We start from the raw sequence: 113416 nt of genomic DNA, 5'->3' as shown, positions 1-113416 counted from the left end.
GCTCTATCCCCTGAGCTACTGAGGCGGGGAAGACCGCTGACAGCCTAGCGGATCGGCGGGGACGGTTGGACGGGGACGGGTCCCGGGGCGGGCGGGCCGACGGTGGGTCAGCGGGGCCGGGGGCGGCCCGGCCTGCGGAAGGAGCGCCGGTTAGCCTGGGAGGACGGGACTCGGCGGCCCTCGGCCCCGGGGCCGTCCGGCCGGAGACGGAGGCGGGGGCGGCAGATGGTGGCGGGCGAGCGGTGGTACGAGAGATCCGTCCGCCGGACGGCACGGGCGGCCGGGCCGGCGACCTGGCTGACCCCGGCGCTGGTGATGCTGGTGGTCGGGGGCTACCGGCTGGCGACCCCCACCCTGTGGCGGGACGAGGTGGCGAGCTGGACGTCCGCCGTCCGCCCGCTCGGTGAACTGCTGCGGATGCTGCAGCACGTCGACGCCAGCAACGGCACCTACTACGTCCTGCTGCACGGCTGGATCACGCTGTTCGGCGACTCGGCGATCGCGCTGCGGCTGCCCTCGGTACTGGCCATGGCGGGCGCGGCGGCGTTCACCGCGCTGACCACCGCCCGGCTGTTCGGCGGCCGGGTCGCCGGCGCCTCCGCCGGGCTGCTCTTCGCGACCGTCCCGCTGGTCTCCCGGTACGCCCAGGAGGCCCGCTCCTACGCGCTGGTCACCTGCGCCGTCGCCGCCGCCACCTGGTTCCTGCTGCGCGCGCTGGACCGGTCGACGCCGTGGCGGTGGGCCGCGTACAGCCTGGCGATGGCCCTGGCCGGCGCCGCGCACCTGGTCTCGCTGAGCGCCCTCGCCGGGCACGCGGCGCTGGTCGCGCCCCACCTGTGGGGGAGCCGCGGGCCGGACCTGCGGCGGCTGCTCGGCCGGCTTGCGCTGGTGCTCACCGCCCTGGTCGCGGCGGTGCTGCCGGTCGCGCTGCTCGGCCGCCAGCAGTCGGAGCGGCAGCTGGGCTGGCTCGCCCGACCGAGCGTCGACCAGCTGTGGCACTTCGGCGAGCCGCTGTTCGGATCGGCCCGGGTGTTCCACGTCTTCCTGGTGCTGGCGGTGCTGGCCCTGGTGCTGCCCGGACGGCGCGGTCCGGCGCTGCGACTGCTGCTGCTGGCGGTGCTGCCGGTACTGGCGGTCTGGCTGCTCTCGCGCGGCTCCACCTCCTACTTCCTCGACCGGTACCTGCTGTTCACGGTCCCCGCCTGGGCCGCGCTGGCCGGCTGCGGGGTCGGCGCGGTGTACGCGGTGGTGACGGCGGCGGCCAAGCCCGGCCGGACCCGACCGGGGCTGCGGGTGGCGGGGCTGGTGCTCGCGGTCGGCGTGGTGGGGGTGGCCGGTGCGGCGGCGCTGCCACGGCAGTCGCTGGTGCGCTACCCGGGGTCGCACGCGCAGTCCAAGGAGCCCTACCAGGCGGTGGCCCGGCTGATCGCGGCCGGCTACCGGCCCGGGGACGGACTGGCCGCGCCGATCGGTGACCAGGCGTGGTCGATGGTCGGCCCCGGTGTCTCCTACTACCTGCCGAACGAGGTCCGGCCGTACCCCCTGTTCGTGGCGAGCGGCGCCGTCACGGCCGGGGACCTCTTCCCGATACCGTGCCCGCGGCCCGCGGACTGCACCGGGGCCGGGACCCGCACCTGGCTGGTCGTGCTGGGTGACACCACCGATCCGCTGGCCGAGCTGCCCGGCGACGAGGCGGCCGCCCTGCGGGGCCGGTTCGGCCCGCCGCAGCAGGTGACCCCGCTGGGCGGGATGACGCTCGCGCTGCTGGAAGGAGCCGACGCCGGACGCTGACCCGCGCCCCGGCCGTCCCCTCCCCCGGTGCGCGGGCAACCACCCGCGCGCCGCGGCGCGGCCCGGATGCGGCCCGCCGGGACCCGGGCGACGATGGATCACGGCGACCAGGTCGGGAGGACCGTCCGTGAGCGAGCAGCCGAGCGAGCCACCTCCCGGGCGGCCGGTTCCTCGGCCGGAGGATCGGGCGCCCCGGCGGAGGGACCGGTGGAAGCAGCGGTCGACGGCCCTGGCCGGTTCCGCCCGCGAGCTGCCGCACCAGGTCCCGCTGGTGGGCCGGGCCCTGCGCCAGTTGTTCCGGGTGAACCTGCTGGACTGCGCCACCCGGCTGGCCGCGCAGGCTTTCCTGAGCGCCCTGCCCGCGCTGTTCGTGGTCTCGGTGTTCACGCCCGCGGCCGTCCGGGACGGTCTGGTGCACTCGCTGCGCAAGGAGCTGGGACTCCAGGGCGCGGCCGCCGATTCCGTCCAGCAGTTGCTCGGGACCGGCCACCAGGAGGACACCGGCTTCGGGGTGATCGGCGCGGTGGTGACCCTGCTCTCGGCGACGGCGCTGAGCCGGGCCATGCAACGGGTGTGCGAGCGCTGCTGGGAGCTGCCCAAATCGGGCACCAGGGTCGCGGCCTGGCGCTGGCTGGTCTGGCTGCTGGTGTGGCTGGTCTGCCTGGTGTGCCAGACCCCGGTCCGGGACGGCTTCGGTCTGGGCGCCTGGCTCGGCCTCCCGCTCACCTTCCTGGGGGCGACGGCCCTCTGGTGGTGGACCCAGCACCTGCTGCTGGGCGGCCGGGTGCGCTGGCTGCCGCTGCTGCCCGGGGCGCTGCTCTCCGGGGTGGCCGTGGTCGGGGTCGGGGTGGCCTCGCGGGTCTACCTGCCGGGCGCGATGGGCCGCAGCATCGGCCAGTTCGGTCCCTACGGCGTGGTGTTCACCGCGCTGTCCTGGCTGATCGTGGTGTTCACGGGGGTGACGCTGGCGATCGCGCTGGGCCGGGTACTGGCCGAGGAGGAGACGATCGCCGAGTTCCTGGGCTCGCGCACCGAGCCGGGCCGCTGGGGCGGTCCGCGCTTCTGAGCGCGGACCGCCCCGGCGACGGGCCCGGGCAGTGCCCCCGGGACGGAGGGCCCGGGCGACGGGCCTCAGAGGGCCCGGGTCAGCCGGTCCAGGATGGACGGCGGGGCGAGGTCGGACTTCAGCACGACCGGCACCTCGACCTTGTCGGCACCCTCACCGGCCCGCAGCACGCCGACCTGGGTCCCGGCCGCCACCCGGTGCCCGACCTTCAGCGGGTCCAGCACCAGGGTGCCGGTGATGCCGGGGAAGCCGCCCACCGAGAGGTCCTGCGCGGCGACCACGGGGACGGAACCGCCGAGGCCGTCGTCGACCCGGCCGACCACGTCGCCCTGCTTGGCCAGGGTCTGACCGGTGAGCCCGTTCTGGGCCGCCTGGATCTGCTTGGCGCTGACGGTCTGCACCACCTTGAGGATGCTGGGCTCGGCGGCGGTCGGCGGCTGGCCCAGGGTGACACCGAGGATCAGTCGCCGCACACCGGCGACGTCCTTGAACGCGGCCCACATCAGGCAGCCGCCGGCCGGGGTGCTGGAGCCGGTCTTGACGCCGATGATGCCGTTCTTGGGCGAGATCAGCGTGTTGGTGTTGGGGATCTTCTGGTTGTTGAAGGTGGTGTCCGCGGTCGACACGATCTGCCGGAAGATCTCGTCCTGCATCACCTGCTCGGCCAGCTTCAGCTGGTCCTTGGCCGTGCTCCTGGTCTCGGCGTTGAAGCCGGCCGGGTCGGTGTAGGTGGTGTTGGTCATGCCGAACCTGGCGGCGGTGTCGTTCATCTTCTTGACGAACGCCTCCTCCGATCCGGAGTCCCAGCGCGCGAGCAGCCGGGCCACGTTGTTGGCGGAGGGCAGCATCAGCAGCTCCAGCGCCTGGTACTGGCTGAGCTGCTGCCCCTCGGTGAGCGTGACCCGGGACTCGTCGACGTTGCCGGACTCCTGGGCCGCCTGCTTGTCGACGGTGATCTTCGGGCCGCCCTCGCCCTTCTTCAGCGGGTGGGCCTGGAGGATGAGGTAGGCGTTCATGACCTTGGTGACACTGGCGATCGAGGCCGGTGTCTCCGGGCCCGAGCTGCCCAGACTGCCGACCCCGACCACCTCGGCGGCCGACTGGCCCTTGGCCGGCCAGGCCAGGTCCAGCGGGTCGCCGGCGAAGCCGAAGCCGCCGGCGGCGGTCATCCGCACCTTGCTGTCCGGCAGCGGCCGGAGCAGCTGGGCGGTGACCACCGCGCCGAGGACGACGGCGAGGAAGATCGTCCAGATGGTGATCCGCTTGAGCACGCGGCGCAGCGGCGAGACCGGCCGTCCGTTGAGCGTGGCCAGCACGTCCATGGCCTCGGAGGTGGACTCCGGGAAGGGCAGCGGCGCGGGCTCCGGCTCGGGCAGCGGTTCGGGCGCGGGCGGCGGCGCGGGGACCGGCGCGGGGCGCGGCTCCGGGGTCGGCGCGGGCCCGGGCTCCGGCTCGGGCAGCGGTTCGGGCGCGGGCGGCTTCGGGACGGTGTCCGCGGCGGCGGGGAGGCGCAGCATCCGCGTTCGTTCGGTGTCCTGCCGCTTCTCGAACTTCTCCGCCCGGGCGGCCTTGGCCGCCCCGGCGGCCGGTTCCGCCGGTTCCGCCGCTGCCCCTTGGCCGGCCGGTTCGGCCGTCGCCGGGGACGCGGGCGCGGGTGCCGGGGCGGTCGCGGACGCCGGCTGCCCGTCGGCCCCCGTGTCGCTCCCGGCGGGTTCGGTCGCGCTCCCCTCCTCGGTCCCGCCCTCGGCCTCGGCCTCCGCTCCGGCCTTCGCCCCGGCCCCGGTCCGACCGGCGGCGCCGACCGGCCCGGCCGTCGTCGGTGCCGTCCGAATGGCGAGACGCGGGTCGGTGCCGGTCGGGCGGTCCGACGCGTCGGACCCGGCCCCGTCGGCCGCCTCCGCCCGCTCGGCCGGACCGATCGCGGTGGCCCCCGACGGCCCGCGCGGCCGGTCCGGCAGGCGAAGTGCGGTGGTGGCGTCGTCGGAGGGCAGGCGCAGCGCGGTGGTGGCGTCGTCCGACGGCATCCGCAGCGCGGTGGTCGCCTGGTCCACGGGCATCCGCAGCGCGGTCGTCCGGGTGTCCGAATCCCGGACGCGCAGCTGCACCGTGGCGGGCCTGGGCGGCCGGACCGATCCGCCGTCGGCGGCTTCTTCGGCGGCACCCGGGGCGCCGGACGCGGTGTCGTCCGCGGTGTCGGCGGTGTCGTCCGCGGTGTCGGCTGCGGCGTCCTTCGGGGCCTCGCCCGAGTCGCCGGACGGGGTGTCGCCGGACGGGGCGCCGACGGTTTCCGCGGCCTCGGCGGCCGGACCGGTGGTGCCGCCCGGCTCCGGGCGCACCTCCTCGCCCGCCGCCCGGTCCGCCGTCGGCGCGGCCGCCTTCCGGACCGCGGCGGACCCGGCCGGTTCGCCGTCCCGCTCCCGCACCCGCTCGCCGTCCCGCAGCACCCTGTCGGGGGACTCGCCCACGTAACCCAGCCTCCTCAACGCCCGGCGGGGCACCGGCCGACCCGATTTCGGGAAGCCGGTACCCCGCCCCGTGTACCTGTACAGTCTCCGCCACCGGCGACCGATCCGGTCGCCCACACCCCGCCCGACCGGCGGTTATTGGCGCGGCACGGCCGCACCGCGGCCTGTTCAACGGTCAGACGCCGGGCCCGCCACGGGCGGTTCCCCCGGTCGATCGCAAGGTCACGATTCGGAGGCGTACTCGACAAGCCCGTGTGAGAGGCGTCACGCTGTTTCCCATCCACGCGGGGAGGCTTGGATGGGCAAGAGCCGCAGAACTGTTCCCGAGGAGCTCTTGCTGCTCGCTTTGGACCCGGCCACGGGCACCACGGCGCAGCCGCAGACCCTCGACCTCGGACTCGCCGGGGCACAGCTCGTCGAGCTGTCCCTGGCCGGACGGATCGTTCCTGAGGGTGACCGAATCGCCGTGGTGCTCCCACGGCCGACCGGCGACCCCACACTCGACCACGCGCTCGAACTGCTGCGGCGACGCGGCAGCCCGGTCCGCGCCGCGCACTGGATCGGCGGACCCCGACTGGGGCTGCGGCAGACCTACCTGGCGCACCTGGAGCGCTGCGGCATGGTGACCGCCGTGCCCGGTCAGGTGTGCGGGGTGCTGCCGACGATCCGCTATCAGGCGTCGGACGACTGCACCAACGCCGCGATCAAGCAGCGGCTGGACACCGCGATCCGCACCGGCGTGCCGCCGGACCCACGGACGGCCGCGCTCGCCGCCCTGGCGCACTCGGTCGGTCTGGGCAAGCACCTGTACCCGGGCAACGAGGGCCGGTCCTCACGGTCCCGGTTGCGCGATCTGATCCGCTACGACCCGCTGGGCGGGATGGTCGCGCACGCCGTGATGGACGTACAGAACGGCCTGCCGAGCCAGCAGAACCGTTCCTCCCAGACCGCTCCGGCGCCGTCGGGCTCGGGAGGCCGGGCCGGTCCGCGCTCGACGGCTGGGCGCGGCAGCGGCGGCGGCCGGGTCGCGGCATCCCGGGTCGGTGTCCGCTGAGGCTCCCGCCGAGGCCGGACACCCGCCGGGTACCGCACCGGCGCCCGCACCGGGGCCCACACAGGGGCCGGGGCCCGGACCCCCATCCGGACCCACCGCTCGGCCCGCGGTCCCACGGGCACCAGAACCACCCCGCGCGCCGAGCGCGCACCAGCGCGAACGGCAGCGCGCAGCTGACCGCTCACGCCCCGCCGGGGCGCCGAGCAACCGGCACCACCCAGCAGTGAGGAGGGGCGGTCGCCCGCGACGGAAGTCGCCGGGCGACCGCCCCTCCGCCGTCCCCCGCGTCGGTCCGGCCCCACCCGGACCCCCGGCCGCATACCGCCCCCGCACGTGCCACCAGCACCTGCGCGGCCCCGAGCCGCATCCGCACCGCATCCGTCGCACCGCCCGCACCACCGCCGGACCCGGGCCGTGGCGCCTCTACCACTCGGAGGTGCCCGCTGTCTCGCCGAAGCGCTTTTCCGATGATCTGTTCTACTGCGCTCCTGCGATTTCCCGGCGCCGACCTGATCCGGGGTGACATGCTGCTCAACGTCAGGGGGTTGATCCAGATTTCCACCGTGTTCCGAGGACTTCCGTTCCAACGATCACCAGAGGTCCTACCGGAGGTCGACGTGTCCGCGAACATCAATCCCACGGTGCGTCGTCGACGCCTGGGCTCGGAGCTGCGCAAGCTCCGGGACTCGGCCGGGATGACCGCGGAGGAGGTCGCCGGCCGGTTGATGGTCTCCCAGTCGAAGATCAGCCGACTGGAGAACGGCCGCCGCAGCATCAGCCAGCGCGACGTCCGCGACCTGTGCGACGTCTACGGCGTCGCCGACGAGGCGATGCGGGCCAGCCTGATGGAGATGGCCCGGGAGTCCCGGCAGCGCGGCTGGTGGCACGACTTCAACGACATGCCCACCCCCTACAGCGTCTACATCGGGCTGGAGGCCGAGGCGTCGTCGATCCGCGCGTACGAGTCCTCCTTCGTGCCCGGGCTGCTGCAGACCGAGCAGTACGCCCAGGCCGTGGTCGAGGGCACCCAGCCGGACACCGACGCCCTCTCCGTGCAACGCCGGGTGCAGGTCCGGATGAAGCGCCAGGACCGGGTCAACGGCGAGAACCCGCTGGGCAGCCTGTGGACGGTGATAGACGAGGCGGTGCTGCGCCGCGAGGTCGGCAGCAAGGAAGTGATGGCCCACCAGCTCAAGCACATGCTCGAACTGAGCCAGCGCCCCAACATCACCATCCAGGTCATCCCGTTCTCGCACGGCGCCCACCCCGGAATGACCGGGACATTCTCCCTGCTGGAGTTCCCGGAGTCAGCCGATTCGACGGTTGTCTACTTCGAAGGGGTGACGAGCGATCTCTACCTGGAGAAGGAGGCCGACGTGCGCCGCTATACCAGTCTCTACGACCACCTGCGGGCGGCCGCGCTCGGGGTGGCGGAGACCCGCTCACTGATAGCCGACATTGAAGAGGGATACCACCGATGAGCACCACCTTCGAGAACAGGACGAGCTGGCGCAAGAGCAGTCACAGCGGCGGCAACGGCGCGTGTGTGGAGATCAGGGTGCCGGCCGCCGACCAGGTGGCCGTCCGTGACTCCAAGGACCCGGAGGGGCCGCAGCTGCGCTTCTCCCCCGAAGCCTGGAACGCGTTCGCCGCCGCCGCGGGTGCCGGAGCGTTCGGCAGTCCCTGACCGGCCCCGTGCCGGCTCCCGGCCCAGGTGCCCGTAGCGGTGTCCGTCGCCCTCCCCCTGGGCGGCGGCCACCGCTACGGGCATCCGCGCGTCCGGAGGCCCGCCACCGGCACCCACCCCGTGGGCCACCGGCCGAGGACCGGGCCCCGCAGGACCGGGCCCCGCAGGACCGGGTCCAGCAGTACCGGACGGAGCGGAACCGGGCCGAGGATCAGCCGAACACCGGATACCGGGCCGCCCAGGCCGCGCCCTCCGCGGTGTCCCGGCTGTGCAGCTCGGGCCCGTGCATCAGCTCCAGGACGAAGTCGTCGGCCAGCTCCAGCAGCGCCCCGCGCCCTTCGAGACCCGCCACCAGACCGGGCGGCAACGCGGTGTCACCGTGCAGGACGCCGAGCAGGTTGCCGCAGACCGCGCCGGTGGAGTCGCTGTCCCCCGAGTGGTTCACCGCCAGCAGCAGCCCGGACCGGACGTCGTGCGCGACCAGCGCGCAGTACACCCCGATCGCCAGCGCCTCCTCGGCGACCCAGCCCTCCCCCAGCGCCTCGACCCGCTCGGCGGACGGCTCCCCCGCTCGCACCGCGTCCAGCGCGGCCCGCAGCGCCGCCGTGGTCTCCTCGTGCGCCGGCCGCTCCGACAGCAGCGCGAGCGCCAGGTGCACGCCCTCCTCCAGGGTGCCGCCCCGGGCCACGGTCTGGACGATCACCGCCAGCGCGCCGGCCGAGAGGTAACCGGTGGGATGGCCGTGGGTCAGTACCGAGCACTCCACCGCCAGTTGGAACACCAGGCCCGGCTCCCAGGTGGTCAGCAGCCCGAACGGCGCCGCCCGCATCACCGTGCCGCAGCCCTTGGAGTGCGGGTTCTTCGGCGCCTCCAGGGTGCCCAGCCGCTCGGCGTCCGGTCCGGAGAGACCGGAGAGGCACGCTTGGCCCGGCGCCCGCTGCGCGTAGAGCCACTCCTCCCGGCCGAGCCAGCCGAGGTCGGCCCGGCGCTCGTCGGGGCCCCAGTCCCGCTGGGTGACGGCCCAGCGCAGATACGCGCGGTGGACGTCGGTGGGCGGGTGCCAGCTGCCGGTGTCCCGGCGGATGTGGGCGCGTATCAGCCCGTCGAGGGTGAACAGCACCATCTGGGTGTCGTCGGTGACCGCGCCCAGTCGCCCGTACGCGGGGATGTACCCGGTGACACCGAGCGGGCCGTGCGCGGCGCGGATCTTCTCCAGGGACTCGAACTCCACGCCCGCGCCGAGTGCGTCCCCGATCGCCCCGCCGAGCAGGCATCCCCGCACCCGGCTGCGGAAGTCCTGCTGCTGGGCGCGGGACCACAGTGGCATCACGGCAAGCGCCTTTCGTCCGGGAGCGGGAGGGACGCGCGACGCACGGCCGGTCGCGCGCCCTCGCACTGTATTCGAATGCCCGAACAGCCCGGCAGGGTTCCCGCTCCACCGGATCACCACCGGATGTTCCGCCACCCGCCGGACTCCGCGGGTTTCGTCCCGGCGCAGGTGGCGGCCCTCCGCCCTAGTCGACCAGCGGCAGCAGGTCCGGCAGGTGCCCGTCCGAGGCCAGCGCGGCGGCGAGCCGCTCGGCCGGCACCTCCCCGTAGGTCGTGGTGCGCTGCCGGTGCGGCCGCCCGGCCGCCTCGGCGATCGCCCGGAGGTCCCGGACCGACTTGTAGCTGCCGTACGCCGAACCTGCCATCCGCGAGATGGTCTCCTCCATCAGCGTGCCGCCGAGGTCGTTGGCGCCCGAGCGGAGCATCTCCGCCGCGCCCTCGGCGCCCAGCTTCACCCAGCTGGTCTGGATGTTGGGGATGTGCGGGTGCAGCAGCAACCGGGCCATCGCGATCACCGCCCGGTTGTCCCGCGCGGTCGGTCCCGGCCGGGCGATCCCGGCCAGGTAGACCGGGGCGTTGGTGTGGATGAAGGGCAGCGTCACGAACTCGGTGAAGCCGCCGGTGCGCTGCTGGATCTCCGCGAGCAGCCGCAGGTGGCCCACCCAGTGCGCGGGGGTGTCCACGTGCCCGTACATCATCGTGGAGGAGGAGCGGATCCCCAGTTCGTGCGCGGTGCTGACGACCTCCACCCAGGTCGCGGCCGGCAGCTTGCCCTTGGTGAGCACCCAGCGGACCTCGTCGTCCAGGATCTCGGCGGCCGTGCCCGGGATGGTGTCCAGGCCGGACTCCTTGGCCCGCTGCAGCCAGTCCCGGATCGACAGGCCGGTCCGGGTCGCGCCGTTGACCACCTCCATCGGCGAGAAGGCGTGCACGTGGATCCCGGGAACCCGCTCCTTCACCGCGCGGGCGATGTCGAAGTAGGCGGTGCCGGGCAGGTCCGGGTGGATGCCGCCCTGCATGCAGACCTCGGTGGCGCCGACCTCCCACGCCTGCGCGGCCCGGTCGGCGACCTGGTCCAGCGAGAGGCTGTAGGCGTCGGCGTCGGTGCGGCGCTGGGCGAAGGCGCAGAACCGGCAGCCGGTGTAGCAGACGTTGGTGAAGTTGATGTTCCGGGTGACGCAGTAGGTGACCACGTCGCCGACCGTGTCCCGGCGGACGGCGTCGGCGATCCGGCACAGCGCGTCCAGGGCCGGGCCGTCCGCCTGGAACAGCGCCAGCGCCTGCTCGTCGGTGAGCCGGGTCGGGTCGTCGGCCGCCACCGCGAGGGCGGCCCGCACCTCGCCGTCGAGCCGCTCCGGGGCGCCGGTCGGACCGGGGACGGCCGAGGCCGCCTGCTCCCGCAGCACCTCCCAGTCGCCGTAGACGTCCTCGAAGTCCGCCCGGCGGTCGCCGGTGCGGCCCTCGGTGTCGATGGCGCTGTGCAGATCGGTGCGGCCGTAGGACTCCGGCAGGTCCTCCGGCTCCTGCCAGGGGCGTCCTGTGACCACCGCGTCCGGGCGGGCCAGACCGGTCTCCGGGTCGGCCAGTGCCCGGACGTGCGGCAGCACTCGCGGGTCCAGCCAGGGCTCGCCGTGCCGGACGTACTCGGGGTAGACGGCGAGCCGCTCGCGCAGCTCGAACCCGGCCGCCGCCGAACGCTCGGCCAGCTGCTCGACCAGGGGCCAGGGGCGCTCCGGGTTGACGTGGTCGGGCGTCAGCGGGGAGACGCCGCCCCAGTCGTCGACACCGGCCCCGATCAGCCGCTCGTACTCGCCGTCCACCAGGTTCGGCGGGGCCTGCAGGCAGGCGGAGGGGCCCATGATGTGCCGGGCCACCGCGACGGTGGCGACCAGCTCGTCCAGCTCCGCGTCCGGCATGCCGCGCATCGCGGTGTCCGGCTTGGCCCGGAAGTTCTGCAGGATCAGTTCCTGGATGCCGTGGTAGGCGCGGGAGACCCGGCGCAGCGCGAACAGCGACTCGGCGCGCTCCTCGTAGGTCTCGCCGATTCCGATCAGCAGGCCGCTGGTGAACGGCACCGAGCTGCGGCCGGCGTCCTCCAGCACCCGGAGCCGGACGGCCGGCTCCTTGTCGGGCGAGCCGTGGTGCGGGCCGCCGGGCTCGCTCCACAGGCGGGTGGCGGTGGTCTCCAGCATCATCCCCATCGAGGCGGAGACCGGCTTGAGCCGCTGGAAGTCGGTCCAGCTCAGCACCCCGGGGTTGAGGTGCGGGAGCAGCCCGGTCTCCTCCAGGATCCGGATCGACATGGCGCGGACGTAGGCGACGGTGTCGTCGTAGCCGTGCGCGTCCAGCCACTCGCGGGCCTCGGGCCAACGGTCCTCGGGCTTGTCGCCGAGGGTGATGAGCGCTTCCTTGCAACCGAGCGCGGCGCCCCTGCGGGCGACCTCCAGCACCTCGTCCGGGGACATGTACATCCCGTGGCCGGTCCGGCGGAGTTTGCCGGGGACGGTCACGAAGGTGCAGTAGTGGCACTTGTCCCGGCAGAGCCGGGTGAGCGGGATGAACACGCTCTTGGAGTAGGTGATGACGCCGGGGCGGCCGGCCGCTTCGAGGCCGGCGTCACGGACCCGGGCGGCGCTGGCGCAGAGGTCGCGCAGGTCCTCGCCCCTGGCCCGGAGCAGTACCGCCGCCTCGGTCGCGTCCAGCGCGACACCGTCCCGGGCGCGGCGCAGGGCGCGGCGCATCGCGTTGGCGGTCGGAGAGTTGGATGCGTCCATGCCGCGACCCTACGCCAGTTCACGTACGTTCCTCGTACGTTCGGAGGAGACGACCCTGAGGGGTCCTCAGGGTCGGCTGCGACGCGAGATCGAGCCGGATCCAACCCTGCAGGGCGATGACGCGGGCGACGCGGGACCGTCTAATGGATACCCAGGGACAGTCGGTCACTGACGGAGGGGTTGGACGGATGACGGACGACAGGGCGACCGCGGGCGGCGGCCCGGCGGACGAGTGGCAGGACGGGGCTCCCTACCGGTCCCGCCGACGCACGCTGGTGCGCGTCGCGGTGCCGCTGGCGGTCACGGCCGCGATCGCCGCCGGTGTGGGGCTGGTACCGGCGCTGGCGGACACCTCGCCGCCGGAGCTGCCCGCGCTGACGGCGGAGCAGCTGGTGGCGAAGGTGCTGGGCTCCCAGGCCGAGACGCTGACCGGCACGGTGTCGGTCACGGCCGACCTCGGGGTGCCGAGCCAGCTGCTGGGCGCCGCGGCCGGCGGCCTCGGCGGCGCCCCGGGCGGTGGTTCCGGGGGCAGGTCCTCGGGCGCCGCCCCGGAGGCGAAGCTGACCGGCCTGCTCGGTGGCGAGCACCGGCTGCGGGTCGCGGTGGACGGGCCGGACCGGCAGCGGATCGGCCTCCAGGAGCAGCTGGCCGGCTACGAGATGATCCGCAACGGCGACCAGGTCTGGACGTGGGACAGCAGCACCAATGAGGCCGTGCACCTGACCGGGGCCCGGCCGGACGCGAAGGCGGACGGCCACCCGGGCAAGAGCCCGCTGACCGGGGTGCCGACCACTCCGCAGGAGGCGGCCCGGCAGTTCCTGACCGCGAGCGCGGGCACCACCACCGTCACCGTGGACGGCACCGTGAACGTGGCCGACCAGAAGGCGTACCGGCTGAGCGTGAAGCCCGCCGGGTCCGGCTCGACGATCGGCGAGGTCCGGATCGCGGTGGCCGCCGACAACAGCGTGCCGCTGTCGGTCGTGGTCAAGGGCACGGACGGCGGCACGGTGCTGGACGTGCACTTCACCGAGGTCTCGTTCGCCGCGCCGGCCGCCAAGACCTTCGAGTTCACCCTGCCCAAGGGCGCCAAGGTGACGGAGCGCAAGGCCGACCCGGCCCCGCGCGCCGAGGTGACCCCGGAGGAGGCCAAGGCCGCCGCCGAGGGGCTGAACGTGATCGGCGAGGGCTGGACGGCGGTGCTCTCCGCCAAGCTGCCCACCGACGACGTGTTCGTCGCGGCCGAGGCCAAGGGTCCGCGTGGCAAGGGCGGGCACGGCCCGGGCGGCGGCGGCAAGCTGCAGAACCCGCTCGCGCTGGTGAAGTCGCTCGGCAAGCCGGTCGCCGGCGGCTCGCTGATCAGCACCAAGGTGCTGAACGTGCTCGTCACCGACGACGGCCGGGTGTTCGCGGGCGCCGTGACGCTGCCGGTGCTGCAGAGTGCGGCCGGGGTGAAGTAGTGACCCAGGCTTCCGTAACGGGGGACGTTACGGAGCCGGCCGGGGGGCCGGGTGCGGTGACGCGCCCGGCCCCCCGTGCCGCTTCGACCTCCCCCCGGTCCGACTCCCAGCGGTCCGGCTCCCACCGGTCCGACGACGTGATCAGTACCCGGGGCCTGACCAAGCGGTTCCGCGGCGGCCAGCTCGCCGTGGACGGGCTGGACCTGAGCGTCCCCCGGGGCTCCGTCTTCGGCTTCCTCGGTCCCAACGGCTCCGGCAAGACCACCACGATCCGGATGCTGATGGGGCTCATCGCCCCGACCTCCGGGGTCGCCTCGGTGCTCGGCGAGCCGATGCCGCAGTCGGTGTCCTCGGTGCTGCCCCGGGTCGGCGCGCTGATCGAGGGGCCCGCGCTCTACGGCTTCCTCTCCGGCCGGGACAACCTGGCCCGGTTCGACGCCGCCGACCCGACCGCCGACCCCCGGACCAGGCAGCGGCGGGTGGCCGAGGCGCTGGACCGGGTGGGGCTGACCGCAGCGGCCGGCAAGAAGGCCCGCGCCTACTCGCTGGGCATGAAGCAGCGACTGGGCCTGGCCTCGGCGCTGCTCCAGCCGCGCGAGCTGCTCGTCCTGGACGAACCCACCAACGGCCTGGACCCGCAGGGCATGCGGGAGATCCGGGCGCTGATCCGGGAGGTCGCGGCCGAGGGCACCACGGTCTTCCTCTCCTCGCACCTGCTGGACGAGATCGAGCAGGTCTGCACCCATGCCGCCGTGATGTCGCGCGGCCGGCTGCTGGTGCAGGGCACCGTGGCCGAGCTGGCCGCCCGGGCCCGGGGCCGGCTGATCGTACGGACGCCGGACACCCACCGGGCCGGCGAGGTGCTGCTCGCGCACAAGGTCACCGAGCTCCGGATCGCCGAGAACCGGGTGGACGGCGAGCTGGGCGCGCTCGCCGAGGACGCGCTGCCCGGGCTCTGCGCGGCGCTGGTCGCGGCGGAGGTCCGGGTCCACGGCTTCGGCGTGGAGCGGGGCACATTGGAGGACGCCTTCGTGGCGCTGACCGGGGAGGGCTTCGATGTCGCGGGCTGAGGCGGTGCCGTCCGGGGCGGCGCCGGGCGAAGCGGTGCCGGGCGGGACGGTACCGGCGGTCGCGGTGGCGGCGGCGCCCGGACGGCGCCCGCAGACGGCGGCCGGGTTCCTGGCGCTGTTCCGCAACGAGCTGCTGCTGACCTTCCGCCGGCTGCGGACCATCGTGCTGCTGGGGATCCTGGCCCTGCTGCCGGTCCTGATCGGTGTGGTGGTCCGGATCGAGACGGACGGGCCGCGCGGCGGCGAGGGCCCGGCGTTCATCGCCCAGGTCACCCAGAACGGCCTGTTCCTGGTGTTCACCGCCCTCGCGGTGGCGCTGCCGGTGTTCCTTCCGATGACCGTCGGTGTGGTCGCCGGTGACTCGGTGGCCGGCGAGGCGGCCACCGGTACCCTGCGCTACCTGCTGGTGGCTCCGGCCGGGCGGACCAGGCTGCTGGCCGCGAAGTTCACCGCCGGGCTGGTGTTCTGCCTGGCGGCGACCGTCACCGTCGCCGTCGCGGCCGTTGTCACCGGGGCGGCGCTGTTCCCGGTCGGCGATGTCACGCTGATCTCCGGCGAGACCATCGGCCTGGGGCCGGCGCTGCTGCGCACGGTCCTGGTGGCCGGGGTGGTGGCCGTGTCACTGGCCGGTCTGGTCGCGATCGGCCTGTTCATCTCGACTCTCACCGGCAGCGGCATCGCGGCGATGGCGGCGACGGTCGGTCTGGTGATCACGGTGCAGATCCTGGACAGCTTCCCGCAGCTGCACGCCATCCAGCCGTTCCTCTTCACCCACCACTGGCTCACCTTCGGCGATCTGCTGCGGGAGCCGATGGAGTGGGACGGGGTGCTGAAGAACTTCGGGTTGCAGGCCGCCTACGTGGCGGTGTTCGGCTCGGCGGCCTGGTCCCGGTTCACCTCGCGGGACATCACGGCCTGACCGGCACGGTGTCGGCCGGTCCGGCCGCCGCCGCGGCGGCGGTCGCGGGGGTGGCCCCGGCGGCGGAGGTCGCGACAGCGGCGGCGGAGCTCCGGGCCCGGTCGGCCCGGACCCGCCGCAGCGCGTCCCAGGTGAGCACCGCGAGCGCGGCCCACACCAGGGTGAAGCCGGCCCAGCGCGCGGTCGGCATCGACTCGTGGAAGACCGTGACGCCGATCAGGAACTGGAACACCGGCGCCAGGTACTGGAGCAGCCCGAGCACGCTCAGCGGCACCCGGACGGCCGCCGTGCCGAAGAGGAGCAGCGGGACGGCGGTGATCACCCCGCTGAGCACCAGCAGTCCGGTGTGGCCCCAGCCGTACTCGCCGGGCGCGGTGTGGCCGAAGGTGCCGCGGCCGGCGACTTCCAGGTACACCAGGTAACCGAGGGCGAACGGGAACATGAAGGCGCTCTCGGCGGCCAGGCTCTCCAGCCCGCTCAGCCCGACCTTCTTCTTCAGCAGCCCGTAGGTGGCGAAGGAGAACGCCAGGGTGAGCGCGATCCACGGCAGCCGCCCGTAGCCGATGGTGAGCACCACCACCGCGAGCGCGCCGATGCCGACCGCCACCCACTGGGCCCGGCGCAGCCGCTCCTTGAGCACCAGCACGCCGAAGGCGATGGTGACCAGCGGGTTGATGAAGTAGCCGAGGCTGGTCTCCACCACGTGCCCCGTGTTGACGCCCCAGATGTAGACGCCCCAGTTGATCGAGATCACCGTGGCGGCGGCGCCCAGCATGGCGAGCCGACGGGGCTGGCGGAGCAGGGGGCGGATCCAGCCCCAGTGCCGCTGGACGACCAGCATCAGCACCACGGCGACCAGGGACCAGACCATCCGGTTGGCCAGGATGTCGTCGGCCGCGCCGGGCTCCAGCAACGGCCAGAACAGGGGGAAGAGCCCCCATATGCCGTAGGCGGCGAATCCGCACCAGAGGCCGCGGCCGGCCTCCTGCTGGGTTGTGTCTGGCATGGACCGCCTGCCCTCCGCGCGCGAGTGTCGAGCCGACGGTAGCGGGCGCGAAGGCGCCTGTCATCTCCGTATTCGGTTTTTGGTCATGACATGCCCCGGCCCCGTCCGCGGCGGACCGTCGCGGACGGGGCCGGGTCGGGCCGGAAGCCGCAGGTGACGGGGCCGGTGCGGCGGGGCCGGGGGTGCCGGGCAGCGGGGATCAGGCGCCCAGGACGGTCCGGACGGTCCGGGCCAGCGGCACGGTCGGGCGGCCGATCAGCCGGGCCAGGTCGCCGGGGGCGGTGGCCAGCTCGCCGCGGGCGATACCGGCGTCCACGTCCACGAACACATCGGCGTAGCCCTCCGGCATGCCCGCGCCGATCAGCACCTCCCGGTGCTCGGCCGGGGTGACGTCCCGGTGCTCGACCGGACGACCCGAGACCTGGGCCAGCTCGGCGGCCAGCTCGGACAGACCCCAGGCGGCGTCGCCGCTCAGCTCGTAGACCTGGTTCTCGTGGCCCTCGCCGACCAGGACGGCGACCGCGGCGTCGGCGTAGTCACGGCGGGGGGCGGTGGCCACCCGGCCGGTACCGGTGCTGCCGACCACCGCGCCGCGCTCGACCGTGCCGGCGGCGTCACCGAGGTAGTTCTCGGTGTACCAGCCGTTGCGCAGCAGGGCGTAGGGCAGGCCGGAGCCGGTGAGCACCTCCTCGGTCGCCCGGTGCTCGTCGGCCAGGCCGAAGGTGGCCGTGCCCAGGATGCTGGTGTAGGCGAGCAGCGCGACCCCGGCGGTCTTCGCGGCGTCGATCACCGCGCCGTGCTGGGCCGTCCGGCGGCCGAACTCGTTCCCGGAGATGAGCAGCACCCGGTCGCCGGCGGCGAGGACCCCGGCGAGCGTCTCGGGGCGGTTGTAGTCCGCCTCGTGGACGCGCACGCCCTGCTTCGCCCACTCCTCGGCCTTGGTGGCGGAACGCACGACCACCGCGATCTCGTTCGCCGGAACGGCTGCCAGCAGCCCCTCCACGACCAGGCGGCCGAGCTGTCCGGTGGCTCCGGTGACGACGTACATGTCCTGCTCCTCGTGATGTCGCGATTGCCTTCGACACTCACCCTAGGAACTGCACTAACTTTTGGAAAGTACGCACTTCAAAGTAGGGTACTGACATGGAGGTAATGACCCAGGGCTCGCCCCTGCTCGACCGGAAGCCCGACGTCTACGACCGGATGTGCCCCTCCCGGGGCGTACTGGAGCACGTCACCAGCCGCTGGGGGGTGCTGGTGCTGGCCGCCCTCCAGGAGCGCGGCTACCGCTTCAGCGAACTTCGCCGCCGGGTCGCGGGCGTCAGCGAGAAGATGCTCGCGCAGACCCTGCAGACCCTGGAACGGGACGGCTTCGTGCTCCGCGAGGCCCACCCGGTGATCCCGCCCCGGGTCGACTACAGCCTCACTCCGCTCGGCGAGGAGGCGGCCACCTTCGTGTCGGCCCTCGCGCACTGGGTGGAGAACCGGATGCCAGCCGTCCAGGACGCCCGCGAGGAGTACGACGGGCGCGCTACGCGCTCGTGATCAGCGCCGCCAGGCCGTCCAGTACCCGGGCCAGACCGAAGACATAGGCGTGGTCGGGGTCGTACGCGCCGCCGTGCGCCTCGCCGGCGGCGGTGCCGACCCGGGCCGCGACGGGAAAGCGGTCGGGGTCGAAGACCCGGGCGAGCAGCTCGGCGTTGACCTCCCACCACTGGGCGTCGGTCATCGCGCTGTCCTGCCGCGCCGCGCGCTCGTCGGCGGCCATCCGCGCACAGGTCTGCACGAAGCCGAGCACGTGGGTGAGCGCGGCGTCGAGATCGACGTCGGACAGGCCGGTGCCCTCGAAGGCGCGCAGCTCGTACTCGTACTTGGCCATCACGCCCGGGCCGAGCGGTGGACGACTGGTGGCGACGGAGGCGATCCACGGGTGCGCCCGGTGGAGCGCGCGGTTGTCCTCGGCGACGGCGGCGACCCGGGCCCGCCAGCCCGCGTCGGCGGCGACGGCACGGGGCATCGCGGCGTAGACGGTGTCCAGCATCAGGTCGAGCAGTTCGGCCTTGCCGGGCACATAGGTGTAGAGCGCCATCGGGGAGACGGCCAACTCCTGGGCGACCCGCCGCATGGTCACGGCGTCCACCCCTTCGGCGTCCGCGATCGCGATCGCGGCGGCGGCGATCTCCGCCGGGGACTTCGCCTGCCGGGGCCCGCGCCGGCCGGGCTTCTCCTCCGCCGACACGCCCCAGAGCAGCGCGAGCGTGCGGGCCGGATCCCCGGCACTGCTGCGGTCACTGGCCATGGGCCGATCCTTTCACGTTCCCTCACGCCGGGGCCGGCGCGGGCCGCCGGTACGGTCGGAGCCATGACCACCGCCGGCCCCGCCTCCGACCCCGCCGCAGGCCCCGACCCGCTGCCGGGCACCGACACCCGCGAGGTGCTCCGCCCCCGGGTCACCTGCCGCCGCTGCCACCGCCCGCTGCACGATCCGGAGTCGCGCATCCTGCGCCTCGGCCCCGAGTGCCGCGACCCGGCCGAGCGGGTCGCCCGCCACGAGGTGGACCAGGACACCCTGCCCGGACTGGACGGCTAGACCGGCTGGACCGGCTGGACCGGCTGGACCGGCCCCGCTTCCGACGCGCTCCGCCTGTGACCGGGATCACTGTGGCCCTATTCTCCGTACTATGTATAGTGTACCGCGTACGGGATACCAGTCGACGAGAGGGCCACCAGGCATGCAGATCACTTCCTCCGCCGTTTCACTCACCGTCGAGGACGTCGAGGCGTCCGCTTCGTTCCTGCGGGAGCACTTCGGGTTCGCCGAGCAGATGGCGGCGGACGGGTTCGCGTCGCTCGGACACGGGAGCGCCGGGGTGAACGTGGTCTTCCTGCGGCGCGGGACCGAGGTCCTGCCCGAGGGGTTCCGCGACCAGGTCGCCGCCGGACTGATCCTCGCCTTCGTGGTCGGCGACGTGGCCGCCGAGGAGGCCCGGCTGCGGGCCGCCGGGGTGGAGATCACCATGGCGCTGCGCGAGGAGCCCTGGGGCGAGAAGCTCTTCCAGGTCACCGACCCGAACGGGGTCGTGGTCCAGCTCGTGGAATGGGCGGAGCAGCAGCACTGACCGCGGCGCCGGCTTCGGCCCCGCCGGCGGTACCGGCGACACCGACAGCACCGACAGCACTGTGAAACGGCGGCGCCCCCGACCTGGACGGTCGGGGGCGCCGCTGTGCCTGCCGGTCGGACGGGCGGCCGGGGTCAGTCGACCGTCCAGGTGTCACCGCCCGCGAGCAGTGTCGCCAGATCGCCCTCGCCCCGGTCGGCGACGGCGGTGTCCAGCTGGTCGGCCATCAGTTCGTCGTACACCGGTCGCCGGACCTCGCGCAGCACCCCGATCGGGGTGTGGTGCAGGGTGTCCGCGTCGGCGATCCGGGACAGCGCGAACGCCGTCGCCGGGCCGGCCGCGCGGGCGTCGTGGACCAGGACCGCCGACTCGTTGTCGGCCGTGACCTCACCGACGGTCAGTTCGCCGTCGGCGCCGCGGAAGACGCCCCGGGCCAGGTCCGTGCCGAACCGGATCGGCCGGCCGTGCTCCAGCCGGATCAGCGCCTCGTCCCGGGTGCCGGGCTCCTTGAGCACCTCGAAGGCGCCGTCGTTGAAGATGTTGCAGTTCTGGTAGATCTCGACCAGCGCCGTGCCCTCGTGCTCGGCCGCCGCCCGCAGGACCGACTGGAGGTGCTGGCGGTCGGAGTCGATGGTCCGGGCGACGAAAGTGGCCTCCGCGCCGATGGCCAGCGAGAGCGGGTTGAACGGGGCGTCCAGCGAACCCATCGGGGTGGACTTGGTGATCTTGCCGATCTCGCTCGTCGGTGAGTACTGCCCCTTGGTCAGGCCGTAGATACGGTTGTTGAACAGCAGGATCTTCAGATTCACATTCCGGCGCAGCGCGTGGATCAGATGGTTGCCGCCGATCGACAGCGCGTCGCCGTCGCCGGTCACCACCCAGACGCTGAGGTCCCGCCGGGAGGAGGCCAGTCCGGTGGCGATCGCCGGTGCCCGGCCATGGATCGAGTGCACTCCATAGGTGTTCATGTAGTACGGGAAACGGGAGGAGCAGCCGATACCGGAGACGAAGACGGTGTTCTCCCGTCTGATCCCCAGCTCGGGCATGAACGCCTGTACCGCGGCCAGGATCGCGTAGTCACCGCAGCCGGGGCACCAGCGGACCTCCTGGTCGGTCTTGAACTCCTTGGCGCTCTGCGGCGCCTCGGCCTTCGGGACCAGCTTCAGCGAGGGGAACTGCTGGCTCATCGGTTGTCCTCCTCGTCCAGGGTGCCGATCGCCGCCCACAGCACGTCCGCCAACTGCGCCGCCTTGAAGGGCAGTCCGCGCACCTGGTTGTAGGACTGCGCGTCCACCAGGTACTTGGCCCGCAGCAGCAGCGCCAGCTGGCCGAGGTTCATCTCGGGGACGATGACCTTGTCGTAACCCCGCAGCACCGCGCCGAGATTGGCGGGAAAGGGATTGAGGTTGCGCAGGTGCGCCTGGGCGACCCGGCCGCCGTCCGCCCGGACCCGGCGGACCGCCGCGGTGATCGGGCCGTAGGTCGAACCCCAGCCGAGCACCAGCACCCGGGCCCCGCCGGTGGATCCCTCCTGACCGTCGCCGGGCGAGGAGGACGGGTCGTCGACCTCCAGGTCCGGCACCTCGATGCCGTCCACCTTGGCCTGCCGGGTGCGGACCATGAAGTCGTGGTTGGCCGGGTCGTAGGAGATGTTGCCGGTGCCGTCCTGCTTCTCGATGCCGCCGATCCGGTGCTCCAAGCCGGGTGTGCCGGGCACCGCCCAGGGGCGGGCGAGGGTCTGCGGGTCGCGCAGGTACGGCCAGAAGGCGCCGTCCTCGCGGTTCGGGCCGGTGGCGAAGTCCGGCTCGATGGTGGGAAGTTCGTCCACCTCGGGGATCCGCCACGGCTCCGAGCCGTTGGCCAGGTAGCCGTCCGAGAGCAGGAAGACCGGGGTGCGGTAGGCGACCGCGATCCGGGCCGCCTCCAGCGCCGCGTCGAAGCACTCGGCCGGGGTGGCCGGGGCCACGATCGGCACCGGGGCCTCGCCGTTGCGCCCGAACATCGCCTGCAGCAGGTCGGCCTGCTCGGTCTTGGTCGGCAGGCCGGTGGACGGGCCGCCGCGCTGGATGTCCACCACCAGCAGCGGGAGTTCGAGCGAGACGGCGAGCCCGATGGTCTCGCTCTTCAGGGCCACGCCCGGGCCGGAGGTGGTGGTCACGCCGAGCGCGCCGCCGAAGGCCGCGCCCAGGGCCGCGCCGATGCCGGCGATCTCGTCCTCGGCCTGGAAGGTGCGCACGCCGAAGTTCTTGTGCCGGCTCAGCTCGTGCAGGATGTCCGAGGCCGGGGTGATCGGGTAGGAGCCCAGGTAGAGCGGCAGCCCCGAGCGGCGGGAGGCGGCGATCAGACCGTAGGACAGCGCCAGATTGCCGGAGATGTTGCGGTAGCGGCCCGGCGGCAGCTTGGCCGGCGGCACCTCGTAGGAGACCGCGAAGGTCTCGGTGGTCTCGCCGAAGTTCCAGCCCGCCCGGAAGGCGCTGATATTGGCCTCGGCGATCTGCGGCTTCTTGGCGAACTTGGTGCGCAGGAACGCCTCGGTGCCGTGGGTCGGGCGGTGGTACATCCAGGAGAGCATGCCCAGCGCGAACATGTTCTTCGCCCGCTCGGCGTCCTTGCGGGCCAGGCCGCTCTCCTTGAGGGCCTCCAGGGTCAGCGTGGTGAGCGGCACCTTGTGCAGGTGGTAGCCCTCCAGCGAACCGTCCCCCAGCGGGTCCGCGCCGTAGCCGACCTTGGCCAGCGCGCGCTTGGTGAACTCGTCGGTGTTGACGATGATCGACGCGCCGCGCGGCAGGTCGGGGAGGTTGGCCTTGAGGGCCGCGGGGTTCATCGCCACCAGGACGTTGGGCGCGTCCCCGGGGGTCAGGATGTCGTGGTCGGCGAAGTGGAGTTGGAAGGACGAGACACCCGGCAGCGTTCCGGCGGGAGCGCGGATCTCGGCCGGGAAGTTGGGCAGGGTGGAGAGGTCGTTGCCGAAGGACGCCGTCTCCGAGGTGAAGCGGTCACCGGTGAGCTGCATGCCGTCGCCGGAGTCTCCGGCGAATCTGATGATCACCCGGTCCAGCCTGCGGATCGGCTTGGCGCCACGGTGCTGCGGACCGACCGGCACAGCGGGGTCGGAGCGATCCCCGCCGGGCCCGGACCGGCCCTCGTCGCCGTCCGAGCCGTCCACTGCTTCTGACTGATCGACCTGACTGGTCACTGCCGCGGACCTCCTCGTGGGCACCAGCCGCGGGCGTGAGCCGTGTGCCCCGTCCGCCTGGTGCACCTCTCGCATCCTATGCGGGTAAGGATTGCCTTGGACGGAACTCCCCGATGCGGCGGAAAATCACCGCCGCACCCATAAACAACACCGTGGACGACCGGAACCGTACCCGGCCGGGGAAGGTTGGTTCGAATACGAATACAGGCTGCGCGCAACCCGTCGGCGAGCCGGTCAGGAATTCAGATAAGTCAGCACGGCGAGGACCCGGCGGTGGTCCCCGGGGCTCTGCGCCAGGCCCAGCTTGAGGAAGATGTTGCTGACGTGCTTCTCCACCGCGCCCTCCGAGACCACCAGCTGCTTGGCCACCGCGGTGTTGGTCCGGCCCTCCGCCATCAGCCCCAGCACCTCGCGCTCGCGCGGGGTCAGTCCGGCCAGCACATCGCCCTTGCGGCTGCGGCTCAGCAGCTGCTGGACGACCTCCGGGTCCAGCGCGGTACCGCCCTCGGCCACCCGGACCACCGCGTCCACGAACTCGCGCACCTCGGCGACCCGGTCCTTCAGCAGGTAGCCGACGCCCCGGGTGGATCCGGCCAGTAGTTCGGAGGCGTAGCGCTCCTCGACGAACTGCGACAGCACCAGCACACCGAGCTGCGGATACCGGCCGCGGAGCGTGACACAGGCCCGCAGGCCCTCGTCGGTGTGGGTGGGGGGCATCCGCACGTCCGAGACCACCACGTCGGGCAGCGCGTCGGCGGCGGCCAGGTCGTGGATGGTGCTGATCAGCGCGTCACCGTCCGGGACGCCCGCCACGACCTCCAGGCCCCGGTCGGTGAGCAGCCGGGTCAGACCCTCCCGCAGCAGTACGGAGTCCTCGGCGATGACGACGCGAAGCATGGCGGCCTTCCGGATGGGCGGAGCTGCGGACACGGTGCTGACGGGTGTCAGTCTCCCCCATCCGGGTGTCCGCCGTTGCGCCGGACGGCACTTCGCGCCGCCCACCCGCGAGCGTCACATGGTGCGGATCGCCACCGAGTCGCAGAGCGCCTGGAGCGCGTCCTTGGCCGGCCCGTCCGGCAGCGGGTCCAGCATCGCGCGGGCCTCCTCGGCGTGGCGCAGGGTCTCCCGGCGGGCGTGCTCCAGCGCCGGGTGGCGGCGCAGCAGCCGCAGCGTCTCGCCGTGCAGCTCGTCGTCGGCGAGGTCCTGGTGGAGCAGCTCGCGCAGCCGGGTGTCGGCGGGGTCGGACGGGTCGGCCGCCATCTGCCGCAGCAGCAGGGTCGGCAGGGTCTCGACGCCCTCGCGCAGGTCGGTGCCGGGGGTCTTGCCGGACTCGTGCCCGTCGCTGGCGATGTCGAGCACGTCGTCGGCCAGCTGGAACGCGATGCCGATCCGCTCGCCGAAGGAGCTGAGGATGTCGATCACCCACGGTTCGGCGCCGGCGGCCAGTGCTCCTATCCGGCAGGAGACGGCGATCAGCGAACCGGTCTTGCCGGCCAGCACGCTCAGGTAGTGGTCCAGCGGGTCGTCGTCCGGACCGGGGCCGGCCGTCTCCAGGATCTGGCCGGTGACCAGCCGCTCGAACGCGTCGGCCTGCAGCCGGACCGCCTCCGGGCCGAGGTCGGCCAGTACCTGGGAGGCACGGGAGAAGAGGAAGTCGCCGGTCAGGATGGCGACCGAGTTGTCCCAGCGGGAGTTGGCGCTGGGGGCGCCGCGTCTGACCGGGGCCTCGTCCATCACGTCGTCGTGGTACAGCGTGGCGAGGTGGGTGAGCTCGACCACGACGGCGGCCGGGATCACGCCGGTCGCGCCGGCGTCGCCGAACTGGGCGGACAGCAGCACCAGCAGCGGACGGAAGCGCTTCCCGCCCGCGGCCATCAGATGGCTGGCGGTGACGGTGATGAAGGGGACGTCGCTCTTGACGGCCGCGGCGAGCGCGATCTCGACCGCGTCCATCCCGGCCTGGACGTCACGGGTCAGATCGCGGTCCTGCACGCTGAGCCCAAAGGGTCCCACGACGGTCACGAAGACCACTCCTCTGTCCCTGGTCGATCTAGCGGCCCGGTCCCTGAGTGCCGCCGCTGGCCATACAGGCAGGGTATCCGGTCGCGAGTGGATCACTGCACGGGCGTGCGGCTCTGTCATGCGCGGGGCGTCCCCGCTGGCCAGCGAGGATGCCCGAACGAAGCGTCCGGGCCGCGCGCGGGGCGCGACCCGGACGGTCGTCGGAGCGGTCGGACCGGACCGTCGCCGGGGCGTTCGGCCGGGCCGGCGGCGGACGGTCAGCCGACGAAGAACACGGCCTTCGAGGCGAGATCGAGGAAGTACTGCGGCAGCAGTCCGAGCCCGATCGTGACCAGCACACCGATACCGATCGCGGTCGCCGTGAAGGCGCTCGGGACGGCGACGGTCGGGCCGCCCGGCTGCGGCTCGGAGAAGAACATCAGCACGATGACCCTGACGTAGAAGAACGCCGCCACCGCCGAGCTGAGCACACCCACGATCACCAGCGGGGTGGCGCCGCCCGCCGCCGCGGCCTGGAAGACCGCGAACTTGCCGGTGAAGCCCGAGGTCAGCGGGATGCCCGCGAAGGCCAGCAGGAAGAGCGCGAACACCGCCGCGACCAGCGGGGAACGCCGGCCGAGACCGGCCCAGCTGGACAGGTGGGTCGCCTCGCCCTTGGAGTCGCGCACCAGGGTGACCACGGCGAAGGCGCCGAGGGTCACGAAGGAGTAGGCCAGCAGGTAGAACAGCACCGAGCCGACGCCCTGCCGGTTGCTGGCGATCACACCGGTCAGGATGAACCCGGCGTGCGCGATCGAGGAGTAGGCGAGCAGCCGCTTCACGTCCTGCTGGGTGACGGCCAGGACCGCGCCCACCACCATGGTGAGGATCGCCACCCCCCAGAGCACCGGCCGCCAGTCCAGCCGCAGCGCCGGGAAGGCCACGTAGAACAGCCGCAGCACCGCGCCGAACGCGGCCACCTTGGTCGCGGCCGCCATGAAGCCGGTGACCGGGGTCGGCGCGCCCTGGTACACGTCCGGGGTCCAGGAGTGGAACGGCACCGCGCCGACCTTGAACAGCAGACCGACCGTCAGCATCGCCAGGCCCGTCAGCAGCAGGGCGTCGTTCTGGGTCGAGGAGACCAGCGCCGGGGTGAGCAGCGCGTTGCCGGAGATGACGTCGGCGACCTCGCCGAGCCGCACCGTGCCCGCGTAGCCGTACAGCAGCGCGGTGCCGAACAGGAAGAACGCCGAGGCGAAGGCGCCGAGCAGGAAGTACTTGACCGCCGCCTCCTGGGAGAGCAGCCGGCGGCGCCGGGCCAGCGCGCAGAGCAGGTAGAGCGGGAGGGAGAAGACCTCCAGCGCCACGAACATGGTCAGCAGGTCGTTGGCGGCGGGGAACAGCAGCATGCCGCCGACCGCGAACATGGTGAGCGGGAAGACCTCACTGGTGGTGAAGCCGGCCCGGATCGCGCTGCGCTCCTGCTCGCCGCCGGGGGTGGCGGACGCCTGCGCGGCGAAGGCGTCGGCCGGCTCCCCGCCGGCCTTCGGCTCCAGCCGGCGCTCGGCGTAGGTCAGCACCGCGACCACCGCGACCAGCAGGATCACGCCCTGCAGGAACAGCGTCGGGCCGTCCAGGGCGACCGCGCCCATCGCGACCGCCTCGACCTTGGTGGTGCCGTAGCCCTGTGCGGCGAGCACCAGGACGGCGACGAAGGCGCCGGCCAGGCCGACCAGGGCGGTCACGACCTGGGCCCAGTGCCGCAGCCGCCGGGGCAGGAACGCCTCCAGCAGGATGCCGACCACCGCGGCGCCGAACACCACCAGCATCGGCGACAGCTGGCCGTACTCGATGTGCGGCGCGGGGATGCTCTGGGTGCTGCCGCCGGCGGCGGCGAGCCATCCGGTGCTGCTCACTTGTGCTCACCTCCTGAGCGGGCGGTCCCGTCCTGGGCGGTCCCGTGGTCGGCGGACACCGGGTGCGCCGGTGCCGGGTCGGTCTGGTGCACCTGCGAGAGGGTGGCGTTCACCGACGGGTTGACGAGGTCGGTGAGCGGCTTCGGGTAGACACCGAGCAGTACGGTCAGTGCCACCAGTGGGGCGACCACGGCGAGTTCGCGGACCTTGAGGTCCTCCATGCCGCGCACCTCCTCCTTGACCGGGCCGGTCATGGTGCGCTGGTAGAGCAGCAGGGCGTACAGCGCGGCGAGCACGATGCCGAAGGTGGCGACGATGCCCACCGCCGGGTACCGGCTGAAGGTGCCGACCAGGACCAGGAACTCGCTGACGAACGGGGCCAGGCCGGGCAGCGAGAGCGTGGCCAGCCCGCCGATCAGGAAGGTCCCGGCGAGCACCGGGGCGACCTTCTGCACGCCGCCGTAGTCGGCGATCAGCCGCGAACCGCGACGGGAGATCAGGAAGCCGGCCACCAGCATCCACGCGGCGGTGGAGATGCCGTGGTTGACCATGTAGAGGGTGGCGCCGCTCTGGCCCTGGCTGGTCATCGCGAAGATGCCCATGATGATGAACCCGAAGTGCGAGATCGAGGCGTAGGCGACCAGCCGCTTGATGTCCTTCTGGCCGATGGCCAGCAGCGCGCCGTAGACGATCCCGACCAGGGAGAGGACCAGGATCGCCGGGGCGAAGGTCTTCGAGGCGTCCGGGAACAGCCCGAGGCAGAAGCGGAGCATCGCGAAGGTGCCGACCTTGTCCACCACGGCGGTGATCAGCACGGCGGTGCCCGCGGTGGCCTCGCCCATCGCGTTCGGCAGCCAGGTGTGCAGCGGCCACAGCGGGGCCTTGACCGCGAAGGCGAAGAAGAAGCCGAGGAAGAGCGCCTTCTCCGCGGTGCCGCCGAGCTGCAGCCGGCCGTCGGCGACCGCCGAGGTGAGCGTCTGCAGGTCGAAGGTACCGAGGCCCTGGTCCTGCGCGATCACGTACAGACCGATCACGGCGGCCAGCATGACCAGGCCGCCGAGAAGGTTGTAGAGCAGGAACTTGACCGCAGCGTAGGAGCGCTGGCGGGCGGACTCGGGGCCGCCCGCCCGGTCTCCGAAGCCGCCGATGAGGAAGTACATCGGGATCAGCATGGCTTCGAAGAAGACGTAGAAGAGGAAGACGTCGGTGGCGTAGAAGGAGACGATCACCATCGCCTCCACCGCCAGCACCAGGGCGAAGAACGCCTGGGTGCGCCGCCTGTTCTCGAACGACCCCTCCGGGGCCGCGGCGGCCGGGTCCGCGTCGTGCCAGGAGGCGAGCAGCACGACCGGGACCAGGACGGCGGTGAGCAGGGCGAGCACGGCGCCGATGCCGTCCACCCCGAGTGCGAAGGTGATGCCGAAGGATCGGATCCAGCTGTAGGACTCGGTCAGCTGGTAGCGGGCGCCGTCCGGGTCGAACCGCGCGGCCACCGCGACGGCCAGGGCCAGGGTGGCGGCGGAGAAGACCAGCGCCACGATCTTGGTGTTCCGCCGCCGCGCCTCGGTGGAGCCGGCGGGCAGGGCGGCGGTGACCACCGCGCCGACCGCCGGAACGGCGCAGGTGGCGGTGAGGAGGACACTCATGCCTCGGCCTCCCCACGATGTGTGTAATCCGGGTGCATCAGACGGACCTCATCAGGAGAGTCGTGGCGACCAGCACCAGCGTGCCGCCGAACATGGAGAGCGCGTACGTGCGGACGTAGCCGTTCTGGATCCGCCGCAGCCGGCTGGAGACACCGCCGATGGTCGCCGCCAGGCCGTTGACGAAACCGTCCAGGCCGCGGCTGTCGAAGTAGACCAGCGCCGCGGCCAGCGCCGAACCCGGGCGGACCAGGACGGCGTGGTTGAAGTCGTCCTGGAGGAGGTCCCGGCGGGCGGCCCGGGTGAGCGGGGAGCCGTACGGCGGCACCACCGGGACGGCGGAGCGGCCGTACATCAGGTACGAGAGCGCGACGCCGACCAGCATGCAGGCGCTGGTGAGCAGGGTGACCACCAGCGGAGCGAGCGGGGAGTTCCCCTCGTCGTGCCCGGTGATCGGCTCCAGCCAGGTGAGGAACGAGTCGTTGAAGGCGAACAGCCCGCCGGCGAAGACCGAGCCGAAGGCCAGCACGATCATCGGGACGGTCATGGTCTTCGGCGACTCGTGCGGGTGCGGGTCGTGGCCCTCGGCGTCCGGCTGCCAGCGCTTCTCGCCGAAGAAGGTCAGGATCATCACCCGGGTCATGTAGAACGCGGTCACGGCGGCGCCGGTCAGGGTGCACAGGCCGAGGATCCAGCCCTCGGTGCCGCCCTTGGCGAAGGCCGCCTCGATGATCTTGTCCTTGGAGAAGAAGCCGGACAGGCCGGGGAAACCGATGATGGCCAGGTAGCCGAGACCGAAGGTGACGAAGGTGACCGGCATGTACTTCCGCAGGCCGCCGTAGTGACGCATGTTCACCTCGTCGTTCATGCCGTGCATGACCGACCCGGCGCCGAGGAACAGCCCCGCCTTGAAGAAGCCGTGGGTCACCAGGTGCATGATCGCGAAGGCGTAACCGATCGGGCCGAGACCGGCCGCGAGGATCATGTAGCCGATCTGCGACATGGTCGAGCCGGCCAGCGCCTTCTTGATGTCGTCCTTGGCGCAACCGACGATCGCGCCGAAGAGCAGGGTGACCGCGCCGACCACCACCACGGCGGTCTGGGCGTCCGGCGCCAGGTTGAAGATCGCCCCGGAGCGGGTGATCAGGTAGACGCCGGCGGTGACCATGGTGGCCGCGTGGATCAGCGCGGACACCGGGGTCGGGCCCTCCATCGCGTCCCCGAGCCAGGACTGCAACGGCACCTGCGCGGACTTGCCGCAGGCGGCGAGCAGCAGCATCAGGCCGATCGCGGTCAGCTTGCCCTCGCTCGCGCTGCCGGCGGCGCCGAACACCGGCTCGAAGGCGAAGGAGCCGAACTCGACGAACATCAGCATGATCGCGATGGACAGGCCCATGTCGCCGACGCGGTTGACGATGAACGCCTTCTTGGCGGCGGTGGCGGCGCTCGGCTTGTGCTGCCAGAAACCGATCAGCAGGTAGGAGGCGAGGCCCACGCCCTCCCAGCCGAAGTACAGCAGCAGGTAGTTGTCGGCCACCACCAGCAGCAGCATCGCCGCCAGGAAGAGGTTCAGATAGGCGAAGAAGCGGCGCCGGCGCTCGTCGTGCGCCATGTAGCCCACCGAGTAGAGGTGGATCAGGGTGCCGACGCCGGTGATCAGCAGGACGAACGTCATCGAGAGCTGGTCGAGCCGGAAGGAGATGTCGGCCTGGAAGCCGTTCACCGGGATCCAGCTGAACAGGTGCTTGGTCAGGGCGCGGTCCTCCGCGTCCCGGCCCAGCATGTCCGAGAACAGCGCGAGGCCGAAGCCGAAGGAGAGCGCGGCGAGCGCGGTGGCCAGCCAGTGGCCGATGCGGTCGAAGGCCCGGCCGCCGAGCAGCAGCAGGGCGGCACCGGCCAGCGGGGCCGCGACCAGCAGTGGAATGAGAGAGTTCACCGAGGTCCTCCGCCTACAGCTTCATCAGGTTGCTGTCGTCGACCGAAGCGGAATGCCTGGTCCGGAAGATCGAGACGATGATCGCGAGGCCCACCACGACCTCGGCCGCCGCCACCACCATGGTGAAGAAGGCGATGATCTGGCCGTCCAGGTTCCCGTGCATCCGGGAGAAGGTGACCAGCGCCAGGTTGGAGGCGTTCAGCATCAGCTCGACACACATGAACAGGACGATCGCGTTCCGCCGGATCAGTACGCCGGAGGCGCCGATGGTGAACAACAGGGCGGAGAGATAGAGGTAGTTGACCGGATTCACTCCGCCCCCTCCTCGTCGTGGTCGGACGCCGGGCGGTTCGCCGGCGCCGGGCGGTTGGCGGCCACCGGCTCCAGGGCCTTGCGCGGGCCGGTCCCCGGCGGGCGCTCGGACGGCGGGCGGCCCAGCCAGTCGGCGGTGGTGGACTCCAGCTCGGCCATCCGGGCCAGCATCTCCTGGCTGACGTCCCGGATCTGGCCGCGCTCGCGCAGGGTCTCCATCACCGAGTCCTCGGCGATCGAGCCGTCCGGCAGCAGCGCCGGGATGTCCACCGCGTTGTGCCGGGCGTAGATGCCGGGTGCGGGCAGCGGCGGGACCTGGATGTTGTCGGCGACCCGCTGGGCGGCCAGCTCGCGCTGGGTCTTCGGGGCCTTCACGTGCTCGCGGTGGGTCAGCACCATGGCCCCGATCGCGGCCGTGATCAGCAGCGCCCCGGTGACCTCGAAGGCCCACACGTACTTGGTGAAGATCAGCCGGGCCAGGCCCTGGACGTTGCCCTCGGCATTGGCCTCGCCGAGACCGGCGAAGGTGTCCAGCTTGGCGTTGGCGATCCCGGCGACCATCAGCACGCCGAAGCCCAGGCCGCAGAGCGCGGCGGCGAACCGCTGACCCTTCAGCTGCTCCTTCAGCGAGTCCGCGCTGGTCACGCCGACCAGCATCACCACGAACAGGAAGAGCATCATGATCGCGCCGGTGTAGACCACGATCTGCACCACGCCCAGGAACACCGCGCCCTGGGCCATGTAACAGACCGCCAGGGCGAGCATGGTGGCCGCCAGGCAGAGCGCGCTGTGCACCGCCTTGCGCATCAGCAGCGTCCCGAGCGCTCCACCGACGGCGATCACCGCGAGCACCCAGAACTGGACGGCCTCACCGGTGGAGGTCGCGCCCGTCACGGCCGCGAGGTTCAGCGAGGTGGCGGCGCTCACGACTGGGCCTCCTTCTCCCGCTCGGTGGGCTCCTGACGGACCGTGCCCGGCGCCGCCGCGGTGATCTCGCCCCGGTAGTAGGCGCCCTCGTCGGCACCGGGGAAGATCGAATGCGGACTGTCGACCATGCCCTCGGAGAGGCCGACCAGCAGCTGCTCCTTGGTGAAGATGAGGTCCTGGCGGGAGGAGTCCGCGAGCTCGTACTCATTGGTCATGGTGAGCGCGCGGGTCGGGCACGCCTCGATGCAGAGCCCGCACAGGATGCAGCGGGCGTAGTTGATCTGGTAGACCGCCCCGTACCGCTCACCGGGCGAGTAGCGCTCGTCCTCGCGGTTGTCCGCGCCCTCGACGTAGATCGCGTCGGCCGGGCAGGCCCAGGCGCACAGCTCGCAGCCGACGCACTTCTCCAGACCGTCCGGGTGCCGGTTCAGCTGGTGGCGGCCGTGGAAGCGCGGGGCGGTGGGCTTCTTCTGCTCCGGGTACTGCTCGGTGAGCCGCTTCTTGAACATGGCCTTGAAGGTCACGCCGAAGCCGGCGGCCGGTCCGAGGATGGACGGCTTGTCGGCCCGCTCGGGCCGGTCGTTCCGGGCGTTCTGGTCGGACGACATCTCGGTTCAGCTCCCTTCGGAATGGTCGGCCCCGTTGAGGGCGTCCTGCAGTTGCTTCGGGGCGCGGCTGGGCCGGCGCGGGACCGGCGGGAGCTGCTGGCCGGGCAGCGGGGGCACCGGGTAGCCGCCGGCCATCGGGTCGAACTCCCCCTGCGGCAGCTCGGAACCGGGCTCCGGCTTGCGCTTCACGACGTCCCGCAGCAGGCCGAGCAGCAGCAGCACACCGACCGGGGCACCGACGTACAGCACCACCTGGCCGAAGCCGTAGCCCTCGTTGCGCAGGGCCCGGACGCTGGCCACCATCACCAGCCAGGCCAGCGAGACCGGGATCAGCACCTTCCAGCCGAGCTTCATGAACTGGTCGTAGCGGAACCGGGGCAGGGTGCCGCGCAGCCAGATGAAGAAGAACAGCAGCAGCTGGATCTTGAGGGTGATCCAGAGCAGCGGCCACCAGCCGTGGTTGGCGCCCTCCCAGAACGTGGAGACCGGCCACGGGGCCCGCCACCCGCCCAGGAACAGGGTCGAGGCGACCGCCGAGACGGTGACCATGTTGACGTACTCGGCCAGCATGAACATCGCGAACTTCAGCGAGGAGTACTCGGTGTTGAAGCCGCCGACCAGCTCGCCCTCGGCCTCCGGGAGGTCGAACGGCGCGCGGTTGGTCTCACCGACCATCGCGACGATGTAGACGATGAACGAGACCGGCAGCAGCACCGCGAACCAGGTCGGCTGCTGCGAGGAGACGATCTCCGAGGTGGACATCGAGCCGGAGTAGATGAAGACCGCCGCGAAGGACAGGCCCATCGCGATCTCGTAGCTGATCATCTGGGCCGAGGAGCGGATCCCGCCGAGGAGCGGGTAGGTCGAGCCGGAGGACCAGCCCGCCAGCACGATCCCGTAGATGCCGACCGAGGCGGTGGCCAGGATGTAGAGCAGCGCCACCGGGAAGTCGGTCAGCTGCATCGGCGTCCTGGTGCCGAAGATCGAGATCTCGTCGCCGGCCGGGCCGAAGGGGATCACCGCGAAGGCCATGAACGCCGGGATGGCGCAGACGATCGGGGCCAGGATGTAGACCACCTTGTCGGCGCCCTTGACCACCAGGTCTTCCTTGAGCGCCAGCTTCACGCCGTCGGCGAGCGACTGCAGCAGGCCCCAGGGACCGTGCCGGTTGGGCCCGATGCGCAGCTGCATCCAGGCCACCACCTTGCGCTCCCAGACGATCGCCACGAGGACCGTGCCGACCAGGAAGCCGAAGCAGAACACCGCCTTCAGCAGGACCAGCCACCACGGATCGCGGCCGAAGAAGCCGAGCGTCTCGTTCGCGGCGAGCTCGGCCAGGGCGGCCGGGCCGTGTCCGGCGAGCGGGTGCGGGGTCGGGGTCACTTCTCCTCCTCCTCGGGCCCGGCCGTCCCGGCCGGCGCGACGGCCTCGGCGGCGGCGATGGTGACCAGGTGGCCGATGGTGGTGCCGAGGGTCCGGTAGGCGCCGCCCGGAGTGGAGTTGAGCGGGATCCAGACCGTACGGTCCGGCATCTCCTCGGCGATCTCCAACGGCAGGGTGAGCGAGCCGGCCGGGCCGGTCAGCCGCAACGCGGGCGCGGTCGCGGCGCCGATCTCGGCCGCGGTGGTCGGCGAGATCCGGGCGACCGCGGGGTGCCGGGTGCCGGCCAGGTGCGGATCGCCCTGCTGGAGCGAGCCCCGGTCGAGCAGCAGCCGCCAGCCGGCCAGGACCGCCTGGCCGGTGGCCGGGCGGGGCAGCAGACCGGGATGGGCGGCCGGCCCGGCCGGACGGTCGCCGGTCCAGGGCAGGAAGCGGTCCAGCTCCTGCCGGGCGGCGCGGACGTCGGGCAGACCGAGCCGGTGGCCCATGGCGTCCGCGAGCATGTTCAGCACCCGCAGGTCCGGGTACAGGTGACGGCCCATCTGCTGGTCCGGCTTGAGCGCGGCCTCGAACATCCGCACCCTGCCCTCCCAGTCCAGGAAGGTGCCGGCCTTCTCGGCGACCGCGGCCACCGGCAGCACCACGTCGGCGTGGGCCGTGACGGCGGACGGGCGCAGTTCCAGCGAGAGCACGAACGGCACGGCGGCCAGGGCCTTCTCGGCCAGCGCCGGGTCGGCGAGGTCCTCCGGGTCGACGCCGCCCACCACCAGGGCGCCTAGTTCGCCGCCGAAGGCCGCGGCGAGGACCTCCTCGGTGTCCCGGCCGGGACGGCCCGGGAGTTCGGCCATGCCCCAGGCGGCGGCGACCTCGGCCCGGGCGGCCGGTGCGGCGACCGGGCGGCCGCCGGGCAGCAGGCCGGGCAGCACGCCGGCCTCGACCGCGCCGCGCTCGCCGGCCCGGCGGGGGATCCAGGCCAGCCGGGCGCCGGTGGCGTGCGCCAGCCGCAGGGCGGCGGTGAGCGCGCCGGGGGCGGCGGCCGCCCGCTCGCCGACCAGGATCACCGCACCGGGGGTGCGGAGCAGTTCGGCGGCGCGGCCGGCGTCGTCGTTGAGCGGCTCGTCGGCGGCGAGCGCCGCCAGCCACTCGGCCTCGGTGCCGGGGGCGGCCGGCAGCAGCGATCCGCGCAGTTTGGCCAGGCCCCGGGAGGCGTGCGGGGCGATCGAGAAGACCGTGAGACCGTCGCTCCGGTTGGCCTTGCGCAACCGCAGGAAGACGATCGGCGACTCCTCCTCGGGCTCCAGAGCCACCAGCAGGACCGCCGGCGCGGCCTCCAGCGCCGCGTAGTCGACGGCGCTGCCACCGATGTCGACGCCCTGGCCGGCCACCGCGGCGGCCAGGAACTCCGCCTCCTCCCCGCTGTGCGGGCGGGCCCGGAAGTCCACGTCGTTGGTGCCGAGCACCACCCGGGCGAACTTGGAGTAGGCGTAGGCGTCCTCGACCGTGACCCGGCCGCCGGTGAGCACTCCGGTACGGGCCTCGCGCAGCCCCTCGACGGCCCGGGCCAGCGCCTCCGGCCAGGAGGCGGGGACGAGCTCGCCGTCCCGCCGGACCAGCGGGGTGGTGATCCGGTCCCGCTGCTGGGCGTAGCGGAAGGCGAACCGGCCCTTGTCGCAGTTCCACTCCTCGTTGACCGCCGGGTCCTCACCGGCCAGTCGGCGCAGCACCTTGCCGCGGCGGTGGTCGGTGCGCTGGGCGCAGCCGGCGGAGCAGTGCTCGCAGACGCTCGGCGAGGAGGTCAGGTCGAACGGACGGGAGCGGAAACGGTACGCCGCCGAGGTGAGGGCACCGACCGGGCAGATCTGGATGGTGTTGCCGGAGAAGTACGACTCGAAGTCGTCGCCCTCGCCGGTGCCGACCTGCTGGAGGGCCCCGCGCTCGACCAGGTCGATGAACGGGTCCCCGGCGATCTGCTGGGAGAACCGGGTGCAACGGGCGCAGAGCACGCAGCGCTCGCGGTCCAGCAGCACCTGGCTGCTGATCGGCACCGGCTTCTCGTAGGTGCGCTTCATCCCCTCGAAGCGGGAGTCCGTGTCACCGGTGGACATCGCCTGGTTCTGCAGCGGGCACTCGCCGCCCTTGTCGCAGACCGGGCAGTCCAGCGGGTGGTTGATCAGCAGCAGCTCCATCACGCCGCGCTGGGCCTTCTCGGCGACCGGCGAGCTGAGGTGGGTGCGCACCACCATGCCCTCGGCGACCGGGATGGTGCAGGAGGCGACCGGCTTGCGCTGGCCCTCGACCTCGACGATGCACTGCCGGCAGGCGCCGGCCGGGTCGAGCAACGGGTGGTCGCAGAAGCGCGGGATCTGGGTGCCGATCTGCTCGGCGGCCCTGATCACCAGGGTCCCCTTGGGGACCTGCACTTCGACGCCGTCGATGGTGAGCGTGACCAGCTCGACCGCGGCCTTGTCGCCCGTGGAGGTGGATGGCTCTGTGATCGTCACGCGTGCACCTCCCTTTCGGTGGCGGACTGGTGGCCGGGGCGGGGGCCGTCGGCCCAGACGGTGGAGGCGGCCGGGTCGAAGGGGCAGCGACGCTCGGCGAGGTGCTGCTCGTACTCGGCCCGGAAGTGCTGGAGCGAGGAGACGATCGGGCTGGCCGCGCCGTCGCCCAGGGCGCAGAAGGACTTGCCGTTGATGTTGTCGGCGATGTCGAGGAGCTTCTCCAGGTCGCCCGCGACGCCCTGGCCGGCCTCGATCCGCTTGAGCAGTTGGACCAGCCAGTAGGTGCCCTCACGGCAGGGGGTGCACTTGCCGCAGGACTCGTGGGCGTAGAACTCGGTCCAGCGGGTGACGGCGCGGACCACGCAGGTCGTCTCGTCGAAGATCTGCAGTGCCTTGGTGCCGAGCATCGAGCCGGCCGCGCCGACGCCCTCGTAGTCCAGTGGGACGTCGAGGTGCTCCGCGGTGAACATCGGGGTGGAGGAGCCGCCCGGGGTCCAGAACTTGAGCTCGTGGCCGGCCCGGACGCCGCCGCTGATGTCGAGCAGCTGGCGCAGCGTGATGCCGAGCGGGGCCTCGTACTGGCCGGGGTTGGTGACGTGGCCGGAGAGCGAGTAGAGCGTGAAGCCGGGGGACTTCTCGGTGCCCAGACTCTTGAACCACTCCTTGCCGCGGGCCAGGATCGGCGGCACCGAGGCGATCGACTCGACGTTGTTCACCACGGTCGGGCAGGCGTAGAGGCCGGCGATGGCCGGGAACGGCGGACGGAGCCTGGGCTGGCCCCGGCGTCCCTCCAGCGAGTCCAGCAGCGCCGTCTCCTCGCCGCAGATGTAGGCGCCGGCACCGGCGTGGACGGTGATGTCCAGGTCCAGTCCGGAGCCGAGGATGTTCCGGCCGAGCAGCCCGGCCTCGTACGCTTCGGCGACGGCGGCCTGGAGCCGGCGCAGCACCGGCACGACCTCGCCGCGCAGATAGATGAAGGCGTGGTCGCAGCGGATCGCGTAGGACGCGATGATCATGCCCTCGATCAGCGAGTGCGGGTTGGCGAACATCAGCGGGATGTCCTTGCAGGTACCCGGCTCGGACTCGTCCGCGTTGACCACCAGGTAGTGCGGCTTGCCGTCGTTCTGCGGGATGAACTGCCACTTCATTCCGGTGGGGAAACCGGCGCCGCCGCGACCGCGCAGGCCGGAGTCCTTGACCAGGGCGATCACGTCGTCCGGGGGCATCGCGAGGGCGGCCGCGAGGCCCTCGTAGCCGGCGTGCCGGCGGTAGGTGGCGAGCGTCCAGGGACGGTTGTCGTCCCAGAACGCCGACAGCACGGGGGTGAGCAGCTTCTCGGCCGGCTCGGCGGAGGTCATCACGCTTCCGTCCCTTCCTGGCCGGTGCCCTCGGCGGACCCGCCGTCGTGGCGGGGGTCCTCGCGACGGGTGTCCTCGTGGCGGGGGGAGACGACGCGGGTACCGGCGGTGCCGGGCAGGGCCTCGCCGCGGGCCAGCCGCAGACCGGCCAGCGAGGCGGCGCCGCCCGCCCCCGACTCGTCGACGGCGCCGGGGCGCTCGTCGGGGAAGCCGGCCAGGATCCGGGCGGACTCCTTGAAGGAACAGAGCCGGGCGCCACGGGTCGGGACGGCCTCACGGCCCGCGCGCAGGTCGTCGACCAGCAGCTTGGCGCTGTCCGGCGTCTGGTTGTCGAAGAACTCCCAGTTGACCATCACCACGGGCGCGTAGTCGCAGGCGGCGTTGCACTCGATGTGCTCGATCGAGATCCGGCCGTCCTCGGTGGTCTCGTTGTTCGCGATCCCCAGGTGTTCCTGGAGTTCGGCGAAGATCTGGTCGCCGCCGAGCACGGCGCACAGGGTGTTGGTGCAGACCCCGACGTGGTACTCGCCGGCCGGCCGGCGCCGGTACATGGTGTAGAAGGTTGCGACCGCGGTGACCTCGGCGGTGGTGAGGTCGAGCTGCTCGGCGCAGAACCGGATGCCGGTCGGGCTGACGAAGCCCTCCTCGGCCTGCACCAGGTGCAGCAGCGGCAGCAGCGCGGACCGGGCCACCGGGTAGCGGCTGATCAGCTCCGCGGCGTCGGCGGCCAGCCGGGTGTGCACCTCCTCGGGGTACGGCCTGGCCGGCAGTGCCGGCATCCCCAGTTGGACGTCTGTCACCGGTCCACGCCTCCCATCACCGGGTCGATCCCGGCCACCGAGACGATGACGTCGGCCACCTGGCCGCCCTCGCACATCGCCGCCATCGTCTGCAGATTGGTGAACGACGGGTCCCGGAAGTGGACCCGGTACGGACGGGTCCCTCCGTCGCTGACCACGTGCACGCCCAGCTCGCCCTTGGGCGACTCGACCGCCACGTACGCTTGGCCGGCCGGGACCCGGAACCCCTCGGTGACCAGCTTGAAGTGGTGGATCAGGGCCTCCATCGAGGTGCCCATGATCTTCCGGATGTGGTCGAGGGAGTTGCCCATGCCGTCCGGGCCGACCGCGAGTTGGGCAGGCCAGGCGATCTTCTTGTCCGCCACCATGACCGGTCCGGGGCGCAGCCGGTCCAGGCACTGCTCGACGATCCGCAGGGACTGCTTCATCTCCTCCAGCCGGATCAGGAACCGCCCGTAGGAGTCGGCACCGTCCGCGACCGCGACCTCGAAGTCGTAGTTCTCGTAGCCGCAGTACGGGTCGGTCTTGCGCAGGTCGTGCGGCAGGCCGGTGGCGCGCAGGATCGGACCGGTGGCGCCGAGGGCCAGGCAGCCCGGCAGGTCGAGGAAGCCGACGTCGACCAGGCGGGCCTTGAACACCGGGTTGCCGGTGGCGAGTTTGTCGTACTCGTGCATCCGGGAGCGGATGGTCTTCACGGCCTCGCGGATCTGGTCGACCGCGCCGGGCGGGAGGTCTTGGGCGAGGCCGCCCGGGCGGACGTAGGCGTGGTTCATCCGCAGACCGGTGACCAGCTCGAAGACGTCCAGGATCAGCTCGCGGTCGCGGAAGCCGTAGATCATCAGGGTGGTGGAGCCGATCTCCATACCACCGGTGGCCAGGCAGACCAGGTGGGAGGAGATCCGGTTGAGCTCCATCATCAGGACCCGGATGACGTCGGCCCGTTCCGGGATGTCGTCCGTGATGCCGAGCAGCTTCTCGACCGCCAGGCAGTAGGCGGTCTCGTTGAACAGCGGGGTCAGGTAGTCCATCCGGGTCACGAAGGTGGTGCCCTGGACCCAGTTGCGGAACTCCATGTTCTTCTCGATGCCGGTGTGGAGGTAGCCGATGCCGCAGCGGGCCTCCGTCACCGTCTCGCCGTCGATCTCCAGGATCAGCCGCAACACCCCGTGGGTGGAGGGGTGCTGGGGGCCCATGTTGACGATGATGCGCTCGTCGTCGGCCCGGGCCACGGCGTCGACCACCTCGCCCCAGTCGCCGCCGGTGACCGTGAAGACCCGGCCCTCGGTGGTTTCCCTGGCGCCCGCCTCGGCCGCGCCGCCCTGGTTCGTCTCCTCGTAGTGCTGGGTGCTCATCAGCTGTACGACCTCCGCTGGTCGGGCGCCGGGATCTGGGCGCCCTTGTACTCGACGGGGATGCCGCCGAGCGGGTAGTCCTTGCGCTGCGGGTGTCCCAGCCAGTCGTCCGGCATCATGATCCGGGTGAGGGCCGGGTGCCCCTCGAAGACCAGGCCGAAGAAGTCGTACGCCTCGCGCTCGTGCCAGTCGTTGGTGGGGTAGACGCTCACCACGGACGGGATGCGCGGATCGGCGTCCGGCGCGGTGACCTCCAGCCGGATCAGCCGGCCGTGGGTGATCGAGCGCAGGTGGTAGACCGCGTGCAGTTCACGGCCCTTGTCGCCCGGGTAGTGCACACCGCTGACGCCGAGACAGAGCTCGAACCGCAGCGCCGGGTCGTCGCGCAGGGTGCGCGCGGTGCGGAGCAGATGCTCGCGGGCGATCCGGAAGGTGAGCTCGGCGCGATCGACGACGGTCTTCTCGATCACCTCGGCCGGGTCGAGGCCCTGTTCCTCCAGGGCTCCCTCCAGCTCGTCGGCGACCTCGTCGAACCAGCCGCCGTACGGGCGCTCGCTGGCTCCGGGCAGGACGACCGGGGCGACCAGGCCGCCGAACCCGGAGGTGTCGCCGCTGCCCTGGGCACCGAACATGCCCTGGCGGCGACCGACCACCTCCACCGGGATCTCGCGGCGCGGCCCCTCGCGGCGGGTCTCGGGTACCTGCTCGTTCATCGCAGCAGCCCCCGCATCTCGCTCACCGGGGTGGCCTGCAGCGCGAGCGCCTCGCCCAGCTCCTCGGCCCGGCGCCTGTTCGCGCCGAGCGGCTCGTGCTGGATCTTGTCGTGGAGCTTCAGGATCGCGTCCATCAGCATCTCCGGACGCGGCGGGCAGCCGGGCAGGTAGATGTCCACCGGGACGATGTGGTCGACGCCCTGCACGATCGCGTAGTTGTTGAACATCCCGCCCGAGGAGGCGCAGACGCCCATCGAGATGACCCACTTGGGGTTGGCCATCTGGTCGTAGACCTGGCGCAGCACCGGGGCCATCTTCTGGCTCACCCGGCCCGCCACGATCATCAGATCGGCCTGCCGGGGCGAACCCCGGAACACCTCCATGCCGAAGCGCGCCAGGTCGTAGCGGCCCGCGCCGGTGGTCATCATCTCGATCGCGCAGCAGGCCAGCCCGAAGGTGGCCGGGAAGAGCGATGCCTTGCGTACCCAGCCGGCCGCTGTCTCCACGGTCGTGAGCAGAAAGCCGCTCGGCAGCTTCTCCTCGATTCCCATCAGATCCCTCTCAATGCCCTCAAGTCCTGTGGTTCGCCCACCCGTTCGGGCTTGTCCGCTCGTTCACAAGGTCCGGCGGACGCCCGGTGCCCGGCCCCTCCCCCGACTCAGTCCCACTCCAGACCGCCGCGACGCCAGACATAGGCGTAGGCGACGAAGACAGTGGCGATGAACAGGAGCATTTCGACCAGTCCGAAGATCCCCAGGGCGTCGAAACTCACCGCCCACGGATAGAGAAAGACGATCTCGATGTCGAAGACGATGAAGAGCATCGCCGTCAGGTAGTACTTGATCGGGAACCGACCGCCGCCCACGGGCTGCGGGGTCGGTTCGATGCCGCACTCGTACGCCTCCAACTTGGCCCGGTTGTACCGCTTGGGCCCGGTCAGTGAGGCCATCACGACGGAGCCGACCGCGAACGCCGCCGCGATGGCACCGAGTACGAGGATCGGCGCGTAGGCATTCATAGCCCCCGCTCCCTCCGTCCAGTCGTCCTTGACTGCAGATCGGAACCGTCGGGTCACACTGCGGTGAACCCGGCGTTCCAGTTCCCGGGATCCACCTCATGTGAGGCAGTTCACAAAGCCTGGAACGAGCGCATCCTATGCCCGTCGGCTTGTGATCTGCGACACGCAGTTCAAGACGATCTTTGTGATCTCCGCCACCCTGTGAATCATGATGAAGGTGGGCATGACGAGAGTTGTCAACGCAAAGAAGTCAAATGGTCACAAGCAGTCGCATTTATCTGCGAAGCGGCTGGTCAGGGCCGTGCTCCTATATCAACTTCGTCTAGCGGAAGGCAAATTTCCGGGCGTCATGTTGACGTGTTATAGCGGCTCACCCTCAGGGGTGGCGGCCCTGCGAACGCCCGCTTGACCCTTCGTTCACAAGCTCGCCGAGCGCAGGCCGGAGCACCTCCGAGCCGTGGGCCGGAGCGCCGTGAGGCCATGGGCCGGGGCGCCTTCCGGCCGTGGGTCGGAGCACCCTCACGGCCGTGCCCCGATGGGTCGGAGCGGCTCAGGCTCCGCTCTCCCAGGCCCAGGCTGCGATGCCGACCCGATTGCGCGCGCCGAGCTTCCGCTGGACCGAGGCCAGATGGTTCTTCACCGTGCCGGCACTGATGAACAACTGCTCCGCGATCTCGCCGTTGGTGGCACCGTCCGCGACGAGCCGCGCGATCTCCTTCTCCCGTGCGGTGAGTTCCTCGACCGGGCCGATCCGCTCGCTTTCCGCGATCCGTCCGCCCAGGGGCCGCCGCTTCCGCTGGCCTGCGGCACCGCCCGCGCCTCCGCTTCCGAGACCGGATCCGATACCGCTCCCGCCGCCGCCTCCGGAGAGTTGGCGGAGCAGGCGGACGGTGACCTGCGGGCTGATCAACGCGTCCCCGGCCACGGCGGACCGGACCGCCTCCGCGAGCAGCGCCGGCCCCGAGCGCTTGAGCAGGAAGCCGGCCGCTCCCGCGCGGAGCGCCTCGTGCACGTACTCGTCCAGATCGAAGGTGGTGACCACGACGACCCTGAACTCCCCACCCAGTCGCCGGGTCAGCTCCAGACCGTCCAACCTGGGCATCCGGATATCGGCGAGGATCACGTCGGGTCGCAGGCGCTCGGCCAGGGCGATCGCCACCTCACCGTCCGCGGCCTCGTCGACCACCTCGATGTCGGGCTGCGCGTCGAGGATGATCCGGTACGCGCTGCGGATCGCCTCGTCGTCGTCGGCAAGGAGCACCCGGATGCTCATCGGCCGATCCTCCTTCCGTCCCCCGGCGCGAACTCTGTCCCGCGCCCGTCGTTCCTGTCCCACCTGACCTTTCCGCCCCTGCGGCGGCGCCCTTCACGTCCCGGGTCGCATCCCCGGGCGCTGCGGGTCTCCTGCGGCCCCGGGCCCGTCACCTCGTCTTCAGGGGTATGGCGACCGCAACCTGCCAACCATCGCCCTCGCGGCCGGCGGTCAGCGTGCCGCCCAACGCCTCCACCCTGGCGGCCAGGCCCGCCAGGCCGCTCCCGCCCCGCCTCGCCCCGGACGGCGGCGAGGCGCCACCACCGTCGTCCCGGACCCGTACCGTCAACCGCCGCCCCTCGCTCCGCACCGTGACGTCGACCGCGCGGGCGGCGGGAGCGTGTCGCCGCACATTGGTCAGGGCCTCGACCACGATCCGGTAGGCGGTGGCCGCCACCTCCCGGGGAACCGCCGACTCCCCGACCGGGGCGTCCAGCCGCGCCACCACATCGCCCGAGTCCGTGAACCGCTGGGTGAGCTCGGTCAGTTCGGCCAGGCCGGGTTGCGGGGAACGCTCGTGGCCGTCCCCACCCCCGTCCCCGTCTTCGGACCCGTCCTCGCTGCGCAGCAGGAGGACCGTCCGGTCGAGCGAGGCCAGGGCCTGCAACCCGGCCTGCTCTATCCGCTCGAACAGCGCCGCCGCCCGCACCGGGTCGAAGGCCGCCAGCACGGTGCCCGCCTGGGCCTGGGCGACCATGCCGCTGACGTCATGGGCGACGAAGTCGTGCAGATCGTGGGCGAGTTCGAGTCGCTGGGCGCGCCTGGCGGCGGCCACCGAGCGCCGCCGGGTGTCGTCCAGTCCGCGCAGGTAGAGCCCGATCAGGACGGCCGGCAGCGCGAGCACCGACCCGAAGCCGAAGAGCGTCAGCGCGCCCAGCGAACCGGACGCGTCCTGGAACCGGGACGGCCACAGCGCGACCGCGCCGCCGATCGTCCACGCCACCACGGCTCCGCGTCGACCGCTCTCGGCCCGCAGCGTCAGCACCACAAGCACCAGCAGGGAGGCGAGTTCGAGCAGGCCGACCAGACCCGTCCAGCGCTCCGACTCGGCCCAGCGGCCGGCGGCCCAGGCGCCGAACGTGGCTCCGATCGAGACCACGGCCGCCGCGCCGGAGACCACCGCGATCCCAGACCGGGACCGCAGGAACCACCCGCAGAGAACCGCCGCCGGAACGGCAAGGGCGAGCATCTGACTCATCGTCGCCTCCTTCCTGCGAGCAGCCTACGGATCACCGAGGGGCTCCGCCTGTGCCGATCGGCACATTTCCGGAGCCGATTCGACCAGCGGAAACAGCCCGATCGGCACTGATGGCGACCCCGGTCCGGCGGCCAGTCTTGTTCCCGTCGGACCGGCCACCAGGGCCGGCCGGAAGGGAGTCCACCGCCATGTCCACCACCGCACCCCTCGCGGGTACCACCACCGCCACCCGGGCCGTCCGCCAGCGGGCAGCCCATCCGGACGGCACCCCCCGCTGGGCCGAGCTGGCCGCCAGGGCCACCGTCTGGACCACCGTGCCGTCCGGGCTCTGGCGGCTCGCCCTCGGCATCGGCATCCCGGTCGGCTTCAGCGGCGAGCTGGCCGCGGTGTTCGAGGGCAACACTCCCGGCTGGGGCACCGCGTATCTCGTCGTCCTGAGCGGACTGGCCGAGTTCGTGGCCTTCCTCACCGTGGGGCTGGTCCGGCCCTGGGGCGAGGTGGTCCCGTCCTGGATCCCGCTGATCGGCGGCCGTACCGTCCGGCCGCTCGCCGCGATCGTCCCCGCCGCGATCGGCTCGGCCGTGCTGACCTGGATCGGGATCAGCGCGCTCTTCGGCGGCTGGGCCGACCAGTTGAGCGATCCCGAGGCCCCCCAGGGCCTCGCCGGAGTGGTCATGACCCTCTGCTACCTGCCCATGCTCGCCTGGGGCCCGCTGGTCGCGGCGGTCACCTTCGCCTACGCCCGCCGCACCCTGGGGCGGCGCCGGTGATCCGGGCGACAGTGGCAGGGAACGCGATCCCCCGCGCGGGCGGCCCGGCCCACCCTCACGCCGGGACGGGCACCCGCTCCTCCGGCCCGACCTCACGGCGCGATGCCGAGGCGGCCCGGCGGCCCCACTCGGTGCCGACCAGCACGAGGGCTCCGCCCAGCAGGGCGAGCGGTCCGAGGTGGTTGCCGGCCAGAGTGACGCCGAACAGCGCCGCCCACAGTGGCTCGGTGCCCAGCAGCAGACTGACCCGGGAGGGCGAGGTGGTGCGGACGGCCCACATCTGCACGAAGAACGCGAACAGCGTGCAGAGGACCGTCAGATGGAGCAGCCAGCCCCACTGGGCCGGCCCGTAGGCGGCCGCGACCGTCCAGGGCAGTGGGCCGACGAACGGCGCGACAACGGCGAACACCAGCGTCGCGGTCGCCAACTGGACCCAGGTGACGGCCAGTGTGTCGGTCTCCCGGATCGCCCGGAGGCGGGCGGTGGCCAGCACATTGACCGTTCGCACGACCGCGGCACCCAGCACCAGCAGGTCTCCGGACGAGGGGGCCCGCAGCCCACCGTCACCGGTCAACAACGCGATGCCCACCACGGCCAGACCGGCCGCCGCGAGAAACGGGCGTGGCAGCGGGGTCCGGGCGAGCGCACTCTCCGCGAGCGGGGTGAACACGATCGTGAGGCTGATGATCAGGCCGGCGTTGGTCGCCGAGGTGTGCACCGCGCCGAAGGTCTCCAGGAGGAAGATCGCACCGAGCACCAGCCCGAGCGCGGCCCCGCCCAGCCACTCGGCACGCCGCAGCCGCCGCAGCGCCCGCAGGGCGAACAGTCCGAGCACGGGCAGGACCAGACCGAACCGGAGGACCAGCATCGCCACCACCGTGTCCGGCTCGGCCACCCGCTGCACGGCCAGGAAGCTCGATCCCCACACCACCGCCACCAGCAGCACCGGCAGATCACGCAGAAGTACGGATGGCGATGCGCGCATGGGCGGGACCCTCTCGGAGCGAACGGAGGCGGCATACGAGAGTCGCGCACGTCGTCGGACGGATCCCGGGGTTGAGCAGGCGCCCGCCATCCTCGCGCACCGCACCGTTCCCGATCAACGGTTTTCGGCCTCCGCCTGCCAGGCCGCTCCTGCCGCACACCATCCGTCGGGCCCCGCTCGCCGAACCCTTCCCACCGACCCCTATCGGATCTCCACCCCGCCGTGGATGATGTCGCCATGACAATGCAGCTGCCCCCCACGCACCGGAAGGCCAGTCAAGTGACCAGGAAGCACTGGGCGTTGATCGCCGCAGCCACCGTCCTGCCGATCGTGGTGAGCACCGGCACCGCCGTCGCGGACACCCCGTCGGCCGGGGCCGGGACCGGTGCGGCCGGCACCACCTGCACCTACAGCCCGGCGGTTCCGGCCGACAACTTCAAGGGCATCCCGGTCTTCAACGCCAAGAAGGCCGCCAAGCCCTACAGCGCGACCTTGAAGACCTCCCAGGGGGCGATCACCTTCCAGGCGCTCACCGACAAGGCACCCTGCACGACCTTCTCGTTCCGCTTCCTCGCCGAGCACGACTACTTCGACCGCAGCCACTGCCACCGGCTGACCACCCAGCGGATCTTCGTCCTGCAGTGCGGTGACCCGACCGGCACCGGAAGCGGCGGCCCCGGCTACTCCTTCCCGGACGAGAACCTGGAGGGCGCGACCTATCCCGCCGGCACGGTCGCGATGGCCAACGCGGGCCCCAACACCAATGGCAGCCAGTTCTTCTTCGTCTGGAAGGACACCAAGCTCTCCCCCGCCTACACGCCCTTCGGCCGGATCACGGCGGGCCTGGACGTCCTCCAGAAGATCGCCGCCGGCGGCGAGGACGACCAGAACAACCCCGGCGACGGATTCCCCACCCTGCCGGTGAACATCCGCAATGTGAAGATCTCCACCCGCTGAGCCACCTTCGGGGCCTGCCGAGCTCCCGTACGGTGGTCAGCACGACCGCGAGCCGTACGGGAGCCGTGCCGATGGACAGCAGGATCTGGGAAAGCGTCGACCACGTGGTCGCCTGGCTCGACGAGGAGAGCCCGCTCCCCCCGCAGGAGGAGCGGCTGGCCCGCATCCTCAAGCTCTCCGAGGAGGTGGGCGAGGTCAGCGCGGCCGTGATCGGTGCGACGGGTCAGAATCCGCGAAAGGGCGTGACCCACACCTGGGAGGACGTCCAGCACGAGCTCTGCGATGTGGTCTTCTCCGCGCTGGTCGCCCTCCGCACGCTCACCCCCGACGCCGCCCAGGTCTTCGCCGACCGCCTCGCGTACGTCGAGAACCGCTCGGCGGCGAGCCGCCGCGAGCCTTAAGTCCTCGCGGACGGGCGCCAGAGCAGGAGGACAGTCCACGACCAACCCAAAGGCCCCCCGAAGACCCGCCGACGACCCTCCCAAGGCCGCCGAAAGACCGCCCGGGCCGGACCGGAGTCGCGCCCGGGCGGCCCAGAGTCGGCCCGGTCAGGCATTGGACCCGGTCAGGCGTTGGAACCGGTCGGGCATTGGGCCCGGTCAGGCGTTGGGTGCGGCCTTCGCCAAGCCGTTGATGACACGGTCCATCGCGTCGCCGCCCTGGGGGTCGGTGAGGTTGGCGAGGAGCTTGAGGACGAACTTCATCAGGATGGGGTGGGTCAGCCCCCGCTGGGTCGCGAGCTGCATGACCTTCGGGTTGCCGATCAGCTTCACGAAGGCGCGGCCCAGCGTGTAGTAGCCGCCGTAGACGTCCTTGAGGATGCGCGGGTATGCCTGGAGCGCGCGCTCCCGGCCGGACTCGGTCACCCGGGCGTGGGCCTGGACGATCACCCCGGCGGCGATCTGACCGGATTCCATCGCGTAGGCGATGCCCTCGCCGTTGAATGGGTTGACCATGCCTCCCGCGTCACCGACCAGCAGCAGGCCGCGGGTGTAGTGCGGCTGCCGGTTGAAGGCCATCGGCAGCGCGGCGCCCCGGATCGGGTCGGTCATGTTCTCGGGGGTGTAGCCCCACTCCTCCGGCATGCTCGCGCACCATGCCTTGAGGACCTCACGCCAGTCGAGCTCACCGAAGGCCGGCGAGGAGTTGAGGATGCCGAGACCCACATTGGAGGTGCCGTCGCCCATGCCGAAGACCCAGCCGTAGCCGGGCAGCAGCTTGCGCTCCCCGGCCCGGGTGTCCCAGAGCTCCAGCCAGGACTCCAGGTAGTCGTCGTCGTGGCGCGGCGAGGTGAAGTAGGTGCGGTAGGCGACCCCCATCGGGCGGTCCTCGCGGCGGTGCAGGCCCATGGCGAGCGAGAGCCGGGTGGAGTTGCCGTCGGCCGCCACGACCAGCGGGGCACGGAAGGTGACCGGCCGCTTCTCGTCGCCGAGCTTGGCGGTGACACCGACGATCCGGCCGGTCCGCTCGTCCAGCACCGGGCCGCTGACGTTGCAGCGTTCGTAGAGCCGGGCGCCCGCCTTCTCCGCCTGACGGGCGAGCAGCTCGTCGAAGTCGGCGCGCTTGCGGACCAGTCCGTAGTCCGGGAACGCCGACAGCTCGGGCCAGTCCAGCTCCAGCCGGATCCCGCCACCGATGATCCGCAGTCCCTTGTTGTGCAGCCAGCCGTTGTCGGTCGACACATCGATGCCCATGTCCACCAACTGCTTGGTGGCCCGCGGGGTCAGGCCGTCGCCGCAGACCTTCTCCCGGGGGAAGCTGGTCTTCTCCAGCAGCAGCACGTCCAGACCGGCCTGGGCGAGGTAGTACGCGGTGGTGGACCCGGCCGGCCCCGCGCCGACCACGATGACGTCCGCGGTGCTCTCCACAACGCCTGCGCTCAGGTCAACGACGGTCTCGGACACGGTGGGCACACTCCTGCTGGGGGTCGACGGGCCGGCGGGGGCCGGCACGGCTGGGCTTGGACGAGTCTATGAGCTGCGGGCGGCGCTTCCGCCGGTCCCGGCGGAGGCGGCGGGCAGCCAACGACCGGCGACCGGCGACCGGCGACCGGCGACCGGTCAGACCTTGTGGGCCCGGTGCAGGGCGACGATCCCACCGGTCAGGTTGCGCCAGGCCACCCTGGACCAGCCGGCCTCCTGGAGCCGGGCGGCCAGCGCGGGCTGGTCGGGCCACTCCCGGATGGACTCGGCGAGGTACACGTAGGCGTCCGGGTTGCTGCTCACCGCCGTGGCGACCGGGGGCAGCGCGCGCATCAGGTACTCGGTGTAGACGGTCCGGAACGGCGTCCAGGTCGGCGTGGAGAACTCGCAGATGACCAGCTTGCCGCCCGGCTTGGTGACCCGGTACATCTCGCTCAGCGCGGCGTCGGTGTCGTGGACGTTGCGCAGCGCGAAGGAGATCGTCACCGAGTCGAAGGTGTTGTCGGCGAACGGCAGCCGGGTGGCGTCCCCGGCGGTCAGCGCCAGCTCGGGGTGGCGGCGCTTGCCCTCGGCGAGCATCCCGACCGAGAAGTCGCACGGGACGACCTTGGCCCCGGCCTCCGCGAAGGGGAGCGAGGAGGTGCCGGTGCCGGCTCCGAGGTCGAGCACGACGTCCCCCGGCCCGGCGTCCACCGCCTCGGCCACCGCGCGGCGCCAGGCGCGGGCCTGGCCGAGCGAGAGCACGTCGTTGGTGCGGTCGTACTTGGCCGCGACGTCGTCGAACATCGCGGCGACTTCGTGCGGCTGCTTGTCCAGGGAGGCTCGGGTCACGCCCCCATTGTTCACCCTGGCTCCGGCGATCCGGGCAAGGGGGCGCCTTCCGGACAGTCCGGGAGCAGCGTCGACCCTCAGGCACCATGTTCTCGAAGCACTCGGAGGGCGCGCAGGGCGGCCTTCACGCCCCCAAAGCCGGAGCGCCTGCCTTCAGCGCCCCCGCCCTCAGCGCGGGGAACCCCACCTCAGTGCAGGGCGCGCCGTCCGCCCGAGCGGCGCCGACGGCGCGAACGCTTGCCCTGGGTTATCGCGGGCATCCCGTCGGCCAGGGCACCGGTCGCCAGGGCGACCGTGGTGGCGAACCGGTTCTGCCCGCTCCGCACGGCCTCCGCCCGCCGGTGCCGCCGGATCCGCAGCATGCAGACCGCGAACAGCAGCACGGCAACCGGCACGCTGAACCGGGCCAGGCCGACGCCGACGGGCTGCGGGTAGGTGTCGCCGCAGATCCGCACCGCGCCCGGGTCGTCGGCCGCGTGCTCCAGGCACACCTCGTCACCGACCTTCGCACCGTCGGCCAGCGGCAGCGCGGTGGCGGTGTGGTGCTGCCCCCGGGCCTGATAGCTGACGGTGCTGTAGGACCCGCCGCCGCCGGGCAGCTGGGTCACCTGGCCCTCGACCCGCACCGGGTTGGCTCCGATCCGGTCGGCCTGCGCGGCCTGACGCCAACCCAACAGGCACATCCCGACGGCCAGCACGGCGCTGAGCACGGCGGTGATGTACCAGCCACGGCCCAACCGCGGGGATCGCTGCGGGGGGACGGTCGCGGATCGCATGGTTCCTGTCCTGGCGTGCGTTCGGGACCTGGGACGGGGCCCCGCCACCCGTGGGAACGGGCGGAGTGTGGTGAGGGTACGGACTGAGCTGAGCCGGATGCTATCCGCTGGCGGGCCCTCAGGTCACGGCGAAGGGGGAATCAGGCCACCGGGGCGGGCCCGAAGTTCGGCGGCATACGAAGCAAGTCCCGTGCTTCGTACGGCAGTACGGCCCGACAGGGAAAAATCGCACGACTACCGACGAGTAGGGCGACACGCGGCACGAGGACGCCCGGCAGCGGACCACGGCGGGGGCGGGGACGTGAACGGACCCGAATCGGGGCGAACGGCCCCGGAAGGATGCGGACGGCGGGCTCAGCGCCGCCGGAACACCAGCCGGCCGCCGAGCACCGTCGCGCGGCACCCGCCGGCCCGCGCACCGTCCGCACCGGGGGCGAACACCGCGAAGTCCGCCCGGCCGCCCACCACCAGTCGGCCGTGCACCGCCGCGGCGAACGGCAGCCCCACCAACGGATCCAGCGACCACACCGGCTCCGGAAGGCCCGGCGCCCCTGGAAGACCCAGCGCTGCCGGAAGACCCGCTGCTCCCGGAAGACCCACCGTTCCAGGAAGCGCGGCCAGTCCCGAACGAGCCACGGCCGTCCGCACCGAGGCCCGCTCGAACGGCCCGGCCACCGCCGTCACCCCGAATCCGAGCATCCGCTGCAGCCCGCGCCGCGCGCTCGCCCCGCACCGCGTCTCGTCCGTCTCCCCCACCAGACCGTCCGGCACCGGCGCGTCCCCGAGCTCCTCACGCGGGTCCGGGTGGTAGGCCCGTTCCAGCAGTCGGTGGCCGTCGGGGTGCCGCAGTCCGGGGGTGAGCAGCGCGTCGGCCCAGTCCCGGGTCCGGGCCGTCGGCTGCGCCGCCGCCAGTTCCGCGTACGGGCCGAGCGCCTCGACCTGCCCGTCGCGCACCAGCACCGCCCCGTCGGCATGGGACGGGGCGGTGGGATCGGCCGGGTCGGGCAGCACGAGAGCGGCCCGGTGCAGGGTCAGCACGGCGGTGCGGGAGCCCCTCAGCAGCGGTCGGCGGGCAGGAAGTGGGCAGTCAGGAAGTCGGCGGCCGACGACCACCGGCCCCAAGCCGGAAAAGCCGGAAGCCGATGATCAGCGGTTGTCGAGGATCTTCAGCTCCGGGTGCGCCGTGCCGCCCTCGATCGCCGTGGAGGCGATGTGCGAGGCGACCCGCGGGTCGACCGGGTCGTTGGCCGGGTCGTCCAGCACGCGCAGGTGCTGGTAGGTGGTCGAGCGCTGCGCGGGGACGCGGTCGGCGGCCCGGATCAGGTGGATCAGCTCGGTGAGGTTGGAGCGGTGCTTGGCACCGGCCGCCGAGACCACGTTCTCCTCCAGCATGACCGAGCCGAGGTCGTCCGCGCCGTAGTGCAGCGACAGCTGGCCGGCCTCCTTGCCGGTGGTCAGCCAGGAGCCCTGGATGTGGGCGATGTTGTCGAGGAACAGGCGGGCGATGGCGATCATCCGCAGGTACTCGAAGACGGTCGCCTGGGTGGAACCCTGGAGCTTGTTGTTCTGCGGCTGGTAGGTGTACGGGATGAAGGCGCGGAAGCCGCCGGTGCGGTCCTGCACGTCGCGGATCATCCGCAGGTGCTCGATCCGCTCGGCGTTGGTCTCGCCGGTGCCCATCAGCATGGTGGAGGTGGACTCGACGCCCAGCCTGTGGGCGGCCTCCATGATCTCCAGCCAGCGCTCGCCCGACTCCTTGAGCGGCGCGATCGCCCTGCGCGGGCGCTCCGGCAGCAGTTCGGCGCCGGCGCCGGCGAAGGAGTCCAGACCCGCCTTGTGGATCCGGGTGATGGCTTCCTCGATCGAGACGCCCGAGATCCGCGCCATGTGGTCGACCTCGGAGGCGCCCAGCGAGTGGATCACCAGCTGCGGGAAGTCCGCCTTGATCGCCGAGAAGGCGCGCTCGTAGTACTCGACGCCGTAGTCCGGGTGGTGGCCGCCCTGGAACATGATCTGGGTGCCGCCCAGCTCGACGGTCTCCGCGCAGCGGCGCAGGATCTCGTCGAGGTCGCGGGACCAGCCCTTGTCGCTCTTCGGCGGCACGTAGAAGGCGCAGAACTTGCACGCCGTCACGCAGACGTTGGTGTAGTTGATGTTGCGCTCGATGATGTACGTCGCGATGTGCTCGGTACCGGCGTAGCGGCGGCGGCGCACGGCGTCGGCGGCCGAGCCGAGCGCGTGCAGGGGGGCCGAGCGGTAGAGCTCCAGCGCCTCCTCCGGGCTGATCCTGCCTCCGCCGGCGGCCCGGTCGAGGACGGCCTGCAGGTCGGTGCTGGGCGCATCGAGGGTGGTCGCTGCGAGCTCGGACACCTGGCGGCCTTCTCTCTCTCGGGTACTTCGGGTACTTCCGGTACATCGGGTGCTACCGGTACTTCGCGTGTTCCGGGCCGTTCGGCTGCGCCGACCGCTCCGGGTGCCGCGACGTGCGGCGACCCCGTGCCACGGCACCGGGTCTCATCCGGATCAGCCTACGCCAGGGCCCTCGGAGCCCCGCGTCAGCCCGTCCGCCGCAGCGTCCCGGACGGGCTCCCGGCACTGGGGTCGGCGGAGGCGAAGCGGACGGTGCCGTCCTGCTGGAGGGTGAGCGTCTCCGAGTAGGAACCGCCGGTGCAGGCCCCGGGCAGCGAGGAACGGACGAGGCGGGAGGTGAAGACGAGCTTCTCCGGCTCGACCGCGGTGAGCGTCCAGGCGCCCTCACAGGTGATCGAGAGCAGTCCGGTCAGCTCGTTGCGACTGGTGGTGGCCTCCTGCCCGATCGCGGACCGGCCGATGACCAGGGTGGTGGTGCCGGCGGGAACCCCCTTCTGGGTGACCATGTCCCCGCGCCAGGTCCCGAGGAAGGCCGTCGGCACGACGTTCGGCCCCGACGGCGCGGCCGTCGCGGTGGAACCGGTGGAACCGGTCGGCGAGGGCGACAAGCCCGACGGAGCCGCCGAGGGCGGCGCCTGGGTGGTCCCGCCGGTGGCCCCACCGGTCACCTGCGTCGCACCCGGCGTCGTGGTCTGCGCCCCGGTCGCGCTCCCGCCGGACGCCACCGGCGTCGGCCCCGGTCCTGGTTCGTCGGGCCCCCACGCCCGGTACGCGCCGTACCCGCCCCCCGCGAGCGCCAGCAGCACCGCGGCGGCCACCAGTGCCGCCACACCCCGCCGCCGCGACGCACGGGCGGCGTCCTCCGGCAGGGGCCGCACCGCTGACACGGACCACACCGACCGCGACCCCGTCCCGGAAGCACCCTCGCTCCCGACCGGTCCACCGACCGGCCCACCGACCGGAACCCCGCCGCCCCCCGGCACAAAGGTCGGCGTCCGTTCCGCGTCAACGCCGACCCCTGCCCCCACCCCGCCCCCGCCGACGGAGCCGTCCTCCTCCCCTTCCAGGTCCAGCAGCTGCACCGCACTGCGCCCCACCGCGGCCGCCAGCGCCGGCGGGAGCCAGCCGCCGTGCCCCAGCCGGCCGACCGCCGAGCCGTCGGGGTCCAGCAGTTCCCGCAGCCGCCGCGGTGTCGGCCGGACCGCCGGGTCCTTGGCCAGACAGGCGAGCACGATCGACCGCAGCGGCCCGGGCGCCAGCCCGCTCAGGTCCGGCTCCTCGTGCACCACGCGGTAGAGCAGGACGGCCGCGCTCACCCCTTCGCCGAACGGGTGCACCCCGGTGGCCGCGTACGCGAGCACCGCGCCGAGCGAGAAGACGTCGCCGGGCGGCCCGACCGGGCGGCCGTTCGCCTGCTCCGGCGACATGAAGCCGGGCGATCCGACCACGAACCCGGACTGGGTGAGCCCGGTGGCCGCGTCGAGGGCGCGGGCGATGCCGAAATCGATCAGCCTCGGGCCGTCCAGGGTGAGCAGGACGTTGGACGGCTTGACGTCCCGGTGCACCAGGCCGAGCCCGTGCACGTGCTCCAGGGCCTGGGCCAGGACGACGCCCAGGGTGCGGACGGCGGGGTCGGTCAGCGGCCCGTACTCCCGGACGGCGCCGCCCAGCGCGGGGCCGGCGACGTAGCCGGTGGCCACCCAGGGGTGGGCGCCCTCGGTGTCGGCGTCCAGGACGGGAGCCGTCCAGTCCCCGCCGACCCGGCGGGCGGCGGCCACCTCCTGCCGGAACCGGGCCCGGAACTCGGCGTCCTCGGCGAGTTCGCCGCGAACCACCTTGACCGCCACCGTGCGGCCGCCCACCGTCCGGCCGAGGTAGACCCGGCCCATGCCGCCCGCGCCGAGGCGTCGCAGCAGCCGGTACGCGCCCACCTGGCGCGGATCGTCCGATCCCAGTGCCTGCATCCCCCGCACGCTCCCGTCACCCGCCCGGCCCGCTACCGGGGCCCGCTCGCGTGCAGACGCTATCGGGCGGCGGGAGGCCGCCGTGCGACAACCCGCTTCCTCCCGGAGCCGGAACGCCCGGGAGGAAGCGGCGGCACGGGAGCGGGGACGTGCTCAGACCACCAGCGGCGCCGGCTCCAGCAGGACCGGTTCCAACCGCTCCACCGGCGCGGGCTCCAGCAGCCGGACGGCCACATCGGGCGCGAAGCCGCTGTCGTGCGCGACCCGCCGGGCGAACTCCGTCATCCCGGCCAACTGCCGCTCGCCGAGCGAGAAGTCCAGCGCCTCACTGAAGTACCGTTCCAGCACCTCCGCGTCGAAGGCTTCCCAGCGGGCCGCGTGCGTCGCCACCTCGCGGGCCTCGACCAGCGAGAGGTCCCGGGACTCCAGGAAGGCGCGGTGGACGGCGGCGGTCAGTTCGGGCCGGCGCTCGGCGAAGTCGCGGCGGGCGGCCCAGACGGCGAAGACGAACGGGAGCCCGGTCCACTCCTTCCACATCTCGCCCAGATCGTGCACGGTCAGACCGCGTTCGGCGGCCTGACCCAGGTAGGCGCGCAGCGCCGGGTCGCCGATGAGCACGGCCGCGTCGGCCTCGGCGAGCATCGCCTCCAGGTCGGGCGGACAGCTGTAGTACTCCGGCCGCACCCCCTCGCGCTCCTCCAGCAGCAGGCGGGCGAGCCGGACCGAGGTGCGGCTGGTGGAGCCGAGGGCGACCTTCCGGCCGTCCAGCTCGGCGAGCGGCACCTTGCTGACGATCACGCAGGACATCACCGGGCCGTCGCTGCCGACCGCGATGTCGGGGAGCACGAGCAGTTCGTCCGCGTGGCGCAGGTACTCCACACAGGTGATCGGGCCGATGTCCAGCGAACCCTCGACCAGCTGGTCGCTGAGCTTCTCCGGGGTGTCCTTGGTGAGGTCCAGGTCGAGCAGGTTGCCGGTCCTGGCCAGCCCCCAGTAGAGGGGCACGCAGTTCAGGAACTGAATATGCCCCACTCGGGGCCGGACCGGGGTGTTCTCCCGGGTCTCCCGCGTTTCCTCGTCCGGTACTGCCACCGCGCCGCTCCCTTGCTGTTCGTGCGCCTCCCCGCAGGGTATGCCCGCTGGTCGGGAAGCTCCGCACCACCCTTCCGTGACTCACCGTGCCGATCACCACAACCGCCTTACGACACGCGGCGTCCAGCCCGCAAGTCACCCCTGGTCGTCACAGCAGCCGCATGCTAGCGTTGCCCTCAGTTGCAGTTTGATTCCCCTTGCGGTACTTGAAGCCTGCGGAGCATGTAACCGCAGGCTTTTTGTAGTTTTTCAGCAATATCGAAAACTTCGGACCCGTCCGAAGGCAGGGCGATCAGCGCAGCGGACCGGGCGCCACACGGTGTGGTCCCCGACACGTCCCTCGCAAGGAGAACGGCATGGCTCAGGGAACCGTCAAGTGGTTCAACGCTGAGAAGGGCTTCGGCTTCATCGCCCAGGATGGCGGCGGCCCCGACGTCTTCGTCCACTACTCCGCCATCAACGCGAGCGGTTTCCGCTCGCTGGAGGAGAACCAGGCGGTCAGCTTCGACGTCACTCAGGGTCCGAAGGGCCCGCAGGCGGAGAACGTCACCCTTGTCTGAACCATCCTCGATGAGGATCTGATCGCTCGGGACCCGTCGGGTCCACCGGCGGCCGTAGGCCGTCATGGTGAGCACAAGAGCAGCAGTACCCAAGGGGGCCCGCCGGTCGGCGGGCCCCCTGCCTTGTTGTCCGGACGTTCTCCGGGCGTCGTCCCGGCGTCGTCCCGGTGTTGTCCGCGCAACGCGGAGCGGCCCCCTCCCCCGTTCACCGGGAGAGGGGGCCGCGTCCGTGCGGGGCGACCGTCAGGCCGTCGCGGGGGCCTTGGCACCGGCCTGGGCCGGGACGGCGACCGGGGCCGGAGCCTCGTCGTAGAGATCACCGGTCGGGTTGTTGTACGCGACCAGGTCGAGCGTCTTCTCCCGGGCCGCGACCACGATCGGCACCAGGGCCTGGCCCGCGACGTTGGTCGCGGTGCGCATCATGTCCAGGATCGGGTCGATGGCCAGCAGCAGGCCGACGCCCTCCAGCGGCAGACCCAGGGTGGAGAGGGTCAGCGTCAGCATCACGATCGCACCGGTCAGACCGGCGGTGGCGGCCGAGCCGATCACCGAGACGAAGGCGATCAGCAGGTAGTCCTTGATGCCGAGGTCGATGCCGTACACCTGGGCGACGAAGATCGCGGCCAGCGAGGGGTAGATCGCGGCGCAGCCGTCCATCTTGGTGGTGGCGCCGAACGGGACGGCGAACGAGGCGTACTCGCTCGGGACGCCCAGGCGCTCGGTGACCCGGCGGGTGACCGGCAGGGTGCCGACCGAGGAGCGGGAGACGAAGGCCAGCTGGATGGCGGGCCAGGCGCCCTTGAAGAAGTTGACCGGGTTGAGGCCGGCGGCGAACTTCAGCAGCAGCGAGTAGACGCCGAACAGCACCAGCGCGCAACCGACGTAGACGTCGACGGTCAGCGTCGCGAACGGCTCCAGCAGGTCCCAGCCGTACTTGGCGACGGACTTGCCGATCAGGCCGAGGGTGCCGAGCGGCGAGAGCCGGATGACCCACCAGAGGGCGGTCTGGATCAGTTCGAGCACCGACTCGCTGAGCTTGAGCACCGGCTCGGCCTTGGCGCCGAGCTTGATGATCGCGGCGCCGGCCACGATCGCCAGGAAGACGATCTGCAGGACCTCGACCTCGGTGAACGCGGTCACGATGTTGGTCGGGAAGATCCCGGTGAGGAAGTCGATCCAGCTGCCGGTGGACTTCGGCGGCTTGAGGCCCTCGGTCTTGAGGTGGGTGCCCTCGCCCGGGTTGGTGAGCAGGCCGAGGCCGAGGCCGATGGCCACCGCGATCAGCGAGGTGATCGCGAACCAGAGCAGGGTGCGAACGGCCAGCCGGGCGGCGTTGGTGACGTTCCGCAGGTTGGCGACGCTGACCAGGATCGCGGTGAAGACCAGCGGCGGGACGGCGAGCTTCAGCAGCTGGACGAAGATCCGGCCGATGGTCTCCAGGGTGGTGGCCAGCCAGGAGATGTCGGCCGCGCGGGCCAGGTAGCCGAGGGCGACGCCGAGCACGAGGCCGGCGACGATCTGGGCCCAGAAGGGCGTCTTGCCCAGCTTGGAATTACGCAGACTGGCGAGCACGGACGGCGACGAGGTCGCCTCGGGCGCTGTGGACATGACGGTGCGGCTCCGGGGGAGGCGTGACTGGGGTGTGGCGGGGGGCGGGAAAGGCGGCACGGCGCGGGAGCCGGAGCGGGAAGGGAACCGGCCCCGATCAGGGGCGTGCCGCCTGAATACAGCTCATGGCGCGACAACGGCGCGGGCTGTCCACAGCACCGGACAGACGCCCGCGGGCGGCACCGGGCTGCGAGCCCAGGCCGTGCGCCGAACGTGCGTCTGAGGTGGTCATGGGCGATACGTTAGCAGTAAAGGTTTGAGATGTTCAAAGTAGTTGTTTGAGGTCCGGGCGCGAAGGATCCGGGCGCGACGCCGAACGGGCACCGGGCGCGACGCCGAGCGGGTGGCGGGCGAGCCCGGAGGCCGCCCGCGGACGCTCCGCGCGGGCCCGATTGACCGCTCAGCAGTTATACGTATAACTTGGAGAACATCCCCGCCCGTCCCCTGCCCAGACCGGAGAATCCCGCCCATGGGCTACCTCGCCCTGCTCCGCGCCCCGCACGTCGGCCGACTGCTCTTCGGCACCCTGCTCGGCCGCCTCCCGGCCGGCATGACCGCCCTGGTGATCGCCCTCGCGCTGCGCGACGCCGGCGCGCCCTACAGCCGGATCGGGCTGGCCACCGCCGCGTACGCGATCGCGGCGGCCATCGGCGGGCCGGTGCTCGGCCGGATCGTGGACCGCACCGGCCAGCCGCGCGTCCTGCTCGTCTCCGCGGTGATCGCCGGCGGTGGGTACGCCCTGCTGGCGCTGGCACCGGCCTCCGCGATCGCCGCCACCGCCGGCGCCGCGATCGCCGGACTGGCGATGCCCCCGCTCGAACCCTGCCTGCGCTCGCTCTGGCCGGACGTCGTCGAGGAGGAGCAGCTCGACACCGCCTACGCCTTCGACTCCGCCGCCCAGCAGATCCTCTACGTCGCCGGCCCGCTCGCGGTGGCCGGTATCGCGGGCACCGCCGGCCCGGTCACCGCGCTCTGGGTGGCGGCCGGACTCGGCCTGGCCGGGGCACTGGTGGTCGCCTCCACCGCGCCGGCCCGCGCCTGGCAGGCACCGGCGCGCGCGCACTCGGCCGGTCTGCTCGGACCGCTCCGTTCCCCCGGCCTGGTCCTGCTGCTGATCGGCCTGGCCGGAGCCGGCTGGGCGGTCGGCGCGCAGAACGTGCTGTTCATCGCCTACGCCGAGGCCCAGCACGGGGGCAGCCTGCCCGGCGGGGCCGGAAGTCTGCTGGCCCTGGCGGCGCTCGGCGGCCTGCTCGGCGCGCTCGCCTACGGCGCGGTGCGGTGGCGCAGCTCGACGGCCACCCGCACGTGGCTGATGGCGCTCGGCATGGCCGTCAGCTACCTGCCGCTGGTGCTGGTCCCGGGACCGGCCGCGATGGCGGTCCTCGCCTTCGTCTCCGGGATCGCGCTGGCGCCGCTGCTGGCGGCCGCCTTCGTGCTGGTCGCCGAGCTGGCCCCGAAGGGCACCGTGACCGAAGCCTTCGCCTGGCTGGTCACGCTCTTCGCGACCGGGAACTCGCTGGGCTACGCGGTCTCCGGCCACCTCGCGGAGGGCTCGCTGCGGTCGGTGGCGCTCTGCGCGGCGGGCGGGATCGGCCTGGGCGGGCTGCTGCTGTTCGGCGCCCGCCGCTGGTTCCGCCCGGTCGACGGAGCGCCCGCCGGGGCGCACCGGCTGCCCGCCGCCGAACCGGTGCCGGTGGGCTGACGCCCGCGGCACCCCCATGGACGTGGCTGCGCCCGTCGGACCGGTGGTCTGGTCGACGGGCGCAGCCACTTCGTCGTGCCCGCCCCGGTCCGCGCCGGCACCGCGCGCCCGTCCGCCCCGCACGCGCGCCCGTGCGCCCGTGCGGCGGGGCGATACGGCGACACGTCGACGGGGCGGACCGGGGCGACGGAGGCGAAGGAACCGGCGGACGGACGCCCGGGAACCCGACCGGGTCAGTGCTCCCGGGACACCGGTGCGGTGGAGGACCGCAGCACCAGCGAGGTGGCGAGCGGCGGCACGGGTGCGACCGCCTCGCCCCGGAGCAGTCCGGCGAGCGCCGCCACCCCGGCCCGGCCCAGCTCCTCGCCGGGCAGGTCGACGGTGGTGAGCGGCGGGGTGAGCAGCGCGGCCACCGGGACGTTGTCGATCCCGACCACCGAAAGGTCGGCGGGCACCCGCAGGCCGCGCTCGGCCGCGGCCTGGTAGACCCCGGCGGCGACCACGTCGTCGTCGCAGATCACGGCGAACGGCCGGTCCGGCAGCTCCAGCAGGCGGTGGGCGACCTCGCGTGCGGCCGCCTGCCCCTCGTTCAGGCTGACGCCGAGTTCCACCGCGTCCAGGCCGAGGGCCAGGACCGTCTCCTCGAAGGCCGCCTGGCGGACCCGGAAGGTGTACGCGGCGTGGGTGGAACGGAGCCGGGCGATCCGGCGGTGGCCGAGTGCGGCGAGGTGCTCGACGGCGGCGCGCATCCCGCCGCCGACGTCCAGTTCGACGGTCGGGCGGGCCCGGTCGGTGCCGGGGTCGGCGTCCAGGAAGACGACGGGGGTGTCGGCGGGCAGGTCACCGAGCTGGCTGTCGTCCGGGGAGCAGATCAGCAGGCCGTCGAAGCGGCTGGTGGTGGCGGCCTCGGCGAGGGTGGCGCTCCCCCAGCCCGAACTGACCACGACGGCCAGGCCGTGCTTGCCGGCCTCCTCGTGGACGCCTTCGAGCACCCGGCCGAAGAACGGGCCGAGGATGTTCGGCACCGCCAGCAGGATCATGCCGCTGCGGCCCAGACGGAGTTGACGGCCGGCCGCCTGCGGACGGTAGCCGAGACCCCGGGCGGCCTCGCGGACCCGCTCGCGGGTGGCGTCGGAGACCCGGCGGCCCGCCTCGGAGCCGGAGAACACCAGCGAGACGGTGGCCTGCGAGACCCCGGCCAGGCGGGCGACGTCCCGGCCGGTCGGGCGGCGGACCGGGGCCGGCCAGGTACCGGCGGCCGGTACGGCGGGCTCGGGCTCCGCGGCGTCCGGTCCCGCGTGCTCCGGTCCCGCGTGCTCCGGCTCCGCGGTGTCCGGCTCAGCGTTCCCCGCCGCGGCGTTCTCCGGCACGGTGGCGCGGGTCAGTTCTGCGGGGCCGGGGCGGCGGGGCCGGCGGGCGTCCTGGTGGCCTCGGCGCGCAGCGCGTCGTCCACCGCGTCCTCCTCGGCGTTCTGCGCGGCGATCCGGGAGGCCGTCCGGGTGCGGATGCCGTCCACCCGGCCGGAGATCTCGACCGACATCTCGTCCCGCTGCCGGCTGAGCAGCACATAGCTGAGCGGCGCCGAGACGACGGCGGCCAGCAGGAAGAGGAAGATCACCCCGGCCTCGCCGGAGACCGGGATCACCTGGAAGTGGCCGAGGATCAGCACGACCAGCAGACAGCCCAGGAAGACGGAGACCCGCATCGAGGTGTAGCGGAGTGTGGCGTGCGACTTCTTGCTCACCTTGCTGCTCACCGGGGACACATCCTTCGCTGCCTGGGACCGGGCCGGTCTCCCAGTGAAGCATGCCCGACGGGCCCGACGGGGAACGGGTCCCGCCCGGGACGGCCCCGGCGCGGCCATGATCAGCGCAGGTCGCGCCACATGACGACATCGTCCCGGTCGTCGCCGGGGGCGACCCGGATCGCGCCGGGCACCCGGCCGACCTCGACGTACCCGCTGCGGAGGTAGAAGGACTCCAGGCCCATCCCGCCCCGCACCTGGAGCTTCAGTCCGTCCAGCCCCCATTCCCGGCCGATCCGCTCGGCCTCGGCCAGCAGCGCCGCGCCGTGTCCCCGCCCCTGCAGCTCGGGGTGGACCATGACCCTGGAGACCAGCCGCCAGTGGTCCATCGGCCCGAACCGCATCGACTCCAGGAACAGCAGGGCGGCCAGCCGCCCGGTCCCGGTCTCCCGGGCGACCAGCAGCCGGTCCGGTCCGGCCGGGGCGAGCCGGGCGAACTGCGCCTCCCCGACCGCCCCGACCTCCTCCTCGGTCACCGGGCGGACGAAGCCCACGGCGCCGCCGGCGTTGCTGGCGGCCGTCCACAGACCGACGACCTCGGCGCGCAGTTCGGGGCCGTCCCCGGGGTCCAGGGTGAAACTCAGCGTCATGGTCACGAAGCCTAGCCACCTCTTACGACACCTCGGCGCCCGCTCGGCCCGGCCACTCGGTCCGGACGGTCCGGGCGCTCGGTCCGGCACTCGGTCCGGGTGCCAGGTCCGGGCACGCGCCCGGACCGGGACGCTCAGATCAGCGCCGGAACCGCGCGGTCCGTCCGCCCGGGCGTCCGCAGGGCCAGGCAGAGCAGCACCGCGACCGCGCAGAGCCCGCCGGCCAGGTACCAGGCGAGGTCGTAGTCGCCGAGCCTGTCCCGGGCGACCCCGGCCAGGCCGGCCACCACCGCGGCGCCGATCTGGTGACAGGCCAGCACCCAGCCGAAGACGATCGGCGCGTCCTCCCCGAAGTACTGGCGGCAGAGCGCGACGGTCGGCGGGACGGTGGCCACCCAGTCGAGCCCGTAGAAGATCACGAACGCCAGGATCGGCGGTTCCAGCGAGCCGGCGAACAGCTGCGGCAGCAGGAGCAGCGAGAGCCCGCGCAGCGCGTAGTAGAGGACCAGCAGCCGGCCGGCGTCGAAGCGGTCGGTGAACCAGCCGCTGGCGACGGTGCCGATCACGTCGAACACGCCGATCAGCGCGAGCAGGCTCGCCGCCGTGGTGACCGGCAGGCCGTGGTCGTGGGCGGCCGGGATGAAGTGGGTGCCGACCAGCCCGGCGGTGGTCGCGCCGCAGATCGCGAAGGAGGCGGCCAGCAGCCAGAAGGCCCGGGTGCGGGCGGCATCCCTGAGCACCCGCAGCGAACGGGCCAGCGCCCGGCCATCGGCCGCCGGGACGGGCGGCGGCTCGGTCGCGCCGTACGGGAGCAGGCCGAGGTCGGCGGGCCGCTCGCGCATCAGCAGCAGCACCGGGACGGCCACCGCGCTGGCCGCCAGTGAGACCACCACGACCGCCGAACGCCAGCCGTGTTCCTCGACCAGCCAGGCGCCGAGCGGGAGGAAGACCAGGTTGCCCGCCGCCCCGGCGGCCGTCAGCACCCCGGTCACCAGCCCCTGCCGGGCCCGGAACCAGCGGCCGGTGATGGTGGTGGCGAACGCCCCGGCCATCGAACCGCTGCCGAGGCCGACCAGCACGCCCCAGCACAGCACCAGTTGCCAGGGTTCACGCATCAGCATGGTGAGGCCGGAGCCGACCGAGATGGTCAGCAGCGCGCAGACCACCATCAGCCGGACGCCGAACCGGTCCATCAGCGCGGCGGCGAACGGCGCCGTGAGGCCGTAGAGCGTGAGGTTCACCGAGGTGGCGCTGGATATGGTGCCCATCGACCAGCCGAACTCGGTGTGCAGCGCGTCCATCATCAGACTGGGCGTGGAGCGGAACCCGGCCGAGCCGAGCAGCACCACCAGGGCGACGCCGGCCACCACCCAGGCGTAGTGCACCCGGGGCGCGCGGGCCGGGAGGGGACGGGTGTCCGCGGCCCCGACGAAACCCGCGGGTCCGGCGGGGGCGGCGAGTTCGGCAGGACCTGCGGAGCCGGCAGGACCTGCGGGCCCGGCCGCGGCCGCCGTGCCGGTGGGGGCGTTCGCTTCGTTCACGCGGCCGAGTCTCCCGAAGGGGCCGTGGCGCGGCGAGGGGCGGGGCTGCCAGCTTTCGTCGGAATCGGGCCAACGGTGGTCCGTGCTCGGGGGAGCGCGAACCGGCCGACCAGGGTCCGCGCTCCGGGGAAGCGGGCCGGTGGCCGAAACGCGCCGCCCGTGACGGGCGGATCGGACGACGGCGGGCCGCGCGCACCCCGAGCACGGCACAGCCGGCCGCCGTCCGACCTCGATGCACGGGTCCCTGAACCCGTGCGACATTCTCCGCACTCGCCGAGGAACGGGCACACGACCGGCCCTGCCTGCGGCCCCCCTGCTGACGTGATCCCCCTGGACAGCAGCACCGCGGCGGCGTTCGGGTGTCCCTCGGCGTCCCCTCGCGACGGAGAACTGACCCAAGCGTGATCAGTCGGATACGTCACGTCAATGGGTTGTCCGAAATTCGGAATGGTTGCGTCAGCTTTCGGCCCGGCGATCACGGGGTCCGACGGCCTCCGCCGCGGCCCCGCGGGAAGCGCCGGACCGCGTCCCGTCCCTACTGCGCGAGGGCCGCCCAGTCGACGGTGGCCAGCGGTTCGACCGGCCGGGCGTCCGGGCTGATCTCGCACCAGACCCGCTTGCCCGAGCCGTCCGGGTACCAGCCCCAGCGGTCGCACAGCAGCTCGACCAGCTCCAGCCCGCGCCCGTTGGTGGCGTCGACGTCCGGGCCCGCGTGCCGGGGAGCGGGGGCGACCTGGCTGGCGTCGGCGACCTCGACCCGCAGCGGACCGACCGTCGCCGCCTCGCGCACCTCACCGCCCCCGGCCGCTACCGCACTTGAGGACGAGGATCCGCTCGCCCGACCGTCGGACGAGCCGCCGACGGACGAACCGTCGGCCGACGGACCCCCGGCCGCGCCGCCCGGGGAACCGTCCGGAGGCGCTCCCGGGAAGTCGCCCAGCGGGAAGCAGAGCCGCAGCACGGCCGGACAACCGGTGTGCACCACGGCGTTGGTGACCAGTTCGGAGACCACCAGCACCACCGTCTCGGCGATCGGCGCGTCCGGGTCCACCCCGTGGTTGAGCAGCCGGGAGCGGACCCACCGACGGGCCCGGCCGACCTCGGCAGGGTCCGCCTGCACCGCCAGCTGTACCTGAAGAACCTGCACCGCTCCACCACCCGCACTCGCAGTTCGGCACCGTCTCGACCGGGCCCTGGTCGCCCGGCCGGCCCGGGTACGCACCGGGCCGCCGTCCTCCGGGCCGCCGCCGTCCGCCGGGTCTCCGCACGTCGAGCCCGGTGCGGTGGGCCCGCACCGGCTCGTCCGCCGCACATCGACCGCGACGCGAATACGCCTCAGGATGAGTCGGCCGGCGGACCGCAGCAAGCGCTTCGGGCATATTCCAGCGATCGGGGGACAGGGCAGGGCATACTGTCCCGCTCACTCTGGCGAGCCTCGGACCGGCGATCGCCCGGCCGCTCCGACCGGCCCCGGACGCAGAGGCGAACCTACCGCCGTCCGCCCCTCGCGCCGCGCCCGCCACTCGCGAACCACCCGTGCGACATATGTCCAACCACCTTCGAACGGCGCGACAGCGCGATCGGCGGCAGATCCCACCATCCGACCATCCGAAGCAGCGGCCTCCGTTCTTCCCCGAATCGCTCCACCGGCCGAACGGCCCGGGATACCGTGGACGCGTCAGCGGTCGGTCCGGCAGGAGGGGTGGTGACCGGTGGCCACCACCGACGACGCCCCGCGCCGGGACGAGCAGCTGCAACGGCGCCTGGCCCGGGGCGAGGAGACCGCCCTCGGCGAGCTGTACGACCAACTCGCTCCGATGGTGCACGGATTGGCGGGCCGGATACTGGCCGACCAGACCGCCGCGGCCCAACTCACCCGGGAGATCTTCGCCCACGTCTGGGAGCACCCCGAGTCCTTCGACCCGTCCCGCGGTTCGCTCCGGTCCTGGCTCGGCGCGCTGACCCACCGCCGTGCGGTGGACCGGCTGCGCGCCCACCGCGCCGGGGCGGCGGGCTTCGCCGGGCCCGTCGAGGAGGACGAGATCCGTACCGTGGCCACCGCCGCCCGGGTCCAGTACGTGGTCTCCGCCCTGCCGGAACCGCTGCGTGAGACCATCGCGGAGTCCTACTACGACGGCCGCACCTACCAGGAGACGGCCCGTCGGCTCGGGATCAGCGAGCAGGCCGCCAAGCAGCGGATGCGGCTGGGGCTGGCGCTGCTGGCCACCGAGCTGGAGCAGGAGCGCGAGCGGCACCGGCTCCCCGCCCCGAGCACCGGGAGCGCGGACCTGCCGCCGAGCACCGACCTGCCACGGAGCGCGGACCGACTGCGGAGTACGGACCGGCCGTGGCGCACGGACCGGCCGCGGGACGGGGAGGACGGGCAACGGACGGAGGGCGGAGGGACGTGACGACCACCGACGAACGGCACGAGGCGCTGCGCTCACTGCTCGGCGCCTGGGCCCTCGGCGCCGTCCCCGCCCCCGAGGCCGCCGAGCTCGAACTCCACCTGGCCGACTGCCCGCAGTGCGCGGAGGAGGCCGGCCGGCTCCGCGAGGCGGCCGGCTGGCTCTCCGTCGAGGAACCGCTGGACCAGCCCGGCGCCCTGCGCCAACAGGTGCTCGACTGGTGCCTGACCCGCCGCCCGGCGGACCTGCCGGTGCCCGTCTGGGGCCTGCCGTACACCGCCGAGACCGCCAAGCTCGACGCCCTGCTGCGCGACCTCGGCCCCGAGGAGTGGCAGGAGGTGGTCGAACTCCCCTGGCACGGCGGCACCGAGTACCTGCGCCCGGCCGAGGTCCTCTGCCATCTCGCCGCCGTGGACGGCTACCTGGCCGTCGCGCTCGGCCTGCCCGACCCGGTGCCGGGCGGCCCGGGCGCCGGCGGTCGGCCGGGCTCCGGACGCCGGGTCCCGCCGCAGGAAGCCGTCGTCGCCGCGCCCCGGGTGCCGCCGCAGGCGGGCCCGCCCTGGGCCCGGATCACCGAGCGCACCGCCCGGCTCACGGCCGAGCAGGCCGGCCTGCCGCCGCAGCGGGTCCGCGCCCGATGGCGCCGGCACTGCCACGAACTGGTCCGCTCGGCCGCCCTCGCCCCGCAGGGCAACACCCCGGTGGACTTCGGCTTCGCGACCGTCCCGCTGCGGGACGCCTTCGTCGACCGGGCCTTCGAGTGCTACGTGCACGGCGAGGACGTCGCCCGGGCGGTCGCCTACCCGTACGACCCGCCGGCCCCGCAGCACCTGCGGCAGATGATCGACCTGGCGGTGCGGATGCTGCCGCTGGCCCTGGCCGGGCGGCGGGCGGCGCGCCCCGAACCGGCCGGCGCGGCGCTCGGCGGCCCCGACGGGCGGCCGGACGGCTCCGGCACCGGGCGCCGGACCGGCCGTCGGATCCGGCTGGTGATCGACGGTCCGGCGGCCGGCGAGTGGCTGATACCGCTGGACGGCCCGGACGCCGGTCCGCCCGGCGGTGAGCCGGTGGCCGCGATGGTGCTGGACGGGCTGGAGTTCTGCCAGCTGGCGGCCGCGCACCGCGACCCGGACCGGGTCCCGGTCGGCGAGCACGGCGACCGGGCCGCGATCCGCGAGGTGCTGCGCGCGACGCCGCTGCTGTCCCGGCCGTAACGGCGGCACGGCAGGCGGCCCGGCAGGCGGCAAGCGGCCCGGCAGGCAGCGCGGGAACAGCGGACGGCGCGGGGACCGCCGGCTCAGGCGAAGACGACCGTCCGGCTGCCGTTCAGCAGCACCCGGTGCTCGCTGTGCCACTTCACCGCGCGCGCCAGCGCCTGGCACTCGACGTCCCGCCCGAGCGCGACCAGCTGGTCCGGGGTGACATCGTGGGTCACCCGGGCCACCTCCTGCTCGATGATCGGGCCCTCGTCGAGGTCGGCGGTGACGTAGTGCGCGGTGGCGCCGATCAGCTTCACGCCCCGGGTGTGCGCCTGGTGGTACGGCTTGGCGCCCTTGAAGCTCGGCAGGAAGGAGTGGTGGATGTTGATCACCTTGCCGGAGAGCGCGGTGCAGAGGTGGTCCGACAGCACCTGCATGTAGCGGGCCAGCACGACCAGCTCGACGTTCTCCTTCGCGACCAGGTCCAGCAGCTGCTGCTCGGCCTCGTCCTTGTTCTCCCTGGTCACCGGGATGTGGTGGAACGGGATGCCGTAGCCCTCGGTGAGGTCGCGGAAGTCGGTGTGGTTGGACACCACCGCGGCGATCTCCACCGGCAGCGCGCCGATCCGGGTGCGGAACAGCAGGTCGTTCAGGCAGTGGCCGAACTTGCTGACCATCAGGACGATCCGCAGCTTCTCCTCGCTGGGGTGGATCTGCCAGTCCATCCCGAACGAGGCCCCGATCGCGGCGAAGCTGGCCCGCAGCTTGTCGACGGTCACCGGCTCGGCCGCCGAGAAGTGCACCCGCATGAAGAACAGCCCGCTGTCCCCGTCACCGAACTGCTGGCTGTCGATGATGTTGCACCCGGTCATGAAGAGGTAGCTGGAGACCGCGTGGACGATGCCCTGCTTGTCGGGGCAGGACAGCGTGAGGACGTACTGGGCGCTGGCCGGCTGCTGTTCCACGGTGGGGGTATCCCGTCCTGAGCTCGTGCTGGTGTGAATGCTCCAGCGTGTCACACTCCGGGACGCCCCCCGCCGGGCTGCCCGCACTCCGGGACGCGACGGCGCGGACCGGCCCCCACCAGGACGCCGGGCCGGTCGGCCCCGGGTCGGACCCCGGTCAGACCTGGGTCAGGATCCGCAGGATGTCCAGCGAGCGCGGCGGCGCGTCCGGGTCCTCGCCGTCGTTGGCCGCCAGCAGGACGTGCGCCTCCCGGGCCGCCCGGACCGCCTCCGGCCAGTCGTGGTGCTCCAGATAGACGGCGGCCGGCGCGTCCGCACCGACCTCGTGCAGGATCTGCACGACCCGCAGCACCGCGAGGTCGACCGCGGTGGCCTCGGCGGGGTCGCGGAAGATCGTGCCGATGTACTTCTCGGCGGACCAGCGGTCCAGCCAGGTGTCCTCGACCAGCCGGTAGACGGCGTCGGTCACATCGCCGTAGCCCTCACGGCCGGCCAGCCAGGCTTCCCGCTGGAACCCGGGGTCGGAGAGCATGTGCAGGGCCGAGCGGAGTCGGGCCCGCCAGCGCCACCAGGGCAGGTCGTTGAGCGGCATGCCGCCCATCGTGCTGGAGCGGTGGCCCGGACGAGAAGGGTTTCGGGCAGACCGATACGAAGATTCTGTGCTGGCGGACATGGAGAACGATCGTACGTTCCCCCACCGTTCGTACTCCACTCGCGATCTACACGCGTTCCCGCCCGGAGTTCCTCCGCCGTTGGTCGTTTGTTGGCTTTACGGCCCTCTCTGCTTGCGGCACCGGGGATTGGCTGGTCCAGGTGCGCAGCAGAGAGCGCCCCGGGAGGGATAGACCCATGACCAGCCGAAGGGGCTCGTCCCAGGCCATGAACCCGATCGCAGAACGGCGCAGCCGGCGCCCGATCGCTGCCGCCGCGACCGCCGCGGCGCTGCTTCCCACCCTCTTCTCGGCCTCCGCGTGCGGCGGACCGGCCGACGCCGCCACCGGCAGTGGCGACCTCACCGTCATGACCTGGGCGCCGTCCGGCACCGGGTCGGCCGACCGTCCCGGCATGACGTCCCTGGCCGAGGCGATCGGCCGGGACCTCAACGTCAAGGGCGGCCTCGGCGGCCGCCGGCTCAATGTGATCACCTGCAACGAGCACAACACCTCCGACGGCGCCCGGGCCTGCGCGCAGCAGGCGGTGGACGCCAAGGCGGTCGCGGTACTGGGCTCCTACAGCCAGTTCGGCGACGACTTCATGCCGGTCCTGGAGCGCGCCGGCATCCCGCTGATCGGCGGCTACGGACTGTCCCAGCCGGAGTTCAGCAGCCCGCTGTCCTACCCGGTGGGCGGCGGCATGCCGGCCCTGATCGGTGGCAGCGGCCGCCAGCTGGTGGAGGCCGGCTGCAAGGCCGTCTCGCTGATCCGCCCGGACACCCCGGCCGGTGACAACCTGCTCGGCTACCTCGGCAACGCGCTCAAGCCGGCCGGGATCAAGCTGCTGGACGTCAAGGCGCCGGAGAAGTCCAACGACTACAGCCCGGTGGTCCGCAAGGCGATCGGGACCGACCAGGCCGGCAACTGCGTCACCAGCGCGCTGGGCGCCGAGCCGACCGGCAACCTGCTCGACGCCTTCCGCCGGACCGGGGCGAAGAACACCAGGATCGCCTCGGTGATCGGCAGCGTGCAGCAGTCGGTGGTCGACTCCACCGGCGGTGACAGCGGCCCGCTCTCCGGTGCCTTCGTGACCGGCTGGTACCCGCCGGAGTCGGCGAAGATCTGGGACGGCCTGCGCGCGGTGATCCGTGCCGACTCCGGTCGGCACATCGACGCCGCCGACCCGGGGGTGCAGACCACCTGGGTCGCCTACGAGGTGTTCAAGCAGATCTCCGAGCGCCTGACCGCGGGCGGGCAGCCGGTCTCCAGCAAGGCCGTGACGACGCTGCTGGACGGTGGCGAGCCGATCGACGTCGGGCTCACCCCGCCGTTGAACTGGGCCACCAACAACATGCTGCCGAGCACCGAGTCGCCCCGGTTGGTGAACACCTGGGTCACGTTCCAGGTGGTCAAGGGCGGTCAGATGACCCTGCAGCGGCCTGGCTTCGTCGATGTGCGCTGGGTGCTCACCGGTGGCAAGCCGCCCGCCTGAGCCGACGCGCCCGCCGGGGTGCGCGACCCCGGGAACGGCGGAGGGCCCGACCGTACTGGTCGGGCCCTCCGCCGTTCCCCGTCGCGGTCCCGGAGGAGGACCGCCGGACGAGGACCGCCGGCGGGGTGCGGACTCAGAGGTCGCCGTCGGTGCGGGTGGGCAGGGCGGTCTGGCCCGCGACGGTGTTCCAGAGCCCGGACGCCTGCTTCTTCGCGGTGGTCGCGGTGCCGCTCGCGGCGACGGCGTTCTTGTAGTGCTGGTTGTCGTTCTTCTTGGGGTCGCAGCCGCTCTGTGCGTCCCCGGCCCAGGCCGCGTACTCGTCGTCGGCGGACGCCGAGGCAGCCCACGCCGCGTTCAGCTGCTCGACCAGCTGCGGACCGCCGGTCAGCTTGTCGGTCTTCAGCCCGGCGAGCTTGCTCTGCAGCTCCCGCCGCTGGCCGGCCGCCGCGGTCAGCGCCTGCTGCGACTCCGGGAGCTTCTCGCACTTCTGCACCGAGGCGACCGCGCCGATCACCGCCTGTCGGCTGTCGTTGGCGGTGCCGAGCAGGTCGGACAGCGCCTGGGCCTGTGCCTTGACCTCCGGGCTGACGGAGGCGGTGGTCGGACCGGGGCTCTGCTGCGCGGTGGTAGCGGTGGTACCGCCGCCGGTGGTCGCCGGGGCGGCCTGCGGCTTCGGGTCGGGCTTGTCGCCGCCGCTCATCAGCACCGCGACCAGGGCGGCCGCGGCGATGCCGCCGACCACCACGCCGCCGATCACCAGCTTGTTGGAGGAGCGGCCGCCGCCGCGCCCGGCCGGAGCCGCGCCGGACCGGTCCGGATAGTCCGCCGGGGGCCCGTCGGCGTATCCCGGGCGGGCCGGGGGGAACCCACCGGCGCCCTGCGGATCCGCCCCCGGGTACGGCGGCAGGTACTGGGTGGCCTGGGCGTGGTCGGCCGGGTGACCGGGGTGCGGCGCACCGCCCCAGCCGGGGGCCGGAGCGCCCTGCTGCTGGACCGGCATGGCCTGGGTGGGCAGCGCGCTGTCGCCGAAGTACTCGGGCTGCCCGGACGCCTGGCCCGGGTAGGCGCCGGGCGGCGGACCCGGGTACGGCGCGGCCGGCTGCTGGCCGTGCGGCGGCGTCCGGCCGGGGTGCGGCGGTGGCTGGTGCCCCGGCGGCGGTCCGGGCTGCTGGGCCGGCGGCTGGCCCGGCTGCTGCCCCGGTTGCTGCCCCGGTTGCTGCCCTGGCTCCGGACGGAACAGATCGTCCAGATTGAAGTCACCGGAGTTGGGGTACGAGCGGCGCTGGCTCAACGCGATTCCTCACCTGTGCACGACCGCGCGCTGACGGCGGACCACATCTCGTCGGTTCTTGGGAGCATCACAGTTCCTTGGACGTCGCGCCCACGCTACCGGTTCACCGAACCGGCCGACCACGTGGGCGGGACGTCCCTCACCGTCCGCGCACGCTCCGCTCCGCCGTGCCGATCAGGCGGCCTCCGCCTCCGCCCTGGCCTGGAATTCACGGACCACGCGCTGCTCCCGGTACGGCTCCAGCCGGCGGCGGAACTCGTCCAGGTACTCCACGCCCCGGTTGGACCGCAGACCGCTCAGCAGCCGGACCGCCTGCGCGCCCGTCTCGCAGGCGCGTTCCACGTCCCGCTGCTGGAGCTGCGCCGTGGCCAGCAGCACGAGGTCCACCGCGCGGCGCCGCACCCGGGTCGGCGGGTGCAGGTCGAGCGCCCGGCGGGCGTAGTGCTCGGCCTGGCCCGCCTGTTCGAGATCCCGGTGGCAGTGCGCCAGTTCGTCGGCGAGGTAGGCGTCGTCGAAGTGGACGATCCAGTCCGGGTCGTCCTCCGGGCGGCGCTTCTCCATCATCTCCAGCGCCTTGGCGGCCACCGCCTCGCACGCCCGGGCATCGCCGAGCAGGGCGTGGCCGCGGGCCTCGGCCGCGTAGAACATGGCCATCGCGGTGGGGGTGGCCACCGTCCTGGCGCCCTCCTGCGCGGCCCGGGCGAGCTGGGCGATCTCCCTCGGGTTGCCCAGGGTCGCCGCCAGGTGGCTCATCGAGGCCGCCAGCACGTACCCGCCGTAACCCCGGTCGTCGGCGGCCTGGGCCAGGCGCAGCGCCTGGATGTAGTAGCGCTGGGCGAGACCGGGCTGGCCGGTGTCGACCGCCATGTAGCCCGCCAGCTCGGTCAACCGGGCCACGGCCGCGAACAGCTGGCGGCCCGTCTCCTCCCGGTAGGAGCCGCCGAGCAGACCGGACACCACGCTGTTGAGGTAGTGCACCACGACCGGGCGGACGTGCCCGCTGCCGAACCGGTGGTCCAGGTCGACCAGCATCGCGGTGGTCGCCTTGATCGCCGCGACGTCGGTCGGACCGACCCGGGTGCCGCCGCTCCGGGCCACCACCGGGTCCGGCGGGGTGATCAGCCAGTCCCGGCTGGGCTCGACCAGGGCGGAGGCCGCCACCGTCGCCCCGGTCAGGAAGTCGCGGCGGCCGACGTCGCTGCGCCAGAGCTCACAGACCTGCTCCAGTGCGGCGCCGAGCGTCGGCGCGAACTGCAGCCCGATGCCGGAGCTGAGGTTCTTTCCGTCCGCCATGCCGATCTCCTCGACCGACACACTGCGCCCCAGTTTTCGGCCGAGCGCCTCGGCGATCACCGCCGGGGCCTGCCCACGCGGCTGCTGGCCGCGGAGCCAGCGAGCGACGGAGGTCTTGTCGTAGCGCAGATCCAGACCGTGCTCGGCGCCGCAGAGGTTGACTCTCCGTGCCAGACCGGCGTTGGAGCAGCTGGCCTCCTGGATCAGCTGCTGCAGGCGCTCGTTGGGCTGTCGTGCGACAAGTGGTCTCGCGGCCATTGGGCTTCGCCTCCCCACACCCTCCGGACCCGGCCGGCGGGCGACGCTTTCTGCTGATCTCTGTTGCCGAGTTGCCGACTGTCCGACCGTTCAAGGAAACTGACACCAGGTTAGCGATCAGCAACGCCAGCGGGATACCCACGGTGACGATCCCCACCCCCCACGCGCCCGGCAAAATGCTCCCGTGCGCCCCCATTGCGCCCACCCCTCCTCCCCCCGGCGCGCTCCCGCACGGTCCGCCTCACCGGTTCGGGTGAATTGCCACCGCGTGGCGGAACGGCCCGCACCCGACCGTAACCCGCCTCACGCACGGTAGTTGAGCAGCCCGTGGAAGACACCCCCGACTCCCCCGACCAGGGCTCCGACGCAGGACTGCCCCCTCTGCTCGTCGAAGCCGTCAGCTACGCCGAGACCCGTCACTGGGAGGTCGCCCCGGGCGCCTGGCTGATCGACGGCGACGGCCCCGCCCGCTGCTCGTGCGGCGAGCCGCGCTGCGCGCTGCCCGGTGCCCACCCGATCGACTCGGACTGGGCCCGCAAGGCGAGCGCGGGGCCGGGCGCGGTGCGGCGCTGGTGGACGGAGCGCCCGGAGGCGTCGATCCTGCTGCCGACCGGCAGGTCCTTCGACGTCCTGGACGTGCCGGAGGTGGCCGGCTGCCTGGCGCTGGCCCGGATGGAGCGGATGGGCCTGCAGCTCGGCCCGGTGGCGGTGGTCCCCACCGCGCAGGGCCGGGCGGGGCGGCGGCTGCACTTCCTGGTGCTGCCCGGGGTGTCGGCCAAGCTGCCGGAGATGCTCCGCAAGCTGGGCTGGCCGCCCGCCCGGCTGGACCTGGTGGCCCGGGGCGAGGGCGACTGGACGGTGGCCCCGCCGTCCCGGGTCGGCCCGACCGGTTTCGCCCAGTGGGCCCGCTCACCCTCCGCGCTCAACCGCTGGCTGCCGGACGCCGCCGAACTGATCAATCCGCTGGCCTACGCCTGCGGGCGCGAGGCGCCGTCGGTCGCGGCGCAGCCGGTCCAGCACGCGGCGGCGCGCTGACCGCACCCCGGGCCACCGGAGGCCGCGCCGCCGACCGGGCACACCGGGCGAACGGCCGCACCGCCGGACGGCCGACCCTTCCGAGGACTGCCGCCCCTACGCCGATCGGGTGAGGGGTGCGCGCCGCGCGACACCCCGCGCGGGAGTGACGGGCCTTGTCTCCCACCGGAGACCGGGCCCGTCACACGCATGTGCGGATAAGGGTTCGGTGTACCCGCTGGTCAACGGCAAAAGCCCCTCGGACGAGTGACAACGCTCAAGGATTGCCATGATCGGCCGAGTGGCAGGAATTCCCCTGTGAGGGGCCGCCGGAAGGGGCGCTCGGTCGGGGAAGCCGGGCGGGGCGGACGGAGGGGAACCGGAGGGGACGGGAGGGAAGGGCGGGGCCGTGGCACCGGCCGGGTTCGGGGAGGCCGGTGGTACGGGAACGGGGAGGGCGGAAGGGCCCGGTGCACGGGGAGCACCGGGCCCTTCCGGCCGTTGTCGTGCGGGGCGCGAGCCTTTTTCCCCGGGCCCCGGCGCCGTCCTCGGCCCAGGGTGTCCGTCCTCGGCCAGGGGTGTCCGTCCTCGGCCCAGGGTGTCCGTCCTCGGCCCGGGCGCCCTCAGCCCTGCGCGACGAAGACGTGCGCGGCGATGTCCTTGCCGAGCTCGGCCGCGTTGTCGCCGGAGCCCACCATGAGCCCCCCGACCCCCGCGGTCACCCGCACCGTGGAGCCCGGCCGGATCCCGGCCCGGCGCAGCGTGCGCATCAGGTCGCCGTCGGTCTGGATCGGCTCGCCGATCCGGCGGACCACCACGTCGGCGCCGTCCTCGCCCGGCAGCACGGTGTCCAGCGCGACGAGCCCGGCGTCGAAGCCCTCGCCCTCGGCCTTGGCGTCGCCCAGCTCGTCCAGCCCCGGGATCGGGTTGCCGTAGGGGGACTGGGTCGGGTGGCCGAGCATCGCGAGCACCTTGCGCTCGACCGTCTCGCTCATCACGTGCTCCCAGCGGCAGGCTTCCTCGTGCACCTGCTCCCATTCGAGCCCGATCACGTCGACCAGCAGGCACTCGGCGATGCGGTGCTTGCGCATCACCCGCACCGCGAGCCGGCGGCCCTCCTCGGTCAGCTCCAAGTGGCGGTCGCCCGCGACCCGGAGCAGCCCGTCGCGTTCCATCCGGCCGACCGTCTGGCTGACCGTGGGACCGCTCTGCTCCAGGCGCTCGGCGATCCGGGCGCGCATCGGGGTGATGCCCTCCTCCTCCAGCTCCAGGATGGTGCGAAGGTACATCTCAGTGGTGTCGATCAGCCCAGACATCGCCGCTGGCTCCGTTCCTCGGTGTCCTCACCGCCAATTCTGACGTACCGCGACGACAACCGGGCCCGCCCCGGGCCCGGGGGACCCGCATTTCGTGCCTGTTGACAGCGGTACCGGTCAGGCAGCACGGTGCTCGCCGTAGCTTTCTCCACCCAGCGGTCCGGACCACCACGGCCGCCCCACCCGGCCGGGCCCCCCACCGGCAGAGAGCGAAGGCAGCAGATGAGCGAGCTGGTCGGCCGGTATTTCGAGGCCGCGATCGCCCACCTCCAGCGGGTCCGGACCGAGGAGGCGGAGAACATCGAGGCGGCCGCCGCCCTGCTCGCCGAGGCGGTCGCCGGGAACCGCCGGGTCTTCGCCTTCGGTGCCGGCCACTCCTCGCTGGCGGCCCAGGACGTGGTCTACCGGGCCGGCGGGCTGGTGCCGATCAACCTGCTGGAGGTGCCCGGCATGGCCGGGGTCACGGTGATGCCGGCGCCGCTGTCGAGCGCCCTGGAGCGGGTCTCCGGACTGGCCACCACCACCCTGGACCTCACCCCCGCCACCAGCGGTGACCTGCTGTTCCTGATCTCGCTCTCCGGCCGCCAGACCATGCCCGTGGAGCTGGCCCAGTACGCCCGGGGCCGGGGCCTGAAGGTGATCGGGCTGACTTCGCTGGCCTACCCCGGCGCGGTCCCCTCGGCACACCACTCCGGCACCTACCTCAAGGACCACTGCGACGTCGTCCTGGACAACAAGATCGCGGTCGGCGACGGCGAGCTGACCCACCCCGGTGCCGAGACCACCTTCGGCCCGGTCTCGACCATCGTCACCAGCGCGCTGATGCAGGCCGTCGTCGCCTCGGCGGTGGAGCGGCTGGCCGACGCGGCCCTCGCCGGCGAGGGCGCCGCCCCACCGCTGTTCCGCTCGGGCAACGTGCCCGGCGGCACCGAGTGGAACGCCAAGCAGATGACCGACAACGCCGACCGGATCTTCTACACGTTCTGAGACCTTCCGGGGCCTTCCGCCGCCTTCCGGGACTTCTCCGCCCCGCCCCGCCCGTTCGACGTACGAGCACGCGGCGGCCGGTACCGTGAGCACTACGCCGACCGGCCGACCGGCCCGCCGGCCGACCTGGACGCCCGCGCCGACGAGGGTGCCCCGGTGCCGCCGCCTGCCCCGGCCGCCCCGTCCCCGGCCGTCCCCCCGGGCCGACCGGCCTGCCCGCCCAGGCGTACCGGGCCGTCCACCGGGGCAGAACCGCCGGGGCGGGTGGTGGAGCTGCGAGCGGGGGGACGGGATGACGTCGGGCACGGGCGGGGCGGACCGGGTGGTGCGGGAGCGCGAGCTGCTGCCGGAGCTGTTCTGGGCGGCCGACTCGGCCTCCCAGCAGGGGCAGCACAGGGCCGTCCGGCTCTCCGCCGCCGAACTGCTGCTACTGGTCGCGGCCGCCACGGCCGGCTCCGCCGACGGCCGGCCGTGGGCCTGGCTCGCCGCCGTCGCCTACCTCGGCGCGATCGGCCTCTCCGCCGTCACCAGCCGGCAGAACCCGCAGGGTCTCTGGTACGAGGGCCGGGCCGCCGCCGAGTCGGTGAAGACCCTGGCCTGGAAGTTCGCCGTCCGGGCCGACGCCGTCCAGCCGCCGCCCCGCCCGCTGCCGGACGCCGAGGGCCTCTACGGCCTGCAGCTCGGCCGGGTGCTGCACGCCTTCCGCGGCAGCCGCGCGCTCGGCCCCGGCCTGGCCGGGCGGCCCGCCGGGAGCCAGATCACCCCCGCGATGCGCGCCCTGCGCGAGCAGCCGCTCGCCCTGCGCCGGGACGTCTACCTGCGCGAGCGGATCGAGGTGCAGCAGGACTGGTACCGCTCCAAGTCCCGCCACTGCGCCCGGGCCGGCTTCTGGACCGGGGTGGCGGGCGTGGTGCTGCCGCTGCTCGGACTGGTGCTCGCGGTGCTGCGGGCGCTGGGGATGTTCTCCTTCGACGCCCTCGGCGCCGTCTCCGCCGTGGCCGCCTCCGTCACCGCCTGGGCCCAACTGCGCCAGTACCGCCCGCTCGCCGCCGCCTACGGCCTGGCCGCCGACGAACTGGCCCTGATCAGGGCCCAGTTGGCGAGCCTCGACGTCGGCTCGCCCGAGGCCGAGGAGATCTGGGCCCGGTTCTCCCGGGACGCCGAGGACGCCGTCTCCCGCGAACACACCACCTGGCAGGCCCGCCGCGACGTCAACGGCGCGGGCGACCGGGAGTACTGAGCCCACCCTGCGCCGTCTCGAACCGCCGGTAGTCGGGCAGGTCGAGCCGGGTCGCCTTCCGGCCCTCCTCGATCATCCAGTCCAGGATCCTGGGGCGGTTCAGCGACCAGTTGCGCAGTCGCAGACCGACGGCGCCCGGGGCCAGGAACCTGCCCGCGCGGTCGCCGCCCTTCTGGCAGCCCCGGGCGTACTCCCGCAGGAGGCCCTCGTAGCGGGCGAAGGCGGTGGCGTGGTCCCCGGCGGCCGCGGCCAGTTCGCCGGCGAGGACGTAGGCGGCGACGATCCCCGTGCCGGTGCCCATACCGCCGATGGTGGCCCCGCAGGCGGCGTCGCCGACGAGGGCGACGCGTCCGGTGGACCAGCTCGGGACGTCGGCCCGGCTGATGGAGTCGAAGTACAGGTCCTCGGCGCCGGCCAGGGACTCCAGCAGTCGCGGCACCTCCCAACCCGTACCTGCGAAGGCCCCGGCGATGATCGCCTTCTGCTGCTCCTGGTCGTGGCGGTCGTAGGCCAGCGCGGGCGAGGCGAAGACGAAGAAGGCCGAGGCCGTCTCCGGGTCCCGGTGGCCGGTGCCGACGGAGGCGAGCCGCCCGGGCACGTTGAGGCCGACGGAGCCCTCCCCCGGGCCGATGCCCAGGTAGTTGGGCAGGGACCAGCCGGCGGCGTAGTGGCCGAGGTGGGTGACGTACCGCTCCTCCGGCCCGTGGGCGAGCCGACGGACGTTGGAGTGCAGCCCGTCGGCCCCGACGACGAGATCGAAGGTGCGGGTCTCGCCGCCGCGGAACCGGACGTGAACACCGTCGGCGTCCTGGTGGAGCTCGTCGACGGACTCGCCGAAGCGGTAGTCGGCGAACGGGCGGCTGTGGTCGTACAGGACCTGGACGAGGTCGCCGCGCAGGACCTCGAGGTCACCGGCGGCGAACTCGGAGGGCAGCCGCAGCCTGGTCCGCCCGCTCTCGTCGACGAACCGCATGGGGCTGCCGCCGGTGCGGATCCGGCGGAGGTCGTCGAGCACGCCCATGCGCTCCAGCACGGTCAGGTGGGTGTCACCGCGGAAGTCGACGGCCTGACCGCCGCCGCGCAGCTTCGGGGCCGCCTCGGCCACCGTCACCTCGAAGCCGTACCGGCCGAGCCAGAGTGCCAGCGCCGGTCCCGCGATGCCGGCGCCGGAGATCAGGACCTTGGTGCCCATGGTGTTCCACCCTCGTTCAAAACTGTGTCCGTCGGACGCTGTTTGTTGTTGTGTACGGTAGACACAGTTTCTGGATGTGGCAAGCCCGACGGCGGGCGGGAGAACGGGAGAAGCGATGACGGACGACCTGGCACGGCTGCTCTGGGGCCCGCACGACCGGCCCAGACGAGGCCCCCGCCCCGCGCTGAGCCTGGACGGCATCGCCGCCGCCGGCATCGAGGTCGCCGACGCGGAGGGCCTGGCGGCACTGTCGATGCAGCGCGTCGCGGAACTGCTCGGCAAGACGAAGATGTCGCTCTACCGGTACGTGCCGGGCAAGGCGGAACTGATCGCCCTGATGACGGACCAGGCGGTGTCGGCCCCGCCGGACCTCGCGGCCGGGGACTGGCGCGCGGACCTGACCGACTGGTCCACCGCCCTGTACCGGGCCTTCGAGCGGCACCCCTGGCTACTGGAGGCCACCATCGGGGCGCGGCTGATGGGCCCGCAGGAGCTGTCCTGGGTGGAACGGGCGCTGACGGCGCTGGACGGCAAGGGCCTCACCGGCGGCGAACGGCTCGACGCCGTCGTCCTGCTGACCAGCCATGTGCGCGGTATCGCCCAGCAGTCACGCGCGAGCGGCACGGAGGCCGAGACCCGGCTCGTCGCGGCCCTCACCGGCGTGCTGCGGGAGCACGGCCACGACTATCCGGCGACGCTGGCCGCGATGACCTCCCCGGCCGGGGAACGGGACCAGGCCCTGACGTTCGGGGTCGAGCGCGTCCTGGACGGCCTGGAGGCCCTGATCACGCGGCGGGCCCGCACCGCGTGATCAGCGGCCGACCGGGGTGAGCGGCGCCTCACCGGCGAGGACGGCGAGGACGTTGTCGACGGCGAGGTTGCCCATCGCCTGCCGGGTGCGGACGGTGGCGCTGCCCAGGTGCGGGGCGAGCACGGCGCGCTCCTGGGCGAGCAGGGCGGAGGGCACCGCCGGCTCGTGCTCGAAGTTGTCGACGGCGGCGGCGGACAGCGCGCCCGACTCCAGGGCGGCGGCGAGCGCCTCCTCGTCCACGACCCCGGCGGTCATCGACACCACCACCGCGCCGGGCGGCAGCAGGGCGAGCCGGGGGGCGTCCAGCAGGTGCCGGGTGGCCTCGCTCAGCGGGCAGGTGACGACGAGGACGGCGGAGGTGGAGAGCAGCTGCTCCAGCGGCAGCCACTCGGCGCCGTCCTCCTGCTCGGGCGGCAGCGGGTTGCGGTTGTGGTAGCGGACGGACATGTCGAAGCCCTTGGCCCGACGGGCCACCGCCCGCCCGATCCGGCCCATGCCGAGCACGCCCAGCTGGGTGCCGGTCAGCTCCAGCCCGAGCATGAAGGTCGGCGCCCAGGCCCACGGTTCGCCGGAACGGAGGAGTCGTTCGCCCTCACCGAGCCGCCGGGCGGCGGCGAGGAGCAGCGCCCACGCCATGTCGGCGGTGGCGGCGGTCAGCACGCCGGGGGTGTTGGTGACGGTGACGCCGCGCTCGGCGCAGGCCGCCACGTCGACGTTGTGGTAGCCCACGGCGTGGTTGGCGACGATTTCGAGGCCGGGCCCGGCGGCGTCCAGGAGTTCGGCGTCCACCCGCTCGTCCAGGGTGGTGATAAGCGCCCGGCGGCCGCGGACGGCGGTGAGCAGTTCCTCGCGGCTCATCGGCAGTTCGGAGTCGTGCAGGGCGGCCGGGAGCTGCGCGGAGAGGCGCTCGACGACGCCGGGCGCGAGACGACGGGTGACCAGGACCGGAGGCTGCTCGTTCACAGAGCCGGAGTTTACGTGGTGCGCCCTCGCCCGGGGTTCGGGCGAGGGCTCGGTGCCATAGATGGCACCTACGAGTCGACCGTGCTGCCCGCCCGTTCGACCCGCTCCCGCAGCGCTCGCGTCAGCACCTCGCCGACCGCCCCGACCAGCGCCGAGGCGAGGAGAAGCAGGGCGAGGGCGACGGTCACGCGGCGGAGTCCAGCTCGAACCAGACGAGCTTGCCTCTCTCCTGGGGGTCGGCACCCCAGCGGTGGGTGAGGCCCTCGACGAGCTGGAGGCCCCGTCCGCACTCGGCGAGTTCGCCGAGTGCGGAGGAGAAGTGCTGTTCGGGGAGGGCGTGGCTCTCGTCGCCGACGGAGACCCGGAGGGTGCGGCCGAGGGTGGCGATGAGGACGACGGGAGCGACGGTGCGGCCGTGCCGCCAGGCGTTGACGATGAGTTCGGCGAGCGCGAGCTCGGCGTCGAAGATGCGGTGGTCGTCCCACCCGGCGCGCACCATCGTGTCGCGCAACGACTGCCGGGCGAGAGCGAGGGAGGGGGAGTTGAGGTTGGGGTTACACACGGGAATGCTCCCTGCGGTGTAGATCGGGCACACCTGGGGTCTGTCGCCGTGAACAAGCCCGTTGCGGGACTGGAGGGGCCGCACGCGAGTGCTCTTCGGTGCCCGGACAGTTCGGTACCAACTGCCCTTGGGTTGGACGTTACTGACAACCCATTGGATGTATGGCTTGCCATGACTGTAATCGACCTCGGTCCAGTTTTGCAACACCATCCGCAATCGCCCCTACACTGACCGTGAGCGACCATCCGTCCGGACGAGAGGTGACGAGCGTGGGACTCAGAGGCGAAATCAGCGAGCGCCAACGCCGGTTCGGCGAGGAACTTCGCCGCTTGCGCGAGGCAGCCGACATGTCCGGTCCAGAAATCGGCGAGCTGATGGGCATGAAGGGCCCCGCCGTCAGTCATACCGAAGCCGGACGCTTGAGCCTCAACATCGAACGGTTGCACGTATGGCTCGATGTCTGCGGCATGACCGACCCCGGCTACCGGGCCGGCATGGTCGCCATGTGCCAAAGCAACGGCAGGGGCTGGTGGAGCGAGTATCGGCCTTATATCGTGTCGAACGCCATCGACCTCGCCGAGTTCGAAGACGCAGCCGGCGCCTTCAGCAGCTACCAGACGCACCTGATTCCAGGTCTGCTGCAGACCAAGGCGTACTGCGAGGTGATGCACGAGTATGCCGAAAGGAAGGTCGCGTTCCGTCGCCGACGCCAGCAGGTGATCACCCCTGAGAGTGGCACTCCGTTCCACGCAGTGATCCATGAAGCCGCGCTGCGAATGATGTACGGCGGTCCGGCTGTGATGCGCGACCAGTTGAACCACCTGGTCGAGATGTCCCACCTGCCTCACGTGACGATTCAGATCCTGCCATTCGACTGCACGGTCTTTGCATCGACCGACACGGCGTTCATGGTGATGCACGGAGCACACTCTCGCCTGGACACAGTTCTGGTGGAGAACCCGCACGGCTCGTCGTTCCTGGGAGACCCTGAGGGGGTGGCCGCATTCCGCAGGAAGTTCGATCGGATCAAGGGCTTGGCCCTACCGCCCTTGGACTCCAACGCACCTGGGCCGTCTCCTGCCTTTCGGGACTCGTGGGGCATGATCCAGCACATCCGTTACAAACTTCTGGGGAGGTAGCCGTGGAGCAACTCAACTGGCAGAAGTCGACCTACAGCGGGGAAAACACCGACTGCGTCGAGATCGCCTCCGACGGCGAACTCATCCACATCCGCGAATCCGACGACCCCGCCATAGCCATCACCACCACCAAGGCCAAGCTCACCACCTGGCTCCAAGCCGCCAAGGCCGGCGAGTTCGACCACCTCACCCACTGAACACCTCACCCACTGAACACCTCGCCCCCGAGCTGCTCCCGCGACGCGCGGGAGCAGCCCGGAGCCTCGTCACCCCACCATGCTTCGCAGCCAGGGATCCACTGATGCCCTCGCTCCGTCGGCGAAGCGCTTGCCCAACGGCGTCAGCGCTCCGTTGTTGGCGAGGAGGTCCACGGCTTCGTCGGTCAGGGTGCGCCAGTGCCGGAACTTCGGGCGGGCTTCCTCCGTGTCCCGCGCCCGGGCGCCCCAGAAGGCCGTGACCGCCAGGTGGGCGTACACCGCCTGGAACAGTGAGCCGATCGGTCTCGGCGTCAGCCCGAACGCCTCGAACAGCCTGGTGTCCCCCCGGTCGTACAACTCCTCCCGGTCCAGTACCGCGCCGAGCTTCACGTGCTGGAACTCGTGCACCAACAACAGCCCCAGCGTGTCCGCACGGCGCGGCCGCGCGATCGCGACCGCGCCGAACGCCTGGCGGGCCGCCGAACTCACATCGTGGCCGTCCGCGCGCCGCCGCAGCGGGGTGACGGTGGTCAGTCCGACCCACAGGCCGGCCGCGTACTCGGGCAGGTCCCTGTCGAGCAGTTCGGCCGCCTCGCGGAGGTCCGTGACCCAGCGCCCGTGCTCGGCGTCGGACAGCCGGTCTGCGACCGGCCACCGGTGTACCCCCCGCTGCGGGTCCACGTCCTCCAGCGCGATCCCCCTCCTGACCATCCGGAGCGGCTGCCAGCGCGGGTCACCCGAACCGGCGACCGCGCCGCCGTCGGTGCGCGCCGTCCACCCCGCGCGCCCGCCGGTCACCAGCGCCTCCCGCGCTCCCCCACCGACCACCAGCCGCCCCAGCGTCGGCAGGTGCAGCACCCCGTCCCGCACCGGCACCGCCACGCTGTCCCCCCGCCCCGCCCGCACCGCCGCCGCGGCGGCCAGCTCGGCCAGAGGTCCCAGCCCCGCCGACGGATCGCCGCTCAGCCTTCTCGCCGCCCAGGCCCGGACGTACGGATGGGCGAACACCGTGTCCACGGCGGCCGGTTCGGAGGAGTCGAGGTCCGCCAGTAGCTCCCAGGCCGCCGAACGCGCCACCCCTGACGAGCCGTGCACCGCCGCCAGCATCGTGCGGGTGAGGGCGAGTTGGGACCGGGCCAGCGCGCTGACCGTCTCCGGACCGCCCAACCCGAGCGAGAGTTCGTCGATCTGCTCGTCCGTGAGCCCGGGCCCGGCCAGGTCGACCGTCGGCGCGGCGGGCCGCCGCACGGTACCCGCCCGGGCCGCCAGGCCGTCGATCAGCGCCCGCAGGTCCGCGCAGTACACCGAGGGGTGGTCGAACGACCCGTCCCGGTACCGGTGCGCGTACAGCCCGCCTCCGCAGGAGCGGACCACCGGACAGGCCCGGCACTCCGCGCTCAGCCCCTCCAGCCCCGACTGCCGCGCCGCCATGCCCGGATGCCCGGCCACCTCGTCCACCGCGTGGCGAAACACGTCCATCCCGGTGGCGGGCGCGCCGTCGTACGCGGTCTTCAGGCTGTCCGCCTGCTCGTAGCTGCCGTCCGTCTCCAGCACCACCAGATCGACCGGCTCCAGCCCGAGCGCCTCGCTCAGGCCCGGCAGCCCCGACAGCGTCCGGTGCACCGAGTCGAAGGTCCGGACCGCGAACGGGCGGCCGTCCGCCTCCCACCGCTCGTGCACCGTGAGCAGCCAGTCAGCGTAGGGCGTCGGGCCGAGCCCGTCCGGGCGTTCCGGCGGACGGTCCCAGGTGGCGTGCGGGAGCAGGAAGTCGACGGCCGGGGGATCCAGTTCGGCGAGCGCCCGGTACGCGGCCACCGGGTCGTTCGCCACGTCGACGGTGCAGAGCAGCCCCGAGTACAGGTGCCGGAACCGCGGTTCGCGCAGCAGCCCGACGGCCCGCAGTACCTGCGGATGGCTCGACCTGCCGTCCGCGAACCGGCGGTGCCGGTCGTTGGCGGCCCGGTCCCCGTCCAGCGAGAGGCCGACCCGGATACCCAGTTCGTCGAACAGCTCGCAGTACGCCTCGTCCAGCCGGACCCCGTTGGTGTGCACCCGCAGGTCGAGTTCGCACACCTCGGGCATTGCCGCCCGCAGCAGCCCGACCGCCCGCCGGAACACCTCCGCCCCGGCCAGCAGCGGCTCACCGCCGTGCAGGACGACCCCGACGACGGTCAGCCCGTGCGCGGCCGCGTGCTCCCCGATCCGCTCCGCCACCCGCGCCAGCACCGCCTCCCCGACGACCCGCGGTCTGGACCGCCAGCCGGTGTCGGCGTGCTCGTACACGTAGCAGTGGTCGCAGGCAAGGTCGCACCGGCTGTGAACCTTCAGGACGAACTGCGTGATCGGCACCGGTCAGAGGGCGGAGTTGAAAGCCGCCACCGCAGTCCCACCCGCCTCACTGAGGGCCGGTTGCAAGGCGTCGGTCAGTTCGCCTGCATCGCGGCCGGCCAACTCGGCCAGGGTCGGCCGTTGGGCGCCAGTGCCGGTGCCAGTGCCGGTGCCATCAGGCTGCTCGATCCCGTCAAACGCGAGTTCCGGGTCCACGCATCGCTCCATGATCGACTCCCCGGTGCCAGGGCCGGAGGAACGTAGGTCACCCGTCACACAACCGGCAACTCGATCTCCACGTCCAGCCAGTCCCCCACCCTGATCCCTTCCGTCAGCGGGTGGCCGTCGCCCAGGTAGCTCACGGCACGTGCCCTGCTCAGCGTCCGTACCCGCAGCTCCGCCGCCCTCGCGGGCTCCCCGACAGCCGCGAGCGCCAGGACGACGTTCGCGGTGGCCGCCAGGGCGTCGGGGTGGTCGGGCCCGAAACGCTCGGTGAGCGCCCCGGCAGCAGCCTCCGCCAGAACCAGGGCCTCACTGTAACTCCCTCCCTGTGCGAGGTCGTTCGCGCGATTGAGCTGTGCGATCCCGACGTAGGGGTGCGTACGTCCCAGCAGCGCGAGCAGATCGTCCAGCACCTTGCCCGAGAGCGCATGGGCCCCGGCCATCTGCCCGGCCCTCCTCAGCGCGACGGCGAGATTGCCGGCCGCGAGCCGTTCCGTCGGGTGCCCGGCGCCGAGGTGGTCACGGTGATAGAGGTACGACTCCTCAGCGAAGGTCACCGACTGCTCGGTGTCCCCGAGAGCACCGAGCACGGCGCCCAGGCTGCCCGCAGCGGCCGCCGTGCCGGGATGATCGGCCCCGTACCGTTCGAACAACCGCCGGTGAACGTCTTCGGAGTCGACCAGTGCTTGTGGCAACCGGCCAAGGCGACGCAGCACAGCACTCCGGTAGCGACGGGCGCGAAGAGTCTCGACGTGGTCCTCTCCGAGCGCGCGATGGCCCCTTCGCACGGACTTGTCCATCCGGGCGAGGGCCTCGACCGGCCTACCCACCTCACACAGCAGGTGCCCGAAGACGACACCGCCGAGGATCGTGTACAGGCTGTACTTTCCGAAGATCTCCAGCTTCCGGGGGTAGAGCTGCTCGTGAATGGCCAATGCCCCGGCGAAGTCACCCGAGAGCATGATGGAGACGGCCAGGTTGTTCTCCGCCATCAGAGTGCGCGGATGGTCCGCTCCGAGCACCCGGCGCGCGGCGGTCAGAGTGCCCTCGTCCAGCTCCCGGGCCTCCCGGTAGCGGCCCAGGTGCCGGAGGTCCCCGCCCAGGCTGGTGGCGGCCGGGAAGGTGTCCCGGTGCTCCCGTCCCCGCAGGTTCGTCAGCCGCTCGAAGGCGTCGCGGTCGGTCTCGTACGCCTCCCGGACCAGACCCTGCGAGCGCTGGAGGTTGCCGAGTTGGACACGCAGAAGCTGCACGGTGACATCGGGCTCCACGCCCTGCGACCCCGCCTCGCGCCACCTTGCCAGGACCCGTTCCGCCAGCTCCCGGCCAGCGTCGTGCAGGCTGCGCTGCCACAGGTAGCGCACCGAGTTGACGATCCACCGGCGGACCTCGGGATCGGTGGAGTCGACCGCCCCCGACGGCCACAGGTGCGGCAGCAGCTCGGCGTACCGGGGCCAGTTGTGCGGCGCGTCCGGGTCGCCGGGGTCGGCCAGGGCGAGGGCGCGGTGCGCCGCGCCGCGAACCCGTACCCGGTCGGTTTCGCCCACCTGCTCGCGCAGCAGGGCCTGGACGATCCGGTGCACGACCAGCGTCCCGGCCGAGTGGTCGTAGCGGGCGAGGTTGAACTGGTTGACGGTCCGCAGGATCTCGCCGACCGCGAGCCGCTGGTCGGAGGTGCCCGGGGCGAGCCCGATCGCCTCGATCACCGGTGGACTGTAGAGCAGGGAGATCGGAATGGCTTCCGGGCCAAGGAAGCCGCAGACCTCAAGCAGCCGGGCGGCCGGTGCGTTGATCCGCCGCAGGTCGGAGCCGGCGATCCGCCAGGTGGCCGCGGTGGCGGTGACAGTGGCGTCGTCCGCGGTGACGTCCTGTGTGTCGGCGTCGGCCTCCTCCTCCGCCGCCACCGCCACCGGCGCCCCCCGCACCGAGCGGTCGAGGATGTCGGTCAGCGTCTCGTCGAGCAGGTCCGCGTACGTCGCGGCCGGCATCGGCGTCTCCTGCAGCCACGCTGCGGCCTGGCCGACGGCGAGCGGCAGGTCGCCGAGGAGTTCGGCGATCCGTTCGGCGTCGGCCCGTTCCACCCCACTGTTGAAGTGCCGGACGAGCTCGACGCTCTCCGCCCGGTCGAACACCTCGACCTCGGTGCGACCCGGGCGGCGGGCCCAGCGGCGGTCGCGGGAGGTGACCAGGACGTGGCCGCCCGGCCCGGCGGTCGGCAGCCAGGGGTCCAGCAGCTCCGGGTCCTCGGCGTTGTCGAACAGCAGCAGCCAGCGGTGGTACGGCCGGCCGCCGGCGAGCGCGTCGAGGACGGCTCGGGCCGTCCTGGTGACATCGCCGTCGGTCTCCAGGCCGAGGCCGGGGGCGAGTTCGGCGAGCTTCTGCGGGATCACCGCGGGCTGCTGGGCCGGGATCCACCACAGCACGTCGTAGCCGGCCGCGAAGCGGTGCGCGTACTCGATCGCGGCCTGGGACTTGCCGACCCCGCCGATGCCGTAGAGCACCTGGACGGGCGCGGCGTCGCTGTCGGCCGTGAAGCCGTCCCGGACGGCCTCCAGCAGGCGCATCCGGCCGGTGAAGGTGGGCAGTCTGGGCGGCAGTTCCTGGACGGCGGGCCGGCCGTCCGGGAAGCGGGCCGGGTGCGGTACGGAGGTCTCTCCGGTCCCGCCGGTGTCCATCCAGCGTCCGGCACCGGGCGCCGGGCCGATCAGTTCGAACAATTGGGCCTCGGCCTGTTCGGCGGAGCCGAGCGCGAGGTCCAGGGCCCGGTGTCCGGCGAACTGCGGCGGCTCCACGCCGTCCGCCCCGCCGATCCGCACCGCGAGCAGGCCGCCGGAGTCGCCCACCGGGGTCTGGCCGGTGAGACGGCGCCAGATCTCGCGGGCGCGCGGCAGGGCGGTGTACTCGGGGGTGAGCAGGGCGAGCAGCCGGCCGTCGCCGTCCAGCGGTCCGGCGGCCTCGGGCAGCGCGCCGCCGTGCGCCGGGCCGGGGTCGAGCGGGACGGCGGCGCTGTGCAGGCTGACCAGGTAGCCGAAGCCGCGCAGGGTCTCGGAGATCCATTCGGCCCAGACCCGGTCCTTGGGGGCGTAACTCACGTGCACCTGGCGGGAGCGGGTGCGGCCGGTGCGCAGGTAGGCGGCGTACAGGCGGCGGCGGGCCAGGTCCGGCAGCGGGCGCAGGGCGGTGACCCGGCCGTCGGTGAGCCACGCGGCCAGCCGTTCGAACGCGGCGAGCAGGCTGCGGCCCTGCTGCGGCCGGTCGACGATGGTGGCCGGCACCTCCTCGTAGGCGTAGAACGGCTTGTACGGGACCTCGACGTCGCGCCAGTAGTCGGCCCGCCGTTCGGGGGGCAGCCAGCGTTCCAGGTAGGGGTCGAAGGCGTCGTGGGCGAGGTCGCGCCCGGCCGCGAGTCCGGCGCGTTCGGCGTCCTCGACCCGCATCGGGACGGGCAGCACGCGGATCTCGCGCTCGTCGGCGTCGACGATGGCGCGGGCCGCGTCGACGCCGCCGCGGATGCTCTGGGCGCCGAGGGTGAAGCAGTCGACGACGGTGTCGGGCATCAGCACGGTGCAGATGCCCGAGGTGTCGCTGACGCCGGTGCGGCTGTCGATGAGCACGTAGTCGTAGGCGGAGGTCCACTGCTCGCGCAGCGCGTACAGGAACTCCGCGCCGCGGATGTCGGCGCGGGTGTAGAAGCTGCGCCAGTTGAAGCTGGTGACGGCGGCCGAGTAGGCGGCGTTCTGCCGGCCGGCGGGCATGAGGTCGAGCTTGCCGCCGTCGGGGAGGTCGAGCGCCAGGCCGCAGAGGTACTGTTCCAGCCGGCCGGGCACGGCCAGCCATTCCCGGGGGTCCGGGCCGGGGCCGCGGCGGTCCGGGCCCGGCAGCGCCTCGTCGACGTAGGCCCGGAGCATGTCGATCAGGCCGTCGGTGCCGTGGAGTTCGGGGTCGACCAGCAGCGGGTGGTAGTAGCGGTGCAGGCCGGGGGCTTCGAGGTCCCAGTCCACCACCAGCACGCGCAGGCCCTGGCTGGCCAGGATCCAGCCCAGGTTGGCGAGCGCCATGGTGCGGCCGGTGCCGCCCTTGAAGGAGTAGAAGGTGACGACCGTGCCGGTGCCGGGGGTCGCGAGGGCCGCGGACCCGTGGTCCGCGAGGGCGGCGTGCTCAACGCTCATCGGTCCGCTTCTCCTTCACTGGGCGCCCGGCTGGTCAGGGGCACGGTCTCCTCGCGCAGGGCGCCCCTCGGCCCCGGCGCGGCCCCGGCGCCGGCCCCCGCTCCGGGAGTGTTCCCCGCTCCGGGGGCGTTCCCCGGGCGCGGGAGCGGCGGGCCCGGGGACACCGGCGGCTCCGGCGGAACGGGCGGCCAGGCCGGGATGGTGAGGCCGGGCATCGGTCGCGGGTCCGGGCCGAGCCCGAACTGGGCCCGGGCGGCGACCGGGTCGTCGTCCTGCTGGTCGAGCAGGCGGTTCTGGGCGACGGTCACGGTCGAGAGCAGCTCACGCTCGAATCGTTCCCGCCGGATGTGGATGCGAAAGAGCGGCTCGGGCCCGGACCGGTGCAACCAGGTGCGCGCGAACACCTCGCGCACCCCCTCCCAGAGCCGGGCGCGCGCCGGACCGGCCGGCGGGTCGTCGGTGCTGTCGGGCAGCAGGACGGCGGTGACCGGGTGGTTCTGCCGGTCGAAGTCGCGCAGCGCCTGCCGGTAGGGCTCGGCGCCGGCCGCCCACGGGTCCACCAGCAGAACGCTGACCTCGTTGTTCTCCCGGGCCCGGTCGAGCGCGTCGGCGAGGTCGGGGCCGACGGTCTCCAGGCTGGTGCTGTGTCCGGCCCGGGTGATGACCTGTTGGGCCTGGACCGCCAACGAGGGGAGCCGGGGCGGGTGGTAGGGCGCCCAGTCGCGCGGGTGCGCCCCGTACCAGCCGCCCTGGTACGGCCCGCCCGGGCCCACCGGGCCGCCGTTGGTGAGGCCGCCGCCTGCGGCGGCCCGGTCCGTCCGTCCGGCGTCCGCCTCGGACCGCTGCGCCGGGAACCGCTCGCCGTTGGCCGCGCCGGCCCCGCCGACCGGGGCGGGCGGGTCACCGGCCCGCCGGGCGGCGACGAAGAGCCGGACCAGGCTGCTGCGGGTGGCGACCGGGGCGGCCTCCTCCACCGGGAAGCAGCCCTCCACCTGTCCGAGGTCGAGGTCCCGCAGTTCGGCGACCCGCCAGGAGGCGGCCTCCCGGATCCGCTCGGCGATCACCCGCACCACCTTGCGGTACGCCGTGCCCTGCGGGTCGGTCCGCAGCAGGTGGCGCAGCCCGCCGGTGGCGTACTCGGCGCCGAAGTCGTGCTGCAGGTACTGGATCCGCCGGACCTCGGTGGGCAGCTCCTCGGGCGACGGCTCCCAGAGGACGGGGATGAGGGCCGGGACGCTCTCCCCGGTCTGCTCCTCGTGGCGCCGGGTCCGCTGGTCGAAGGCGGTCCACTCCTTGCCGCAGTACGGGCTGGCGAAGTAGGCGGGCGAGTAGAGCGCGACCATGGTGCGGCTGGCGCCGAGCATCCGGGAGAGCTGCCGTTCCCAGTCGTCGCCGATCCGCAGCCGTTCGGTGTCGCGGTAGGCGAGTTCCCCCGGACCGGCCTCGGGTTCGATCCGGGCCAGTTCGTCCCGCAGGTCGGTGAAGAACTGGTCGACGAAGGCGCCCCCGGCCAGGTGGTCCCGCCGCGCGTAACTGAAGAAGAAGTACGGCCGCACCCAACTACCCCCCACCGAGCCGGTGAACGTCCCCACCTTACTGGCGAGCTGACGCGAGGTCAGCCGGTGGGCGGAGGAAGGTGTCGTGGTGTCGTCACAAGTGCGACCCCGGTGGGTTACGGGCCTGGTCGGGCGCGTGCGGGCGGGCGGCGGCAGCGGGTCCGGGGCGGCGCCGCGACCGGCTCCGGGCCGGTGTCACGGGCACGTCCGGCCCCGCCCCTCGGGCAGGCCCCGTCCGCTCTCCGGGCAGAGCCCGGCCGGACTCACGGGCAGAGCCGCTCCACCCGCCAGCCCGCCGGGGCAGCCGGGTCGGCGAGGTAGCGCAGCCGGTCGTGCAGCCGGTTCTCCCGGCCCTGCCAGAACTCCACGCTCTCCGGCACCACCCGGTACCCGCCCCAGAACGGCGGCACCGGCACCCCCTCGCCCTCCGGGTAGCGCCGCTCCAGCTCCGCGTAGCGCTGCTCCAGCACCTCGCGCGAGGCGACCGGGCTGGACTGCTCGCTGGCCCAGGCACCGAGTTGGGAGCCGTGCGGGCGGGTGCGGAAGTAGGCGGCGGTCTCGTCCCGGCCGACCTTCTCCACCCGGCCCTGGACGATCACCTGCCGGGCCAGCGCGACCCACGGGAAGAGCAGTGCCCCGTACGGGTTGGCGGCGAGCTCGGTGCCCTTGCGGGAGCCGTAGTTGGTGAAGAAGACGAAGCCGCGGGCGTCGAACCCCTTGAGCAGCACCGTGCGGGAGCTGGGCCGGCCGTCGGCGTCGGCGGTGGAGAGCACCATCGCGTTGGGCTCCGCCACCCCGGCCTCGTCCGCGTCGTGGAACCACCGCGTGAACTGGCCCGCCGGCTCGGCGGCGAGGTCCTCCTCGGCCAGGCCCTGGTGCGTGTAGTGCTTGCGCATCACGGCGAGGTCCGGCCCGGGTCGGGCCTCGTCGGCCGGGATCCGGGTGGCGGGGGGCAGGGGCGTCGACTGGGCGCGGTCCGGGGTCTGCACGTCAACATCATCCCGTACGACAAGCAACCGGCACCGCTACCTCCGGACAAACCCCGGTGGGAGATAAGGTGACTCGCCACCGCTTGGCCGCCCGTCGTACGGTGATTTGTCCCGAACCGCACCCTTGGTTCCGGAGATTTGCCGGGCACGACCGGCCCTCGGGCGAAAAGTCAAGCGGGCCCTAGGGAAACATCACCATGGTGGTGTATGGCGCAATGCACCCCGTGCCTGTCACCCTGGCACCGAGTGCCAACCACCATTCGGTCACTGGTGTGCCTCCCCACCACGGAGGCCCGCCGATCGCAGAACTGAAGGAGCCGTGCATGTCCGACTTCGTACCCGGGCTCGAAGGCGTCGTCGCTTTCGAGAGCGAGATCGCCGAACCCGACCGTGAAGGCGGCGCCCTGCGGTACCGAGGCGTCGACATCGACGACCTGGTTGGCAATGTCTCCTTCGGCCACGTCTGGGGCCTGCTGGTCGACGGCAAGTTCAACCCCGGCCTGCCGGCCGCCGAGCCGTTCCCGATCCCCGTCCACTCCGGCGACATCCGGGTCGACGTGCAGTCCGCCCTCGCCATGCTCGCCCCGGTCTGGGGCCTCAAGCCGCTGCTCGACATCGACGCCGAGCAGGCCCGCGACGACCTCGCCCGCGCCGCCGTCATGGCGCTGTCGTACGTCGCCCAGTCCGCCCGCGGCCAGGGCCTGCCGATGGTCCCGCAGAGCGAGATCGACAAGGCCGAGACCGTGGTCGAGCGGTTCATGATCCGCTGGCGCGGCGAGCCGGACCCCAAGCACGTCAAGGCCATCGACGCCTACTGGACCTCCGCCGCCGAGCACGGCATGAACGCCTCCACGTTCACCGCCCGGGTCATCGCCTCCACCGGCGCCGACGTCGCGGCCGCGCTCTCCGGCGCCGTCGGCGCGATGTCCGGCCCGCTGCACGGCGGCGCGCCGTCCCGCGTGCTCGGCATGATCGAGGAGATCGAGCGCACCGGCGACGCGACCGCCTGGGTCAAGAACGCCCTGGACAAGGGCGAGCGCCTGATGGGCTTCGGCCACCGCGTCTACCGCGCCGAGGACCCGCGCGCCCGTGTGCTGCGCCGCACCGCCAAGGAGCTCGGCGCGCCGCGCTTCGAGGTCGCCGAGGCGCTGGAGAAGGCCGCGCTGGAGGAGCTGCACAACCGCCGCCCCGACCGCGTGCTCGCCACCAACGTCGAGTTCTGGGCCGCCATCATGCTGGACTTCGCCGAGGTCCCGGCGCACATGTTCACCTCGATGTTCACCTGCGCCCGGACCGCCGGCTGGTCGGCGCACATCCTGGAGCAGAAGCGCACCGGACGCCTCGTGCGCCCCGCCGCGCGCTACATCGGCCCCGGCCCGCGCAGCCCCCGTGACATCGAGGGCTTCGAGGCCATCGGCGGCTGACACCCCCGCCGCAGCCCGTCCGACAGCGGGTCCGGATACCGACCGGACCCGCTGTTTCCGCAGCTCGCGGGCGGGTCCGGGGCATCTCAGCGGGCGGACGGACGTCGAACCGCGGGTGCCCCGGCCGGTAGGCTGCGGCGCGTGGCTCAGATCCGGATCCCCGCTGACATCAAGCCCGCCGACGGCCGTTTCGGCTGTGGCCCCTCCAAGGTGCGCCCCGAGGCCCTGAGTGCCCTCGCCGCCACCGAGACCTCCCTGCTCGGCACCTCCCACCGCCAGGCCCCGGTCAAGAACCTGGTCAAGCGCGTGCGCGAGGGCGTGAGCAGCCTGTTCTCCCTGCCCGAGGGATATCAGGTGGTACTCGGCAACGGCGGGTCCACCGCCTTCTGGGACATCGCGGCCTTCGGCCTGGTACGCGAGAAGTCCCAGCACCTCGACTTCGGCGAGTTCTCCTCCAAGTTCGCCTCCTCCGTGAAGGCCGCGCCCTGGCTCGCCGAGCCGAGCGTGATCAAGACCGCCCCGGGCACCCACCCGCTGCCGGTCGCCGAGGCCGGGGTGGACGTCTACGGACTCACCCACAACGAGACCTCCACCGGCGTCGCGATGCCGATCGCCCGCCCGGTCGGCGCCGACCAGGGCTCGCTGGTGCTGGTCGACGCCACCTCGGGCGCCGGCGGCCTGCCGGTGGACATCACCGAGACCGACGTCTACTACTTCGCCCCGCAGAAGTCCTTCGCCTCCGAAGGCGGCCTGTGGCTGGCGGCGTTCTCCCCGGCCGCCCTGGAGCGCGCCGCCGAGATCGCCGGCTCCGGCCGCTACATCCCGCCGTTCTTCGACCTGCCGACGGCCATCGACAACTCGTCGAAGGACCAGACGTACAACACCCCGTCCATCGCCACCCTCTTCCTGCTGGCCGACCAGCTGGAATGGATGAACGGCAACGGCGGGCTCGACTGGGCCGTCGCCCGTACGGCTGATTCCTCGTCCCGGCTGTACGGCTGGGCCGAGAAGTCCTCGTTCGCCAACCCGTTCGTGGCGAACCCGGCCGAGCGCTCCCAGGTCGTCGGCACGATCGACTTCGACGAGTCGGTGGACGCCGCCGCCGTCGCCAAGGCGCTGCGCGCCAACGGCATCGTCGACACCGAGCCGTACCGCAAGCTCGGCCGCAACCAGCTGCGGGTCGCGATGTTCCCGGCGATCGAGCCGGCCGACGTCGAGGCGCTCACGGCCTGCGTCGACTACGTGGTCGAGCAGCTCTGACCGACCGCACCGGCTGCGCGGTCCGGCGGTTCCGGCCGACCGCACCGGCACGAGTGAAGGGCCACCGCCTCCGGGCGGTGGCCCTTCTCCGTTCCGCCGGTCCCGGCGGCTACCGGCCGACCAGCGAGCTGGCCAGCACGATCACCAGCAGCAGGACGAGCGCGCCGGTCACGATTCGCATTCGCGTCTTGGGATCCACGGTCAACGAGCGTACCCCCGGCCGGTCCGCGCTCAGACGCCGAGGTTGGACCCGCCGCTGGCGTCGAGGTTCTGACCGGTGACCCAGCGGGCGTCGTCCGAGGCCAGGAAGGCCACCACGTCCGCGACGTCGGCCGGCTCGGCGACCCGGCCGAAGACCGAGTACGAGGACGCCCGGGCCCGCGCCGACGGGTCCGCCAGCCAGGGGTTGATGTCGGTGGCCACGATGCCCGGCAGCACCGCGTTGACGGTGATCCCGCGCGGCCCCAGCTCCTGGGCGAGGGTCAGCGTCAGGGTGTTCAGCGCCCCCTTGGTCATCGCGTAGGCGACGGCCTCCGGGAACGCCACCCGGGTGACGCCGGACGAGACGTTGACGATCCGCCCGCCGTCGCGCAGCCTGCCCAGGCCGTGCCGGACGACGAAGAACGGCGCCCGCGCGTTGACCGCGAAGACCCGGTCGTAGCCGGCCTCGTCCACCTCGTGGATCCGCCCCGGCTGTCCGATCCCGGCGTTGTTCACCAGGATGTCCAGCCCGTGGCCGCCGTCGTACCCGGCCAGTCCGGCGTCGAAGGCGGCCCAGAGCGCCTCGGCGTCCCCGGGCACGCCGAGTTCGGCGACGACCGGGAAGGCCCGTCCGCCGTCCCGCTCGATCTCCTTCGCCGCCCGTTCGGCCGCCTCCGGGTCCCGGCCGTGCACCGCGACCAGCGCGCCCTCGCGCGCCAGCCGCTCGGCGATCCCCCGCCCGATGCCCCGGCTGCCGCCCGTCACCAGTGCCGTCCTGCCGGTCGACCTCGACATGACCGCCCCCTTCTTCCGGGCGCCACCGGGTCGGCGGCGCCCAATTCTGTAGTGATCACTAATGAAAGGACCGTAGCACGGTTTCTGTAGTGGGCGATATAGAATCAGCGCATGACCACCACCGCCGCGAAGCGCGGCCGCCCGCGCTCCTTCGACCGCGAGGCCGCCCTGGAGCAGGCCCTGCGACTGTTCTGGGAACGCGGCTACGAGGCGACCTCGGTCGCCGACCTCACCACCGCGATGGGCATCCGCCCGCCGAGCCTCTACGCGGCCTTCGGCGACAAGCGCGCCCTCTTCGACGAGGTGGTCGCCCGCTACCGGGCGGGCCACGGCGCCTACGCGACCCGCGCGCTCGCCGAGGAGTCCACCGCCCGGACCGGTGTGGCCCGGATGCTGCACGAGGCCGCCGCCATGGCCACCGACCCCGATCACCCCTGGGGCTGCCTGCTGATCAGCTCGACCGTCAACTGCACCTCGCCCGAGGTGACCGGCGCCGTCCGGGAGCTGCGCAACGCCAACGTCCGCGCCCTGGAATCACTGATCCGCGCCGACGTCGCCGCCGGTCACGAGCCCGCCGGGACCGACCCGGCGGCCCTGGCGCAGTTCACCGCCACCGTGGTCCAGGGCATGTCGCAGCGCGCCCGCGACGGCGCGACCCGCGCCGAACTGGAGCGGGTCGCGGCGGACGCGATGCGGATCTGGCCCTGACCGGACCGCTCCGAGCAGGCCCCGAGCAGGCCCCGAGCAGGCCCCGCTCGGCCGTCCCGGCGGGGCTCAGCCGTCCCAGCGGGCCAGCGGCCAGGAGGCCACCGAGCTGTAGCGGGCGAAACCGCCGCCCTGCTCGCTCCGCATCAGATGCAGCCAGGCGGCCTCCCACTCCGGCCCGCGGTACCCCTCCAGGGCCCGCGCCAGCCCGTCCAGCTCCGCCGCGGCCGCCCGCTGCCCCGCCCGCCGCAGCCCCCGCGAGGACCCGGCCCTCGCCAGCGTCAGATGCGGGTGGAAGCTGAACGCGTCCGCCTCGCCGGCCACCTCGGCGGTGGCCCCGGCCACCGCCTCGGCCAGCCCGCGCAGCGCCCACACCCGGCCCTCCACCCCGGCCCACAGCACCTTGTCGCCGAACCGGCCGGACCCGGCCAGCCGCAACGGGTGCGCCGGATTCACCGCCGCCACCGCCGCCAGCGCCGCCGACAGCTCCGGCACCCGGTCCTCCGGCACCTCGCCGAGGAACGCCAGGGTCAGGTGCCAGCCCTCGACCGCCGTCCAGCGCAGCCGGTCCGCCCCGGGCAGACCGCGCACCGGCGCCACCGCGTCGACCAGGTCCCGCAACGCCTCCACCGGAGGCAGTACCGCCACGAAGAGCCTCATGGGGACATCTTCCACCGGGCGACGGTTTGGACTAGAACGGTTTTCATGAAGATCCGCAACGGGGGTCCGGAAGACATCCCCGACATCCTGTTCCTGCTCGACGGCGCCGTGGAGTGGCTGGCCGCCCAGGGCCGCACCCGTCAGTGGGGCGACCACTCCTTCAGCGGCACCCCGGCCCGGGTCGAGCACATCGGCAGGTACGGCCGCGAGCCGTTCCTGATCCGGCTCGCGGTCGACGACGAGGGCCGCACCGTGGGCTCCTGCGTCCTGTCCGAGGAGCGACCCGAGTACGCCACCCCGGTCGACGGGCCCGAGCTGTACATCCGCAACCTGGTCACCGACCGGAGCCGCAAGGGCTCGGGCATCGGCGCCGCGCTGATCGCCGACGCCCTCGGCGAGGCGAGCCGACGCGGCATCGGCCTGCTGCGGGTGGACTGCTTCGCCGGCGGTGACCGCAAGCTGGTCGGCCAGTACCGGGCGCTCGGCTTCACCGAGACCGAGTCCTTCGAGGTGGAGCAGCCGGCCGGGCTCTGGCAGGGGCAGATCCTGGCGATCCGGGTCTGAGCGGTCCGGCCCCGAACGATCCGGCCCTGAACGCCCCGGGCCCGAGCGACCCCGGCCCCGAACGATCGGGCCCCGACACCGGCGAGTGGGTCCCGGAGCACCGTCGGGCGCTCCGGGACCCACTGCCGGTGGTCCCGACCCGCTGTCAGCAGGCCGTGGCCAGCGCCGGCTTGGCGCCGACGGGCGTCCGCGGCACCAGGGCGACGACGCGGCCGCCGCGCCCCGGGTGCAGGTCCAGCCGCAGCCGCAGCTCCGCGCTGCGGGCCAGCACCAGGCCGACCGTCGTGGCCGCCAGCGCCGACACCAGGCCGCAGGCCAGCAGCCCGATCCGGGGCCCGTACGAGGCGGTGACCCAGCCCACGATCGGCGCCCCGATCGGCGTGCCGCCGGTGAAGACCAGCACCAGCAGGCCCATCACCCGGCCGCGCATCGCGGGCTCGGTGCCCAGTTGCAGGGCGGCGTTGACCGAGGTGTTGAAGCTCAGTCCGAACACCCCGATCAGGGTGAGCAGCAGCGCGAAGGTCCAGTAGCCGGGCGCGAACGCCGCCAGCACCTCCAGCGCGCCGAACCCGATCGCGGCGCCGACGAGTCCGCGCAGTCTGGGCGCGCCCCGGCGGGCCGCGAGCAGGGCCCCGGTCAGCGAACCGACCGCCATCGCGGTGTTCAGCAGGCCGTACTGCCCGGCCCCGACGTGGAACGTGTCCGTGGCGAACCCGGACAGCAGGGTCGGGAAGTTGAAGCCGAAGGTGCCGATGAAGCCGGCCAGCACCAGCGGCCAGAACAGCTCCGGACGCTCCTTGACGTACCGCAGCCCCTCCCGCAACTGCCCCTTCTCCCGGGCGATCGGCTCGGTCGGGCGCAGCTCGCTCTCGCGCATGGCGAGCAGTCCGCCGATCACGGCGGCGAAGGACAGCGCGTTCACCGCGAACGCCCAGCCACTGCCGACCGCGGCGATCAGCAGGCCCGCGACGGCGGGGCCGACCAGCCGGGCGGTCTGGAAGTTGGCGGCGTTGAGGCTGACCGCGTTGGCGAGGTGCTTCGGGCCGACCATCTCGGAGACGAACGCCTGCCGGGCCGGATTGTCGACCACGGTGACCAGGCCGAGCAGCAGCGCGAAGGCGTAGACGTAGTACGGCGTCACGACGCCGGCCACGGTCAGCACAGCCAGGCCGGCGGCCAGCAGGCCCATCGCCCCCTGGGTCGCGATCAGCAGTCTGCGCTTGGGCATCCGGTCGGCGAGCACTCCGCCGAAGAGGCCGAGCAGCAGCATCGGCAGGAACTGCATCGCGGTGGTGATGCCGACCGCGAGCGGGCTGCCGGTGAGGCTCAGGACCAGCCAGTCCTGGGCGATGCGCTGCATCCAGGTCCCGGTGTTGGACACCACCTGGCCGGCGAAGTAGTAACGGTAGTTGCGAACGCTCAGTGAGCTGAACATCCCCCCGGGCCGGGTGAACCGGGCTCCGGTCGGCGAATCCGCCGTCCTCGGGGATGTGGCCGCGCGGCTGCGGCCGGGAGCGGCGGGGTCCTCCGCCGCGGTGCGTTCGTCGGGGTCGTCGTCGCCGTTGCCCGGCAGCCCCGTCGGGGCGGGTGCCTGGGCGTCGGCGGCCGCGGCGCTCGCCGCGGTGGAATCGGTGGTCTGCTCGTCGGTCCGGATACGGGTGGCGGCTGCGGTGGCGGCGGCCGGCGGTGTCACAGTGGTCTCCCCTCGCGGCGCGGCGGCCGGTGCCCCGGCCGTCGCGCTCCTGGTGTCTGTCCTCGGTCCTGCGGTAATGCGTTTCTCCTTCGTCCTCCGGCGGCGACCGGAATCGATGTGCCTAGAGGTGTGCGAGCTTGTAGAGCACGGGCGCGGCCTCGCGCAGCTTCGCCCACTCCTCCTCGTCGAGCCCTTGGGCGAGCTCGGCGAGCCAGGCGTTCCGGCGACTGCGCGACTCCTCAAGAATCGCCTCGGCCTCCTCGGTACTGCTGACGACCACCTGGCGGCGGTCCTCCGGGTGCGGCTCGCGCCGCACCAGGCCCTTCTCCTCCAGCATCGCGACGATCCTGGTCATCGAGGGCGGCTGCACGTGCTCCTTCCGGGCGAGCTCACCCGGCGTGGCCTTCCCGCACCGGGCGAGGGTGCCCAGCACCCCGATCTCGGTGGGGCTGAGCGACTCCTCGACCCGCTGGTGACGCAGTCGACGGGAGAGGCGCATGGCGGACGACCGCAGCTGACTGATGGCTGCGAAGTCCTGCTCGGACATCTCGGGCATGTTCTTTAGCCTACGTCATTACTCTCGCTAAAGAAAATTGGTTTCCGATCGCCCGCATCACAGCCGCCCGATCGGGGTACGCGCGAGGGCGCCGTGTCGGCGCGCCGCGTCTCGGCGGCGGGGCCTCGGTGCCGCGTTGCAGCGGCGGGCCTCGGCGCCGCGTCTCAGCGGCGGGCCTCGGCGCCGCGTCTCAGCGGCGGGTGTCCACGGCCGCCAGACCGTCCGGCATGCCCAGCACCAGCAGCGTGCCGGCCAGCGCCAGCGACCACACCTCCGAGCCGATCCGCAGCTCCAGCACCTCACCGCTCCCCAGGTCCCGCACCCGGACCAGGCCGTCCGACCAGGCGGCCGCCACCACCGGACCGGCCGCCGTCGCCCCGGCCGCCACCGCCGTCACCGGACAGCCCCGGCGGTCGGACGGCTCGGGCATCGGCGCCGAGCGCGGCCCCCAGAGCCGCACCGCGCCGTCGAAGCCACCACTCACCAGCAGCGGGATCTCCGGATCGGACAGCGGCCCGCCGCCCAGCGCGGTACCGGCCAGCGCCGTCACCGGCCCGTGGTGCAGCCGTTCGCTCACCACCTTGCCGTCCTCGAACCAGTGGACCGCCCCGTCCGCGTCGCCGAGCGCCGGTGCGGAGTCCGCCAGTCCGCCGACCGCCGCCACCGCGCTCAGGTCCCCGGCCACCACGCCCACCGCGTCCAGCGCCACCGTCAGCCCGTACGGATCCAGGCCCGGCCGGGGCTCGGCCGGCGCCACCGCCTCCGGTCTCCCCCAGGCGTCGAGCAGGACGACGGAACCCCCGGCCGTCACCGCCAGCCCCCGCAACGGACGCGGCGCGGGCACCACCACCGCGCCCAGCCGACGGCCGGTGGCGGCGTCGAAGGTCCGCACCGAACCGGTCGGATCGGCCACCAGCACCTGCCCCGCGTACGGGCCCGCCCCGACCGTGAGCGCCACCGCGGGTCCGGGCCGGTCGCGGTCGACACCCTCCCAGCGGGCCCAGCGCCCGGCCCAGGGGCCCGGCAGCTGCGCCAGCACGGCCGCGGCCGCCGCGGCGACGGTGTCGCCGCCCAGCAGCCGGGTGCGCAGCACCGCCGCCCGCACCGCCGGGTCCGGCTCCTCGATCACCGCCGGACCCGCGGCCCGCCAGGCCCGGGCCAGCGCGTCGTCCCGCCGCTCGACCGCCGCCGTCACCGGGACCGGACGGGCCAGCGCGTAGAGCAGCGGATCGGCGGCCAGCGGGCCGGGAGCCGCCGCCACCGCCGTCCACAGCGCCGACAGGGCCTCCTGGTCGAGCAAGCGCGGATCCGTCCCGGGCGGTGGCGGCACCGGCGCGGGCGGGGCGGCGGGCGTCCCGAGGACCGGCCCGGGCAGCGGGTAGGCGGCCGGATCGCCGCCCCGCTCCACCGCCCAGGCGGCGAACAGCGCGCCGTCGGTCCACTGCGGCTCACCGAGGTCCAGCACGGCCGGGACCGGCACGGCGGTGAACGTCCGAGCGGCCGGGCCGTCGGTCGCCGCCTCCACCACCAGCCGCACCCCGGGCAGCCGGAGCAGCGGGTCGAGCAGTTCCGTCACCAGCGCGGCCGGGTCCTCGGCCCGGTCCAGCTCAGGCACGCACACGACGGTCGGCCGTCCGTCCGCCGCGATCGCCTCGATCAGCGGGCCGGGGGTGTGCGCGACCAGGTCGAGCTGGTGCCCCAGCGACCAGACGGCCGTCCGCACCGTGGCGCCGTCGGCGGGCAGCACGGCGTGGATCCGCCGCCCGCCCGGGGCGTCCGCGCCGGTGCAGCCGCGCACCAGCCAGGCCAGCAGGTGCGACTTGCCGGCCCCGGGCGGCCCCGCGACCCGGCACAGCCGCGGCGCCCGCGGATCGTCCAACCAGCCCAGCAGCGCCAGCCCGGCCGGCCTGCGGCCCGCCCCCAGCCGCGGCATCCGCCGCCCGCTCCCCGCCATGTCCCGCTTCCCTCTCCCCGTGCTCCCGTGCGCCGAGCCCGGCCCGGCCGTACCCGGCTCAGCCGCGCCGCTCGGCCAAACTGATCATCAGCGCCTTGATCCCGCTCTCCCGGGACTCGGCCGTGTCGCCGTAGTCGAAGCTGTGCGTGAACTCCGCCCGCGGGAACTCCCGCGCCAGCCAGCGCGCGCAGTAGTGGCCGGGCATCACGCACGGCTCCAGCTCGCAGTACACCCGGACCACCTGCTCCGGCTCCACGCCCTCGGCCCGCAGCCGGTGCCAGAGCGCCTCCTCGGGGTGCAGCAGCCCGGCGCCGCCCACCTCCGTCTCGATCCGCTTCGCGCCGTGCTCGTCGACCACCTCGAAGGCCGCCGAGGAGTCGACGTTCAACGGCCGCCGCAGATCGTCCAGCACCCGGGGCCACCAGCCGTCACGGTCGTCCAACGCGGTCGCGTCGATCTCCAGCAGTCCCTGCCGCAGCTCCCGGTAAGCGGCCAGGGCCAGGTCCGGCCGGTCCGAAGCGGACACCGTCGGCAGCACCCGGTCGAGCAGCAGCAGGCCGGCCGCGAACGCCGCCACACCGCTGTTCACCGGCAGGTCCAGCGGCTCGGCACCCAGCAGCACCGCCCGGACCGAGCGGTCCGGCGCGAAGTACAGCTCGGCCCCGCCGTCCGTCCCGATCCGCAACTGCGCCGCCACCGGCCCGACGTCCGCCCCGACCGCCGCGGCCCACTCCCCCACCGACAGCGGATCATCCTCCTCCGCTGCCCGGAAGTACGGCCCCACCTGCACCGGCAGCCCCGGATGCCGCAACGGCCCGGCGGGCGCGATCGCCAGCGCCCGCAACCCACGCGGCCCGAAATGCGCCACCAGCGCCGCCGCCGGCTCGTCGTCCCTGTGCGCGTTCACGTTCGAACCGGCCCTCTCATGTCATGTGGTAGGAGTCCATGAAAGCCTCCCAGAATCGCGTGTCGTCCCCGAACGGCACCTCGTCCCAGCGCTCCATGCCCTCCCGCACGTGCTCCTCGGCGTCGGCCCAGTCGTAGGGCGTCGGCCGTTCCTCGGGCGACGGCTTCTCCACCTCGATCTTGTACACCAGGTACGAGAGCGACGAGATGTCGCGGTGGATCAGCTCGTACTCCTCGTCGGCGTCCGGGTCGCAGACCCAGATCGTCCCGTCGTCGAGGTTGAGGAAGACGAACCCCCCGTACAGCTCGCCCAGCTGACGCAGCCGCCCGTGCTCCGTCTCCACCAGCGCGTCGGTCAACGGCCTGGCGAACGCCCGGTCCGGGTTCTCCGGCCGCCGCTCGGCGAGCTCCTCCAGGATCCGGAACAGCCCGTTGGAGAACGGGAGCCCGATCTCGGTCACGAACCGCACGGCATCCGCGTCCCCGGCCCAGAGCTCGGCCGCCACCCCGGGCCGGAACCGGAGCATCGACCCCGGCGCCAGGCCCCGCTCGGCCGCCCGCCAGTCGATCGGCACGAGCACCTACCGGCCCCCGCTCACAGCGTGGCCCAGGTGTCGAGGAACATCGCCCAGAACTGCGCGCCGCTCTCGAACGGCAACGGGTCCCAGCGGGTGACGTCCTCCCGGATGTACTCCTCGGCGTCCGCCCAGTCGTACGGGTCCGGGTCCTCCTCCGGGCGCGGGCGCTCTCCCTCGACCTTGTACAGCAGGTAGGCCAGCGAAGTGAGGTCCTGGTGGATCAGCTCGTACTCCTCGTCGGCGTCCGGGTCGTGGACCCAGATCGTCCCGTCGTCGAGGCTGACGTAGACGAATCCGCCGAACAACTCGCCAAGCTGCCGCAGCCGTCCGTGCGGGGTGAGGACCGGCAGCGGTTCCAGGGGTTCGACGAAGACCTGCTCGGGGTGGGCCGGGTCCTTCTCCGCCAACTCGTCCAGCAAGCGGAAGAGCCGACTCGCGGCAGGGAAGCCGGTCTTCGAGGCGAATGCGACGTCCGCCGGATCCGACCAGATCTCCGCAGCGGCCTCCGCCCGTACCCGCAGCATGGCGCCAGCGGGCAGATCGTCCTCGACGATCGCCCTCCAGTCGACCGACACCAGCATGTGAGGTTCCCTTCCTGTCCGAATACCCGGCCCCGGCCGACTCTACCGAGTGCGGCGCTGGCGCTTCTGACGGTGCTCGTCCGCGGCCTGCTTGTTCTCCTGGCCCCGCTCGTCGAAGTCGGCGGTGCCCATCGTGCCGTCCGTCCGGCCGGCCGCGTGGTCTTCCTTGATCTGTTGGAGATAAGCCTTGTGGCCATGGTCGCGGTCCTTCGTCGGAACCGCGTTGTCGTACTCGACACCGTGGCTCACCTTCAGATCCGGATTCTGCGACTCGAAGTGCCGGGCCAGCCAACGCTCGCAGTTCGGGCCGGCCTGACAGGGAGCCCGCTCGGTGTAGAGCTCGCTGACGTTTCCCTCCCTGCCGCCCAGCAGGGGTTTGCCGATCGACCGCTCCGAGTGGCTCCGCTGGTTGTCGCTCCGGCCGACCAGGATGAACTCGCCCGTCTCGTCCCGGTACCTGAGCGATGCGTAGTTCTTGCCGCCATAGTCGCCCTGCGCCCGCCTGGCCTCCTCGACGGCCCGGGACAACTCGGTCGGTTCGGTGATCCGCCCGCTCTCGACCTTCTCGTCCCCCTTCTCCGTGTCCTTCCTCGCGTGGTACGTCTTGCCCAGGTCCTGCTTGGGCGGGTCCTTGACCTTGCCGGAGGCGCTGTCCAGCAGCGTCTTGAGGGACGCCTCCGGGTCCTTCACGTCGACGAGCTTGCCGTCCTTGATCTCCTGGACCCGGCCGTCGTCGTGGATGTAGTACTTCCGGGGCGCCGGCTTGGCCCCGTCGCCGCCGGCGCCGTTGCCCGTCTTCGGCGGGGGGGCTGCCTTGTCCTTGGCCTTGCCGTCGAAGTCGTCGGCGGTGCTGTGGTCGTTGTCCTTGTGGTGCTTGGCGGTCTTGTTGAGGTTGTCGCCCGCCTGCTTGTACATCTTCTTGGCGGCCTTGCCCATGTCGTCCGCCAAGGTCTTGCCGACCTTCTGGGCGGCCTTCTGGAGCGCCTTGACGGTGGCGTCGCTCACTCGAAGCTCACCGCCGACACCCGGGTGCCGAAGACCTGGGCGTGCTGGGCGACCTTCTCCGCCTGCTCGTGCAGGGCCCGGGCGTGCGCCTCCACAGCGGCCGGGTTGATCTTGAACGCGGCGCCGACCGAGCCGCCGTTGACCGCCGCCTCGGCCGCCTCGAAGACCAGCCCGGCCACCGCCTCCGAGACGATCTCGACCAGCGGGTCGATCGCCGCCTCGACCACCTGGGCGACGATGTACTCCTCCAGCTGGTGCGCCAGATAGGACATCAGCTTGCGCGCGGCCTGCTGGGCCGCGACCGCGCCGACCTCCGCCAGCCCCAGCGTCGCCACCGCGGCGGCCTGGGCGGCGACGAACGTGGCGGCCAGGACGATGAGTTCGCCGAGTGCCTCCAGCTTCATCACGACGATCGCGTCCGCGGCGACGTCCATCGCCTGCGCCACCACGTGCGCGGCCTGGACGACCTCGTTGAAGTGCTTGTCGGACATCAGCGCCCACTTGGCGGCCAGCGCCTGGTAGGACGCTCCCTCGTAGGCGCCGCCGAGTTGATGGATCGTCGCCGTCGAGTCGCCGTGGACCTCTTCGAGACCCTTGGCGAACTCCTTTACGTGGTCGCCGAATTCGCGGACCTTGTCCTCGTTGACCGCAGGCCAGCGGATACCGAGGAAGTTCAGCAGCGTCGCGACTTCGTCGGGCAGTTCGATTGCCATCGAGAAACCCCCCGTAACCAACAATCCCTCGATTGGATCAAAAGTTTATACAACTAACCATTGACCGACCGATGCCCAGGAAGTGCCGATTCTGTAGCGATCCGGAACGTTCCGGACCGATTCGCCCCACATCTCTGGCCGTGCCCCCGATGACTCCCGGTGCGATGCTGGATCGTGGGGCCCGGTCCACGCGGACCCCCGGCGCCGCACCACCCCTCAGCAGAAGGGCCGAGCAGACATGACCGACGTCGCCGCCGAGCAGGCCGAGCAGGCCGACACCGGCTTCGCCCGCCTCGCCATGGTCACCATCGACTGTGCCGACCCGGTCGCACTGGCCGCCTTCTACGGCGAGCTGCTCGGGTGGGAGACCCGGCACGTGGACGAGCAGTTCGCCATCCTGGACAACCCGGAGGGCGGCAGCCCGCTCGGCTTCGGACGGGTCAACGGGTACCGGCCCGAGCCGTGGGTCGAGCCGGACGGCGGGAAGCACTTCCACCTGGACTTCTACGTCGACGACCTGGAGGAGGCCACCGCCCGCGCGCTGGCCCTGGGCGCGACCGAGCCCACGTACCAGCACGGGCGCACGCTCAAGGTGCTGATCGACCCGGCCGGCCACCCGTTCGGGCTAGCGCCCCTGGACGCCTGAACCCGGCCCCGGAGAGCACCCCGCGGGCGCCCCGCTCAACGCGGGAAGGCCCGCCGGGCCCGCCAGGTGGTGTGCTCGCGCGAGACCGCGTCCTCCGCCTCCGCGGCCAGCAGCGCCCAGCGGCGCTCGGCCTCCGGCGCCCGCAGGTCGAGGTCGGACAGCTGGTTGCCGACGTTCTCCAGCTCCCGCGCCGCCAGCTGGTACGCGGCCGCCAGCGGGCGGAGCTGCTTCAACTGGGTCCAGGCGATCACCGACGCGGCCGCCGCCGAGGTGGCGCCGAAGACGTGCACCTGCAGCGCCCCGGTCGCCTGCGCGACGGCCGCCGCCGCGCCGATGATGATCAGCCCCGCGACGGCCAGCCCCCAGGTGACCGCCTGCGAGCCGCAGGACTCGGCGCGCGAGCGGTACCACGTCCGCTGCCCCTCCACCCGGGTGCGCAGATAGAGCGTGCGGCGCGAGGTCAGCGACTCCGCCCGGACCCGCCGCATCTCCGGGGTGATCTCGGCGACCGCGTCCGGCGGCACGATCGCCGGGTCCTCGAAGGCCCGCAGCACGTCCTCCACCTGGAGCAGGTAGCCCCGGTCGACGTCCGCCGACTCCGCGTCGCCCTCGAACGGCCGGGCCCGCACCGCGTACTTCCAGGCGAGCGTCTTCACCGACTCGGCCGCCGCCCGCGCCTCGTACCACCGCGCCTGCGGGTTCTCCCGCCGCAGCCGGGCCCAGAAGTACCCGGCCACCAGGAACGCCACCACCGAGAACAGCGGCGTGATGTCGGCCGCACCCTTGCCGTCCGGCCCGGGCAGCGAGCCGACGACCGCCGCGACCACCAGCATCGAGATCAGTCCCCGGTACCAGCGCAGCGTCTCCTGCTGTCCGGCGATCGACGCCCGGTCGGCCGTCCGGAACAGCTCCGGCAGCAGCTGGGCCTCGATCCCCGTCGGCGGATCCTGTCGCACCATCGAACCGCTCCCCTCCCCCGTCCTGCCCCGAGTATGCCCCCGGTCAACTCCGCTACACCGCGAGGTTCTTGACGCCGCCCCTTGTCCCGAACGCTCTGCAACCCCTATAACCGGTTACATGACCATGCACTGGAAGCTCGTGATCGACGCCACCGACCCGCACCGCCAGGCCGCCTTCTGGGGCGCCGCCCTCGACTACACCGTCGAGGACCACAGCACCCTGATCGGCAACCTGCTGTCCGCCGGCGCGGTCACCCCGGCCCAGGTCACCGAGGTCGACGGCCGCCACGCCTGGCTCACCCTCGCCGCCGTCCGCCACCCGGAGGACCCGCACGAGCCGGTCTCCGGCACCGGACTCGGCCGCCGCATCCTGTTCCAGGGCGTCCCCGAGCCGAAGCAGGGCAAGAACCGCCTCCACCTCGACCTCCACCCCGGCCCGGACGCCCGCGCCGCCACCGTCACCCGCCTGGAGGCCCTCGGCGCCACCACCCTCCGCGAGGTCGCCGAACCGGGCGGCTCCTGGGTGGTCATGCAGGACCCCGAGGGCAACGAGTACTGCGTCCACTGACCCGCGCCCCGACGGCGCGACGGGCCCTCCCCCGACCGCGGGGAGGGCCCGTCGACACCACTACGAGGTCGTCCGCCGACTGCTGCGGCGGGGCGGGGAGCTCGGCCCGAACGAGCGGGACGACCTCTGGACGCCCGTGCGGCCGGCCGCGGTCCCGCGGCCGTACCGACGCGAGACGCACGAGTTCTCCGAGGAGGACCGAGCGCCGCCGCGGCCGCCCCGTGCAGGGGCGGGCTCCGCTACCGCAACCAGCCCGCCTGGGCCGCGCGGGCCCCGGCCTGGAAGCGGCTGCGGGCCTCCAGGCGCTCCATCAGGTCGGTGGCGATCCGGCGGGCGGTGCGCGGGGAGACGCCCAGCCGCTTGGCGATGGCGTCGTCGGTGTGGCCCTCGGCGAGCAGGGCGAGGGCGGTGCGCTCCTGGGCGGTGAGGCCGTTCCGGTCGAGCTGGACGATGCCTCCCAGCGTCTCGGCCCCGGCCCAGACACTGTCGAACAGCGCGCAGAGCACGGTGAGCATCCCCTGGCCGGTCAGCACGACGGCGCCGGCCGCGGTGTCGTCGCTGCGCACCGGGATGACGGCGCTGGCCCGGTCCACGATGATCATGCGGGTCGGCAGCTCGGGCACGGTCCGGACCTGGCCGCCGATGGAGGCCAGCCAGTTCACGTACTCGACGGTGTGCGGGCTGTTGCGAACGCTGTCCAGGTAGACGGTGCGCATCCGCACACCGCGCTCGGCCAGGGCGCGGTCGAGCGGCTTGGCGGCCTCGATGTTCTCGGGCTTCTGGCCGCCCTCCGGCGCGAAGGTCATGATCTCGTCGCGCGCCTCCCGGGAGAACCGGGTCAGCCGGTCCCGGATCCGGTCCAGGCCGACGAGCTGCTCGATGTCCGGGGTGCTCGCCTCCGGCCGGAGGTCGGCGTAGTCGGCGATGAGCTGCGCGGCCGCCGCCCGGGACGCCTCGATCCGGGCCTGCGCGGCGGCCAGCTCGGCCTGCTGCCGCGCCATCAGGATCTCCATCCCGACGTCCGGGGAGACCGCGCGCAGAGCGCCGGGGCGCTCCGCCGAGGGGCGCAGCAGGGCCAGCTCGCTCAGATGGTCGAGGGCGGTTCTGACCTGCGGCTCGGCCAGGGACAGGCGCTCGGCCAGCGCGGCCACGCCGTCCCCCGGGTGGGCCAGCATGGTCCGGTAGACGGACTCCGCGACAGCGTCCAGCCCCAGTGCGGTCAGCATGTCCGTTCCCCCATGACGAATGTGTGTTCGCTGCGCACGCGATCCTTCCACACGCTCCGAGCCCTCCACCAGGGCCGCCCGTGGACGCTTCCGGCCAGGGCCTGAAGTGTCCGGGTTGAACCACTCCACACCGATCGCCCGCTTCAGCACGCTTGACTCCATGTATCTCGTGCACGCCGTCCTTCGACACTCCGCCCCCGAGGCCGCCCTCCCCCCGGACGCCCGCGACCTCCTGTCGGCCCTGGTGCGCCCACGGGACCGGATCGAGCACCTGGTACTCCACCGCGACGCCGCCCCGGACCCGGTGCTCGGCCTGTTCCTCCTCACCGACTCGCTCGCCGAGGCCGAGAACCGCGCGACGGTGTTCTGCCGGACCGCGCTGGGATCGCTCCCGGAGCTCCTGGGCTGGTGGGCCGACCGGGTCGCCGTCCCGCTCGTCGCCCCGTTCTACGACCGGCTGCTGGCCGCTTCCGGCTCCCCTGACCGGAACGGTCCAGGGCCGTTTCCGTCCAGCGGTCCGCCCTTCCACCCGGGCTGAGCTGCGACGAAGCTGGTGTCAGCCGGAAGGGGCCAGGCCCCGGACGGCGAACCGGAGGAGGCGTCACCGCGGGATGCGGCCTCCGGGAACCCAGCCGCTTCACGCCCGAGAGGACCACCATCATGTTCCGCACCGTCATCGCCAAGGCCGCCGCGGTCGCCACCTTCGCCCTCGTCGCCCTGGCCGGACTCGCCACCACCACCACGCAGACCGTCACCAGTGCCGAGGCCCGGCCGGTCACCGTCGTCGCACCGGCCGACAACCTCATCTGGGGCTGATCCCCCGCCGGACCGGCCGACCGGACCCGCACCGTCACGTCGGACGACGGGTCCGACCGACGCGCCCGCCACCCGGCCCCGGAGCCGGACCCCGGCCCCGATCGAACGGACCGAGGCGGCCGGGAGCACCCCGAGCACCTCGCCGGCTCCATCGCCGCGAGCACCGGCCCGGTGCGGACGGCCCCGCGCGGACGACGCGCGTGAACACCCCACCGACCGCCCCCTCCCCCCGGACCTGCAGGACGGAAAGCCGAGGGCCCTCCCCGCAGTACGGAGAGGGCCCGGGACCGACCGGCGAACGGCGTCAGAGGAGGCCGAGGGCGGGCATCAGGTAGTAGAAGGCGAAGACCGCCGAGACCGCGTACATCGCGACCGGCACCTCGCGGCCCCGCCCGGCGGCGAGACGCAGCACGCAGAAGGCGATGAAGCCGAAGCCGATGCCGTTGGTGATGCTGTAGGTGAACGGCATCATGATCATGGTCAGGAACGCCGGGATCGCGATGGTGTGATCGGCCCAGTCGATGTCCTTGACGGAGTTCGCCAGGATCAGGAAGCCGACCGCTACCAGCGCGGGGGTGGCGGCCTGGGCCGGGACCATGGTGGCCAGCGGGGTGAGGAAGAGGGCCACCACGAAGAGCGCGCCGGTGACGACCGAGGCGAAGCCGGTGCGGGCCCCCTCGCCGACACCCGCGGTGGACTCGACGAAGCAGGTGTTCGCGGAGGAGGAGGTCGCGCCGCCCGCCGCGGTGGCGATGCCGTCGATCATCAGCACCTTGTTGATGCCCGGCAGATCGCCCTTCTCGTCGAGCAGGTGGGCCTCGTCGGCCACGCCGAGGATGGTGCCCATCGCGTCGAAGAAGCAGGACATCAGGACGGTGAAGACGAAGAGCACGCCGGTGAGGACGCCGACCTTCTCGAAACCGCCGAACAGGCTGACCTTGCCGACCAGGCCGAAGTCGGGGGCGGCGACCGGGTTGCCGGGCCAGGCCGGGACGGTCAGCCCCCAGTCGAGGGCGGGGATGTCGGCGAGCTTGTCGATGACGAGGGCGACGCCGGTCATCACCACGATGGAGACCAGGATCGCGCCGGGCACCTTGCGCACGATCAGGACCAGGGTCAGCAGCAGGCCGAGCACGAAGACCAGGACCGGCCAGCCGAGCAGGTGGCCGCCGGTGCCGAGCTGGAGCGGCACGGTGGTGTGGGCGGCGTCGGGCATCCGGGTGACGAAGCCGGAGTCGACCAGACCGACCAGACCGATGAACAGGCCGATGCCGATCGCGATGGCCTTGCGCAGACCGAGCGGGACGGCGTTCATCACCCGCTCGCGCAGTCCGGTGGCGACCAGGATCATGATCGCGAACCCGGCCAGCACCACCATGCCCATGGCGTCCGGCCAGGTCATCTTCGGCGCGAGCTGGAGGGCGACGATGGTGTTGACGCCGAGCCCGGCGGCGAGGCCGATCGGGACGTTGCCGATCACACCCATGAGCAGGGTGGTCAGGCCCGCGGTGAGGGCGGTGGCGGTGACGAGCTGGGCGCTGTCCAGGTGGGCGCCGGTCATGTCCGTGGCGCTGGCCAGGATGATCGGGTTCAGCACCAGGATGTAGGCCATGGTGAAGAAGGTGGCGATGCCGCCGCGGATCTCGCGCGGCAGGGTGGAGCCGCGCTCTCCGATCCGGAAGTAGCGGTCCAGGGCGCCGGTCGGGGGCTTCGGCGCGTCGGGCTGGGCGGGCTCGGGCGACTCGGTGGTCGGCTGGGCCACGGGCATGCTGCGTCCTCTGTGGGGGCGGAGGAGTGGGGGGAGCCGCCCGAGCGACTGTGGCCGGGCGATCCGGTCGGACGGGCACGAAGCACGAGGTCCTGGCTGTGCCGCGGCCAACCGGAACGACAAGTATGAGTTCCGCGATCGCCCGATCGCTATCTTCGCGCGTAGACCGGAGTGGACCGGATCTACCCCGGACAGTCCGCACAGGAAATCGATCGAACGCCCGCCGCACCCGTACCCTAGGGCCCATGCCCAAGACGCCGCCGCACCCCTCTCCACCACCGCTGGAGGCCAATGACGTCGCGATCGTCGGCGGCGGGACAGTGCTGTGCTTCGTGGCGTTCGTCGTCCTGCTCCCCTTCTGGGGGACCCTCTCCGACCACGGCCACGCCAACTGGCCGTGGATCTGCCTGGCCGGCGGCGGCCTCGGCCTGATCGGCCTCTGGTACTGCCGGGCCCGCCGGGACGCCATCGCGCGCGGCCGGGCCGCGGAGGCGGACGCGGCCGGAACGGCGGGCCCGAACGGGACGGCGTCCCGGACCCCGCGCACGGCCCCGGACGGCAACGGCGGGGACCCGGCCACCCGGTCGGACTGAATAGTCCTTTAGTAGCACGCATCGGACAAAAGGCGCCCGTAGAGTCGGTGCCATGACGCAGCCTGCGCAGCCCGCCGAGGACCGGCCGACCGCGGCCCCGGCCGCCGGGGAGAAGCCCGACGGCGCCCACCCGCTCGGGCTGCTGCCCGGCCGGCGCGGCGGCCTCACCTCCGCCGAGGTGGCCGAACGGATCGCGCGGGGCGACGTCAACGACGTCCCGGTCCGCTCCAGCCGCTCCACCAAGGAGATCGTCCGGGCCAACGTCTTCACCCGCTTCAACGCGATCATCGGCGTGATGTTCGCGATCATCCTGGTCGTCGGCCCGCTCCAGGACGGCCTCTTCGGCCTGGTCATCGTCGCCAACACGGCGATCGGCATCATCCAGGAGCTGCGGGCCAAGAAGACCCTGGACAGCCTCGCCCTGATCGGCGAGGCCAAGCCGCAGGTCCGCCGGGACGGCACGGTCCAGCAGATCGCCGTCGGCGGGATCGTGCTGGACGACACCGTGCTGCTCGGCATCGGGGACAAGGTGATCGTCGACGGCGAGGTCACCGAGGCGGACGGACTGGAGATCGACGAGTCCCTGCTCACCGGTGAACCCGACCCGGTCCTCAAGCAGCCCGGCGACCAGGTGATGTCCGGCAGCTTCGTGGTGGCCGGCGCGGGCACCTTCACCGCCACCAAGGTCGGGCGCGAGGCGTACGCGGCGCAGCTGGCCGAGGAGGCCAGCCGGTTCACGCTGGTGAAGTCGGAGCTGCGCAGCGGCATCGACAGCATCCTGCGGTTCATCACCTGGCTGCTGATCCCGACCGCGGTCGGTCTGATCATCAGCCAGCTGGCGGTGGAGGGCCGCGACTGGCGCGAGGCGGTGCGCCGGATGATCGCCGGCATCGTGCCGATGGTGCCCGAGGGCCTGGTGCTGCTGACCTCGGTGGCCTTCGCGATCGGGGTGATCCGGCTGGGCCGCAAGCAGTGCCTGGTCCAGGAGCTGCCCGCGATCGAGGGCCTGGCCCGGGTGAACACCGTCTGCCTGGACAAGACCGGCACCCTGACCGAGGGCGGCATGGACCTGGTGGACCTGCGGGTCCTCGGCGCCGACGCGCGGGGCGGCGGGAACGGGGACGGCGGGGCCGACGCGGAGGCCGGGGCCACCGACGAGCGGGGCGCGCTGGAGGACCGGGGCACCCTGGAGGAGACCGTCAAGCAGGCGCTGGCGGTGATGGCCGGGGCCGACGCCCGCCCCAACGCGTCCATGCAGGCTGTCATCGACGCCTACGGCGACGGCCGGGGCGCCACCGGCCGCGGCCCCCGGCAGCCGGACGACCGGCACGCGGACGACGCCGACCCGGACGCCCCCCACCTGAACGGTGACGGCCCCGAGGCCGGCCGCGGAGCCCCCGGGGCCCGGGGCGGCTGGCGGGTGATCGAGGCGATGCCGTTCTCCTCCGCCCGCAAGTGGAGCGGCGTCCAGCTGCTGGAGCCGCGCGGCGGCGAGGCCAGCTGGCTGCTCGGCGCCCCCGACGTGCTGCTGCCGGCCGGCCACCCGGCCCTGGCCGAGGTCGACGAGCTGGGCGCCCAGGGTCTGCGGGTCCTGCTGCTCGGCCGCTCGCCCGTCCCGCTGGAC

101 protein-coding genes and 1 tRNA gene (2 of these 102 cut by a window edge) are annotated in these 113416 nt (G+C 72.9%); 35 read left to right on the top strand and 67 right to left on the bottom strand.

What is annotated here, in order from left to right; genetic code table 11:
- Nucleotides 1–25 (bottom strand) — tRNA-Arg (locus tag ACIQ9P_RS20200) (it extends 48 nt beyond the left edge of the window).
- Nucleotides 26–225: 200 nt separating this feature from the next.
- Here ACIQ9P_RS20200 and ACIQ9P_RS20195 point away from each other — a divergent pair.
- Both ACIQ9P_RS20195 and ACIQ9P_RS20190 read left to right on the top strand, forming a co-directional pair.
- On the top strand, nt 226–1791 hold the full coding sequence (locus ACIQ9P_RS20195; RefSeq protein WP_402357516.1) for a glycosyltransferase family 39 protein: 1566 nt from the start codon (nt 226–228) through the stop codon (nt 1789–1791).
- A gap of 127 nt (nt 1792–1918) precedes the next feature.
- Nucleotides 1919–2857, top strand: coding sequence for a YhjD/YihY/BrkB family envelope integrity protein (locus tag ACIQ9P_RS20190; RefSeq protein WP_402357513.1), 939 nt, complete (start codon nt 1919–1921; stop codon nt 2855–2857).
- A 65-nt stretch (nt 2858–2922) separates the two neighbouring features.
- Here the strand turns inward: ACIQ9P_RS20190 and ACIQ9P_RS20185 are convergent, their stop codons facing one another.
- Nucleotides 2923–5322: a hypothetical protein gene (locus ACIQ9P_RS20185; RefSeq protein ID WP_402357510.1), complete on the bottom strand. Its 2400-nt coding sequence runs from the start codon at nt 5320–5322 to the stop codon at nt 2923–2925.
- A gap of 298 nt (nt 5323–5620) precedes the next feature.
- Between ACIQ9P_RS20185 and ACIQ9P_RS20180 the strand changes: the two genes are divergently transcribed.
- The 3 genes from ACIQ9P_RS20180 (at nt 5621) to ACIQ9P_RS20170 (ending at nt 8063) form a co-directional block, all read left to right on the top strand.
- Nucleotides 5621–6376, top strand: coding sequence for a GPP34 family phosphoprotein (locus tag ACIQ9P_RS20180; protein ID WP_402357507.1), 756 nt, complete (start codon nt 5621–5623; stop codon nt 6374–6376).
- Nucleotides 6377–6993: 617 nt separating this feature from the next.
- Entirely contained in the window at nt 6994–7857 is an 864-nt protein-coding gene (locus tag ACIQ9P_RS20175; RefSeq protein WP_402357503.1) for a helix-turn-helix domain-containing protein, read from the top strand.
- Nucleotides 7854–8063 (top strand): DUF397 domain-containing protein, encoded by a 210-nt coding sequence (locus ACIQ9P_RS20170; RefSeq protein ID WP_402357501.1) that lies wholly within the window; start codon nt 7854–7856, stop codon nt 8061–8063. Before ACIQ9P_RS20175 ends, ACIQ9P_RS20170 begins: the two co-directional genes overlap by 4 nt.
- A gap of 211 nt (nt 8064–8274) precedes the next feature.
- Here ACIQ9P_RS20170 and ACIQ9P_RS20165 read toward each other — a convergent pair whose 3' ends face one another.
- Both ACIQ9P_RS20165 and ACIQ9P_RS20160 read right to left on the bottom strand, forming a co-directional pair.
- The gene (locus tag ACIQ9P_RS20165; RefSeq protein ID WP_402357498.1) at nt 8275–9390 is read right to left on the bottom strand and encodes an ADP-ribosylglycohydrolase family protein; all 1116 of its coding nucleotides are present in this window, start codon (nt 9388–9390) and stop codon (nt 8275–8277) included.
- 187 nt (nt 9391–9577) lie between these two features.
- Entirely contained in the window at nt 9578–12166 is a 2589-nt protein-coding gene (locus tag ACIQ9P_RS20160) for a bifunctional FO biosynthesis protein CofGH (protein WP_402357495.1), read from the bottom strand.
- Between the two features lie 188 nt (nt 12167–12354).
- Between ACIQ9P_RS20160 and ACIQ9P_RS20155 the strand changes: the two genes are divergently transcribed.
- From ACIQ9P_RS20155 to ACIQ9P_RS20145, 3 genes are all read left to right on the top strand, one after another.
- Nucleotides 12355–13623 carry an outer membrane lipoprotein carrier protein LolA gene (locus ACIQ9P_RS20155; protein ID WP_402357492.1) on the top strand — a complete coding sequence of 423 codons (1269 nt, stop codon included), beginning with the start codon at nt 12355–12357 and terminating at the stop codon, nt 13621–13623.
- Nucleotides 13624–13760: 137 nt separating this feature from the next.
- Nucleotides 13761–14693 carry an ABC transporter ATP-binding protein gene (locus tag ACIQ9P_RS20150; protein WP_402357490.1) on the top strand — a complete coding sequence of 311 codons (933 nt, stop codon included), beginning with the start codon at nt 13761–13763 and terminating at the stop codon, nt 14691–14693.
- The gene (locus ACIQ9P_RS20145; protein ID WP_402357487.1) at nt 14680–15612 is read left to right on the top strand and encodes an ABC transporter permease; all 933 of its coding nucleotides are present in this window, start codon (nt 14680–14682) and stop codon (nt 15610–15612) included. The genes ACIQ9P_RS20150 and ACIQ9P_RS20145 overlap by 14 nt, the downstream gene beginning before the upstream one ends.
- Here ACIQ9P_RS20145 and rarD read toward each other — a convergent pair.
- Complete coding sequence (gene rarD / locus ACIQ9P_RS20140; protein WP_402357484.1) at nt 15602–16618, bottom strand: EamA family transporter RarD; 1017 nt, start codon at nt 16616–16618, stop codon at nt 15602–15604. The two genes, ACIQ9P_RS20145 and rarD, sit on opposite strands and share 11 nt — an antisense overlap.
- Before the next feature lie 199 nt (nt 16619–16817).
- Nucleotides 16818–17666 (bottom strand): SDR family oxidoreductase, encoded by an 849-nt coding sequence (locus ACIQ9P_RS20135; RefSeq protein WP_402357481.1) that lies wholly within the window; start codon nt 17664–17666, stop codon nt 16818–16820.
- A 95-nt stretch (nt 17667–17761) separates the two neighbouring features.
- On the opposite strand from ACIQ9P_RS20135, the gene ACIQ9P_RS20130 reads away from it, so the two are divergent.
- Nucleotides 17762–18163 carry a winged helix-turn-helix transcriptional regulator gene (locus ACIQ9P_RS20130; protein WP_402357478.1) on the top strand — a complete coding sequence of 134 codons (402 nt, stop codon included), beginning with the start codon at nt 17762–17764 and terminating at the stop codon, nt 18161–18163.
- Here the strand turns inward: ACIQ9P_RS20130 and ACIQ9P_RS20125 are convergent.
- The gene (locus tag ACIQ9P_RS20125) at nt 18150–18917 is read right to left on the bottom strand and encodes a TetR/AcrR family transcriptional regulator C-terminal domain-containing protein (protein ID WP_402357475.1); all 768 of its coding nucleotides are present in this window, start codon (nt 18915–18917) and stop codon (nt 18150–18152) included. The genes ACIQ9P_RS20130 and ACIQ9P_RS20125 overlap by 14 nt on opposite strands.
- A 63-nt stretch (nt 18918–18980) precedes the next feature.
- Here ACIQ9P_RS20125 and ACIQ9P_RS20120 point away from each other — a divergent pair, with 63 nt between their 5' ends.
- Together ACIQ9P_RS20120 and ACIQ9P_RS20115 are read left to right on the top strand one after the other, a co-directional pair.
- A complete protein-coding gene (locus ACIQ9P_RS20120; protein WP_402357472.1) occupies nt 18981–19208 on the top strand; it encodes a DUF6011 domain-containing protein in 228 nt (75 codons plus the stop codon).
- A gap of 142 nt (nt 19209–19350) precedes the next feature.
- Entirely contained in the window at nt 19351–19737 is a 387-nt protein-coding gene (locus ACIQ9P_RS20115; protein ID WP_402357469.1) for a VOC family protein, read from the top strand.
- 134 nt (nt 19738–19871) lie between these two features.
- Here ACIQ9P_RS20115 and ACIQ9P_RS20110 read toward each other — a convergent pair whose 3' ends face one another.
- From ACIQ9P_RS20110 to ACIQ9P_RS20015, 20 genes are all read right to left on the bottom strand, one after another.
- Nucleotides 19872–20924 (bottom strand): 2-oxoacid:ferredoxin oxidoreductase subunit beta, encoded by a 1053-nt coding sequence (locus ACIQ9P_RS20110; protein ID WP_402357466.1) that lies wholly within the window; start codon nt 20922–20924, stop codon nt 19872–19874.
- The gene (locus ACIQ9P_RS20105) at nt 20921–22933 is read right to left on the bottom strand and encodes a 2-oxoacid:acceptor oxidoreductase subunit alpha (protein ID WP_402357463.1); all 2013 of its coding nucleotides are present in this window, start codon (nt 22931–22933) and stop codon (nt 20921–20923) included. Before ACIQ9P_RS20105 ends, ACIQ9P_RS20110 begins: the two co-directional genes overlap by 4 nt.
- Nucleotides 22934–23167: 234 nt before the next feature.
- The gene (locus ACIQ9P_RS20100) at nt 23168–23830 is read right to left on the bottom strand and encodes a LuxR C-terminal-related transcriptional regulator (protein WP_402357460.1); all 663 of its coding nucleotides are present in this window, start codon (nt 23828–23830) and stop codon (nt 23168–23170) included.
- 114 nt (nt 23831–23944) lie between these two features.
- Nucleotides 23945–24955, bottom strand: a complete 1011-nt coding sequence (locus ACIQ9P_RS20095) for a polyprenyl synthetase family protein (protein WP_402357457.1) — start codon at nt 24953–24955, stop codon at nt 23945–23947.
- Between the two features lie 257 nt (nt 24956–25212).
- The gene (gene nuoN / locus ACIQ9P_RS20090; protein ID WP_402357454.1) at nt 25213–26850 is read right to left on the bottom strand and encodes an NADH-quinone oxidoreductase subunit NuoN; all 1638 of its coding nucleotides are present in this window, start codon (nt 26848–26850) and stop codon (nt 25213–25215) included.
- Complete coding sequence (locus ACIQ9P_RS20085) at nt 26847–28496, bottom strand: NADH-quinone oxidoreductase subunit M (RefSeq protein ID WP_402357451.1); 1650 nt, start codon at nt 28494–28496, stop codon at nt 26847–26849. Before ACIQ9P_RS20085 ends, nuoN begins: the two co-directional genes overlap by 4 nt.
- Nucleotides 28497–28533: 37 nt before the next feature.
- Nucleotides 28534–30429: an NADH-quinone oxidoreductase subunit L gene (gene nuoL / locus ACIQ9P_RS20080; protein ID WP_402357448.1), complete on the bottom strand. Its 1896-nt coding sequence runs from the start codon at nt 30427–30429 to the stop codon at nt 28534–28536.
- A 13-nt stretch (nt 30430–30442) separates the two neighbouring features.
- The gene (gene nuoK / locus ACIQ9P_RS20075) at nt 30443–30742 is read right to left on the bottom strand and encodes an NADH-quinone oxidoreductase subunit NuoK (protein WP_030300898.1); all 300 of its coding nucleotides are present in this window, start codon (nt 30740–30742) and stop codon (nt 30443–30445) included.
- Nucleotides 30739–31650: an NADH-quinone oxidoreductase subunit J gene (locus tag ACIQ9P_RS20070; protein WP_402358011.1), complete on the bottom strand. Its 912-nt coding sequence runs from the start codon at nt 31648–31650 to the stop codon at nt 30739–30741. Before ACIQ9P_RS20070 ends, nuoK begins: the two co-directional genes overlap by 4 nt.
- A 14-nt stretch (nt 31651–31664) precedes the next feature.
- Nucleotides 31665–32276: an NADH-quinone oxidoreductase subunit NuoI gene (nuoI, locus tag ACIQ9P_RS20065; protein WP_402357445.1), complete on the bottom strand. Its 612-nt coding sequence runs from the start codon at nt 32274–32276 to the stop codon at nt 31665–31667.
- Between the two features lie 6 nt (nt 32277–32282).
- Nucleotides 32283–33659, bottom strand: a complete 1377-nt coding sequence (gene nuoH / locus ACIQ9P_RS20060; protein WP_402357442.1) for an NADH-quinone oxidoreductase subunit NuoH — start codon at nt 33657–33659, stop codon at nt 32283–32285.
- Nucleotides 33656–36157, bottom strand: coding sequence for an NADH-quinone oxidoreductase subunit G (locus ACIQ9P_RS20055; RefSeq protein ID WP_402357439.1), 2502 nt, complete (start codon nt 36155–36157; stop codon nt 33656–33658). The genes nuoH and ACIQ9P_RS20055 overlap by 4 nt, the downstream gene beginning before the upstream one ends.
- Entirely contained in the window at nt 36154–37515 is a 1362-nt protein-coding gene (gene nuoF, locus ACIQ9P_RS20050; protein ID WP_402357436.1) for an NADH-quinone oxidoreductase subunit NuoF, read from the bottom strand. The genes ACIQ9P_RS20055 and nuoF overlap by 4 nt, the downstream gene beginning before the upstream one ends.
- Nucleotides 37515–38315: an NADH-quinone oxidoreductase subunit NuoE gene (gene nuoE / locus ACIQ9P_RS20045; protein WP_402357433.1), complete on the bottom strand. Its 801-nt coding sequence runs from the start codon at nt 38313–38315 to the stop codon at nt 37515–37517. Before nuoE ends, nuoF begins: the two co-directional genes overlap by 1 nt.
- Nucleotides 38312–39667: an NADH-quinone oxidoreductase subunit D gene (locus tag ACIQ9P_RS20040; protein WP_402357430.1), complete on the bottom strand. Its 1356-nt coding sequence runs from the start codon at nt 39665–39667 to the stop codon at nt 38312–38314. Before ACIQ9P_RS20040 ends, nuoE begins: the two co-directional genes overlap by 4 nt.
- A complete protein-coding gene (locus ACIQ9P_RS20035) occupies nt 39667–40380 on the bottom strand; it encodes an NADH-quinone oxidoreductase subunit C (protein ID WP_402357427.1) in 714 nt (237 codons plus the stop codon). The genes ACIQ9P_RS20040 and ACIQ9P_RS20035 overlap by 1 nt, the downstream gene beginning before the upstream one ends.
- Nucleotides 40377–40931, bottom strand: a complete 555-nt coding sequence (locus ACIQ9P_RS20030) for a NuoB/complex I 20 kDa subunit family protein (RefSeq protein WP_376139412.1) — start codon at nt 40929–40931, stop codon at nt 40377–40379. The genes ACIQ9P_RS20035 and ACIQ9P_RS20030 overlap by 4 nt, the downstream gene beginning before the upstream one ends.
- Nucleotides 40932–41038: 107 nt before the next feature.
- Nucleotides 41039–41398, bottom strand: a complete 360-nt coding sequence (locus ACIQ9P_RS20025) for an NADH-quinone oxidoreductase subunit A (protein ID WP_014137597.1) — start codon at nt 41396–41398, stop codon at nt 41039–41041.
- A 550-nt stretch (nt 41399–41948) separates the two neighbouring features.
- Complete coding sequence (locus tag ACIQ9P_RS20020; protein WP_402357424.1) at nt 41949–42671, bottom strand: response regulator; 723 nt, start codon at nt 42669–42671, stop codon at nt 41949–41951.
- A gap of 148 nt (nt 42672–42819) precedes the next feature.
- The gene (locus tag ACIQ9P_RS20015) at nt 42820–43908 is read right to left on the bottom strand and encodes a sensor histidine kinase (RefSeq protein ID WP_402357421.1); all 1089 of its coding nucleotides are present in this window, start codon (nt 43906–43908) and stop codon (nt 42820–42822) included.
- 188 nt (nt 43909–44096) lie between these two features.
- Between ACIQ9P_RS20015 and ACIQ9P_RS20010 the strand changes: the two genes are divergently transcribed.
- Nucleotides 44097–44678 carry a hypothetical protein gene (locus ACIQ9P_RS20010; RefSeq protein WP_402357418.1) on the top strand — a complete coding sequence of 194 codons (582 nt, stop codon included), beginning with the start codon at nt 44097–44099 and terminating at the stop codon, nt 44676–44678.
- 55 nt (nt 44679–44733) lie between these two features.
- On the opposite strand, the gene ACIQ9P_RS20005 is transcribed toward ACIQ9P_RS20010, so the two are convergent.
- Entirely contained in the window at nt 44734–45663 is a 930-nt protein-coding gene (locus ACIQ9P_RS20005) for a DMT family transporter (protein WP_402357415.1), read from the bottom strand.
- Between the two features lie 279 nt (nt 45664–45942).
- Here ACIQ9P_RS20005 and ACIQ9P_RS20000 point away from each other — a divergent pair, with 279 nt between their 5' ends.
- Nucleotides 45943–46620 (top strand): peptidylprolyl isomerase, encoded by a 678-nt coding sequence (locus ACIQ9P_RS20000; RefSeq protein ID WP_402357412.1) that lies wholly within the window; start codon nt 45943–45945, stop codon nt 46618–46620.
- Between the two features lie 71 nt (nt 46621–46691).
- A complete protein-coding gene (locus ACIQ9P_RS19995) occupies nt 46692–47021 on the top strand; it encodes a MazG-like family protein (protein WP_402357409.1) in 330 nt (109 codons plus the stop codon).
- A 198-nt stretch (nt 47022–47219) separates the two neighbouring features.
- Here the strand turns inward: ACIQ9P_RS19995 and ACIQ9P_RS19990 are convergent, their stop codons facing one another.
- The 7 genes from ACIQ9P_RS19990 to ACIQ9P_RS19960 all read right to left on the bottom strand — a co-directional run bounded on the left by ACIQ9P_RS19990 (nt 47220) and on the right by ACIQ9P_RS19960 (nt 55575).
- Nucleotides 47220–48503: a geranylgeranyl reductase family protein gene (locus ACIQ9P_RS19990; protein ID WP_402358008.1), complete on the bottom strand. Its 1284-nt coding sequence runs from the start codon at nt 48501–48503 to the stop codon at nt 47220–47222.
- A gap of 177 nt (nt 48504–48680) precedes the next feature.
- On the bottom strand, nt 48681–49373 hold the full coding sequence (locus ACIQ9P_RS19985; RefSeq protein ID WP_402357406.1) for a demethylmenaquinone methyltransferase: 693 nt from the start codon (nt 49371–49373) through the stop codon (nt 48681–48683).
- A gap of 188 nt (nt 49374–49561) precedes the next feature.
- Nucleotides 49562–50149, bottom strand: a complete 588-nt coding sequence (locus tag ACIQ9P_RS19980; protein ID WP_402357403.1) for a hypothetical protein — start codon at nt 50147–50149, stop codon at nt 49562–49564.
- A 354-nt stretch (nt 50150–50503) separates the two neighbouring features.
- A complete protein-coding gene (locus ACIQ9P_RS19975) occupies nt 50504–51187 on the bottom strand; it encodes an imidazolonepropionase-like domain-containing protein (protein ID WP_402357400.1) in 684 nt (227 codons plus the stop codon).
- Between the two features lie 108 nt (nt 51188–51295).
- Complete coding sequence (gene mqnC / locus ACIQ9P_RS19970) at nt 51296–52519, bottom strand: cyclic dehypoxanthinyl futalosine synthase (protein ID WP_402357397.1); 1224 nt, start codon at nt 52517–52519, stop codon at nt 51296–51298.
- Between the two features lie 185 nt (nt 52520–52704).
- Nucleotides 52705–54483 carry a serine/threonine-protein kinase gene (locus ACIQ9P_RS19965; protein ID WP_402357394.1) on the bottom strand — a complete coding sequence of 593 codons (1779 nt, stop codon included), beginning with the start codon at nt 54481–54483 and terminating at the stop codon, nt 52705–52707.
- Between the two features lie 153 nt (nt 54484–54636).
- A complete protein-coding gene (locus ACIQ9P_RS19960) occupies nt 54637–55575 on the bottom strand; it encodes a menaquinone biosynthetic enzyme MqnA/MqnD family protein (RefSeq protein WP_402357391.1) in 939 nt (312 codons plus the stop codon).
- A 356-nt stretch (nt 55576–55931) separates the two neighbouring features.
- Here ACIQ9P_RS19960 and ACIQ9P_RS19955 point away from each other — a divergent pair, with 356 nt between their 5' ends.
- Nucleotides 55932–56135 carry a cold-shock protein gene (locus ACIQ9P_RS19955; RefSeq protein WP_030393541.1) on the top strand — a complete coding sequence of 68 codons (204 nt, stop codon included), beginning with the start codon at nt 55932–55934 and terminating at the stop codon, nt 56133–56135.
- Between the two features lie 243 nt (nt 56136–56378).
- On the opposite strand, the gene ACIQ9P_RS19950 is transcribed toward ACIQ9P_RS19955, so the two are convergent.
- Nucleotides 56379–57743: a dicarboxylate/amino acid:cation symporter gene (locus ACIQ9P_RS19950; RefSeq protein ID WP_402357388.1), complete on the bottom strand. Its 1365-nt coding sequence runs from the start codon at nt 57741–57743 to the stop codon at nt 56379–56381.
- Nucleotides 57744–58212: 469 nt separating this feature from the next.
- Here ACIQ9P_RS19950 and ACIQ9P_RS19945 point away from each other — a divergent pair, with 469 nt between their 5' ends.
- Nucleotides 58213–59445, top strand: a complete 1233-nt coding sequence (locus ACIQ9P_RS19945; RefSeq protein WP_402357385.1) for an MFS transporter — start codon at nt 58213–58215, stop codon at nt 59443–59445.
- Between the two features lie 233 nt (nt 59446–59678).
- Here ACIQ9P_RS19945 and ACIQ9P_RS19940 read toward each other — a convergent pair whose 3' ends face one another.
- The 5 genes from ACIQ9P_RS19940 to ACIQ9P_RS19920 all read right to left on the bottom strand — a co-directional run bounded on the left by ACIQ9P_RS19940 (nt 59679) and on the right by ACIQ9P_RS19920 (nt 64527).
- Nucleotides 59679–60815, bottom strand: coding sequence for a LacI family DNA-binding transcriptional regulator (locus ACIQ9P_RS19940; protein WP_402357382.1), 1137 nt, complete (start codon nt 60813–60815; stop codon nt 59679–59681).
- 11 nt (nt 60816–60826) lie between these two features.
- Nucleotides 60827–61201 (bottom strand): DUF4229 domain-containing protein, encoded by a 375-nt coding sequence (locus tag ACIQ9P_RS19935; protein WP_402357379.1) that lies wholly within the window; start codon nt 61199–61201, stop codon nt 60827–60829.
- A 110-nt stretch (nt 61202–61311) separates the two neighbouring features.
- Nucleotides 61312–61839, bottom strand: a complete 528-nt coding sequence (locus tag ACIQ9P_RS19930) for a GNAT family N-acetyltransferase (protein ID WP_402357376.1) — start codon at nt 61837–61839, stop codon at nt 61312–61314.
- A 134-nt stretch (nt 61840–61973) separates the two neighbouring features.
- Nucleotides 61974–63380, bottom strand: a complete 1407-nt coding sequence (locus ACIQ9P_RS19925) for an MFS transporter (protein WP_402357373.1) — start codon at nt 63378–63380, stop codon at nt 61974–61976.
- A gap of 535 nt (nt 63381–63915) precedes the next feature.
- A complete protein-coding gene (locus ACIQ9P_RS19920; RefSeq protein WP_402357370.1) occupies nt 63916–64527 on the bottom strand; it encodes an ATP-binding protein in 612 nt (203 codons plus the stop codon).
- 565 nt (nt 64528–65092) lie between these two features.
- Here ACIQ9P_RS19920 and ACIQ9P_RS19915 point away from each other — a divergent pair.
- Together ACIQ9P_RS19915 and ACIQ9P_RS19910 are read left to right on the top strand one after the other, a co-directional pair.
- Nucleotides 65093–65791 carry a sigma-70 family RNA polymerase sigma factor gene (locus tag ACIQ9P_RS19915; RefSeq protein ID WP_402357367.1) on the top strand — a complete coding sequence of 233 codons (699 nt, stop codon included), beginning with the start codon at nt 65093–65095 and terminating at the stop codon, nt 65789–65791.
- Nucleotides 65788–67002 (top strand): zf-HC2 domain-containing protein, encoded by a 1215-nt coding sequence (locus tag ACIQ9P_RS19910; protein WP_402357364.1) that lies wholly within the window; start codon nt 65788–65790, stop codon nt 67000–67002. The genes ACIQ9P_RS19915 and ACIQ9P_RS19910 overlap by 4 nt, the downstream gene beginning before the upstream one ends.
- Nucleotides 67003–67085: 83 nt before the next feature.
- On the opposite strand, the gene purU is transcribed toward ACIQ9P_RS19910, so the two are convergent.
- Nucleotides 67086–67952, bottom strand: a complete 867-nt coding sequence (gene purU / locus ACIQ9P_RS19905) for a formyltetrahydrofolate deformylase (protein WP_402357361.1) — start codon at nt 67950–67952, stop codon at nt 67086–67088.
- Nucleotides 67953–68109: 157 nt separating this feature from the next.
- A complete protein-coding gene (locus ACIQ9P_RS19900) occupies nt 68110–68625 on the bottom strand; it encodes a hypothetical protein (protein ID WP_402357358.1) in 516 nt (171 codons plus the stop codon).
- Between the two features lie 176 nt (nt 68626–68801).
- Between ACIQ9P_RS19900 and ACIQ9P_RS19895 the strand changes: the two genes are divergently transcribed.
- The gene (locus tag ACIQ9P_RS19895) at nt 68802–70097 is read left to right on the top strand and encodes an ABC transporter substrate-binding protein (RefSeq protein WP_402357355.1); all 1296 of its coding nucleotides are present in this window, start codon (nt 68802–68804) and stop codon (nt 70095–70097) included.
- Between the two features lie 133 nt (nt 70098–70230).
- Here the strand turns inward: ACIQ9P_RS19895 and ACIQ9P_RS19890 are convergent, their stop codons facing one another.
- Both ACIQ9P_RS19890 and ACIQ9P_RS19885 read right to left on the bottom strand, forming a co-directional pair.
- On the bottom strand, nt 70231–71388 hold the full coding sequence (locus ACIQ9P_RS19890; RefSeq protein WP_402357352.1) for a hypothetical protein: 1158 nt from the start codon (nt 71386–71388) through the stop codon (nt 70231–70233).
- Between the two features lie 174 nt (nt 71389–71562).
- Complete coding sequence (locus ACIQ9P_RS19885; protein ID WP_030393555.1) at nt 71563–72939, bottom strand: hypothetical protein; 1377 nt, start codon at nt 72937–72939, stop codon at nt 71563–71565.
- 327 nt (nt 72940–73266) lie between these two features.
- On the opposite strand from ACIQ9P_RS19885, the gene ACIQ9P_RS19880 reads away from it, so the two are divergent.
- Nucleotides 73267–73974 carry a bifunctional DNA primase/polymerase gene (locus ACIQ9P_RS19880; RefSeq protein ID WP_402357349.1) on the top strand — a complete coding sequence of 236 codons (708 nt, stop codon included), beginning with the start codon at nt 73267–73269 and terminating at the stop codon, nt 73972–73974.
- A 602-nt stretch (nt 73975–74576) separates the two neighbouring features.
- Here ACIQ9P_RS19880 and ACIQ9P_RS19875 read toward each other — a convergent pair.
- Nucleotides 74577–75269, bottom strand: a complete 693-nt coding sequence (locus ACIQ9P_RS19875) for a metal-dependent transcriptional regulator (RefSeq protein ID WP_402357346.1) — start codon at nt 75267–75269, stop codon at nt 74577–74579.
- Between the two features lie 222 nt (nt 75270–75491).
- Here ACIQ9P_RS19875 and ACIQ9P_RS19870 point away from each other — a divergent pair, with 222 nt between their 5' ends.
- Together ACIQ9P_RS19870 and ACIQ9P_RS19865 are read left to right on the top strand one after the other, a co-directional pair.
- Nucleotides 75492–76256, top strand: coding sequence for an SIS domain-containing protein (locus ACIQ9P_RS19870; RefSeq protein WP_402357343.1), 765 nt, complete (start codon nt 75492–75494; stop codon nt 76254–76256).
- Between the two features lie 292 nt (nt 76257–76548).
- Nucleotides 76549–77496 carry a DUF4231 domain-containing protein gene (locus tag ACIQ9P_RS19865; RefSeq protein ID WP_402357340.1) on the top strand — a complete coding sequence of 316 codons (948 nt, stop codon included), beginning with the start codon at nt 76549–76551 and terminating at the stop codon, nt 77494–77496.
- Here ACIQ9P_RS19865 and ACIQ9P_RS19860 read toward each other — a convergent pair.
- On the bottom strand, nt 77468–78688 hold the full coding sequence (locus ACIQ9P_RS19860; protein ID WP_402357337.1) for an FAD-dependent monooxygenase: 1221 nt from the start codon (nt 78686–78688) through the stop codon (nt 77468–77470). The two genes, ACIQ9P_RS19865 and ACIQ9P_RS19860, sit on opposite strands and share 29 nt — an antisense overlap.
- A 115-nt stretch (nt 78689–78803) precedes the next feature.
- Between ACIQ9P_RS19860 and ACIQ9P_RS19855 the strand changes: the two genes are divergently transcribed.
- Nucleotides 78804–79499, top strand: coding sequence for a TetR/AcrR family transcriptional regulator (locus ACIQ9P_RS19855; protein WP_402357334.1), 696 nt, complete (start codon nt 78804–78806; stop codon nt 79497–79499).
- Here ACIQ9P_RS19855 and ACIQ9P_RS19850 read toward each other — a convergent pair whose 3' ends face one another.
- Together ACIQ9P_RS19850 and ACIQ9P_RS19845 are read right to left on the bottom strand one after the other, a co-directional pair.
- The gene (locus ACIQ9P_RS19850) at nt 79500–80462 is read right to left on the bottom strand and encodes a 2-hydroxyacid dehydrogenase (RefSeq protein ID WP_402357331.1); all 963 of its coding nucleotides are present in this window, start codon (nt 80460–80462) and stop codon (nt 79500–79502) included.
- A gap of 184 nt (nt 80463–80646) precedes the next feature.
- Nucleotides 80647–81024 (bottom strand): ATP-binding protein, encoded by a 378-nt coding sequence (locus ACIQ9P_RS19845; RefSeq protein WP_402357328.1) that lies wholly within the window; start codon nt 81022–81024, stop codon nt 80647–80649.
- A 233-nt stretch (nt 81025–81257) separates the two neighbouring features.
- Between ACIQ9P_RS19845 and ACIQ9P_RS19840 the strand changes: the two genes are divergently transcribed.
- Both ACIQ9P_RS19840 and ACIQ9P_RS19835 read left to right on the top strand, forming a co-directional pair.
- Nucleotides 81258–82163, top strand: coding sequence for a helix-turn-helix domain-containing protein (locus ACIQ9P_RS19840; protein ID WP_402357325.1), 906 nt, complete (start codon nt 81258–81260; stop codon nt 82161–82163).
- Nucleotides 82164–82165: 2 nt separating this feature from the next.
- Nucleotides 82166–82360, top strand: a complete 195-nt coding sequence (locus ACIQ9P_RS19835) for a DUF397 domain-containing protein (protein ID WP_402357322.1) — start codon at nt 82166–82168, stop codon at nt 82358–82360.
- A gap of 69 nt (nt 82361–82429) precedes the next feature.
- Here ACIQ9P_RS19835 and ACIQ9P_RS19830 read toward each other — a convergent pair whose 3' ends face one another.
- The 5 genes from ACIQ9P_RS19830 to pdxH form a co-directional block, all read right to left on the bottom strand.
- A complete protein-coding gene (locus ACIQ9P_RS19830; RefSeq protein ID WP_402357319.1) occupies nt 82430–84709 on the bottom strand; it encodes an FxsB family cyclophane-forming radical SAM/SPASM peptide maturase in 2280 nt (759 codons plus the stop codon).
- 3 nt (nt 84710–84712) lie between these two features.
- Nucleotides 84713–84904: a hypothetical protein gene (locus ACIQ9P_RS19825; RefSeq protein WP_402357316.1), complete on the bottom strand. Its 192-nt coding sequence runs from the start codon at nt 84902–84904 to the stop codon at nt 84713–84715.
- Nucleotides 84905–84960: 56 nt separating this feature from the next.
- Nucleotides 84961–89076, bottom strand: coding sequence for an FxSxx-COOH system tetratricopeptide repeat protein (gene fxsT / locus ACIQ9P_RS19820; RefSeq protein WP_402357313.1), 4116 nt, complete (start codon nt 89074–89076; stop codon nt 84961–84963).
- A complete protein-coding gene (locus ACIQ9P_RS19815) occupies nt 89073–90647 on the bottom strand; it encodes a TIR-like protein FxsC (protein WP_402357310.1) in 1575 nt (524 codons plus the stop codon). Before ACIQ9P_RS19815 ends, fxsT begins: the two co-directional genes overlap by 4 nt.
- Nucleotides 90648–90895: 248 nt before the next feature.
- Nucleotides 90896–91528 (bottom strand): pyridoxamine 5'-phosphate oxidase, encoded by a 633-nt coding sequence (gene pdxH / locus ACIQ9P_RS19810; protein WP_402358005.1) that lies wholly within the window; start codon nt 91526–91528, stop codon nt 90896–90898.
- Between the two features lie 416 nt (nt 91529–91944).
- Between pdxH and ACIQ9P_RS19805 the strand changes: the two genes are divergently transcribed.
- Together ACIQ9P_RS19805 and serC are read left to right on the top strand one after the other, a co-directional pair.
- Nucleotides 91945–93045 (top strand): citrate synthase 2, encoded by a 1101-nt coding sequence (locus ACIQ9P_RS19805; protein ID WP_030393571.1) that lies wholly within the window; start codon nt 91945–91947, stop codon nt 93043–93045.
- Nucleotides 93046–93186: 141 nt separating this feature from the next.
- The gene (gene serC, locus ACIQ9P_RS19800) at nt 93187–94305 is read left to right on the top strand and encodes a phosphoserine transaminase (protein ID WP_402357307.1); all 1119 of its coding nucleotides are present in this window, start codon (nt 93187–93189) and stop codon (nt 94303–94305) included.
- Nucleotides 94306–94536: 231 nt separating this feature from the next.
- On the opposite strand, the gene ACIQ9P_RS19795 is transcribed toward serC, so the two are convergent.
- Nucleotides 94537–95301, bottom strand: a complete 765-nt coding sequence (locus ACIQ9P_RS19795; RefSeq protein ID WP_402357305.1) for an SDR family NAD(P)-dependent oxidoreductase — start codon at nt 95299–95301, stop codon at nt 94537–94539.
- 111 nt (nt 95302–95412) lie between these two features.
- Between ACIQ9P_RS19795 and ACIQ9P_RS19790 the strand changes: the two genes are divergently transcribed.
- Nucleotides 95413–96009, top strand: a complete 597-nt coding sequence (locus ACIQ9P_RS19790) for a TetR/AcrR family transcriptional regulator (protein ID WP_402357302.1) — start codon at nt 95413–95415, stop codon at nt 96007–96009.
- 66 nt (nt 96010–96075) lie between these two features.
- Here ACIQ9P_RS19790 and thpR read toward each other — a convergent pair whose 3' ends face one another.
- The gene (gene thpR, locus ACIQ9P_RS19785; protein ID WP_402357299.1) at nt 96076–96666 is read right to left on the bottom strand and encodes an RNA 2',3'-cyclic phosphodiesterase; all 591 of its coding nucleotides are present in this window, start codon (nt 96664–96666) and stop codon (nt 96076–96078) included.
- 45 nt (nt 96667–96711) lie between these two features.
- Here thpR and ACIQ9P_RS19780 point away from each other — a divergent pair, with 45 nt between their 5' ends.
- On the top strand, nt 96712–97230 hold the full coding sequence (locus tag ACIQ9P_RS19780; RefSeq protein WP_402357296.1) for a GNAT family N-acetyltransferase: 519 nt from the start codon (nt 96712–96714) through the stop codon (nt 97228–97230).
- A 145-nt stretch (nt 97231–97375) separates the two neighbouring features.
- Here the strand turns inward: ACIQ9P_RS19780 and ACIQ9P_RS19775 are convergent, their stop codons facing one another.
- The 8 genes from ACIQ9P_RS19775 to ACIQ9P_RS19740 form a co-directional block, all read right to left on the bottom strand.
- The gene (locus ACIQ9P_RS19775) at nt 97376–98803 is read right to left on the bottom strand and encodes an MFS transporter (RefSeq protein ID WP_402358002.1); all 1428 of its coding nucleotides are present in this window, start codon (nt 98801–98803) and stop codon (nt 97376–97378) included.
- 241 nt (nt 98804–99044) lie between these two features.
- Nucleotides 99045–99479: a MarR family winged helix-turn-helix transcriptional regulator gene (locus tag ACIQ9P_RS19770; protein WP_402357293.1), complete on the bottom strand. Its 435-nt coding sequence runs from the start codon at nt 99477–99479 to the stop codon at nt 99045–99047.
- A 190-nt stretch (nt 99480–99669) separates the two neighbouring features.
- Nucleotides 99670–101433, bottom strand: a complete 1764-nt coding sequence (locus tag ACIQ9P_RS19765; RefSeq protein ID WP_402357290.1) for a hypothetical protein — start codon at nt 101431–101433, stop codon at nt 99670–99672.
- A 58-nt stretch (nt 101434–101491) separates the two neighbouring features.
- On the bottom strand, nt 101492–102340 hold the full coding sequence (locus ACIQ9P_RS19760) for a nucleic acid/nucleotide deaminase domain-containing protein (RefSeq protein WP_402357287.1): 849 nt from the start codon (nt 102338–102340) through the stop codon (nt 101492–101494).
- Nucleotides 102341–102356: 16 nt separating this feature from the next.
- A complete protein-coding gene (locus tag ACIQ9P_RS19755) occupies nt 102357–102920 on the bottom strand; it encodes an SUKH-4 family immunity protein (RefSeq protein ID WP_402357284.1) in 564 nt (187 codons plus the stop codon).
- Between the two features lie 14 nt (nt 102921–102934).
- Nucleotides 102935–103498, bottom strand: a complete 564-nt coding sequence (locus ACIQ9P_RS19750; RefSeq protein ID WP_402357281.1) for an SUKH-4 family immunity protein — start codon at nt 103496–103498, stop codon at nt 102935–102937.
- A gap of 42 nt (nt 103499–103540) precedes the next feature.
- On the bottom strand, nt 103541–104503 hold the full coding sequence (locus ACIQ9P_RS19745; protein ID WP_402357278.1) for a nucleic acid/nucleotide deaminase domain-containing protein: 963 nt from the start codon (nt 104501–104503) through the stop codon (nt 103541–103543).
- Nucleotides 104500–105216 (bottom strand): WXG100 family type VII secretion target, encoded by a 717-nt coding sequence (locus ACIQ9P_RS19740; RefSeq protein ID WP_402357275.1) that lies wholly within the window; start codon nt 105214–105216, stop codon nt 104500–104502. The genes ACIQ9P_RS19745 and ACIQ9P_RS19740 overlap by 4 nt, the downstream gene beginning before the upstream one ends.
- A gap of 238 nt (nt 105217–105454) precedes the next feature.
- Here ACIQ9P_RS19740 and ACIQ9P_RS19735 point away from each other — a divergent pair, with 238 nt between their 5' ends.
- Nucleotides 105455–105862, top strand: a complete 408-nt coding sequence (locus ACIQ9P_RS19735; protein WP_402357272.1) for a VOC family protein — start codon at nt 105455–105457, stop codon at nt 105860–105862.
- A gap of 35 nt (nt 105863–105897) precedes the next feature.
- On the opposite strand, the gene ACIQ9P_RS19730 is transcribed toward ACIQ9P_RS19735, so the two are convergent.
- Nucleotides 105898–106821 carry a DUF4231 domain-containing protein gene (locus ACIQ9P_RS19730; RefSeq protein ID WP_402357269.1) on the bottom strand — a complete coding sequence of 308 codons (924 nt, stop codon included), beginning with the start codon at nt 106819–106821 and terminating at the stop codon, nt 105898–105900.
- A gap of 124 nt (nt 106822–106945) precedes the next feature.
- Between ACIQ9P_RS19730 and ACIQ9P_RS19725 the strand changes: the two genes are divergently transcribed.
- On the top strand, nt 106946–107389 hold the full coding sequence (locus ACIQ9P_RS19725; RefSeq protein WP_402357999.1) for a VOC family protein: 444 nt from the start codon (nt 106946–106948) through the stop codon (nt 107387–107389).
- Nucleotides 107390–107628: 239 nt separating this feature from the next.
- Here ACIQ9P_RS19725 and ACIQ9P_RS19720 read toward each other — a convergent pair whose 3' ends face one another.
- Nucleotides 107629–108615 carry a LuxR C-terminal-related transcriptional regulator gene (locus tag ACIQ9P_RS19720; protein ID WP_402357266.1) on the bottom strand — a complete coding sequence of 329 codons (987 nt, stop codon included), beginning with the start codon at nt 108613–108615 and terminating at the stop codon, nt 107629–107631.
- 160 nt (nt 108616–108775) lie between these two features.
- On the opposite strand from ACIQ9P_RS19720, the gene ACIQ9P_RS19715 reads away from it, so the two are divergent.
- Nucleotides 108776–109153 (top strand): hypothetical protein, encoded by a 378-nt coding sequence (locus ACIQ9P_RS19715; RefSeq protein WP_402357263.1) that lies wholly within the window; start codon nt 108776–108778, stop codon nt 109151–109153.
- Nucleotides 109154–109275: 122 nt separating this feature from the next.
- Nucleotides 109276–109431, top strand: coding sequence for a hypothetical protein (locus ACIQ9P_RS19710; RefSeq protein WP_402357260.1), 156 nt, complete (start codon nt 109276–109278; stop codon nt 109429–109431).
- A 304-nt stretch (nt 109432–109735) separates the two neighbouring features.
- Here ACIQ9P_RS19710 and ACIQ9P_RS19705 read toward each other — a convergent pair whose 3' ends face one another.
- Nucleotides 109736–111199 (bottom strand): NCS2 family permease, encoded by a 1464-nt coding sequence (locus tag ACIQ9P_RS19705; protein ID WP_402357257.1) that lies wholly within the window; start codon nt 111197–111199, stop codon nt 109736–109738.
- A 245-nt stretch (nt 111200–111444) separates the two neighbouring features.
- Here ACIQ9P_RS19705 and ACIQ9P_RS19700 point away from each other — a divergent pair, with 245 nt between their 5' ends.
- Together ACIQ9P_RS19700 and ACIQ9P_RS19695 are read left to right on the top strand one after the other, a co-directional pair.
- Nucleotides 111445–111792 (top strand): DUF2530 domain-containing protein, encoded by a 348-nt coding sequence (locus ACIQ9P_RS19700; protein ID WP_402357254.1) that lies wholly within the window; start codon nt 111445–111447, stop codon nt 111790–111792.
- Between the two features lie 52 nt (nt 111793–111844).
- A protein-coding gene (locus tag ACIQ9P_RS19695; protein ID WP_402357251.1) for an HAD-IC family P-type ATPase crosses the window boundary here: on the top strand, nt 111845–113416 show its 5' portion. It continues 1071 nt past the right edge of the window; 1572 of the gene's 2643 nt are visible here — the first part of the coding sequence; the start codon lies at nt 111845–111847; its stop codon lies off the right edge, out of view.

It is taken from the genome of Kitasatospora sp. NPDC094019, from assembly GCF_044764505.1.
In the GTDB taxonomy this organism is placed as follows: Bacteria; Actinomycetota; Actinomycetes; order Streptomycetales; family Streptomycetaceae; genus Kitasatospora.
The sequence above is the reverse complement of the archived record's forward strand: the minus strand, read 5'-3'. Positions and strand labels throughout refer to the sequence as shown.

Coding starts and splice junctions, on each gene's coding strand:
- ACIQ9P_RS20015 (WP_402357421.1), bottom strand. CDS start 43,908: ATGAGTCAGATGCTCGCCCTTGCCGTTCCGGCGGCGGTTCTCTGCGGG.
- ACIQ9P_RS19895 (WP_402357355.1), top strand. CDS start 68,802: ATGACCAGCCGAAGGGGCTCGTCCCAGGCCATGAACCCGATCGCAGAA.
- ACIQ9P_RS19945 (WP_402357385.1), top strand. CDS start 58,213: ATGGGCTACCTCGCCCTGCTCCGCGCCCCGCACGTCGGCCGACTGCTC.
- ACIQ9P_RS19860 (WP_402357337.1), bottom strand. CDS start 78,688: ATGGGCACCAAGGTCCTGATCTCCGGCGCCGGCATCGCGGGACCGGCG.
- ACIQ9P_RS20040 (WP_402357430.1), bottom strand. CDS start 39,667: ATGAGCACCCAGCACTACGAGGAGACGAACCAGGGCGGCGCGGCCGAG.
- ACIQ9P_RS19740 (WP_402357275.1), bottom strand. CDS start 105,216: ATGGCAATCGAACTGCCCGACGAAGTCGCGACGCTGCTGAACTTCCTC.
- ACIQ9P_RS19855 (WP_402357334.1), top strand. CDS start 78,804: ATGACGGACGACCTGGCACGGCTGCTCTGGGGCCCGCACGACCGGCCC.
- ACIQ9P_RS19955 (WP_030393541.1), top strand. CDS start 55,932: ATGGCTCAGGGAACCGTCAAGTGGTTCAACGCTGAGAAGGGCTTCGGC.
- ACIQ9P_RS19980 (WP_402357403.1), bottom strand. CDS start 50,149: ATGCGATCCGCGACCGTCCCCCCGCAGCGATCCCCGCGGTTGGGCCGT.
- thpR (WP_402357299.1), bottom strand. CDS start 96,666: ATGAGGCTCTTCGTGGCGGTACTGCCTCCGGTGGAGGCGTTGCGGGAC.
- ACIQ9P_RS19900 (WP_402357358.1), bottom strand. CDS start 68,625: ATGTCCGCCAGCACAGAATCTTCGTATCGGTCTGCCCGAAACCCTTCT.
- ACIQ9P_RS20115 (WP_402357469.1), top strand. CDS start 19,351: ATGCAGATCACTTCCTCCGCCGTTTCACTCACCGTCGAGGACGTCGAG.
- ACIQ9P_RS20155 (WP_402357492.1), top strand. CDS start 12,355: ATGACGGACGACAGGGCGACCGCGGGCGGCGGCCCGGCGGACGAGTGG.
- ACIQ9P_RS19770 (WP_402357293.1), bottom strand. CDS start 99,479: ATGCCCGAGATGTCCGAGCAGGACTTCGCAGCCATCAGTCAGCTGCGG.
- ACIQ9P_RS19700 (WP_402357254.1), top strand. CDS start 111,445: ATGCCCAAGACGCCGCCGCACCCCTCTCCACCACCGCTGGAGGCCAAT.
- ACIQ9P_RS20180 (WP_402357507.1), top strand. CDS start 5,621: ATGGGCAAGAGCCGCAGAACTGTTCCCGAGGAGCTCTTGCTGCTCGCT.
- ACIQ9P_RS20135 (WP_402357481.1), bottom strand. CDS start 17,666: ATGTACGTCGTCACCGGAGCCACCGGACAGCTCGGCCGCCTGGTCGTG.
- ACIQ9P_RS19705 (WP_402357257.1), bottom strand. CDS start 111,199: ATGCCCGTGGCCCAGCCGACCACCGAGTCGCCCGAGCCCGCCCAGCCC.
- ACIQ9P_RS20035 (WP_402357427.1), bottom strand. CDS start 40,380: ATGAACGAGCAGGTACCCGAGACCCGCCGCGAGGGGCCGCGCCGCGAG.
- ACIQ9P_RS20130 (WP_402357478.1), top strand. CDS start 17,762: ATGGAGGTAATGACCCAGGGCTCGCCCCTGCTCGACCGGAAGCCCGAC.
- ACIQ9P_RS19790 (WP_402357302.1), top strand. CDS start 95,413: ATGACCACCACCGCCGCGAAGCGCGGCCGCCCGCGCTCCTTCGACCGC.
- ACIQ9P_RS19710 (WP_402357260.1), top strand. CDS start 109,276: ATGTTCCGCACCGTCATCGCCAAGGCCGCCGCGGTCGCCACCTTCGCC.
- ACIQ9P_RS20030 (WP_376139412.1), bottom strand. CDS start 40,931: ATGGGAATCGAGGAGAAGCTGCCGAGCGGCTTTCTGCTCACGACCGTG.
- ACIQ9P_RS20145 (WP_402357487.1), top strand. CDS start 14,680: ATGTCGCGGGCTGAGGCGGTGCCGTCCGGGGCGGCGCCGGGCGAAGCG.
- ACIQ9P_RS20005 (WP_402357415.1), bottom strand. CDS start 45,663: ATGCGCGCATCGCCATCCGTACTTCTGCGTGATCTGCCGGTGCTGCTG.
- ACIQ9P_RS20025 (WP_014137597.1), bottom strand. CDS start 41,398: ATGAATGCCTACGCGCCGATCCTCGTACTCGGTGCCATCGCGGCGGCG.
- rarD (WP_402357484.1), bottom strand. CDS start 16,618: ATGCCAGACACAACCCAGCAGGAGGCCGGCCGCGGCCTCTGGTGCGGA.
- ACIQ9P_RS20120 (WP_402357472.1), top strand. CDS start 18,981: ATGACCACCGCCGGCCCCGCCTCCGACCCCGCCGCAGGCCCCGACCCG.
- ACIQ9P_RS20110 (WP_402357466.1), bottom strand. CDS start 20,924: ATGAGCCAGCAGTTCCCCTCGCTGAAGCTGGTCCCGAAGGCCGAGGCG.
- ACIQ9P_RS19995 (WP_402357409.1), top strand. CDS start 46,692: ATGGACAGCAGGATCTGGGAAAGCGTCGACCACGTGGTCGCCTGGCTC.
- ACIQ9P_RS19795 (WP_402357305.1), bottom strand. CDS start 95,301: ATGTCGAGGTCGACCGGCAGGACGGCACTGGTGACGGGCGGCAGCCGG.
- ACIQ9P_RS19870 (WP_402357343.1), top strand. CDS start 75,492: ATGAGCGAGCTGGTCGGCCGGTATTTCGAGGCCGCGATCGCCCACCTC.
- ACIQ9P_RS19950 (WP_402357388.1), bottom strand. CDS start 57,743: ATGTCCACAGCGCCCGAGGCGACCTCGTCGCCGTCCGTGCTCGCCAGT.
- ACIQ9P_RS19765 (WP_402357290.1), bottom strand. CDS start 101,433: ATGGCGGGGAGCGGGCGGCGGATGCCGCGGCTGGGGGCGGGCCGCAGG.
- ACIQ9P_RS20195 (WP_402357516.1), top strand. CDS start 226: ATGGTGGCGGGCGAGCGGTGGTACGAGAGATCCGTCCGCCGGACGGCA.
- ACIQ9P_RS19715 (WP_402357263.1), top strand. CDS start 108,776: ATGTATCTCGTGCACGCCGTCCTTCGACACTCCGCCCCCGAGGCCGCC.
- ACIQ9P_RS19735 (WP_402357272.1), top strand. CDS start 105,455: ATGACCGACGTCGCCGCCGAGCAGGCCGAGCAGGCCGACACCGGCTTC.
- nuoI (WP_402357445.1), bottom strand. CDS start 32,276: ATGTCGTCCGACCAGAACGCCCGGAACGACCGGCCCGAGCGGGCCGAC.
- ACIQ9P_RS19725 (WP_402357999.1), top strand. CDS start 106,946: ATGCACTGGAAGCTCGTGATCGACGCCACCGACCCGCACCGCCAGGCC.
- ACIQ9P_RS19875 (WP_402357346.1), bottom strand. CDS start 75,269: ATGTCTGGGCTGATCGACACCACTGAGATGTACCTTCGCACCATCCTG.
- ACIQ9P_RS20170 (WP_402357501.1), top strand. CDS start 7,854: ATGAGCACCACCTTCGAGAACAGGACGAGCTGGCGCAAGAGCAGTCAC.
- ACIQ9P_RS19805 (WP_030393571.1), top strand. CDS start 91,945: ATGTCCGACTTCGTACCCGGGCTCGAAGGCGTCGTCGCTTTCGAGAGC.
- ACIQ9P_RS19965 (WP_402357394.1), bottom strand. CDS start 54,483: ATGCAGGCACTGGGATCGGACGATCCGCGCCAGGTGGGCGCGTACCGG.
- ACIQ9P_RS20085 (WP_402357451.1), bottom strand. CDS start 28,496: ATGAGTGTCCTCCTCACCGCCACCTGCGCCGTTCCGGCGGTCGGCGCG.
- ACIQ9P_RS19730 (WP_402357269.1), bottom strand. CDS start 106,821: ATGGTGCGACAGGATCCGCCGACGGGGATCGAGGCCCAGCTGCTGCCG.
- ACIQ9P_RS19720 (WP_402357266.1), bottom strand. CDS start 108,615: ATGCTGACCGCACTGGGGCTGGACGCTGTCGCGGAGTCCGTCTACCGG.
- ACIQ9P_RS19780 (WP_402357296.1), top strand. CDS start 96,712: ATGAAGATCCGCAACGGGGGTCCGGAAGACATCCCCGACATCCTGTTC.
- ACIQ9P_RS19930 (WP_402357376.1), bottom strand. CDS start 61,839: ATGACGCTGAGTTTCACCCTGGACCCCGGGGACGGCCCCGAACTGCGC.
- nuoF (WP_402357436.1), bottom strand. CDS start 37,515: ATGACCTCCGCCGAGCCGGCCGAGAAGCTGCTCACCCCCGTGCTGTCG.
- pdxH (WP_402358005.1), bottom strand. CDS start 91,528: ATGCGCAAGCACTACACGCACCAGGGCCTGGCCGAGGAGGACCTCGCC.
- ACIQ9P_RS20125 (WP_402357475.1), bottom strand. CDS start 18,917: ATGGCCAGTGACCGCAGCAGTGCCGGGGATCCGGCCCGCACGCTCGCG.
- ACIQ9P_RS20165 (WP_402357498.1), bottom strand. CDS start 9,390: ATGCCACTGTGGTCCCGCGCCCAGCAGCAGGACTTCCGCAGCCGGGTG.
- ACIQ9P_RS20020 (WP_402357424.1), bottom strand. CDS start 42,671: ATGAGCATCCGGGTGCTCCTTGCCGACGACGACGAGGCGATCCGCAGC.
- ACIQ9P_RS19885 (WP_030393555.1), bottom strand. CDS start 72,939: ATGGCCGCGAGACCACTTGTCGCACGACAGCCCAACGAGCGCCTGCAG.
- ACIQ9P_RS20160 (WP_402357495.1), bottom strand. CDS start 12,166: ATGGACGCATCCAACTCTCCGACCGCCAACGCGATGCGCCGCGCCCTG.
- ACIQ9P_RS19865 (WP_402357340.1), top strand. CDS start 76,549: ATGACGTCGGGCACGGGCGGGGCGGACCGGGTGGTGCGGGAGCGCGAG.
- fxsT (WP_402357313.1), bottom strand. CDS start 89,076: ATGAGCGTTGAGCACGCCGCCCTCGCGGACCACGGGTCCGCGGCCCTC.
- ACIQ9P_RS19750 (WP_402357281.1), bottom strand. CDS start 103,498: ATGCTGGTGTCGGTCGACTGGAGGGCGATCGTCGAGGACGATCTGCCC.
- ACIQ9P_RS20010 (WP_402357418.1), top strand. CDS start 44,097: ATGTCCACCACCGCACCCCTCGCGGGTACCACCACCGCCACCCGGGCC.
- ACIQ9P_RS20100 (WP_402357460.1), bottom strand. CDS start 23,830: ATGCTTCGCGTCGTCATCGCCGAGGACTCCGTACTGCTGCGGGAGGGT.